94 protein-coding genes and 1 tRNA gene (1 of these 95 running past the window's edge) are annotated in these 115,343 nt (G+C 61.0%); 46 read left to right on the top strand and 49 right to left on the bottom strand.

All coding sequences use genetic code 11. The features are described from left to right. From J3P93_RS12495 to J3P93_RS12515, 5 genes are all read right to left on the bottom strand, one after another. Positions 1 to 38: the 5' portion of a hypothetical protein gene (locus J3P93_RS12495; RefSeq protein WP_434597814.1), read on the bottom strand. It extends 130 nt beyond the left edge of the window; the window shows 38 of its 168 coding nt (coding positions 1-38); it begins with the start codon at positions 36 to 38; the stop codon falls past the left edge of the window. Continuing rightward, complete coding sequence (locus J3P93_RS12500; protein WP_434597815.1) at positions 35 to 277, bottom strand: hypothetical protein; 243 nt, start codon at positions 275 to 277, stop codon at positions 35 to 37. Before J3P93_RS12500 ends, J3P93_RS12495 begins: the two co-directional genes overlap by 4 nt. Positions 278 to 938: 661 nt before the next feature. After that, positions 939 to 2,798, bottom strand: a complete 1,860-nt coding sequence (locus J3P93_RS12505) for an ABC transporter ATP-binding protein (protein WP_434597817.1) — start codon at positions 2,796 to 2,798, stop codon at positions 939 to 941. Positions 2,799 to 2,988: 190 nt separating this feature from the next. After that, positions 2,989 to 3,399, bottom strand: coding sequence for a response regulator transcription factor (locus tag J3P93_RS12510; RefSeq protein ID WP_434597819.1), 411 nt, complete (start codon positions 3,397 to 3,399; stop codon positions 2,989 to 2,991). After that, positions 3,396 to 4,388 carry a response regulator gene (locus J3P93_RS12515; protein WP_434597821.1) on the bottom strand — a complete coding sequence of 331 codons (993 nt, stop codon included), beginning with the start codon at positions 4,386 to 4,388 and terminating at the stop codon, positions 3,396 to 3,398. Before J3P93_RS12515 ends, J3P93_RS12510 begins: the two co-directional genes overlap by 4 nt. 258 nt (positions 4,389 to 4,646) lie before the next feature. Here J3P93_RS12515 and J3P93_RS12520 point away from each other — a divergent pair, with 258 nt between their 5' ends. After that, positions 4,647 to 9,788 carry a trifunctional serine/threonine-protein kinase/ATP-binding protein/sensor histidine kinase gene (locus J3P93_RS12520; RefSeq protein ID WP_434597823.1) on the top strand — a complete coding sequence of 1,714 codons (5,142 nt, stop codon included), beginning with the start codon at positions 4,647 to 4,649 and terminating at the stop codon, positions 9,786 to 9,788. A gap of 640 nt (positions 9,789 to 10,428) precedes the next feature. Here the strand turns inward: J3P93_RS12520 and J3P93_RS12525 are convergent. The 5 genes from J3P93_RS12525 to J3P93_RS12545 all read right to left on the bottom strand — a co-directional run bounded on the left by J3P93_RS12525 (position 10,429) and on the right by J3P93_RS12545 (position 16,269). Beyond that, entirely contained in the window at positions 10,429 to 10,908 is a 480-nt protein-coding gene (locus J3P93_RS12525) for a helix-turn-helix transcriptional regulator (protein ID WP_434597826.1), read from the bottom strand. Positions 10,909 to 11,006: 98 nt separating this feature from the next. Beyond that, the gene (locus J3P93_RS12530; protein ID WP_434597828.1) at positions 11,007 to 12,119 is read right to left on the bottom strand and encodes an alkene reductase; all 1,113 of its coding nucleotides are present in this window, start codon (positions 12,117 to 12,119) and stop codon (positions 11,007 to 11,009) included. 171 nt (positions 12,120 to 12,290) lie between these two features. Beyond that, positions 12,291 to 14,525, bottom strand: coding sequence for a molybdopterin cofactor-binding domain-containing protein (locus J3P93_RS12535; RefSeq protein ID WP_434597830.1), 2,235 nt, complete (start codon positions 14,523 to 14,525; stop codon positions 12,291 to 12,293). Then, complete coding sequence (locus J3P93_RS12540; protein WP_434597833.1) at positions 14,522 to 14,995, bottom strand: (2Fe-2S)-binding protein; 474 nt, start codon at positions 14,993 to 14,995, stop codon at positions 14,522 to 14,524. The genes J3P93_RS12535 and J3P93_RS12540 overlap by 4 nt, the downstream gene beginning before the upstream one ends. Then, a complete protein-coding gene (locus tag J3P93_RS12545; protein WP_434597835.1) occupies positions 14,992 to 16,269 on the bottom strand; it encodes a c-type cytochrome in 1,278 nt (425 codons plus the stop codon). Before J3P93_RS12545 ends, J3P93_RS12540 begins: the two co-directional genes overlap by 4 nt. A 287-nt stretch (positions 16,270 to 16,556) precedes the next feature. Here J3P93_RS12545 and J3P93_RS12550 point away from each other — a divergent pair, with 287 nt between their 5' ends. After that, the gene (locus tag J3P93_RS12550) at positions 16,557 to 17,756 is read left to right on the top strand and encodes an MFS transporter (RefSeq protein WP_434597837.1); all 1,200 of its coding nucleotides are present in this window, start codon (positions 16,557 to 16,559) and stop codon (positions 17,754 to 17,756) included. A gap of 94 nt (positions 17,757 to 17,850) precedes the next feature. Further along, entirely contained in the window at positions 17,851 to 18,756 is a 906-nt protein-coding gene (locus J3P93_RS12555; protein ID WP_434597839.1) for a LysR family transcriptional regulator, read from the top strand. Here J3P93_RS12555 and J3P93_RS12560 read toward each other — a convergent pair. The 8 genes from J3P93_RS12560 to cyoA all read right to left on the bottom strand — a co-directional run bounded on the left by J3P93_RS12560 (position 18,716) and on the right by cyoA (position 25,314). Next, complete coding sequence (locus J3P93_RS12560; protein ID WP_434597841.1) at positions 18,716 to 19,891, bottom strand: MFS transporter; 1,176 nt, start codon at positions 19,889 to 19,891, stop codon at positions 18,716 to 18,718. The genes J3P93_RS12555 and J3P93_RS12560 overlap by 41 nt on opposite strands. Positions 19,892 to 19,930: 39 nt before the next feature. Beyond that, the gene (locus tag J3P93_RS12565; RefSeq protein WP_434597843.1) at positions 19,931 to 20,173 is read right to left on the bottom strand and encodes a DUF2934 domain-containing protein; all 243 of its coding nucleotides are present in this window, start codon (positions 20,171 to 20,173) and stop codon (positions 19,931 to 19,933) included. 37 nt (positions 20,174 to 20,210) lie between these two features. After that, positions 20,211 to 20,465, bottom strand: coding sequence for a metallothionein (locus J3P93_RS12570; RefSeq protein ID WP_434597845.1), 255 nt, complete (start codon positions 20,463 to 20,465; stop codon positions 20,211 to 20,213). 111 nt (positions 20,466 to 20,576) lie between these two features. Then, positions 20,577 to 21,494, bottom strand: a complete 918-nt coding sequence (gene cyoE / locus J3P93_RS12575; RefSeq protein ID WP_434597847.1) for a heme o synthase — start codon at positions 21,492 to 21,494, stop codon at positions 20,577 to 20,579. After that, entirely contained in the window at positions 21,452 to 21,790 is a 339-nt protein-coding gene (gene cyoD / locus J3P93_RS12580; protein WP_203421864.1) for a cytochrome o ubiquinol oxidase subunit IV, read from the bottom strand. Before cyoD ends, cyoE begins: the two co-directional genes overlap by 43 nt. A gap of 1 nt (position 21,791) precedes the next feature. Next, positions 21,792 to 22,406, bottom strand: coding sequence for a cytochrome o ubiquinol oxidase subunit III (locus J3P93_RS12585; RefSeq protein ID WP_093101946.1), 615 nt, complete (start codon positions 22,404 to 22,406; stop codon positions 21,792 to 21,794). A gap of 2 nt (positions 22,407 to 22,408) precedes the next feature. Next, positions 22,409 to 24,382 (bottom strand): cytochrome o ubiquinol oxidase subunit I, encoded by a 1,974-nt coding sequence (cyoB, locus tag J3P93_RS12590; protein WP_203421865.1) that lies wholly within the window; start codon positions 24,380 to 24,382, stop codon positions 22,409 to 22,411. Between the two features lie 2 nt (positions 24,383 to 24,384). After that, on the bottom strand, positions 24,385 to 25,314 hold the full coding sequence (gene cyoA / locus J3P93_RS12595; protein ID WP_434597850.1) for a ubiquinol oxidase subunit II: 930 nt from the start codon (positions 25,312 to 25,314) through the stop codon (positions 24,385 to 24,387). Positions 25,315 to 25,659: 345 nt separating this feature from the next. Here cyoA and J3P93_RS12600 point away from each other — a divergent pair, with 345 nt between their 5' ends. Beyond that, positions 25,660 to 25,974, top strand: a complete 315-nt coding sequence (locus J3P93_RS12600) for a hypothetical protein (protein ID WP_203421867.1) — start codon at positions 25,660 to 25,662, stop codon at positions 25,972 to 25,974. 45 nt (positions 25,975 to 26,019) lie between these two features. Here J3P93_RS12600 and J3P93_RS12605 read toward each other — a convergent pair whose 3' ends face one another. Next, positions 26,020 to 27,189 carry a zinc-dependent alcohol dehydrogenase gene (locus J3P93_RS12605; RefSeq protein ID WP_203421868.1) on the bottom strand — a complete coding sequence of 390 codons (1,170 nt, stop codon included), beginning with the start codon at positions 27,187 to 27,189 and terminating at the stop codon, positions 26,020 to 26,022. After that, on the bottom strand, positions 27,189 to 28,022 hold the full coding sequence (locus tag J3P93_RS12610; RefSeq protein WP_434597852.1) for an SRPBCC family protein: 834 nt from the start codon (positions 28,020 to 28,022) through the stop codon (positions 27,189 to 27,191). The genes J3P93_RS12605 and J3P93_RS12610 overlap by 1 nt, the downstream gene beginning before the upstream one ends. A 729-nt stretch (positions 28,023 to 28,751) precedes the next feature. Here J3P93_RS12610 and J3P93_RS12615 point away from each other — a divergent pair. After that, positions 28,752 to 29,510, top strand: coding sequence for a gamma-glutamyl-gamma-aminobutyrate hydrolase family protein (locus tag J3P93_RS12615; RefSeq protein ID WP_434597854.1), 759 nt, complete (start codon positions 28,752 to 28,754; stop codon positions 29,508 to 29,510). A gap of 345 nt (positions 29,511 to 29,855) precedes the next feature. Here J3P93_RS12615 and J3P93_RS12620 read toward each other — a convergent pair whose 3' ends face one another. Next, on the bottom strand, positions 29,856 to 30,074 hold the full coding sequence (locus tag J3P93_RS12620; RefSeq protein WP_332766885.1) for a hypothetical protein: 219 nt from the start codon (positions 30,072 to 30,074) through the stop codon (positions 29,856 to 29,858). Positions 30,075 to 30,516: 442 nt separating this feature from the next. Here J3P93_RS12620 and J3P93_RS12625 point away from each other — a divergent pair, with 442 nt between their 5' ends. From J3P93_RS12625 to J3P93_RS12635, 3 genes are read left to right on the top strand one after another with little or no spacing between them, the layout of a single operon-like run. Continuing rightward, complete coding sequence (locus tag J3P93_RS12625) at positions 30,517 to 30,774, top strand: DUF6555 family protein (protein WP_434597857.1); 258 nt, start codon at positions 30,517 to 30,519, stop codon at positions 30,772 to 30,774. After that, a complete protein-coding gene (locus J3P93_RS12630; protein WP_093101937.1) occupies positions 30,771 to 31,019 on the top strand; it encodes a hypothetical protein in 249 nt (82 codons plus the stop codon). Before J3P93_RS12625 ends, J3P93_RS12630 begins: the two co-directional genes overlap by 4 nt. Positions 31,020 to 31,067: 48 nt before the next feature. Then, on the top strand, positions 31,068 to 31,742 hold the full coding sequence (locus J3P93_RS12635) for an SOS response-associated peptidase family protein (RefSeq protein WP_434597859.1): 675 nt from the start codon (positions 31,068 to 31,070) through the stop codon (positions 31,740 to 31,742). Between the two features lie 35 nt (positions 31,743 to 31,777). On the opposite strand, the gene J3P93_RS12640 is transcribed toward J3P93_RS12635, so the two are convergent. Then, entirely contained in the window at positions 31,778 to 32,887 is a 1,110-nt protein-coding gene (locus J3P93_RS12640) for a M42 family peptidase (RefSeq protein ID WP_434597861.1), read from the bottom strand. 252 nt (positions 32,888 to 33,139) lie between these two features. On the opposite strand from J3P93_RS12640, the gene J3P93_RS12645 reads away from it, so the two are divergent. The 3 genes from J3P93_RS12645 to J3P93_RS12655 are packed head-to-tail and all read left to right on the top strand — an operon-like array spanning position 33,140 to position 35,422. Beyond that, complete coding sequence (locus J3P93_RS12645) at positions 33,140 to 34,153, top strand: chemotaxis protein CheB (RefSeq protein WP_434597863.1); 1,014 nt, start codon at positions 33,140 to 33,142, stop codon at positions 34,151 to 34,153. Positions 34,154 to 34,175: 22 nt separating this feature from the next. Further along, positions 34,176 to 34,415 carry a hypothetical protein gene (locus J3P93_RS12650; protein ID WP_434597865.1) on the top strand — a complete coding sequence of 80 codons (240 nt, stop codon included), beginning with the start codon at positions 34,176 to 34,178 and terminating at the stop codon, positions 34,413 to 34,415. Positions 34,416 to 34,435: 20 nt separating this feature from the next. Continuing rightward, positions 34,436 to 35,422, top strand: a complete 987-nt coding sequence (locus J3P93_RS12655) for an SDR family oxidoreductase (RefSeq protein ID WP_434597867.1) — start codon at positions 34,436 to 34,438, stop codon at positions 35,420 to 35,422. Here J3P93_RS12655 and J3P93_RS12660 read toward each other — a convergent pair. The 3 genes from J3P93_RS12660 to J3P93_RS12670 are packed head-to-tail and all read right to left on the bottom strand — an operon-like array spanning position 35,411 to position 38,831. Beyond that, the gene (locus J3P93_RS12660) at positions 35,411 to 37,033 is read right to left on the bottom strand and encodes an alpha-amylase family protein (protein ID WP_434597869.1); all 1,623 of its coding nucleotides are present in this window, start codon (positions 37,031 to 37,033) and stop codon (positions 35,411 to 35,413) included. The two genes, J3P93_RS12655 and J3P93_RS12660, sit on opposite strands and share 12 nt — an antisense overlap. Further along, positions 37,023 to 38,570, bottom strand: coding sequence for an alpha-amylase family glycosyl hydrolase (locus tag J3P93_RS12665; RefSeq protein ID WP_434597871.1), 1,548 nt, complete (start codon positions 38,568 to 38,570; stop codon positions 37,023 to 37,025). The genes J3P93_RS12660 and J3P93_RS12665 overlap by 11 nt, the downstream gene beginning before the upstream one ends. Before the next feature lie 36 nt (positions 38,571 to 38,606). After that, on the bottom strand, positions 38,607 to 38,831 hold the full coding sequence (locus J3P93_RS12670) for a hypothetical protein (RefSeq protein WP_394596903.1): 225 nt from the start codon (positions 38,829 to 38,831) through the stop codon (positions 38,607 to 38,609). Between the two features lie 231 nt (positions 38,832 to 39,062). On the opposite strand from J3P93_RS12670, the gene J3P93_RS12675 reads away from it, so the two are divergent. Next, positions 39,063 to 39,944 carry an MBL fold metallo-hydrolase gene (locus J3P93_RS12675; protein WP_206416491.1) on the top strand — a complete coding sequence of 294 codons (882 nt, stop codon included), beginning with the start codon at positions 39,063 to 39,065 and terminating at the stop codon, positions 39,942 to 39,944. Positions 39,945 to 40,025: 81 nt separating this feature from the next. On the opposite strand, the gene J3P93_RS12680 is transcribed toward J3P93_RS12675, so the two are convergent. From J3P93_RS12680 to xylA, 4 genes are all read right to left on the bottom strand, one after another. Next, the gene (locus tag J3P93_RS12680; protein WP_434597874.1) at positions 40,026 to 41,162 is read right to left on the bottom strand and encodes a sugar ABC transporter permease; all 1,137 of its coding nucleotides are present in this window, start codon (positions 41,160 to 41,162) and stop codon (positions 40,026 to 40,028) included. Then, on the bottom strand, positions 41,163 to 42,719 hold the full coding sequence (gene xylG, locus J3P93_RS12685; RefSeq protein WP_434597876.1) for a D-xylose ABC transporter ATP-binding protein: 1,557 nt from the start codon (positions 42,717 to 42,719) through the stop codon (positions 41,163 to 41,165). It abuts the gene before it with no gap. Between the two features lie 288 nt (positions 42,720 to 43,007). Next, positions 43,008 to 44,009, bottom strand: coding sequence for a D-xylose ABC transporter substrate-binding protein (gene xylF / locus J3P93_RS12690; protein ID WP_090283055.1), 1,002 nt, complete (start codon positions 44,007 to 44,009; stop codon positions 43,008 to 43,010). 149 nt (positions 44,010 to 44,158) lie between these two features. After that, positions 44,159 to 45,475, bottom strand: coding sequence for a xylose isomerase (gene xylA / locus J3P93_RS12695; RefSeq protein WP_434597878.1), 1,317 nt, complete (start codon positions 45,473 to 45,475; stop codon positions 44,159 to 44,161). A 174-nt stretch (positions 45,476 to 45,649) separates the two neighbouring features. On the opposite strand from xylA, the gene J3P93_RS12700 reads away from it, so the two are divergent. The 9 genes from J3P93_RS12700 to J3P93_RS12740 all read left to right on the top strand — a co-directional run bounded on the left by J3P93_RS12700 (position 45,650) and on the right by J3P93_RS12740 (position 54,244). Then, the gene (locus J3P93_RS12700) at positions 45,650 to 46,822 is read left to right on the top strand and encodes a XylR family transcriptional regulator (RefSeq protein ID WP_434597881.1); all 1,173 of its coding nucleotides are present in this window, start codon (positions 45,650 to 45,652) and stop codon (positions 46,820 to 46,822) included. Positions 46,823 to 46,896: 74 nt separating this feature from the next. Next, positions 46,897 to 47,499 (top strand): TetR/AcrR family transcriptional regulator, encoded by a 603-nt coding sequence (locus J3P93_RS12705; RefSeq protein WP_434597883.1) that lies wholly within the window; start codon positions 46,897 to 46,899, stop codon positions 47,497 to 47,499. Between the two features lie 375 nt (positions 47,500 to 47,874). Next, positions 47,875 to 48,615: a TorF family putative porin gene (locus J3P93_RS12710; protein ID WP_434597885.1), complete on the top strand. Its 741-nt coding sequence runs from the start codon at positions 47,875 to 47,877 to the stop codon at positions 48,613 to 48,615. Positions 48,616 to 48,651: 36 nt separating this feature from the next. Further along, entirely contained in the window at positions 48,652 to 49,866 is a 1,215-nt protein-coding gene (locus J3P93_RS12715) for a serine hydrolase domain-containing protein (RefSeq protein ID WP_434597887.1), read from the top strand. A 78-nt stretch (positions 49,867 to 49,944) separates the two neighbouring features. Next, a complete protein-coding gene (locus J3P93_RS12720) occupies positions 49,945 to 50,634 on the top strand; it encodes a response regulator transcription factor (protein ID WP_434597889.1) in 690 nt (229 codons plus the stop codon). A gap of 11 nt (positions 50,635 to 50,645) precedes the next feature. Further along, entirely contained in the window at positions 50,646 to 51,839 is a 1,194-nt protein-coding gene (locus tag J3P93_RS12725; protein ID WP_434597891.1) for a sensor histidine kinase, read from the top strand. Between the two features lie 335 nt (positions 51,840 to 52,174). Then, positions 52,175 to 53,014, top strand: coding sequence for a MipA/OmpV family protein (locus J3P93_RS12730; RefSeq protein ID WP_434597893.1), 840 nt, complete (start codon positions 52,175 to 52,177; stop codon positions 53,012 to 53,014). Positions 53,015 to 53,027: 13 nt separating this feature from the next. After that, on the top strand, positions 53,028 to 53,510 hold the full coding sequence (locus J3P93_RS12735; RefSeq protein ID WP_434597895.1) for a hypothetical protein: 483 nt from the start codon (positions 53,028 to 53,030) through the stop codon (positions 53,508 to 53,510). Further along, on the top strand, positions 53,405 to 54,244 hold the full coding sequence (locus J3P93_RS12740) for a serine hydrolase domain-containing protein (RefSeq protein ID WP_434597897.1): 840 nt from the start codon (positions 53,405 to 53,407) through the stop codon (positions 54,242 to 54,244). The genes J3P93_RS12735 and J3P93_RS12740 overlap by 106 nt, the downstream gene beginning before the upstream one ends. 60 nt (positions 54,245 to 54,304) lie before the next feature. Here J3P93_RS12740 and J3P93_RS12745 read toward each other — a convergent pair whose 3' ends face one another. Next, the gene (locus tag J3P93_RS12745; protein WP_434597899.1) at positions 54,305 to 55,264 is read right to left on the bottom strand and encodes an EamA family transporter; all 960 of its coding nucleotides are present in this window, start codon (positions 55,262 to 55,264) and stop codon (positions 54,305 to 54,307) included. A 191-nt stretch (positions 55,265 to 55,455) separates the two neighbouring features. After that, positions 55,456 to 56,373 (bottom strand): LysR family transcriptional regulator, encoded by a 918-nt coding sequence (locus J3P93_RS12750; RefSeq protein WP_434597901.1) that lies wholly within the window; start codon positions 56,371 to 56,373, stop codon positions 55,456 to 55,458. Positions 56,374 to 56,487: 114 nt separating this feature from the next. Here J3P93_RS12750 and J3P93_RS12755 point away from each other — a divergent pair, with 114 nt between their 5' ends. From J3P93_RS12755 to J3P93_RS12805, 11 genes are all read left to right on the top strand, one after another. Then, positions 56,488 to 58,230 carry an acyl-CoA dehydrogenase C-terminal domain-containing protein gene (locus J3P93_RS12755; RefSeq protein WP_434598354.1) on the top strand — a complete coding sequence of 581 codons (1,743 nt, stop codon included), beginning with the start codon at positions 56,488 to 56,490 and terminating at the stop codon, positions 58,228 to 58,230. Positions 58,231 to 58,264: 34 nt separating this feature from the next. Then, on the top strand, positions 58,265 to 59,428 hold the full coding sequence (locus J3P93_RS12760; RefSeq protein WP_434597903.1) for an iron-containing alcohol dehydrogenase: 1,164 nt from the start codon (positions 58,265 to 58,267) through the stop codon (positions 59,426 to 59,428). Between the two features lie 68 nt (positions 59,429 to 59,496). Further along, complete coding sequence (locus J3P93_RS12765) at positions 59,497 to 60,123, top strand: TetR/AcrR family transcriptional regulator (protein WP_434597905.1); 627 nt, start codon at positions 59,497 to 59,499, stop codon at positions 60,121 to 60,123. A gap of 327 nt (positions 60,124 to 60,450) precedes the next feature. Continuing rightward, on the top strand, positions 60,451 to 61,557 hold the full coding sequence (locus tag J3P93_RS12770) for an efflux RND transporter periplasmic adaptor subunit (protein WP_434597907.1): 1,107 nt from the start codon (positions 60,451 to 60,453) through the stop codon (positions 61,555 to 61,557). Then, a complete protein-coding gene (locus J3P93_RS12775) occupies positions 61,554 to 64,613 on the top strand; it encodes an efflux RND transporter permease subunit (RefSeq protein WP_434597909.1) in 3,060 nt (1,019 codons plus the stop codon). The genes J3P93_RS12770 and J3P93_RS12775 overlap by 4 nt, the downstream gene beginning before the upstream one ends. 226 nt (positions 64,614 to 64,839) lie before the next feature. Further along, a complete protein-coding gene (locus J3P93_RS12780) occupies positions 64,840 to 66,036 on the top strand; it encodes an S-type pyocin domain-containing protein (protein ID WP_434597911.1) in 1,197 nt (398 codons plus the stop codon). 18 nt (positions 66,037 to 66,054) lie between these two features. Then, positions 66,055 to 66,393, top strand: a complete 339-nt coding sequence (locus J3P93_RS12785; RefSeq protein WP_434597913.1) for a DUF6572 domain-containing protein — start codon at positions 66,055 to 66,057, stop codon at positions 66,391 to 66,393. A gap of 62 nt (positions 66,394 to 66,455) precedes the next feature. Beyond that, the gene (locus J3P93_RS12790; RefSeq protein WP_434597915.1) at positions 66,456 to 66,809 is read left to right on the top strand and encodes a DUF6572 domain-containing protein; all 354 of its coding nucleotides are present in this window, start codon (positions 66,456 to 66,458) and stop codon (positions 66,807 to 66,809) included. A gap of 475 nt (positions 66,810 to 67,284) precedes the next feature. Further along, the gene (locus tag J3P93_RS12795; RefSeq protein ID WP_434597917.1) at positions 67,285 to 67,656 is read left to right on the top strand and encodes a DUF6124 family protein; all 372 of its coding nucleotides are present in this window, start codon (positions 67,285 to 67,287) and stop codon (positions 67,654 to 67,656) included. 120 nt (positions 67,657 to 67,776) lie between these two features. Beyond that, entirely contained in the window at positions 67,777 to 68,136 is a 360-nt protein-coding gene (locus J3P93_RS12800) for a DUF6124 family protein (RefSeq protein WP_394507095.1), read from the top strand. Between the two features lie 376 nt (positions 68,137 to 68,512). Continuing rightward, the gene (locus J3P93_RS12805; RefSeq protein ID WP_434597919.1) at positions 68,513 to 69,016 is read left to right on the top strand and encodes a trypsin-like peptidase domain-containing protein; all 504 of its coding nucleotides are present in this window, start codon (positions 68,513 to 68,515) and stop codon (positions 69,014 to 69,016) included. On the opposite strand, the gene J3P93_RS12810 is transcribed toward J3P93_RS12805, so the two are convergent. The 5 genes from J3P93_RS12810 to J3P93_RS12830 form a co-directional block, all read right to left on the bottom strand. Next, entirely contained in the window at positions 69,017 to 70,180 is a 1,164-nt protein-coding gene (locus tag J3P93_RS12810) for an HlyD family type I secretion periplasmic adaptor subunit (RefSeq protein ID WP_434598356.1), read from the bottom strand. 29 nt (positions 70,181 to 70,209) lie between these two features. Beyond that, a complete protein-coding gene (locus J3P93_RS12815; RefSeq protein WP_434597921.1) occupies positions 70,210 to 72,372 on the bottom strand; it encodes a type I secretion system permease/ATPase in 2,163 nt (720 codons plus the stop codon). Continuing rightward, complete coding sequence (locus tag J3P93_RS12820) at positions 72,369 to 73,805, bottom strand: TolC family outer membrane protein (protein ID WP_434597923.1); 1,437 nt, start codon at positions 73,803 to 73,805, stop codon at positions 72,369 to 72,371. Before J3P93_RS12820 ends, J3P93_RS12815 begins: the two co-directional genes overlap by 4 nt. A gap of 45 nt (positions 73,806 to 73,850) precedes the next feature. Then, positions 73,851 to 85,574: a BapA/Bap/LapF family large adhesin gene (locus J3P93_RS12825; RefSeq protein WP_434597925.1), complete on the bottom strand. Its 11,724-nt coding sequence runs from the start codon at positions 85,572 to 85,574 to the stop codon at positions 73,851 to 73,853. 578 nt (positions 85,575 to 86,152) lie between these two features. Next, positions 86,153 to 86,350 carry a hypothetical protein gene (locus J3P93_RS12830; protein ID WP_434597927.1) on the bottom strand — a complete coding sequence of 66 codons (198 nt, stop codon included), beginning with the start codon at positions 86,348 to 86,350 and terminating at the stop codon, positions 86,153 to 86,155. A gap of 87 nt (positions 86,351 to 86,437) precedes the next feature. Here J3P93_RS12830 and J3P93_RS12835 point away from each other — a divergent pair, with 87 nt between their 5' ends. After that, positions 86,438 to 88,069 (top strand): sensor domain-containing diguanylate cyclase, encoded by a 1,632-nt coding sequence (locus J3P93_RS12835; RefSeq protein WP_434597929.1) that lies wholly within the window; start codon positions 86,438 to 86,440, stop codon positions 88,067 to 88,069. A gap of 310 nt (positions 88,070 to 88,379) precedes the next feature. Here J3P93_RS12835 and J3P93_RS12840 read toward each other — a convergent pair whose 3' ends face one another. From J3P93_RS12840 to J3P93_RS12865, 6 genes are all read right to left on the bottom strand, one after another. Continuing rightward, entirely contained in the window at positions 88,380 to 89,195 is an 816-nt protein-coding gene (locus tag J3P93_RS12840) for an alpha/beta fold hydrolase (RefSeq protein ID WP_434597932.1), read from the bottom strand. 282 nt (positions 89,196 to 89,477) lie between these two features. Next, complete coding sequence (locus J3P93_RS12845) at positions 89,478 to 90,791, bottom strand: ATP-binding protein (protein WP_434597934.1); 1,314 nt, start codon at positions 90,789 to 90,791, stop codon at positions 89,478 to 89,480. Then, positions 90,788 to 91,528, bottom strand: coding sequence for a response regulator (locus J3P93_RS12850; RefSeq protein ID WP_090283087.1), 741 nt, complete (start codon positions 91,526 to 91,528; stop codon positions 90,788 to 90,790). Before J3P93_RS12850 ends, J3P93_RS12845 begins: the two co-directional genes overlap by 4 nt. A 1,155-nt stretch (positions 91,529 to 92,683) precedes the next feature. Beyond that, the gene (locus tag J3P93_RS12855; protein WP_434597936.1) at positions 92,684 to 93,397 is read right to left on the bottom strand and encodes a peptidoglycan recognition protein family protein; all 714 of its coding nucleotides are present in this window, start codon (positions 93,395 to 93,397) and stop codon (positions 92,684 to 92,686) included. A 14-nt stretch (positions 93,398 to 93,411) separates the two neighbouring features. After that, entirely contained in the window at positions 93,412 to 93,945 is a 534-nt protein-coding gene (locus tag J3P93_RS12860) for a PAAR domain-containing protein (protein ID WP_434597938.1), read from the bottom strand. A 597-nt stretch (positions 93,946 to 94,542) separates the two neighbouring features. Next, positions 94,543 to 94,630 (bottom strand) — tRNA-Ser (locus J3P93_RS12865). Positions 94,631 to 94,752: 122 nt separating this feature from the next. On the opposite strand from J3P93_RS12865, the gene J3P93_RS12870 reads away from it, so the two are divergent. Further along, the gene (locus J3P93_RS12870; RefSeq protein ID WP_008006561.1) at positions 94,753 to 95,424 is read left to right on the top strand and encodes a Bax inhibitor-1/YccA family protein; all 672 of its coding nucleotides are present in this window, start codon (positions 94,753 to 94,755) and stop codon (positions 95,422 to 95,424) included. Between the two features lie 67 nt (positions 95,425 to 95,491). On the opposite strand, the gene J3P93_RS12875 is transcribed toward J3P93_RS12870, so the two are convergent. Together J3P93_RS12875 and J3P93_RS12880 are read right to left on the bottom strand one after the other, a co-directional pair. Next, entirely contained in the window at positions 95,492 to 95,821 is a 330-nt protein-coding gene (locus J3P93_RS12875; protein ID WP_434597940.1) for a YceK/YidQ family lipoprotein, read from the bottom strand. 59 nt (positions 95,822 to 95,880) lie between these two features. Then, a complete protein-coding gene (locus J3P93_RS12880) occupies positions 95,881 to 96,318 on the bottom strand; it encodes an Lrp/AsnC family transcriptional regulator (protein ID WP_434597942.1) in 438 nt (145 codons plus the stop codon). 149 nt (positions 96,319 to 96,467) lie between these two features. Between J3P93_RS12880 and J3P93_RS12885 the strand changes: the two genes are divergently transcribed. Then, the gene (locus J3P93_RS12885) at positions 96,468 to 97,361 is read left to right on the top strand and encodes a DMT family transporter (protein WP_434597945.1); all 894 of its coding nucleotides are present in this window, start codon (positions 96,468 to 96,470) and stop codon (positions 97,359 to 97,361) included. Between the two features lie 2 nt (positions 97,362 to 97,363). On the opposite strand, the gene J3P93_RS12890 is transcribed toward J3P93_RS12885, so the two are convergent. The 4 genes from J3P93_RS12890 to J3P93_RS12905 form a co-directional block, all read right to left on the bottom strand. Continuing rightward, a complete protein-coding gene (locus tag J3P93_RS12890) occupies positions 97,364 to 98,404 on the bottom strand; it encodes an FUSC family protein (RefSeq protein WP_434598358.1) in 1,041 nt (346 codons plus the stop codon). A gap of 61 nt (positions 98,405 to 98,465) precedes the next feature. Continuing rightward, entirely contained in the window at positions 98,466 to 99,425 is a 960-nt protein-coding gene (locus J3P93_RS12895) for an HlyD family secretion protein (RefSeq protein WP_434597947.1), read from the bottom strand. A gap of 5 nt (positions 99,426 to 99,430) precedes the next feature. Continuing rightward, complete coding sequence (locus tag J3P93_RS12900) at positions 99,431 to 99,790, bottom strand: DUF3302 domain-containing protein (RefSeq protein WP_434597949.1); 360 nt, start codon at positions 99,788 to 99,790, stop codon at positions 99,431 to 99,433. Positions 99,791 to 99,885: 95 nt separating this feature from the next. Then, entirely contained in the window at positions 99,886 to 101,511 is a 1,626-nt protein-coding gene (locus J3P93_RS12905; RefSeq protein WP_434597951.1) for an NADP-dependent glyceraldehyde-3-phosphate dehydrogenase, read from the bottom strand. 410 nt (positions 101,512 to 101,921) lie between these two features. On the opposite strand from J3P93_RS12905, the gene J3P93_RS12910 reads away from it, so the two are divergent. The 11 genes from J3P93_RS12910 (at position 101,922) to J3P93_RS12960 (ending at position 113,434) form a co-directional block, all read left to right on the top strand. Continuing rightward, positions 101,922 to 102,359: a hypothetical protein gene (locus J3P93_RS12910; protein ID WP_434597953.1), complete on the top strand. Its 438-nt coding sequence runs from the start codon at positions 101,922 to 101,924 to the stop codon at positions 102,357 to 102,359. 875 nt (positions 102,360 to 103,234) lie between these two features. After that, entirely contained in the window at positions 103,235 to 103,846 is a 612-nt protein-coding gene (locus J3P93_RS12915) for a transposase (RefSeq protein ID WP_090283170.1), read from the top strand. A 59-nt stretch (positions 103,847 to 103,905) separates the two neighbouring features. After that, positions 103,906 to 105,504: a ShlB/FhaC/HecB family hemolysin secretion/activation protein gene (locus J3P93_RS12920; RefSeq protein ID WP_434597955.1), complete on the top strand. Its 1,599-nt coding sequence runs from the start codon at positions 103,906 to 103,908 to the stop codon at positions 105,502 to 105,504. 15 nt (positions 105,505 to 105,519) lie between these two features. Next, positions 105,520 to 107,319 carry a DUF2341 domain-containing protein gene (locus J3P93_RS12925; RefSeq protein ID WP_434597957.1) on the top strand — a complete coding sequence of 600 codons (1,800 nt, stop codon included), beginning with the start codon at positions 105,520 to 105,522 and terminating at the stop codon, positions 107,317 to 107,319. A gap of 11 nt (positions 107,320 to 107,330) precedes the next feature. Then, positions 107,331 to 107,756 (top strand): ExbD/TolR family protein, encoded by a 426-nt coding sequence (locus tag J3P93_RS12930; protein ID WP_434597960.1) that lies wholly within the window; start codon positions 107,331 to 107,333, stop codon positions 107,754 to 107,756. Between the two features lie 3 nt (positions 107,757 to 107,759). Further along, the gene (locus J3P93_RS12935) at positions 107,760 to 108,464 is read left to right on the top strand and encodes an energy transducer TonB family protein (protein WP_434597962.1); all 705 of its coding nucleotides are present in this window, start codon (positions 107,760 to 107,762) and stop codon (positions 108,462 to 108,464) included. Between the two features lie 54 nt (positions 108,465 to 108,518). Next, the gene (locus J3P93_RS12940; protein ID WP_434597964.1) at positions 108,519 to 110,216 is read left to right on the top strand and encodes a putative porin; all 1,698 of its coding nucleotides are present in this window, start codon (positions 108,519 to 108,521) and stop codon (positions 110,214 to 110,216) included. Positions 110,217 to 110,233: 17 nt separating this feature from the next. Continuing rightward, a complete protein-coding gene (locus tag J3P93_RS12945; RefSeq protein ID WP_434597966.1) occupies positions 110,234 to 110,863 on the top strand; it encodes a DNA repair protein in 630 nt (209 codons plus the stop codon). Between the two features lie 17 nt (positions 110,864 to 110,880). Continuing rightward, complete coding sequence (locus J3P93_RS12950) at positions 110,881 to 111,351, top strand: YbjN domain-containing protein (RefSeq protein WP_434597968.1); 471 nt, start codon at positions 110,881 to 110,883, stop codon at positions 111,349 to 111,351. Further along, the gene (locus J3P93_RS12955; RefSeq protein ID WP_434597970.1) at positions 111,348 to 112,295 is read left to right on the top strand and encodes a peptidylprolyl isomerase; all 948 of its coding nucleotides are present in this window, start codon (positions 111,348 to 111,350) and stop codon (positions 112,293 to 112,295) included. The genes J3P93_RS12950 and J3P93_RS12955 overlap by 4 nt, the downstream gene beginning before the upstream one ends. 158 nt (positions 112,296 to 112,453) lie before the next feature. After that, the gene (locus J3P93_RS12960; protein ID WP_434597972.1) at positions 112,454 to 113,434 is read left to right on the top strand and encodes a substrate-binding domain-containing protein; all 981 of its coding nucleotides are present in this window, start codon (positions 112,454 to 112,456) and stop codon (positions 113,432 to 113,434) included. Positions 113,435 to 114,091: 657 nt separating this feature from the next. Here J3P93_RS12960 and J3P93_RS12965 read toward each other — a convergent pair. Next, entirely contained in the window at positions 114,092 to 115,318 is a 1,227-nt protein-coding gene (locus J3P93_RS12965; protein WP_434597974.1) for an Ig-like domain-containing protein, read from the bottom strand. Between the last annotated feature and the right edge of the window lie 25 nt (positions 115,319 to 115,343).

Below are 115,343 nucleotides of genomic sequence, written 5' to 3' on the forward strand. Positions count from 1 at the left end.
GGGGGGGTTGGGGTTTGGTTGGGTTTTTCATCGCTCATAGGTTCATTCCTGAGTGGTTTGAATGGGCTGTGGCGGCGGTTACCGAGCGGGTGTAGGCCGCGGTGGCGATTTCGATCAGGGTGTTGCGTTCGGGGGTGTCGATGATGCCGCGGCTGCGGTAGTCGTCGGCGAGCCGGAGCAGTTCGTCGTAGCGGTCTTCGGGTTCGCTGAAGGTGGTGGTGTTGGTGAGCAGGTCGTGCCATTGGCTGTAGGCGAGCATTTTGGTTTCGTTGTACATGGCGTTTCTCCTCGGCCTTTGTTGGGTAGAGGAGGGGGTTGGCGGGGTGTTCCTTGGGGGCGACGTACGGTTGGTTTTTGCTGATTTTCTGGGGGGGCGGTGACGTCGGGTTTTGGGTGAATATCCGTTGCTGCGGGTGGTGTTTCTGGCTGTTTCGCCCTTACGGCGAGTCACCTTTTTCAAACGCCAAAAAGGTAACCCAAAAGGCTTGCTCCTGCGTTCGGCCCTCGCAGGCTCGGGTCCCTTCGCTGCGGGATCGATCCGGGCGCAGCGGCTACGGTTTGCTGCGCTGCACCTACTTCCGCTGTGTCTGGCTGCGCCAGATGGTCGCTGCGCTCCCACGCCCGGATCAATCCCTCCGCTCAGCCTTCCGATGTCGCCGGTGACGCAAGATCAAAGGCACTCGAGCTTGCGCTCATTGTTGAGTGGTTAGAAGCGGGTGGTTGGCTTGGGATTTATGGTGGATTCGCCCCTCACCCCAGCCCTCTCCCCCTGGAGAGGGAGCCGATCTTTGGGCTTTTCAAATTGTGTGTACGACTCGGTATTGCCTGTTGGCGTACATCTTCCAGTCACTGCGGTCAGTCCCCTCTCCCTCCGGGAGAGGGGTAGGCGGGCGGCGTTCCGATGAGGGGCCTTTGATCTTGATCCGAAAATCGCCGGATCACGCCTGATCCACCGTCGCGGCAAACCCCTGATCTTCGCCCAGAAACCCGCCGCTCTGATGCTGCCACAACCTTGCATAAATCCCGTTTCTGGCCAGCAATTCGGCATGGGTGCCTTGTTCGATGATGCGGCCTTCGTCCATGACGATGAGGCGGTCCATGGCGGCGATGGTGGAGAGGCGGTGGGCGATGGCGATGACGGTTTTGCCTTGCATCATTTCGTCGAGGCTTTCCTGGATGGCGACTTCGACTTCGGAGTCGAGGGCGCTGGTGGCTTCGTCGAGCAGCAGGATGGGGGCGTTTTTCAGCATGACTCGGGCGATGGCGATGCGTTGGCGCTGGCCGCCGGAGAGTTTGATGCCGCGCTCGCCGACCAGGGTGTCGTAGCCGCTGTGGCCCTGGCGGTCGCTGAGTTGGTTGATGAAGCCGTCGGCCTGGGCGTTGGCGGCGGCGCGGTGGATGTCTTCGTCGCTGGCGTCGGGGCGGCCGTAGGCGATGTTGTCGCGGATCGAGCGGTGCAGCAGCGAGGTGTCCTGGGTGACCATGCCGATGGCGCTGCGCAGGCTGTCCTGGGTCACTTCGGCGATGTTCTGGCCGTCGATGCGGATCTGCCCGCTGTCGACGTCGTAGAAACGCAGCAGCAGGTTGATCAGCGTTGATTTACCGGCGCCGGAGCGGCCGACCAGGCCGATTTTTTCGCCGGCGCGGATGTGCAGGCTCAAGCCGTCGAGGACCTGACGTTCGCCGTTGTAATTGAAGCTGACGTTGTCGAACGACACCGCGCCGCCTGCAGGTACCAGCACGCCGGCGTTCGGTGCGTCCTGGACTTTCGGACCGCGGGTGAGGGTGGCCATGCCGTCCTGCACGGTGCCGATGTTCTCGAACAGCGAGGTCATCTGCCACATGATCCAGTGCGACATGCCGTTGATGCGCAAGGCCATGGCGGTGATCGCCGCGACCGCGCCTGCGCCGACCTGGCCCTGGTGCCAGAGCCACAGGGCATAGCCGCCGGCACCGATGATCAACGCGACCACCAGGGCCTGGTTGACGACCTCGAACTGACTGACCAGACGCATCTGGCGAAACCCGGTGAGTTTGAAATCTTCCATTGCCGCACGGGCGAAATGCGCTTCGCGTTTGGAGTGCGAGAACAGTTTCACCGTGGTGATGTTGGTGTAGGCGTCGGCGATGCGCCCGGTCATCGATGAGCGCGCGTCGGCCTGTTCCTGGCCGACTTTGCCCAAGCGTGGCACGAAATACACCATCGCCAGCGCGAACAGCGCGACCCAGGCAATGAACGGCAGCATCAGCTTCAGCGCGAAGCCTCCGGCTAACGCGATGATGGCGATGAAGTACACACCGATGCCGGGGGCGATTTCGATCAGGGTGAACAGCACTTCACGCACCGCCAGCGCGGTTTGCATGACCTTGGTGGTGACTCGCCCGGAAAATTCATCGGAGAAGAACGACAGGCTTTGCCGCAGCATCAAGCGGTGAAAATCCCAGCGCAGGCGCAGCGGCAGGTTGATCGCCAGGATCTGGTGCTGAACCATCGTGCGCAGCGCAACCAGCACGATGCTCACCAGCAGGACGATGCCGATCCCCCACAGCACGCGGCTTTCTTCGGCACTGACGCCGCCACCGGCCTGCCAGGTCGAGAGCAGGTCGACCACCTGGCCGAGGAAGGAAAACAGCCACGCTTCGTAGATCGACACACCGGCGCTGAGCAGGGCCAGCGCGAGGATATAACCGCGCGCGCCGCGGGTGCAGGCCCACAGAAAACGCGTCAGGCCCACCGGCGGTGGTGGCAGTTCATCAGGCGGGAAGGGGTCGAGTCTTCGTTCAAACACGCGAAGCATTGCGCTCTCCGAAAAGGATCAAGGTCGGGGGATTCTGCCACTTAACGGCGGCCTTGAGGGGGTGCCGGTAAACGTCAGGTCACCTGAACTGACCCTGAAACGGGGCCGCAGTGCCAATTGATTGCGCTTGCCGAGGCTGACGCGTGGGGATTCGGAGGCGAAAAAAACCGCAATGCTGGAAGGCCAATGCTCAGTGCTGGCGATGCACCACCGACTCGAGCGCCTGCAACAAGGCTTCTTCTTCGAACGGTTTGCTCAGGCAGTGCACGGCTCGATAGTGGCCGGATTCGGCCAGCGTCGCCTCGTCCCAATGGGCCGACATGCAGATCACCGGGAAGCGTCGGGCGCGGCGTTGCAGCTCGCGCATGACGTCGATGCCGGACAGCCCGGGCATGCGCAAATCCAGCAGGAGACAGGCGATTTCATCGAAACGCTGTTCGGCGAGAAAGGCTTCGCCGCTGCCATAGACCTGCGCGCGGTAACCTACCGAGCGCAGCAGATTGCACAGGCTTTTGCGCACCGAAGCATCATCATCGACGATGCAGACAACGGTCGCGTGACGGCTGTCGGCCGCCGCAGAGCGGTCAGTCGCGCTGTTCACGACGGGCTCGATGGGCCGGGTGGCCGCGCGCTGCTGATCAGCCCGTAGAGTTCGACGAGGTTGACCAGCGAGCGCGTCTGCATCTTCGCCATGATGTGTTTGCGATGGACTTTGGCGGTGACTTCGCTGGTGCCCAACTGATTGGCAATCTGCTTGTTGGCAAGCCCCGCGACAATCAACGGCAGTACTTCACGCTCGCGCGGGGTCAGCAGCGCAGCCAGTTCCAGGGCCTGTTGCACGCGCTGCCATTGCTCGTAGGCAGTCGCCGCGTGTTGGCGGGTGGTGCGCAGGATATCGAGCAATTCATCGTCGTTGAACGGTTTGGTCAGGAACTCCACCGCCCCGGCTTTCATCGCCTGCACCGACATCGGAATGGTGCCGTGGCCGGTCATGAAGACCACCGGCCAAGGATGCCCGCGCGCGGTCAGCGTCGCTTGCAGCTGCAGCCCGGTTGTTTCCGGCAGGCTGACATCGAGCAGCAGGCACGCCGGACCGTTTTGCAGGGGCTCTTCGAGCAGTGCTTCGGCGGATTCGAAAATCCGGTGTTCGATGCCCTCGGCACGCAGCAGTCGGCTCAGCGCCGTGCGCACGCACGCCTCGTCATCGACGATGAACACCGGCACCGATTGCGCATCGACCGACGGCCGTTGTTGCGCTAAAGGCACGGGCGGGGCGACGGTGCTGAAGGTCGCCGGTTTGGGTTCGCGGTCTTTCAATAATCGGTAACCTCGACGGGCAACCGTCTGGATGATTTCTTTGGCCCCGAGCAGCTTGCGCAGCGCGGAAATCTGCACCTGCAGGTTGTTTTCCTCGACGACGATATCGGGCCAGACCTGATTGATCAGCTCGTCCTTGCTGACAATCCGTCCGTCGGCCTGCATCAATACCGAGAGCACTTCGAACGCGCGGCCGCCGACACGCAACGGCCGGCCATCAAGAAAGGCTTCGCGCCGCTCCAGGGAGATCGTGGCCTGGCCGAGTCGGATCATGCTTGCCTCTGCGCTGCGGTGGAAATGAGCGGCGGGGCGCCGGTTCATGAGACCCGTACGCTAGGTGAGCGCCCGGCATATTGCAATTATCCCGAGGGATAACAGCCGCAGTATTCGGCTTGTCCAACCGCGGGACGAGGCTCTGGACGGCCATTGTGGGGCCGCAGGCGGACACCCGGGCGACGAATGGCCCATGCACAAAAACCGTTGCGTATACTCACGGATCGGCCCCGAAACCAGTTTCCAGCGGTGATTCCAATGCCCGCCACACCTCCTGCCAGTCCAGTGTCTTGTCCCCCCGATGCCTTGCGGCACGATGAAGCATGGCTCGACAGCTGCCGGTTCAGCCTGTGGCGCCGCGATGGCGAACTGACGTGGTACAGCCTCGAAGACGGCCGCACGTTCAAACGCTGGTTCGCCGTGCGTGCGCCGATTCAGCGCCCGACCGTGTGCAAGCGCCTGGAGCGCAATTTTCATCTGCGCCTGCCCGCCGAGTGGGTGATTGCCCCGGTTGCGCATGTCGGCTCGGTCGACGGTCCGCTGCTGGTGTATCCCGCGTGGGGTGTACCGCTGGCGCAGTTGATGACTGACGATGGCCTGCCGTTGGCTCGGGTGCTGAGCATTGCCGTGGCGGCGGCCAACGCGCTGGCACTGAGCGGCCAAGCGGATTGTCGTCGTGTCGGTCTGTTGCCGTGGCACCTGATGGTCAGCGCCGACGACGCGGTCCGGTTGCTGGGCGTGCACACCGCCGCGTCCGAGCTGTCGAGCGACGAGTTGCCCGGCATCGAGCATTGGCCTTATCTGGCCCCGGAGCAGGTGCAGCGCGACGTGGCGGGCAACGATGAGCGCAGCGACGTGTATGCCTTGTCGGCCATGCTCTATCAGGCGCTCACCGGGCGCACACCACTGACGGCCCGCGATGCCGCGCAATGGCGGCACGTGCACGCCGCCGTCCAGCCAGTGTCGCCTGACGTCTACGTCGCGGATTTGCCGCAAGGCTTTTGTCAGGTGCTGCTCAAGGGCTTTGCCAAAGAGCCGGACGCGCGTTACCAAAGCCTCAAGTCACTGGCTGCGGATCTGGCCTGGTGCCTGCGCCAGTGGCGTGAGCACGGGCGGATCGACGCGTTTCGCCTGGGCGCGTTCGATGCGCTGACGAAAACCACCCGTGGCGAGTTGCTGTTCGGTCGCGAGGCAGAGAGCGCGCAACTGCTCGAACAGATCCAGCGCGTACGCAGCGACGGCGTCGCCCGGGTTTTGCTGGTCGCCGGCGCGCCGGGGGCGGGCAAGTCGACGCTGATTCATCAGAGTATTCGTGGGCAGGCGCCGGGCTACTGGGCCAGCGGCAAGATCAACCTGTTGCACAACGACATTCCTTTTGCCCCGCTGGCGCAGGTTTTTCGTTCGCTGATCACGCAGTTGCTCGGCAAACCGGCACTGGAAATGCAGGCGCTCAGCGCGCAACTGAGCGAGGTGCTCAAAGGTCGCGGCCGCCTGCTGGTGGACCTGGTTCCGGAGGCCGAACTGCTGATCGGCGTCACTGCTGAGCTGCCGAACATGCCGGCCCGCCACGCACTCGATCGCGCCAGCCGCACATTGCTCGACGTGCTGGAAGTGTTTGCCCAGCCGGGGCGTCCGCTGGTGCTGTTTATCGATGACGTGCAATGGGCCGACGACTCGACCCAGGCCTTTCTCAAGGCCTTCATGGCGCGCCCGCCACGGCATCTGCTGCTGATCCTGGCCTATCGCGACGATGAACTCGCCGCGTTGGGCGGTGAGGGCGGCTTGCTCGAAGAGTTGGGTCGCGAGTCGGCATTGCCGGTGTCGCGTATCGAGCTCGGGCCGATGTCGGTGCAGGCAGTCGCGCAATTGATCGCGGCCGAACTCGACGCCGAGGTCGACAACCTCCAGGCCCTGGCCGAAGGGGTGCATTTCAAGACGGCTGGCAATCCGCTGTTCGTCAGCCAGGTGTCGCGGGCGTTGATGGATGAGCACCTGCTGCATTTCGATGCGGCGCAGCATCGCTGGGTGTGGGCGCCAAGCGCGCTGGCTGGCTATCGCTACGCCGATAACGTCGCCGACCTGATGGTCCAGCGCTTGCAGCGCCTGCCTGCCTCGGCGCGAGAGGTTTTGCGCAGCGCCGGCTATGTCGGTGGGCGCTGTGACGAAGCGTTGCTGCAGCGTTTGCTGCCGGGCGATCCGCCGCAACTGGCCCGCGACGTCGAATATCTGCTCAATGGCGGATTCCTTCTGCGTGAAAACAGCCAACTGCTGTTTCCTCACGACCGCGTGCTCGAGGCCGCGGCGCAACTGCCCGCGCCCGTAGGCCGTGCCGCCGAGCACGCACGCATCGCCGTCGCCATGCTCGAGGAATGGAGCGAGGAGATCGATCAGCACGTCTTCGAAATCGCCAGCCAGATTCAGCACAGCGACACCGCCACGCTCGAAAGCCAGCGGCGCGCCGATTTCATCAGGTTGCTGGTGTTGGCCGCCGAGCGCGCCCGCGACACCGCCGCCGTCGATCAGGCCTTGGACTATTTGCACACCGCCGAGCGCCTGCTCGGCGATAACGGTTGGACGCAGTTGTATCCGCAGGCTTTCGCCAGCCGTTGGCTGGCGGCCGAATGCATGATGCTGCTGGCGGATCTGCCGAGCGCGCAGCAACGTCTCGACGATTGCCTGCACCACGCGGCCACGCCGCTGGACCGAGCGAAAACCTATCGATTGCGTGCCAGTTTGCGCACCTTGCATTCCGATTACCAAGGCGCGATCAGCGAAGCGCTGAGCGGCTTGGCGCTGCTGGATATCGCGCTTGCGCGCAAGCCTTCACGGGCGCAGATGACCGAGGCTTGCGAGCGCGTGCGCCAGTTGCGCGGCACGCGTCGGATCGCCGATCTGAGCGCGCTGTCGCCGGCAGACGATCCGCGTATGGAAGCGGCCATGGAACTGCTCAGTACGCTGATTTCTTCGTTCTTCGTCAACGACGACATCTCGTTTCTGCACCTGGCAAAAATGGTCGAACTGACGCTGCTGCATGGCACCACGCCCAGCAGTGGTTACGGATTCGCCTGGTTTGGCGTGATGATCGCTGATCGCTACGGCGAGTATGTTGACGGTCAGGCCTATGCCGAACTGGCGCTGCAACTCACCGATCTGCATGGCTATGAAGTCGGGCGCACGGCGACGCTGGTCGCGCTCGATCAGGTCAGCCCGTGGACCCGGCCACTGGCTTACGCCCGGCAAAAAGCTTTCGCCGCGTTCGAGTGCGGGCAGGCGGGCGGTGACCTCGGCATGTCGTGTTATGCCTGCAATCACATCGCTTCCGATTTGCTGTTCATGGGCGAGCCCTTGCCCAGCGTGCTGAACGAACTGGAGCACGGTCTGGCCTGGGTCCGCCAGTTTCATTACATCGATATCGAGCGCATTCTGCTCGCACAACATGCCTTCGCCAGCGAGTTGCGCAACGGCCCGCCGCCGCGTGCGATCGCGGATCTCGACGGGCTGGAACATGATCGCTTCGGCCCATTGGACCGTGAGCGCGTGTCGCAGCCCACGCTGTTCTGGCGCTGGCTGTACTCGGGCATGTCCGCGTTTTATTTTGGCGACATCGCGTATGCCTTGCGGCGCTTTGAAGCGGCCGGCGCCTTGGCCTGGTCGCTGCCGGCGCATATCAACCTGGCCGATTACTACCTGTTTTACAGTCTGGCGCTGGCCAGTGACGAAGCACCGGGTGATGCCCGCGAAAAACTGCAACGGCTGGAGCAGCACCGGCAGCGATTCCTGCCGTGGGTCGAGCTCAATCCCTCGACCTTCGCCAACAAGTTACTGCTGATCGAGGGCGCCATCGCCCGGGTGCGCGGCGAAGGTCTGGTCGCCATCCGCTGCTTCGACCAGTCGCAGATCGCCGCCGCCGCTGCCGGGTTCATCCACGAACAGGCGCTGGCGCACGAACAACTGGCGCAAATCTGCCTGCGCAATGATCTGGTGTCGGGCGCCCATCACCATTTGCGCGTCGCCCGCGACTGTTATGCACTGTGGGGCGCAGAAGCCAAGGCGCAGCAGTTGCAGTCGCTGCATCCTTTCCTGGCCACTGAACATGCGCTGGAAACGGCGACTCCGGTCACCCGCGCACGCCTCGATCTGCAAGTGGGCATCGAGGCCGCCCGCGCCGTGTCGCAGGAAGTCTTGCTTGACCGCCTGGTCGAAACCCTGATGAATCACCTGATGATCCATGCCGGTGCCGATCAGGGTGTGCTGATGCTGGTGGCCGACGGCGAACTGCAACCGGCCGCGGCGGCGTTTATCGAGTCTGGCAACGTGCGCGTGACCCAGGCCACCGACCAGCCCCTCGAACACATGGCCCCGGTCTCGGTACTCAACGCGACCATGCGCACGCGCACGCCACTGGTGCTCGACGACGCCAGCGCGCAATGCCCCGAGGCCTACAGCGCCGATCTGCAACCACGGCAGACACGCTCGATGATGTGCCTGCCGCTGCTCAAACAGGGCACGCTGATCGGGCTGGTGTATCTGGAAAACCGCCTGGTGCCGAAATTGTTCAACGCCGAACGCCTGACCATGCTGGAAATCCTCGCCTCCCAGGCCGCGGTGTCGCTGCAGACTGCCCGGCTCTATGCGCAACTGGTCGAAGACAACCGCCTGCGCGCACAGATGGAAGCCGACTTGCGCAGCTCGCGCGCCGAACTGGCGCGCAACTCGCACCTGAAAATGATGGGCGAACTGTCCGCCTCGATCGCCCACGAAATCAGCCAGCCGCTGCTGGGCATCACCTCCAACGCCTCGGCCAGCCTGCGCTGGCTCAAACGCACCACGCCGGACCTGGACGAAGCGATTCAAGGCCTGGAAGACATCCGCGCCGACAGCGCCCGCGCCACCGAAATCGTCCAGGCCCTGCGCGCCCTGGCCAAACAGGCTCCACTCAAACGCCTGCCCACCGCGATCGACGAACTGATCAGCGAAGTCATCCAGCTGACCGCCACAGATCTGCACAACCGCAACGCCACTCTGCGAACCCGCCTCAATGCCGGCTGCAACGTCGCCGTCGACCGCGTACAGATCCAGCAAGTCATCTACAACCTGATCACCAACGCCCTCGAAGCCATCGCCAGCCACGACCGCCCCGGCCACCTGGTCATCGAATCCACACGACTCGAACAACACCTCCACATCACCCTCCACGACAACGGCCCCGGCATCGCCGACGCACAGCGCGAACACATCTTCGACGCCTTCTACACCACCAAAGGCAACGGCATGGGCATGGGCCTCGCCATCTGCCGAACCGTCATCCACGCCCACGGCGGCACACTGCAAGTGGAAGACAGCGAAGAGGGCGCACGGATTGGATTTACGTTGCCGCTGGGATTGCCGGGTGATGCTTGAATCGGTGCTGAAGATCAAAAGCCCCTCACCCTAACCCTCTCCCGGAGGGAGAGGGGACTGACCGGGGTGGATGCGAGCGCCTACGCCGACCTGAAATACCTGGTCGAACGCAAGTTTTGAACGGCCCACAAATCGGCTCCCTCTCCAGGGGGAGAGGGCTGGGGTGAGGGGCGAATCCACTACAAATTTCAAGTCGAACAACCGCTTTTCACCACTCAACAATGAGCGTTAGCTCGAGTGCCTTTGATCTTGATCTTGCCTAACCAGCGACATCGGAAGGCTGAGCGGAGGGATTGATCCGGGCGTGGGAGCGCAGCGACCGTACGACGAAGTCGTACACAGCGGAAGTAGGTGCAGCGAAGCAAACCGTAGCCGCTGCGCCCGGATTGATCCCGCAGCGAAGGGACCCGAGCCTGCGAGGGCCGTACGTAGGAGCAAAGCCTTTTGGTTCCTTTTTGCTGGGCCGGCACTCCGGCGTTTGAAAAAGGGACTCGCCGTAAGGGCGAAACCGCCATCAGCAACACCCAAAATACCGGATATACACCCAAACCCCCCAAAGCCTGGTCGGCCCACAGGCCGCCACGGCAAAAAAAAAAAGACCGCAAAAAAGCGGCCAAAAGAGCGAGCAAACAAACGAAAATCAAGTACGCAATTCCACCCCCCGCGCCACCACCGCCAAACCCACCGCACCCTCCCAAACCGCCACCCGCTCGCCCACCACCGCAACGCGCGCAGCGTCCAGCGCCATCGCCTGACGCCAGGCCTTCGGCGGCATCCCCACCAGGCGCCCGAACGTGCGGGTAAAGTGCGAATGATCAGAAAACCCACACTCGTAGACAATCTCGGTAATCGGCATCGACGTCAGCAACAAACCCTTCGCCTTGTCGATCTTCACCCGCAACATCCACTCCTGCGGCGAGCACCCGGTCACCCGCTTGAACGCCCGGGAAAAATGACTGCGCGACAGATTGCAGTGCTCGGCAATCTCACTGACCCGCAAGCTGCGGCTCAAATCGCCGAGAATGAACGCCTTGGCGCGGCGTTCCTGCCAGCCGGACAGCGCGCCCAATGGACGCGCCAGCGTGAAGGGATGGTCTGAATTCACCGGTTGCGGGGTCATGGCGGCTCTCCTGATCGTTAGGCAAAGTCTGGGCGCCGCCGACATTTAAAGTCCTTAAGCAAACCTGAAAAGTTCTGAAGCCGCCTCGCACTTCCCGCTCAGGCATGAAACGGATAATCGACGTACCCGCGCTGATCGCCACCGAAAAAACTGCTCGGGTCCGGCGTGTTCAGCGACAGGTGCTCGCGCAGCCGCCGCGGCAGGTCCGGGTTGGCCAGAAACGGCCGGCCAAACGCGATGATGTCGGCGCGGCCCGAGCGCAGTGCCTGCTCGGCAGACTCGGCGTCGTAACCGCCCGCAAGCATCAGCAGGCCTTTCCAGGTTGCGCGCAACTGAGCAATGATCGCGTCCCAGCGGGGGTCGAAATTTTCGTCCTTGACCGTGCCGACCATCGCCGGCTCGACCAGGTGCAAATACGCCAGATTCCACGTATTCAGCGCCTCGACCAGATGGCCGAACGTGGCCTCCGGGGTGTCATCGCCCATGCCCATGAACCGCCCCATTGGCGTCAGACGTACGCCGACGCGTTCGGCCCCAACTTCGTCGGCCACGGCCGCGACCACCTCAAGCAACAGGCGCGCACGATTTTCGACGCTGCCGCCGTAGGCGTCGTTGCGCTGATTGCTGTTGCTGTTGAGGAATTGATCGAGCAGGTAGCCGTTGCCCGCATGAATCTCCACGCCGTCCATCCCGGCACGAATGGCATTGCGCGCAGCGCGGCGATAGTCCTCGACGATGGCGGCGATTTCTGCGGTTTCGAGGGCGCGCGGTACCGGCACATCACCCCAGACACCGTTGCCGTTTTCGTCAACGATGAAAGTCTTGCCGGGCACCGGCAGTGCGCTCGGTGCGACCGGCAGGCCAGCGTCCGGTTGAAAGCTCGGGTGCGAGACGCGGCCGACGTGCCACAGCTGCATGAAAATCAGCCCGCCAGCGCCATGCACCGCGCCGCTGACTTCGCGCCAGGCCTCGACCTGCTCATCGTTGTAAATGCCCGGCGTCCATGCGTAACCCTGGCCCTGGCGGGAGATCTGTGTGGCTTCAGTAATGATCAGCGCAGCGCTGGCACGTTGGCGGTAGTACTCGGCGTTCATCGCCGTCGGCACGTCGCCCGGCTGGCCGGCGCGCGAGCGCGTCAGCGGTGCCATGGCGACGCGATGGGCGAGGGTATAAGGGCCGAGGGTGACGGGTTGAAACAGGCGGCGGGTCATGGGCAACTCCAGAAATTTAGCGATTGGATTCAGGCGCGACAGCCGGGCAGCGCACGCGGTAGAGCTACGTTAACCGGGCCGGGCGGGGGTGATAATCGGTGGGCGGCGCTACGCTGTTTTGCGCCTGGCGCAACGGCGCCCGCGTTCATTGGCGATGAACGCGGGCGGTGCTCAGGAGGGTTGGGTCGAACGGCTCAGCGGCAGGTTCAGCCAGCGCCGGCCGGTGGCATTGGCGACGGCATTGCCGAGCGCAGCGGCCATCGGCCCCTGGACAATTTCGGCGGCGCCGAGGAACGGTTCGCCGGGCTGGTCGAGCAAATGCACGTCGACTTTTTTCGGCAGTTGCGTGAAGCGCAGGATCGGGTAGCCGCTCCAGTCGTAACTGCGAATGCCGCCGGCGTCGTAGGCGACTTTCTCGTACAGCGTCCAGCTCGCCGACTGCACGATGCCGCCCTCGACCTGATTGCGCAGGCCGTCGGGGCTGACGATCTGGCCGACATCCACCGCCGTCACCACATGCTCCATGCGCACTTCGCCGGTTTGCGGATGCACGCGCAGGCGCATGGCGAGGGCGCAGTAACCCATGATGTTTTTATAGCGAGCGAAGGCGAAACCGATGCCGGCGCCGGGCTCGGAGTTTTTATGCGGCCAGTCGATGGCATCTCGCACCCGCTCGATCACCGCACGCGCACGCGGGTCGGTGAGATGCGCCAGGCGCAGGGCTACCGGATCGAGGCCGGATTTGTTTGCCAGTTCATCAATGCTCGCTTCGATGGCGAAAATATTGATGTGCGCGCCGAGCGAGCGCATCGCCGAGGTGCGAAACGGCATGGTCGTGACGAAGTTCATATTGATCCGCGTCGCGCCGAGTTCATACAGCGGCACGGCGTTGCGGTCGCCGTCGCCTTCGGGCTGGGCGATCGGCACCGAGGGCGCCGAGGCGAACGGCTGCGCCAACAGACGCGCCGGCAACAGGCGCCCGGCATTGACGATGCGCTCGTTGTGCGGGGTGGTCCACAACTCGTAGTTCCAGTCCTGCAGGCGATTGTTCGCCAGGCCGACGTCTACTTCGGCCACCATCGCCGAGCTGTACGGTTCCCAGAGATTTTCCTGCTCGCGCATCCACTGCACGCGTACCGGCGTGCCGGGTACGCGCATGGCAATCAACGCGGCGTCGGCGGCGGCATCGTCGGCACCGTTGTGGCCGTAACAGCCGGAGCCCTCGCTGTGGATGCAGCGCACCCGCTCCGGCGGCAGACGCAGCATTTCGGCGATGCCGGCGCGCAGCGGATAGACGCCTTGGGTATGGGTCCACACCGTCAGCACGCCGTCCTTGAACCAGGCCACGGCGCAGGACGGACCGATCGAGCCGTGCATCAGATACTGCTTGGTCACCCGCGCCTTGAAACGCGTTTCACCGGCGGTATTCACGTCACCATTGTTGCTGATCGGATAGCGCCGCGAAGGCAGGCGCTTGAGCAAGGCATGGATATTTTCGGCCTCGGGAATTGCGTCGCCACCCCGCCAGCGCGCGACCTCGCTGGCGCTGCGCATGGCCTTGATCGCTCGCCATTCGTCACGGGCAAGCACGGCGAGATAATTGCCGTCACGGATCACCTTGACCACCCCGGCCAACGCTTCGATGGCCGGGACATCGAACGCCTCCAGCGTGCAACCCGGACGCGGCGGGCGAATCACCCGCGCGTGGAGCATGCCGGGCAAGCGCATGTCCTGGACGAACGCGGCACCGCCGCTGACCTTTGCCGGAATGTCCAGACGCGGCAGCGAATGCCCGATCAGCTTGAAATCCGCCGTTGGCAGGCTCGGCGATTGCGCCTTGGCGTATTGGTGCACATCGACGTTGCTGACCGCTTCGGCGTAACTCATGCGTTGCCCGGCCGGCCCTTCGATCATCGCATCAGCGGTGGTCAGCTGCGCCGGGTCGACCTGCCAGCGGCGTGCGGCGGAGTCCACCAGCATCTCACGTACTTGCGCGGCGGCATTGAACAGCGCGGTGCCGCTGTCGAAGATGCTGTGACTGCCGGCGGTGTAGCCTTCGTTGGGTGTCAGCGCGGTGTCGGCGGTGAGCAGGTTGATCGCACTGGCCGGCACTTGCAGGCGCTCGGCGGCAATTTGCAGCAACGCGGTTTTTACTCCGGTGCCCAACTCGACCTTGCCGGTGTACACGGTGATGCCGTCGGCGCCGATGCGAATCCACGCGTCGAGGTAGGGATTGGTGCGCAGGCTGCCCGGCAGATCCGGGGCCAGCACCACGGTGCCGAGCGTGTCGACTTCGGTATCGGCCAGCGCCCGCCGCGCCATCGGCACCAGGGTGAAGGCCATCAGCAATGCGCCGCCGCGCAAGAATGCCCGACGGCTGGGATTCAGGCCGGTTGATTCGCTCATGGCCGGCTCCCGTGTTGCCCGGCGACCAGGCTGATCGCTTCGATGATGCGCAGATGTGTGCCACAGCGGCACAGATTGGCGGCCATGTGTTCGCGAATGGTTTGCTCATCCGAGTGAGGATTTTGCTCGAGCAGCGCTTGCGCACGCATCAGCATGCCGGCGATGCAGTAGCCGCATTGCGCCGCTTGTTTTTCGATGAAGGCCGCTTGCAGCGGGCCGGGTTTCTCCGCGTTGCCGAGGCTTTCCACGGTGCGGATCTGCTTGCCTTGCAGACCTGCGCAGGGCGTCAGGCAGGCAAACACTGGTTGGTCATCGACGATCACTGTGCAGGCACCGCACTGACCCAGACCACAGCCGTACTTGGCGCCATTCAGGCCCAGATGATTGCGCAGCGCGTACAGCAGCGGCATGTCCGGTTCCAGCTCCAATGCCTGGGCTGCGCCGTTGACGTTGAGGGTGATCTGGCTCATTTGGCCTCCTGACGTAACGCTTCAATAGTGGAAGAGAGGTCTGCCCAGGGCTGGTCGGGGCGCACCTGCTGGCGCAGATACACGGCCAGTGCGGCGAGTTGCGAGTTGTCGAGGCTGGCGGCGAACCCGGGCATTTGCGGGCCCGGCGAACCGGGCGTGGCCGGCAGGCCTTCGATTACGGTCTTGAGGAAATTGCGCGAACTGGCCGCGTGCAGCGCCGAGGTGCTGTCCAGTGGCGGACGCCCGTCGATTTCGCGCATCGGCGCGGCGCGGCCATGGCAGCCGGCGCAGGCACTGCTAAACAGCAGTGCGCCTTGGGCAGTGGAGGCGGGGTCGACCGGCGTTGGCGCCGTGGTTTCGGTAACGGTCGGCGGCTGCTCCAGGCTCAGCAGGTACTCGGCAATCGCATCGGCTTCGCTGGCCGGCAGACGCGCCAGACCTAGGCTGACCGGGCGCATCGGGCCAGCCGCAGTACCGTGACCGGCGACCACGTCGGCACGCAGATAATCGACCAGCTGCTCGCGGTTCCACGGATTCGCCCGTTGCCCCAGACCGACCAGCGCCGGAGCGTCCCAGCCGTCAACACTGCCGCCCTGCAGATACTTGGAGGATTTTTCCGCGCCGATCAGGTTCAGCGGCGAATGGCAGCCGGCGCAGTGCCCCGGCCCGTCGACCAGATAACGTCCACGGTTCCACGCCGCGCTGCGCTCGGCCAGTGGCGTCAACGGTTCGCCGTGGAGAAACAGCAGGTTCCAGAACGACACCAGCGGACGAATGTTCATCGGGAAATTCATCTGGTTCTGCCGCGCCGGTGCCTGCACGGCGGGGCCGCTCATCAGGTAGGCGTAGGCATCGGCGATGTCGTCGGCGTTCATGCGCCGGTAGTGCACGTAGGGAAACGCCGGGTAGAGGAAATGCCCGTCACGGGCGATGCCCTGGCGCATCGCCCGTTCGAAGGCCGGCAGCGACCATTGGCCGATACCGGTCTGTGCATCCGGGGTGATGTTGGTGCTGTACAGGGTGCCGAACGGCGTTACCAGCGGCAGCCCACCGGCCAGATATTCACCGCCGGGGCGGGTATGGCAGACCGCGCAATCGCCAGCTTCGACGACCCGCCCACCGCGCTGGATCTGCGCCGTATCGAATCTCGGAGGGCGCTCGATTGGCGCAATCGCCGGGCGCCACATCAACAGCACGGCGGCGATCAGCGCCATCGCCGCCAGCAGCGCAACAACGATCCAGAAGTTACGGGATCTCAGCCAGGACAGGTTCATCAGCACGACCCCGGCAAAGGGCACAACAGCGGGGGGAGGGAATGGCGAGTCATGCGAAGCTCCTTGTGGCGACCGGGAAGGGCGCCGACGTTTGCGCCTCGGACAAAGCCTAGAGAACACTCGCGCGGCGGAGAATCCGCGCTTGGCGCAACAGCGCGTTGCGTCACAAGCAACGCCGTGTGCCGTTGCGCCACACGCATCACTGCGTTGCCCGGCGCAGTGATTCTCGCGGCCCGGTGCTGGCCGTAGCCTTGGCTCACCTTTTCCAGACGCAATGAGGTGTCACCATGCTCACCGGCAATCCCGCCGCTACGGCCAAGGCCGAGCAACCCGCTTCACTCTCCGGCCTGATGGTCGCGTTCCTCGCGTTCTGCTGCGGCGCGGTCGTGGCCAACCTTTATTACGCGCAGCCCATCGTCGAATTGATCGCCCCGCAAATCGGCCTCTCCAGCGCGAATGCCAGCCTGATCGTCTCGCTGACCCAGTTCGGTTATGCCCTGGGCCTGCTGTTACTGGTGCCGCTGGCCGACCTGATGGAAAACCGCCGTCTGGTGGTCGGTTTCACGCTCGCCGCGAGTGTCACGCTGTTGTGCGCCGGCCTGACCCATTCGCCGTCGATGTTCCTGGTGTTTTCCCTGCTGATCGGCCTGACTTCGGTGGCGGTGCAGATCCTCGTGCCGCTGGCCGCGCATCTGGCGCCTGAAGCCACGCGCGGCCGGGTGGTCGGCAACATCATGAGTGGCCTGTTGCTGGGGATTTTGTTGTCGCGGCCACTGTCGAGTCTGTTGGTCGAAGTGTTCGGCTGGCGCGGGGTGTTTTTCAGCGCTGCCGGGTTGATGGCGGTCATTGCACTGATCACCGCCGTTGCGCTGCCACGCCGCGTACCGAGCCATAAAGCCACGTACACGGCGTTGATCGGTTCGGTATTTGCCTTGGCGCGCCAGCATGCGCTGTTGCGTCAGCGTTCGTTGTATCAGGGGTTGCTCTTCGCCAGCTTCAGCCTGTTCTGGACCCTGGCGCCGATCGAACTGATGCGTCATCACGGCTTCAGTCAGGCGCAAGTGGCGATCTTCGCCCTGGTTGGCGCGGTCGGGGCGATTGCTGCACCGATTGCCGGTCGCCTGGCCGATGCCGGGCATGCACGGCGCGGCACGCTGGTGGCGTTGTTGTTGGCTCCTGTTTCGCTGCTGATCGCTGCACTGCCGAGCAGCAGTTACTTGTGGCTGGTGGTGTGTGCGGTGCTGCTGGACTTTGCCGTGCAGTTGAATCTGGTCCTAGGCCAGCGTGAGGTTTACGCGATCGACCCGCACAGCCGTGCGCGCCTCAATGCGGTGTACATGACCAGCATTTTCGTCGGCGGCGCCCTCGGTTCGCTGGTCGCCAGCCCGCTCTACGAGCACTTCGGCTGGAACTTGTCTGCGGTTGCGGTAGCGTTGCTGCCGGCCCTGGCGCTGGGGCTTTTCCTGAGCCACAAAGCCGATGCCTGAGTACGCGGCCGCTGCAGCCAAGCACGGCGATACAAGACGGCAAGCGAACGGTGATGCACAATCAGCGCCGTTCCTTTCCGACCGGACCCCGCTGATGGACAAGTTGCTGGCCTTGAAGATGTTTGTCGAAACCGTGCGCTGCGGGGGCTATTCCTCAGCGGCGCGCAAACTCGGGATCTCGACGTCTTCGGTGACCCGGCAGGTGGCGGGGCTGGAACACGAGCTGGGCGCGAGCCTGCTCAATCGCACCACGCGCAACACCAGCGTGACGGTGGCCGGGCAGACCTACTTCGACAAGGCCGTGGCGATTCTCGAGGCCATCGACGAAGCCGACGCGGTGGTCGCCGACCGTGGCAGCGAGGCGCAAGGGCGGCTGCGCATCAGCGTGCCGGTGGAGTTCGGCCGGCGCCTCATCGCGCCGCACCTGAGCCGCTTCCTGGCGCGCCATCCGGGCCTGGAAATCAGCCTGTCGCTGAGTGATCAGGTCAGCGATCTGCTCAGCGAACAGATCGACGTCTCGGTGCGCCTCGGCTCCTCAGTGGTCAGCGAGGACATCGTCAGCAAACGCGTCGGGCAGTTCCAGCGCTGGGTCGTCGCCAGCCCCGAGTACCTGGCGCAGAGTGCCGAGCTGTGTCACCCGCGCGACCTGCTCGACCATCAATGCCTGCGCTTCGATTACGCCGGCACGCATCAGCACTGGACCTTTCAGGGCGACGACGAATCCATCCAGCTCAACGTGCACGGGCGCCTGCAAAGCAACAATGCCGACATCCTTCGCGAAGCCGCGATCGACGGTGGCGGGGTGACGCTGCTGGCTGACTGGCTGGTGCGCGACGATGTCGCCGCCGGGCGGCTGGTGCGCGTGCTCGAGCAATATCAGGTCAATCCCGGCACTGCCAGTAGCTGCATCAACGCGCTGTACCTGCCCAACCACCGCGGTTCGAGCCGGATCAACGTGTTCATCGATTTTCTGCTGGAAATTCTCCAACCGGCTGCTTGATCGGATGCTTTGCGACGCTTGCTCTCGGCAGCATCGCCACGCCTGCAGCCAAGGCAAACGCGCACAGGGCGACGATCACCCCGGCGGTCTCCAGCACCGCGCCAAACAACGGCGTGCCGGCGGTTTGCCCCAGCGCCAGGACCAGAAACGGAATGCCCAGCCCCAGATCCGGACGATCCGGAAACAGGTTGATCCCCTGAATCAGATACACGCCGGACGAGACGATATAAGCCGCGCCAAACAGACACATCGCCGCGAGCCCATAAACCGCGGAAACCGAAGCCGCCGCCAGCCCCAGCGTGCCGGCAGCGATCCCTGCGAGGGCCAATCGATGCATGCGCGCAACACCAAAACGACCGGTCAGCACGCCGGTGGTGCAGCCACTGATGCCCGCCGCGCCGAGCAATATCCACGCCCAGGCAATCGACCGATCAGAGAAACCGGCTTCAGCGCGCAGAATGTCGGCGCCGAACGTCCAGATCGCCGTGCTCGCCAGCCCCATCAAAAAGGCGCTGCAACACAGCGGCAACACACCGGCGCGGCGCAGCAGGGCCAAGGAGAAGTTGCCCGTGATTGAGTCTTCGCCACGGCGCGGTACGGCAAACCACAGCCACAGCGTAATGCCGACGCCCATCATTGCGAACAGCGCATACAACTGCCGCCATTGCCCTGCGGCGACAACCACGGCCAAACCGGAAAAAACGATGCCGGCGGCAGTGCCGGCATTGATGAAACCGTTGGCCCGAGCGCGCTGCGCCTCGGCAAAGCGTGCCGCCACCGCGCTGGCCAGCGGCGGTGAAGTCAGGCCGGTGCTCAATCCGGCGAGCGCCACGCCACAGCCCAGCGCCAGGCCTGACTGGGCAAAAACCATCAAACCCATGCCCAGCGCAGCGGCGGCACCGGCGATCACCGTGAGCCCGCGCGGGCTGATTTTTCCATTGCTAATGAATGTGGCAACGATGCCCACGCAATAGGCCGCGAAGGCGCTGCCGCCGATCCATCCGGCCACCGAGACGCTGAGCGCCAGCTCCTGACGAATCTGCGGCAGCAACAGGCCGTAGGCAAACCGTGCCAGGCCATAGGACAACGCTGTGAGGGCGAACGCCGCCGCCACCAGGTTAGCGCCGCGCTGCAAAGCTTCAGCGCCTGGTCAGGATTGGCGACGGCATGCGGGTCATTTCGCTGCGGTTGAGGTTTTCTTGCGGGTTTTGCTCGCCGTGGTGGCGGGCGCCTCTTTGCTGTTTTTCCGCGGTGCCGGCGGCGCTACGCTGCTGGCGACCGAGCCGGGCAAGCCGTCGGAGTCGAACGCATCGAGCTCGGCGCGGGCCTGGAACCAGTGATCGAAATCCTGCCCGTGCGGCCGGCCTTGCTCTTCCCAAAGGCGATAGGCGGTTTTGCGGATGGTTTCCTCGTCCATTTCAATCTCTCCAGCGGTTAAAAAACAGGCCTGCGCGTTACGGTGAAATCGGATCGCTGGCGGGAAAGGTTTCTTCCACCGCTTCGTCCAGTTTTGAATCACTGACGTTGCGCTCACTGTGCCCCAGATTTTGCTCGCAGTGGCAACTGCTCGACGGGCAGGGCTGGCCATTGGGGTGAAGGTCGGCGCAAGCCTGGCTGCAATAGCGTTTGCCGTCGCGCTCGACGGTGTTATCGGCACTGCAGGTGCATCCAGAGCAGGCGCATTGCGATGTTGAGGTGTCGTTTGCCATGTGGGCCTCCCGGTTGCTGATGGTTGTTGCGTTCATAAATTCTGATAACCGGCAACGCGACAGGGTTTGAACGGATTTCTTCAGGACCGATGAGCGGTCGCTACGCGCTGGCTAAACGCTGAATGACGGCAGTACCGCGTTCAGCGCCAACGACAGGTTCAACGCCAGAATCAGCAGAATCGACACCACAAAGAGCCGTCGTGCCCAGGCTTTCGATGTGCGGGTGCTGATTCGCCGCAGAGCGACATAAAACCAGTAGCCACCCAGACCGATAATTACCAGCGCATACGACACGTTGAGATTCGCCACCCAGCCCAGCACGGCGGCGCTGATAAGGAACGCAAGCATGTACAAAACGATCTCGCGCCGCGCCTGACTCAGCGTCAGGGTTGGCAGGCCGGCAGCACGAAAATCTTCATGGCGCATGACGGTGATCGCATGGGAATGCGGCATCTGCCAGCAGCAGAACACGATGACCAGCAACAGCGCGGTGGCGTCGAAACTGCCGGTCACCGCGCCATAACCGATCACCGGCGGCATGGCGCCGGACAGGCTGCCGACCAGCGTGCCCCAGTGCGAGCGGCGCTTCATCAGGCAGGTATAAACGCCTGCATAGATGATCAAGCCAATCGCCGCCAGCGCACACGCCACCAGTGTTGTGCCGCGCCAGAGCAAAGCAAAACCGAGCAATCCCAGTACACCCGCGTAAGTCAGCGCTGCCGGCACCGATACCGCACGGATCGCCAGCGCCCGATGACAGGTGCGGACCATGCGCCGGTCGATATCGCGATCCACGCAGTTATTGATCACGCAACCGCAAGCAATGATCAACGCGGTACCGAGCACGGTGGCCAGCAGATGCGCGAGCGACAAAGGCCGGCCGGCCACCGCGAGCAGGTAACCACCGAGTACCGATGCCAGATTGCCGAAGATGATCCCCGGTTTGGTCAGTTCAATGCCGACGTTGAGCGGTACCCTCCATTGCCTCAGTGCGCCAGCATGTTGTGGTGAATGCTGTCCATGATCCATAGTGAAAGCCCAACCAGCAGAAGAATGATGACGGCGGAAAATATCAGCGCGATGAGGTTCCAGCGCTGTTCCGAGGCCGTGTCCAGATGGAGGAAATATTTCAGGTGGGCGAAGACCTGCACCACGCCGAGCGCCACCACCACCCACGCGGTGACGCTGCGCGGCAAGGTCGGAAACATCACCAGACCGAACGGAATCACGGTAAGGACCACCGAAATGATGAAGCCGACCATGTACGTACGGCTGCTGCCGTGGCTGGTCCCGGCACTGCTGTGAACCTGACTTTGGTTATACATGTCACACCACCCCCAACAGATAAACCACGGTAAACACGCAAATCCACACGACATCGAGGAAGTGCCAGAACAGGCTCAGGCAACTCAGGCGTGTGGTGTTGGTGTTGGTCAGGCCGCGGCTGCTGACCTGCGCCATCAGAATCGCCATCCACACCAAGCCGCTGAGCACGTGCGCGCCGTGGGTGCCGACCAGGGTGAAAAACGCGGTGAGAAAGCCGCTGCGATCCGGGCCGTAGCCTTGTGCGATGAGGTGATGGAATTCGTTGATTTCCATCGCGATGAAGCCGCAGCCCAGCACGAAGGTCACCGCCAGCCAGCGCAGCACATGGGCCTTGTCGTTGCGGTTCATCGCCAACATGGCGTAGCCGTAGGTGATGCTGCTGAGCAGCAGCAGGGCGGTTTCGGCGAGGACGTAGGGCAACTCGAAAATATCGACGGTCGACGGCCCTCCGGCGACGCTGTCACGCAGCACGGCGTAGCCGGCGAACAGCGTCGCGAAGAGGATGCAGTCGGTCATCAGGTAGATCCAGAAACCGAACACTCGCATGGAACCGGCATCTTCGTGGCCTTGCTCATGGCTGTGAGCGATGTCTTTTTCCAGGACGATATTGGACATGATCAAGCCTCCGCCAGGTCTTTGAGACGTGCTTTTTCGATCCGCGCCACTTCCTGCGCGGGGACGAAATAGTCGATGTCTTCGTCATAACTGCGCACGACCATGGCAACCACCGAAGCCACCAGGCCGAAGATCGCCAGCCACCAGATATGCCAGACCAGGGCGAAGCTGCAGATCAGCGCGAAAATGCTGATCACCAGACCGGCCGAGGTATTGCGTGGCATGTGGATGGCGCGGTAATCGGTGTGGCTCAGGGTGCTGACGCCGCGCTCTTTCATGCCCCAGTAAGCGTCCAGATCGTTGACTTTCGGCTGCTCGGCAAAGTTGTAGAACGGTGGCGGCGAGGCCGTGGCCCATTCCAGTGTGCGGCCATCCCACGGGTCGCCGGTGAGGTCGCGGTATTTGGCGCGGTTGCGGATGCTCACATACAGCTGCAGCGCCTGCGCGGACACGCCGCAAAGAATGATGCCGACGCCGACCAGTTCTAGCAGCAGCCACGGTTGCCAGGCCGGGTTGTCGAAGTGGTTGAGGCGTCGGGTCATGCCCATGAAACCGAGCACGTAGGACGGCATGAAGGCGAAGTAGAAACCGATCAGCCAGCACCAGAAGGCGATGCGCCCGAGCCGGTCGTTGAGGCGGAAGCCGAAGGCTTTCGGAAACCAGTAGGTCAGCCCGGCCATGTAGCCGAACACCGCGCCGCCGATGATCACGTTATGGAAGTGCGCGATCAAAAACAGGCTGTTATGCAACAGGAAGTCCGCGCCGGGCACCGCCAGCAGCACGCCGGTCATGCCGCCGATGCTGAACGTGACGATAAAGCCCAGCGTCCACAACATCGGCGTTTCGAAGCGCACCCGCCCGCGGTACATGGTGAACAGCCAGGTGAAGATTTTCACCCCGGTCGGCACCGCGATAATCATCGTCATGATGCCGAAGAACGCATTGACGTTGGCCCCGGCGCCCATGGTGAAGAAGTGGTGCAGCCAGACGATGAACGACAGGATGGTGATCGCAATCGTTGCCCACACCAGCGACACGTAACCGAACAGGCGTTTGCTGCTGAAGGTCGCGGCGATTTCGGAAAAGATCCCGAAGGCCGGCAGAATCAGGATGTACACCTCCGGGTGACCCCAGGCCCAGATGAGGTTGACGTACATCATCGGGTTGCCGCCGGCCTCGTTGGTGAAGAAGTGCATGCCCAGATAGCGGTCGAGGGTGAGCATCAGCAGGGTCGCGGTGAGGATCGGGAACGCAGCGAGGATCAGCACCGAGGTGCACAGGGCGTTCCAGGTGAACACCGGCATCTTGAACAGGGTCATGCCTTCGGTGCGCATTTTCAGAATGGTCACGAAGAAGTTGACCCCGGTGAGTAACGTGCCTATCCCGGATATCTGTAATGACCAGATGTAGTAATCGACGCCCACCCCGGGGCTGTAGCCGAGTTCGGACAGGGGCGGGTAGGCGACCCAGCCGGTGCGGGCGAATTCACCGACGCCCAGCGAGATATTGACCAGCGCCGCACCGACCACGAACAGCCAGAAACTCAGCGCATTGAGAAACGGATAGGCCACATCGCGCGCGCCAATCTGCAACGGCACGACGATGTTCATCAGGCCGACCACGAATGGCATGGCCATGAAGAAAATCATGATCACGCCGTGGGCGGTGAAGATCTGGTCGTAGTGTTCCGGCGGCAAATAACCCGGCCCGCCACTCGAGGCCATGGCCTGCTGGGTGCGCATCATGATCGCGTCGGAAAAGCCGCGCAGCAGCATGACCAGGGCGACGATGATGTACATGCAGCCGATTTTCTTGTGATCGACCGAGGTGAACCACTCGCGCCAGAGGTACCCCCACTTGCGCTTCCAGGTGACGGTGCCGACCAGGGCAAAACCCATCAGGCCAACGATGGCCAGGGTATACATGACAATCGGCTCGTGTAAGGGAACCGCGTCCCATGAAAGTTTCCCGAACATTGTTAACGCTCCTCGGCCAGCAGACTCGGTTGTTGATCGACGCGCTTGTCGTCGCTGTTGCGTTGCACCTGGCTACCCGTGGGGCGCGGTGCCTTGTTCATGCCTTCGTACTTGTCGACGATATTCAGGAACAGTCGCTCCTGAACTTTCGAGTAATAAGTAATCGGGTGCGCAACCGAAGGCTTCGCCAGTTCGGCATAACTGTTCTGATCAAGTTGCTGGGGGGTGTTCCTGACCTTGTTTACCCACGCATCATAGTCGGCGCCATTCAATGCCAGGGTGTTGAAGTGCATGTCGGAGAAGCCGTGGCCATTATAGTTGGCGGCGATTCCGCGATATTGGCCGGCCTCATTGGCGATCAAATGCAACTTGGTCTGCATGCCCGCCATGGCATATATCTGCCCGCCGAGAGCCGGAATAAAGAACGAAGTCATGGCCGCGTCGGAAGTGACGGTGAAACTTACCGGCGTATTGACCGGCAGTGCCAGTTCATTGACCGAAGCAATACCCAGATCCGGGTAAATGAACAACCATTTCCAGTCCGTGGCGACCACCTGCACGTTCACCGGCGGGACATCGGAGTCGAGCGGTCGGTAAGGGTCCAGCGCGTGCGTGGTTTCCCAAGTGACCCAGCCGAGCACGCAGATAATCAGGAACGGCACGCCCCAGACCACCGCTTCGATCTTGTGCGAGCTGGCCCAGCGCGGCGAATAGCGGGCTTTTTTGTTGGTGGCGCGATAGCGCCAGGCGAACAGGAAAGTCATCACGATGACCGGAATCACCACCAGCAGCATCAGGCCGGTCGCGAGGATGATCAGGTCGCGTTCGTCCTTGGCCACCTGGCCCTTGGGGTTGAACACGATCAAGTTGCAACCGGCGAGAACAACGCTGGTAGCGAGATAGGTCAGGCCATACCCAATGATTCGCTTCATACATGCTCCTGTATAAACGCCGATCCTCGTCCTGTGGCGGAACTGCGACGCACCTGAGTAAAACAATGAGTTGAGGTATTGCCGCTGCGTTTGTTTAAAGCGCAGCGAAGTTGCCTGCATCAATATTCAGGCGGCTGTAACAGTGGTTCATGTGAGCCACGATTTTTTGAATAAACCCTTGGGCATTGGTTTGACAAAATGTTACTGAACCTGACGAACGGTTGAACTAGCGAAACGGCGGGGCAGAACTGGCGGACTATGCTGGAAATGACCTTTGGCAAATTCGGGAATCATCCAGCGACAGCCTGGGTCTTTGAATAAGCGGATTCAGATCAGGAGTACGACATGTTCAAACGCGGCGAAACCTACAGCAAATGGAAGGCCACGGAGAGGGCAGAAAAGTGCCACACGGAAGAAGTCGAAAACGGTTGTCACATCGAGGTGCGGGCACGCGAGGCGGATGACGGCGACGTGGAAATGTTTATCAGCGTCTACACGGCGACCGGCGAATGCGCCTACGAGCGAATCAGAAAATTGCCCGGTATCGAATGGGAAGTCGAAGACGCGCTCAAGCGCGGCATCGATCAGGCAGAACGCATCGCCGGCGGCGAGTCGGGGCGATTGTCCTGTGCCGACGCACACGGCCATGAGAATGAATGACAGCGCCGCTGCCGCCGGCAACCGGCGTCAGCGGCGTTGCAACCTTCACGGCTTGAACACGGCGCGAATGCACTGATCGGTTTTCTCCTTGAACATCCGATAGCCTTCGGCGCCGTCCTCCAGGCTCATCGGATGGGTCAGCAGCCACGACGGATCGAGTTCGCCTTTCTGAATGTGCTCGAACAACGTCGGTGCGTAGCGTTGCCCCGGCTGTTGCCCGGAGCGCACCGTCAGCGCCTTGTTGACGATCGCGCCCATCGGGAATTTGTCCAGCAACCCGCCATACACCCCGACCACCGACACCGTGCCGCCCTTGCGACAGGCGCGAATGGCCTGGCGCAGCACGGTGCCGCGTTCGGTGTGCAGGCGCAGCATCTGTTTGGTCTTGTCGTAGGCGTAGTCGATTTCCGTGCCGTGAGCTTCCATGCCGACGCAATCGATGCAGCGGTCCGGCCCGCGCCCGCCGGTCAGTTCCAGCAGCGCTTCGTGAACGTTGGTCTGCTCGTAATTGATCGGAATGGCGTTGCAGCGTTCTTCGGCAAGGCGCAGTCGCTCGGGGTAACGATCGATCGCAATGACCCGTTCGGCGCCGAGCAGATAAGCGCTGCAGATCGCCATGAGCCCGACGCCGCCGCAGCCCCAGACTGCGACCGTTTCGCCCGGTTGAATGTCGGCGTTGTCGGCGGCGAAATAACCGGTGGGCGCGGCATCGGAGACGAACAGCGCCTGCTCGTCGCGCACGCCTTCGGGCACCTTGAACAGGTTGACGTCGGCGTAGGGCACGCGCACGTAGGTGGCGTGGCTGCCGGGGTAGCCGCCGAACGCGTGGCTGTAGCCGATGATCCCGCAGCACGGTTGGCCGTAGGCGAGGTCGGTCACCGACGGGTTGGGGTTGGAGTTGTCGCAGCAGGAAAAATCGCTGCGCTGACACGGCTCGCAATTGCCGCAGCCGATGATCGAAATGGTGATGACCTTGTCGCCCTTGCGCAGGCCATTGACGCCGGGGCCGACTTCAACGATTTCGCCCATGAATTCATGGCCGATGATGTCTCCCGGTTTCATCGCCGGAACGTAACCGCCGAGCAGGTGCAGATCGGAGCCGCAAACCGAGGACATCGTGACGCGGATGATCGCATCGCGCGGGTTGAGAATCGACGGATCGGGGACGTTGTCGACTTGCAGATGGTTGGGTGCTTGCCAGGTGAGTGCGCGCATCAGTGAATCCCCCCTTCAATCGCCACGCCGGTTTTCACCGGTGGCTGGCTGGCCGCGGCATGGCCGCTGTCGCCGTGGACATAAAAGAAATCATCGTCGCCTTCAGGGCGCATGCGGTTGTTGCTGACTTCGCCGGTTTCCATCTGCTGTTTGACTGCTTGTAAACCGTTGAGCAGGGCTTTGTCGCTGAACAGGCTGATTGCGCGAGCGAAGGCGTAACCGAGTTTGCCCATCGCCGGTTTGCACACGACCACGGCTTTGACCTGGGTGCCACGGTTGGCGGGGGCGGGGGTCAACGACAGGGAAATGTCGTGTTGCCAGTTGGATTGGTCCGGGGTTTGCCAGTGCAGGGTGTTCGGGTCTTCGGCGGGCTGGCGGATCAGCGTCGTTTGCAGTTTGCGACCGGCGGGTGCGCGCAGCGTCCAGCAGGTGGTGTCGGGGCTCAGTTGTTCGACGCTGTCGACCCAGCGCAGCAACGGCCCGATGTTTTCGACGCGGGCGATGAAGTCGCGGACTTCTTCCAGCGGGCGGTTGATCGTCACGCTGCGGGTGATCGCTTCGCTGATCGGCCAGTGGTGTTCGCGGCTGAATTGTTGTTCGAACGGGGTAGGGGTGAGGGCCTGTTTCAAGCGGCAGTGGCCGGCGGCGCCGCGCCATACGCCGTATGCGCCGGCGACGATTTCCAGTGCGCCGGCGAGACCGCCGGTGCGCCAGCCGTGCAAGAGCAGGGCGCCGCCGGCGGTGAGGGACAGGGCGCGTTCGGCGCTGCTCATTGCGCCGCGCTGGCCGGTGTCGTTTCGTGTGTGGGTGGCTATCAGTGGATGGTCGGTCATGTTGCGGTTCTCCATCGGGTGTGTTTGCGATAGAAGAACGGCTGGCGTTTGCGGTTCCACTGGGTTTTTCGGTGGTGGGATGAAAGGTCGTTTTGAGTGCATATCCGTTGCTGCGGGGGCTGCGGCTGGCGGTTTCGCCCTTACGGCGAGGCACTTTTTCCAAACGCCGAAAAAGTACCCAAAAAGGCTTGCTCCTACGTACGGCCCTCGCAGGCTCGGGTCCCTTCGCTGCGGGATCGATCCGGGCGCAGCGGCTACGGTTTGCTGCGCTGCACCTCCTTCCGCTGTGTACGACTTCGTCGTACGGTCGCTGCGCTCCCACGCCCGGATCAATCCCTGCGCTCAGCCTTCCGACGTCGCCGGTGGATCAAGATCAAAAGCAGGCGAGCTGACACTCGGCCTATTGAGTGGTGAGAAGCGGCGCACGGCTTTGTATTTGCGTCGTGGCTACCCCTCACCCCAGCCCTCTCCCCCTGGAGAGGGAGCCGATTTTGGTTGGCTTCGAGACTTGCATTCGACTCGGTGTCGCAGGTCGGCGTACCTCTTCCACCCACCACTGTCAGTCCCCTCTCCCTTCGGGAGAAGGCTAGGGTGAGGGGCTTTTGATCTTGATCTTTTGATTTTCAGGCAGGCAATGACCGCGCCCATAAAACCAACTGAACGCCCACCCCAACCCCGAACTCAAAAATTCCAGGCGAAACGCCAACAACCAAATCCCGGGGGGAGTGTATGTCTCGATTACCTGTCATTGCGGTCACGGCCAGTTGCTGGAAGATCGGTCCGCATGCGGTGCAGATGAATGACGACAAGAATTCGCGTGCGGTGGCCAGTGCGGCCGGTGGGCTGCCGCTGATTTTGCCGATGTTCCCTGATCTGCTTGATCCTGAGCAGATCGTCGCGAGTGTCGATGGTTTGCTGTTCACCGGTGCGCCGTCGAATATCGAGCCGTTTCATTACGGCGGGCCGCCGAGTCCGCCGGGGACTGAGCATGATCCGGCGCGGGATCATCTGACGCTGCCGTTGTTGCGGGTGGCGATTGCTGCGGGGGTGCCGGTGCTCGGTTTGTGTCGTGGGTTGCAGGAGCTCAATGTGGCCTTCGGCGGGACCTTGCATCAGCAGCTGGATGAGCCTGGCCCGGAGCATGAACCGCCCAGTGATGAATCCATCGAAGAGCAGTACGCCAAGACCCACGACGTGACGGTGCAACCGGGCGGCGTTCTGGCGGGGCTTGGGCTTGAGGGCGTGATCAAGGTCAATTCTGTGCACGCCCAGGGCATCGCGCGGGTGGCTGAGGGGTTGCGTGTTGAGGCGGTGGCGGAGGACGGTTTGATCGAGGCGTTATCTGTTGAGGGCAGCAAGGGATTTGCTTTGGGCGTGCAGTGGCATCCTGAATGGCAGGTGCTGTCGCATCCAGAATATCTGAAGATATTTCACGCCTTTGGCGAGGCGTGCCGCCTGTATGCCGAACAACGTACCGCTGGGCTTTAGCGGGATGGATGTTAACAATGGTCAGGGTTCTGAAGTTAGGGCTTTAAACAAAAACAGCATGTAAAGAACATGATAAAAAAGCCCGTACAGGGTACGGGCAATTAAGGAGGGTACTCGTGAGCGACCTGCTTTTGGCAGGTCTGCTATTGGGATCGCACTGGCTGGAGTTGTTTCGTTTTTTCTTGAAGTTCATCTGACTAACGGTCACTTCTTTCAAAGCAGCGAAAAGTTAATATCAATCTGCCACTTTTTTGATATGTAACTGGTTTTGCTGACCGCCATAGTCAGTTGATCTGCGCGCACTGCAACGATCGTCCATAAGATGCGGGTGCGGCAGACATCAAACTAGCGCTTCGGCGGTGTTTTGAACTGGCTGTCGATCAGCATCATCTTCGCGGCGCAGAGCGCGAGGCCTTCATCAATGGCCTGCTCTTGTTGCAGCTTGATGCATCGCCCGCACAGCCCGGCATGGCCCGCGCCCGCCTTGTAGCGTTCCGCTTGCTGGGGGCTTTTGTACAGCCTGCTGCATCTTGTACAAGTATGCTGTTGATCGTCGTCATCCATCTCGCACTCTCCTGTTACGGCTCGATAGGCCAATTCAACCTTCGCACAGGCTTCGCTGGTTTTGTATAAAAAACCGCGCGAAAAGCGCTTCGCTTATTAATTATTGAGGATCGGAAGATCAGGGTTTATTTGCACGTCAGTACAACTTTCTTGCCTGCGACTGCATGAGACGAGGTTTTGCGCGCAATGACACGGAAATGACAGGGCGAACGCAAACACGATCAGGTTTGCACGCTGCAATTGCATCGCAAAGTTTTCAGGCAAGGGATCGTTAGTTGCCTTTCATTTGGCTGTTAAAAAAACATTACGCTCGACTTGTACAGATTTGGTGGCTCTGTATAGCTAATTTTCAGGGCTTTGAAACGTATATCGAAATCCAGTCAAATTCTCTGAATTTCTCCGCGCGTGAAACATCCCTGTTTAGTAACAACAGGAGAGCCTCATGAGCCAAGCAGAATTGTATGTGATCAACTACCAACTCCACGGCAAGCCCAAGTCGTTCATTATCAGGACGAAACTGATGAACAACGCGGAAGCCTGGCAGTGGGCCAGTTGTGACGCGGGGTTGACCCCGATCCCCAAGCCCGGAAGGCCTCCCTTGAAGCGTTTTTCCAAACCGATGGCGGAGCGGTTCGGCGTGACCGACGTGCAATGGCGGGCCTCGAAGCCGGTGACCTGGGATGAGGATCTTGCGATATGACCAGACCCCTGTCAGACCCGGACCCCGACCCGCCCACCCAATGGGATGAAGCCATCGCCCGCAATACCGCGTTGTTCAGGGAGGCAGACCTGCTCGACGAGATCGCCTACAAGCTCATCCAGACGGGGGACGAGAATGCCGATGTCTGGTTGCGTTTCACTGAAGCAAAAGCGCTGGCCGATGCCAGGCGCAGGGCCGCTTACGAGGACTGGATGAACATCAAGCGGTTGATGGGCCGCCGCTGAGGCGGCCCGGTAGGTGTTTTCGGATCGAGTGTCAGGAGTGTCGTCGTAATGTGTGAGTACATTGTTCAACACGCCGCCCCGCAGAAACTGGCGTCGTGCTTTCTCGAAGGAAAGATTTCCCGTATCGAAGTGCTGGGCGTTGCGACCAACAGTAGCGCTGACGCCGATCATCGACACAGCGGGCGCGGCGATCTGATCAAACCGGGCATGCAGGTCACCGGCATTCGCCATCGCGGCACAACCCTCGAGTGCCTGCCGGTACGCTGGGGCTGGTCGCCGTCCTGGTCGAGCGGGACGTTGCCGCCGCTCACGCATTTGCCGCTGCACCTGGTGATGCGCTCGAAAGTGTTCAACCGGGTCAAGCGTGACGGGCGCATGCTCGTCGCCGTCGAGGGCTGGTACGAGCCTCTGGATGCCGGGATGAGCGTGCACTCACGTAATCTGGCTTACACCACGTCGCGTCAGCCAGCGCCCATGTTTCTTGCGGCGCTGGCCCAGGTCGGCAGCACGTTCAACGGGTGCGAAGGGCTTGCGCTGGTGACCCATGAGGATCGCGAGATGAAACGCCAGCGGTTGCTGGCGTTCGCGGCGCAGGATGCGCTGGAATGGTTACGCCCCGACCTTGAGTGGGAGCAGGCGCGGGTGCTGGCGGTGCACTGCGCGGTGGTCGAGCCGCAGTTGGAGCATGTGCTGACCTCGCAGCGAACCTTGCGTTTCAAATAAACCGCCGCGCCATCGATTCGCACCGCTGCGCCGGCTCACGGCGCGCCGTCGCTCGGTTGATTTTTCAGGTATTGCACCAGCGTCGCGGCGCAGGCTTCGATCGCGCCATCCACCACCAGCTCGTAGCCATGCGTGTTCTCGGTCGGTATCGCCAGGCATCCGGCGTGTGCGCTGACGCCTGAGCTCATCACCGCACTGGCATCGGAGGCGAAGTCCACCAGCAGGGCAAATTGCGGATCAAAGCCGCAGTCTTTGGCGGCAGTGGCCAGTGCGGTCACCACATGCCTTGAGTAATAACCTTTCTGGTCGCCGGTATTGATGATCGGGTCGACCTTCAATTGTGTCGCGTATTCGCTCATCACCGGACCGACCTCGACGGCAATGGTCGTTTCCCCGGGCAAATGCGCGGCGGCGTACATCGCGCCGGCGTTGCTTTCTTCTTCGAGGGTGGTGAAGACGAAGTAGGCGTCACAGGGCAACTCGCTGCGCCAGTGTTGCACTTGCTCGACAGCTTGCAGCATGGCCACGACCGGCGCGCGGTCATCGAGAAAATGCGCGGCGATCGCATCGTTGACGCGAAACGGCGTGCGCCAGTGCTGACTGAGCACCACCCGCGTGCCGGGACGGACGCCCATGCGTTGCAAGGCTTGCGGGTCCTGGCGGGTGATGATGTGCACGTCTTTCCATTGCACGGCGCCGCTAAGTACGTCCTGGCCTTGCGGCGAGCCGGTGGTCGCGTGCATCGAGCCGAACGACAGCACGCCGGGCAGGATTTGCTCGTCGCCGAGAATGTCGACCGGGCAAACGCCGAAGTTCACCGGATTGGCACCGCCCAGCGCCACCACGCGCAGGGTGCCGTCCGGTTCGACGCGTTTGACCAGCATGGCGATTTCATCCATGTGGCCCATGATGCGCACCGCGCGGGAGGCACCGGCACTGCTGTTCCGGCCCTTGATCAAACCGATGACATTACCGGCCGGGTCGGTCCAGGTTTCATCGCAATGGCGCTGCAAATGCTCCTGACAAATGCTCCGCACCTCGTCTTCCTGACCACCGGGACCGCGCGCCATCAGCAGGCGCTTGAGCAGTGCTTCGGTGTTGGCCGTGGTCTCGCCATCGGCGGCCTGTTCGCGGGTTTTCGGCATCGCTTTCTGTCCTCTTTGACGTGCGCCCCGTTGCGGGCCGCTCTACGTTTAGGAAGGCATGGGCGTTAAAAATTCAATCGCAAGCGCCACGACCGGCGATTGAATATTTCTTCGAACCTTCGTGCGTTTCGACCGATCACAACAGACACAACGATCATTTTTGCAAGCGGGGCACGGTGCGCCCGCAACAGCCTGCCAGCGCGGTCAGAGGGCAAAATCGGCGCTTTCGATCCGGCAGTAAGGACGTAGAACATGAATCAACACAAGCCGGTCGAACAGATCATTGTCATTGGTGTTTCAAGCGGTGGACTGGCCGCATTGCGCGTGCTGTTGGAGCAATTTCCACGCGATCTGCCGGCAGCGGTGTTCATCACCATGCACATCGGCGATCAGCCGAGCCTGCTGCCGAGCCTGCTGACGCACACCTCGTCGCTCGACATCAGTTTCGCCGCAAGCGGCGCCCGGCCAGCCAATGGCTGCGTGTACATCGCACCGCCGGACAAGCACTTGCTGATCAAGCGCGACACGCTGCAACTGGTGCGCAGCGCCAAGGAGAACCATGCGCGCCCGGCCATCGATCCGATGTTTCGCTCGGCGGCCACCAGTTACGGCGACAGCACCGTTGGCGTGCTGCTGACCGGCGAGCTGGATGACGGTGTGGTCGGGCTGCAAGCGATCAAAGCGTATGGTGGTCAGGTGTTCGTGCAGGACCCGGACACCGCTGAAGCGCCGTCGATGCCACGCAATGCGCTGCGGCATGTGCAGGTGGACGTGTGCCTGCCGCTGAACACGCTGGGTACGGCGTTGGTCCAGGCGGTTCGGCAACGTGCGGACGGCGCTCATCCTGCTGTGCAGCCGCCACGCATCGAACCTTACGCAACGGAAAACGAACTCACCGAAAACCTCAGTCGCGGCGGCGCTTATGTCCTGGACGGGATTGGCAAGGTCGCCGGTATATCCTGCCCGGAATGTGGCGGGGCGCTGTGGGAAGTCGGCGATACCCCGCCGCGTTTTCGCTGTCACACCGGGCACGCCTACACCAGCCGCGCCTTGTCCCACGCCCAGAATGCAACCGTCGAAGAAGCGCTGTGGGTGGCGATTCGCGCCTTGCATGAAAAGCAGTTGCTGTTGGGACGGTTGATGCAGAGCAGCAAGGATCACGGCCGCACCAGCGCGTTGAAGGAATACGAGCTGACCAGCGAAGGTCTAGAGAGCCACAAGGATACGTTGCGCGGCCTGCTGACGAGCTTGCGTTCGGTGGAATGATGACGAGGTCTGGATGGCAAACATGAGTGTCGACAGCAAGGCCCAGGTCGCCAGCATTTTTGAGCAATTGCTGAGTCTGCGCGAGAGCGTGAACACCTTGCGCGAGATCGAGGAGGGCAGCGCCACGCTGCGTGGCCAGCAGACGATGGACGTCGACGGCGCTTTCGATCTGGTTTTCGAAAAGCTGCAAGACAACATCGCCAGCATGGAGGAGGCACTGGCGACGCTGGCCGAAGCCACGGGCGATGTGCCCAAGTTCTAGTCTGCCGGGAGGAGCAAAGCATGGATCAGCAAAACAACGGGCTGGTGGTGATCTGCGGCGCCAGTGCCGGCGTGGGGCGCGCCACGGCGCAGCGTTTCGCCGCCGCCGGTTACCGCATCGGTTTGCTCGCACGCGACGAGGCCGGGCTTGAGTCGACGCGTGACGAGCTGGTGCAATACGGGCAGGCAGTGAAGGCGATCAGCGTCGATGTTGCTGATGCGCCAGCGCTGGAAGCGGCGGCCATTGCGCTGGAAGAGGAACTGGGGCCGCTGCAGATCTGGGTCAATTCAGCCATGGTCACGGTGTTTTCACCGATCGAGAAGCTTAGTGCAGAGGAAATCCGTCGGGTCACCGAAGTGACTTATCTCGGCACCGTCCACGGCACGTTGGCGGCGTTGCGCTTGATGCGCCCACGCAATGCGGGGCTGATCATTCAGGTCGGCTCGGCGCTGGCCTATCGGGCGATTCCGTTGCAGTCGGCCTATTGCGCAGCCAAGTTCGCCGTGCGCGGTTTCACCGATGCGTTGCGCTGCGAACTGCTGCACGAGCGCAGCCGCATTCGCGTGTGCATGGTGCAGTTGCCGGCGATCAACACACCGCAGTTCGATTGGGCGCGCAACAAACTGGAAAAACGTCCGCAACCGGTGCCGCCGATTCACGACCCGGACGTCGCCGCGCGGGCGATCTTCAGCGTCATCCATCGCCCGCCGCGCGAGTTGTGGCTGGGCATGGCGAGCATCAAGGCGATTGTCGGCAGTTGCCTGATTCCGGGGCTGCTCGACCGCATGCTCGCGCGCCAATGCTATCCGGGGCAGATGAGCCAGGAAGACGACCACGGTGAGCACGGCGACAACCTCTTTCAACCGCTGAGTGGCGACCTGCACCGCGCACGCGGACGCTTTGTCGGCCGCTCGCGCGACAGCGCGCTGGCGCTGACTTCGACTCAGGTGGCGGCATTGGCAGCGGCGCTGGCCGTGGTCGGCGCGCTGGTGTTGTTATGGTTTTGAAACGCTGCGACGAAACCAGCGGTAGCCAAAGCCGTTCAGTGTCAGCGCCTCGGTTTCGCTGACGGGCGAGGGGTAGACGCCGTCCGCGAGGACCTGCTCGAAACCCTTCAGCTCTTTGTTCAACGCGCGGTCGAGCGTGACCGCTTGCCGACTGAGATTGGCCAGCACAACGGTGGTCGCTGCGCCGACATGGCGCATGGCAAACACCGCCGGATGCGCCTGCGAAAGGGGGTCAGAGGCGCCCCAGCCGATTTCGCCGAGCTGCGCCCGCTGCTGAAAGATCGCCTGGCAGCGCGCGAGCAGCGACTCGGGATCGTCTTGCTGCGCGGCAACATTCACCCGCTGATAGCTGAACGGTCCGGCATCGATCAGCGGTGCCGGCAGCTTCGCTTGTTCCGCGCGGGAAAACCCGCCATTGACCTCTGCACTCCATTGCATCGGCGTGCGCACCGCGAGGCGTTCGCGCCGTCGCAGGTCATCGCCCATGCCGATTTCCTCGCCATAACGAATGATTGGCGTGCCCGGCAGCGACGCCAGCAGCGCCTGCGCCAAGGCCTGATGCCGCACGTCGCCATTGAGCATTGGCGCCAGCCGTCGGCGGATGCCCCGGCCATAGACACGCATGTCCTCTTGCGTGGCAAACACCTCCATGACTTCCTCACGCTCGGCCGGGCTCAGGCGTTCCAGATCCAGTTCGTCATGGTTGCGCAGCCACACCGCATAGCCGGCGCCATCCGGGGCGTTCGGGCGCTGGCGCAACGCGCGCAGCAGCGGTTCGGCACGCTCGCGGGCGAGGGCCAGAAACAGGTGATTGTTCATCCAGAAATCCAGCGCCAGTTGCAAGCGATTGCCGCGGCCGAAATAGTGCTGAAACCGCTGCGGTTCGACATCGACTTCGCCCATTAGCAGGCATTCCGGGTTGATCGAACGCGCATGCGCGGCCAGCCGTTCGAGCAGCCACACACCGCGTTCTTCCTCGCCGCCGCCGGCCTGTTCCACGGCGTGGGACGCGGCGTCCAGACGAAACCCGGCAACGCCCAGGCGCAGCCAGTGGCTGATGATCTGTTCGATCTCGGCGATCACTGCCGGGTTTTGCAGGTTCAGGTCTGGCTCATGCCGGTAAAACAGATGCCGGTAGAACTGCCCGGCCTGTTCGTCCCAGTGCCAGATGCTGTCTTCCACACCGGGAAAAATCGGCTGGTTGCCATCGTCCACCGGTTGGTCCGACCAGATGTAATAGTCGCGATAGCGGCTGTGGCGATCCCGGCGCGCCTTCTGAAACCAAGGGTGTTGGTCGCTGGTGTGTTGCAGCACCAGTTCCATGATCACCCGTATGCCGCGCTGGTTGGCCGCGTCGATCAGCCGGCGAAAATCCGCTTCGCTGCCGAAGCGCGGTTCCACGGCCTGATGATCGCTGACGTCATAGCCACAATCACGAAACGGTGAGCCGAAGATCGGCAGCAACCACAGTGCGCCGATGCCTAACGAGCGCAGGTGATCGAGGCGTTCGACGATGCCGGCAAGGTCGCCGCAACCATCGTCATTGCGGTCGAAAAACTGCGACGGGTCGACTTGGTAAATCACGGTGGTGTGCGGCCATTCAGCACTCATGGGCAGTTCCTTTCTGACGCAGGATCAGCGCTTGGTGCGCGGCGACAAGGCCGGCGAAGGGTTGGTCTTCGCCGTGGCGATCACTGGCCACTTCGACGATCCACTCGCCGGTCAACACAAAGGCATGCTCGGCCGCGTCGAAGTTGACGCAGACGATGCGTTCGTCATCCTCGCAGTGGCGCCGATAAGCCAATAGCTGTGGGTGCGAGGGCAATTCCTGCCAGTCGCCGAGGCGCAAGGCTGCGCTTTCGCGGCGGCAATGCAGCAGGCGCCGGTACAGATTGAGCGTGGAATCGCTGGCGCTGTCCTGAGTTTCCACCGCCAGCGCTTCGGCTTCAGGCGGGAAGGGCAGCCATGGCGCTTTACCCGACCAGCCGTGCGGCGCCTGCGCCAGCCACGGTAGCGGCGCGCGGCTGCCGTCGCGTCCCCCGGGGTCGACGCGGGTTTGCGCGTCAACTTGAGTGTCCTCCAGCGCCAGTTCGTCACCCTGAAAAATAAACGGCGTACCGCGCAGACTCATCAGCATCACCGCCGCTGCGTTTGCCCGCGCCAGCGAGCCGCCGTAACGGCTGCGGATGCGGCTGTTGTCGTGGTTGGACAAGGCCCAGGTCGGCCACGCCGATTGCTCGCCGAGGCAACGTTCGACTTCGCGGATGCACATCCGAAACACCACCGGGTCCCACGGCGCGTCGAGGGGTGGGAAGTTGAACGACATGTGCAATTCATCACTGGCGCCGTAATACGCCGCCACCCGTGCGGTCGAGCGGATATTCACTTCGCCGATCAACACGCGGTCGCCGGGGTAATGGTCCACCAACCGACGCAAGCCACGCAGCACTTCGTGGCTGTAGGGCTGATCGTTGATTTGCACCATGGTTTCGCCGGCCATGCAGCGCGGGTCATCGGCGAAGGTCGGGTCCTTGCCCACGCAATGCACCACATCGATGCGAAAGCCATCGACGCCACGGTCGAGCCAGAACTTGAGCACGTTGTGCATGGCCTCGACGACCTGCGGGTTGTGCCAGTTGAGGTCGGGCTGCTGCGGCAGGAAGAAGTGCAGATAGTATTGCTGACTGCCTTCATCCCAGGTCCAGGCGCTGCCGCCATCGATCGACGCGCGCCAGTTGTTCGGCTGGTCGCGCCAGAGGTACCAGTCGCGCTTGGGGTTGTCGCGGCTGGCGCGCGATTCGATGAACCACGGATGCTGGTCCGAGGTGTGATTGGGCACAAAATCCATCAGCAATTTGAGGCCGCGCTTGTGTGCCTCGGAAATCAGCTGATCGAGATCGTCCAGGCGTCCGAACAGCGGGTCGATGTCGGTGTAGTCGCAAATGTCGTAACCCGCGTCGCACATCGGCGACGGATACACCGGCGACAACCACAACGCGCCAACGCCGAGCGCCTTGAGGTAATCGAGCCGCGCGATCAGCCCCGGCAGATCGCCAATGCCGTCACCGTTGCCATCGGCAAACGAGCGCGGGTAGACCTGATAAATCGCGACGTTTTTCCACCATGTCAAATTCTGCGTAGCGGACATGGTCCTCTCCTTGAATTTGCTTTGACACGCGTTGGTTCAAGGCTGTTGGTAGTGCCCGGGAACGTTATCGCCTTCGTCAGGCTTGGTCCGTTTTTGCACCTGCACGTCACTCAGGCGGGCGTCCTTGAGTTCGGGGAATGTCTGCCTTAGCACGGCTTCCGCCTGCTGCGGATCAAGGCCGTCGAGGTCCTCTTGCAGAGTGCGGCTCTGCGGCTGATTGTCGAGGATGAAACTGACGATGTAGCGGGGCTTATCGAACATGGTGGCCATCCTTTTAGTGCGGGGCTGGGTGACTGTTTGAGTGGTGCTGACGCGGCGGATAAACGCCCGGCGCTTTCAGTGATGACGCTGAAGACCGGCGGTTGTTCCCTCCAATTGCCCAAGCGCAACGCCCGCCGTGCCATACGTCGATTCAGTCGAGCAGTGGCCGCTCAGGCCGGGTCAACCGCGCACAACGGTTCGGCAACGCGCCTGGCGCGAGGGAGGTAAAACATGCGTGTGCATCATTTGAATTGCGGCTGTATGTGCCCGTTGGGCGGCGCGTTGTTCGATGGCTACAGTCGCGGCCTGACGGCGTCGGTGGTGTGTCACTGCCTGCTGATCGAAACCGCGAGCAACGGCCTGATTCTGGTCGACACCGGTTTCGGCCAGCAGGACGTCCAGCATCCGCAGCGCCTGAGCCGCTTTTTCCGCACGCTGAACAACATCCGTCTCGAACACCGCTTCACCGCGCTGGAGCAGATCCGCCGGCTGGGTTTCGACGCCAACGACGTGCGCCATATCCTCCTGACCCATCTGGACTTCGACCACGCCGGCGCCTTGCAGGATTTCCCGCGGGCACGGGTACATGTCATGCAGCAGGAACTGCAGCATGCCCGCTCGGCGAGCGACTGGATCGAACGGCGGCGCTTTGTTCCGGCGCAATGGCGCGACGTTGAAGGCTGGGAGCTGTACGCGCCGCAGGGCGACACCTGGTTCGGATTCGATTCGGTGCGTGCCGTGCTCGGCGCCGAGGAAGAAGACATCCTGCTGGTGCCGCTCAGCGGCCACACCCTCGGCCACGCCGGCATTGCCCTGCGCACCGCCGACGGTTGGCAGTTGCACGCCGGCGATGCGTATTTCCATCACGACGAAATCCACCTGCCGAAACGCCGCTGCCCACCGGGCATGCGCCTTTACCAATTCATGATGGACAGTGACCGCCAGGCGCGGCTGCACAACCAGCAACGCCTGCGCGAACTGGCCGCCGATGCGCGGGCGGCGGTGAAGATCTATTGCAGCCATGATGCGCGTGAGCTGGAACGGGCGATGCACGCCGGGGCTGACGCGGCGGCGAGATCACCGGGGCAGGGGGATCGGTTGCGGCATTTGTGAGGGTTGTACGCGCCGTTCCCTCTCCCTCGGGAGAGGGCTAGGGTGAGGGGCTTCCCTGTCAGTATCAACGAGATCCGAACCTCAACGCCGCCCCGTGCGCGTACTCACATCCACCCACACCGCCAGCACCAGAATGCTGCCCTTGACGATCATCTGCCAGTAACTGTCGACGTCGAGCATCGACATGCCGTTGTCCAGACTGGTGATCACCAGCGCGCCGAGCAGTGCGCCGTACACCGTGCCGGAGCCGCCGCGCATGGAGGTGCCGCCGATGAAGCAGGCGGCGATGGCGTCGAGTTCGCCCATGCTGCCGGCCGAGGGTGAGCCGGCAGCGAGGCGCGCGGTGTTGACCAGGCCGGCGAGGGCGCACATCACGCCCATGATGCCGAAAATCCACAGCTTGACCGCTTGCACGTTGATACCCGACAGGCGCGTCGCTTCCATGTTGCTGCCCACCGCATACACGCGACGGCCGAACACGGTCTGGCTGGTGACGTAGCTGAACACCCCGAGCAGGGTCAGCAGCAGCAGGACCGGCACGGGAATGCCGTCGTAGCTGTTGAGCGTTTGCACGAAACCGGCCAGCACCGCGCCGATGACCAGCACGCGGATCACGTCACGCGCCAGTGAATGCGCAGCGAGGCCGTGCAGGGCGCGATTGCGCCGTTGTCTCCAGGTGAGGAATACGGTCAGCGCGAACAGCACGATGCCCAGCCCGTTGCCCATGGCGTGGGGCAGGTAACCCTGACCGATGTAGACCAGTTCCGGCGATACCGGGGCAATGGTGGTGCCGCCGGTAATCCCCAGCAAGATCCCGCGAAACGCCAGCATGCCGCCCAGCCCGACGATGAATGACGGGATGCGCAGGTACGCAGTCATGTAGCCGTTGCCGAGGCCGATCATCAGCCCGCACAGCGCCACCAGACTCAGGTTGGCCAGCAGCGGGATGTGATAGACCACATCAAGAATCGCCGCGAGGCCGCCGAGCAGGCCGAGCAATGAGCCGACCGACAGATCGATCTCGCCACTGATGATCACCAGCACCATGCCGCAGGCGAGAATCCCGGTGATCGACATTTGCCGCAGCAGGTTGGAAAGGTTGCGCGGGGTGAGAAAGCCGCCCTCGGTCTGCCAGCTGAAGAACAGCCAGATCAGCACCACGGCGAACACCAGCGCGAGCATTTTGTAGCGGGTGAACAGCTGTTTGACCTGATTCATTTACGCGGATTTCCGATCATTATTGTTATGGCTGCCGGGCTGGCTGAGCGCGGCGGCGAGCACCTGTTCCTGGGTCAAATCCTGATTGACGAAGTCGCCGCGCAACTGGCCTTCGCCGATCACCAGCACGCGGTCGGACACGCCGAGCACTTCGGCCAGTTCCGACGAAACCATGATGATCGACACGCCGGCAGCCGCCAGCGCGCCCATCAATTTGTAGATCTCGTACTTGGCGCCGACGTCGACGCCGCGGGTCGGCTCATCGAGAATCAGCACCCGCGGCTTGGCCAGCAGCATTTTCGCCAGCACGGCTTTCTGCTGGTTGCCACCGGACAGGCTGGTGATCGGCAGAAACGGGCTGGCGGTCTTCAAGTGCAGGCGCGAGATTTCCCGGTCGATGCTGCCTAGCTCTGCCTCGGCATCGATGCGGCTGAGTTTCGAATAACTGTCGAGCACGGCGAGGGTGATGTTCTGGCCAACGCCCAGGTCTGGAATGATGCCCTGGCGCTTGCGGTCTTCCGGCACCAGGCACAGGCCGGCGCGGATCGATTTCAGCGGCGTGGCGGTGTCGATCGGCTGGCCGTCGAGCCAGACTTCGCCCTCATGGCGGCCGGGATAGGCGCCGTACAGGGCCGTGACCAGTTCGGTGCGGCCGGCACCGACCAGCCCGGCGATACCGAGGATCTCGCCGCGCTTGAGCACGAACGACACATCGTCGACCCGTTTGCGCTTGGGGTTGTCGACGTCGTAACAGGTGATATGCCGCGCTTCGAAAATCACCTCGCCAATCTCGTGCGGTTCGGACGGGTAGAGGTTGCTCATTTCCCGGCCGACCATCTGCGTGATGATCTGCGCAATGTCCATGTCGGCCATGGCCGTGGTGGCGATGTGTTTGCCGTCACGGATCACCGCAATGGTGTCGCACACGGCGGCCACTTCATCGAGCTTGTGCGAGATGTACACGCAAGCGACGCCCTTGGCCTTGAGGTCGCGGATGATGTCCAGCAACACCTCGATTTCCGAACGGCTCAGGGCCGACGAGGGCTCGTCGAGGATCAGCAGGCGCGCCTGTTTGTTCAGCGCTTTGGCGATTTCCACCAGTTGCTGGTAACCGCCGCCGTATTGGGAAACCGGCAGCGACACGTTCATGTCCGGTACTTTCAGTTCGCGCATCAGCGCTTCGGCGCGGTGGATCATCGCCGGGTAGTTCATGCGCCCGCCGGGTAGCGTCAGTTCGTGGCCCATGAAGATGTTTTCGGCGACCGAGAGGTCCGGTACCAGGGTCAGTTCCTGATGGATGATGACGATGCCGGCGGCTTCGGTTTCGCTGATCGATTGCGCCCGCAGCGGTTGCCCGTCCCAGAGGATTTCACCGTCCCAGGTGCCATGCGGATAGACCGCCGAGAGGATTTTCATCAGCGTCGATTTGCCGGCACCGTTCTCGCCGCACAGGCCCACGCACTCACCGGGGCGGACACTGATGTCGATGCCATTGAGCGCTTTGACACCGTTGAAGGATTTGACGATGCCGTTCATTTGCAGCAGGTAGTCGGACATGGAAAAGGCTCGTATACCAAGGACTCAAACACCAGACCTGTAGGAGTGAGCCTGCTCGCGATAGCGTCCGTTCAGACACTGCTCGGCCGGCTGACCCGCCGCCATCGCGAGCAGGCTCGCTCCTACAAGGGTTTCTGTTTAACCGCAGATCCGCGAATGGATCACAGCCCGAACCTGTAGGAGTGAGCCTGCTCGCGATAGCGTCAATTCAGACACTGCTCGGCTGGCTGATCCGCCGCCTTCGCGAGCAGGCTCGCTCCTGCAAGGGTTTCGGACAAACCATCCTGATCACTGCCCGGCAATCTGTGCCTTGGTGTAGAACCCGTCCTGTTCGAGCAAGTCGATGTTGTCCTTGGTCAGCGGGGTGGGCGTGAGCAGGATGGTGTCGACTTTTTTGCTGCCGTTGTCGTATTGCGAGGTGTAGGCGGGTTTTTCGTTGCGCGCCAGTTGCACCGAGAGCTTGGCGGCTTCCGAGGCGATGAGTTTCAGTGGCTTGTACACGGTCATGGTTTGGGTGCCGGCGATCACCCGCTTGACGGCGGCGAGGTCGGCGTCCTGCCCGGAAATCGGCACCTTGCCGGCCAGTTGCTGGGCGGCCAGGGCCTGGATCGCACCGCCGGCGGTGGCGTCGTTGGAGGCGACGATGCCGGCGATTTTGTTGTCGTTGCGGGTCAGGGCGTTTTCCACAATGCTCAGCGCTTCGGTCGGGTTCCACTCCTTGACCCACTGCTGGCCAACGATCTTGATGTCGCCCTTGTCGATGGCCGGTTGCAGCACCTTCATCTGGCCTTCACGAAGGATCTTGGCGTTGTTGTCAGTGGGCGCGCCACCGAGCAGGAAGTAATTGCCCTTCGGCGCGGCCTTCAGCACGCCGCCGGCCTGCATCTCGCCGACCTTTTCGTTATCGAAGGAAATGTAGGCGTCGACATCGGCGTTGAGAATCAGCCGGTCATAGGACACGACCTTGATGCCGGCCTTCTTCGCTTCGGCCACGGCATTGGTCAGCACAGTGGCGTTGAATGGCACGATGACGATCACATCGACGCCACGGGAGATCAGGTTTTCGATCTGCGAAATCTGCTTCTGCTCGTTGGCATCGGCCGACTGCACGAACACCTTGGCGTCCATTTTTTCCGCCGCCGCGACGAAGTAATCGCGATCGCGGGACCAGCGTTCCAGACGCAGGTCGTCGATGGAGAAGCCGATTTTCGGGTGGGCAGCGTCAGCCAGTACCGGAAGCGAGAGCAGCGCCAGAGCACTGGCCAAGAGCGTACGTTTGAGGTTCTTCATGGTGGTGCGTCCTTTTATTTTTGTTTGAAAGACACGGCCTGACGATGAGTATCGGGCTGGTAGAACTGTAGAGAATCTGCCGACGCCGCACGCACAGAATTGTCGTGCAATTGTCACAGCGCGGTGGCACCGGCAGCCCCCCCTCGATATCAGCGATAGATAAAGCGGTTGACGATGTTTTCGAGCATTTCCTGGCGGCCGCTGACGGCTTGCGGGTTGAGTTCGTTGGTGAAGGCGTGCTCGGCCAGTGACTCAAGATTGAAGTCGCCTGCCATGACCGCTTGACCAAAAGGCTGCTGCCAGCCGGCGTAGCGTTGGTCCTTGAGCGCTTGCAACTGATCGTTTTCGATCATCGCTGCGGCGCGCTCCAGCGACTGGGCGAGCACGTCCATGGCGCCGACGTGACCATGAAACAGATCGACCTCGTCGAGGCTCTGCCGACGCACCTTGGAATCGAAGTTGAAACCGCCATTCTTGAAGCCGCCGGCCTTGAGGATTTCATAGGTGGCGAGGGTCATTTCTTCGACGCTGTTGGGGAATTGATCGGTGTCCCAGCCGTTTTGCGGATCACCGCGGTTGGCGTCGATGCTGCCGAAAATCCCCAGCGAGGCGGCGGTGGCGATTTCGTGATGGAAGCTGTGGCCGGCCAGCGTCGCGTGGTTGGCCTCGATGTTGACCTTGATTTCCTTTTCCAGACCGAACTGTTGCAGAAAGCCGAACACCGTGGCGCTGTCGTAATCGTATTGGTGCTTGGTTGGCTCTTGCGGCTTGGGTTCGATCAGCAGATCGCCCTTGAAGCCGATCTTGTGCTTGTGCTCGACCACCATGCGCATGAAGCGCCCGAGTTGTTCGCGCTCACGTTTGAGGTCGGTGTTGAGCAGGGTTTCGTAGCCTTCACGACCGCCCCACAGCACGTAGTTGGCGCCTTTGAGGCGTTGGGTCGCGTTCATCGCGCTGAACACCTGGGCCGCTGCGCAGGCGAAGATTTCCGGGTCCGGATTGCTCGCGGCACCGGCGGCAAAGCGCGGATTGCTGAAGCAATTGGCGGTGCCCCACAGCAGCTTGATGCCGCTTTGTTCCTGGTGTTGCTCGAGGTGATCGACCATTTGCGCAAAGTGGTTGCGGTATTCCTTCAGCGAATTGCCTTCGGGGGCGACGTCCGTGTCGTGAAAGCAGTAGTAATCGATACCCAGTTTGCTGAAGAACTCGAAGGCTGCCGAGGCTTTGCCGATGGCCACTTCCATCGGGTCGCCGGCGTGGTGCCAGGGGCGCTTGAACGTCCCCGCGCCGAACACATCGGAACCCGGCCAGACGAAGGTGTGCCAGTAACAGGCGGCCATGCGCAGGTGTTCCCGCATGGGTTTGCCGAGGATCAGTTTATCGGCGTCGTAGTGGCGGAAGGCGAGGGGCGAATCGCTGTCTGGACCTTCGTAGCGAATCGGGGCGACATCGGGGAAGTACGGCATGGACGGTGTCCTTGTTGTTCTTGGCGGTGTCTCGATACTAGCAACGGCCCCGGGCCGGAAGATTATGAAAATCACCAACACACAGTGCGATTTTGCGTATTGAGATTCGCCGCGCTCGCGCCTAGTCTGTGCCGACCGCCTCTTTGCAAAGAGGCCCTGAACGCGCCGAAAACAATGAAAACATTACCGCCTGTTCACCGCATTGCCCTGTTGTTCAATGGCAGCAAAATCTATGACCGCGGCATCATCGCCGGCATCGGCAACTACCTGAGCAGCACGCGCGCCTCGTGGGACCTGTTCCTGGAAGAAGACTTTCTCTGCCGCTTGAAAGGCATCGAACGCTGGCAGGGCGACGGGATCATTGCCGACTTCGACGACCCGCTGATCGGCGAGGCCCTGGCCGACATCCAGTTGCCGGTGGTGGCGGTGGGCGGCTCCTATGAAGATGCGCGGGCGTACCCGAAAGCGATCCCGTATGTCGCCACCGATAACAACGCCCTGATCACTTTGGCCTATAACCACCTGATCGAAGCGGGGCTGCAACGCTTTGCCTGCTTCAGCCTGCCCGAAGCGCAGGCCAATCGCTGGGCGCAGGAGCGGGAAAAAGCCTTTCGCCGGCTGATGCAACGTGACGGCCTGCGCGCCGAGGTCTATCGCGGCATGGGCACCAGCGCGCCGCTGTGGGACAGCGCCGTCGAACAACTGATCGCCTGGCTGCAAGGCTTGCCCAAACCGATCGGCATCATCGCCGTCAGCGACGCCCGCGCCCGACAGCTGTTGCAAGCGTGCCTGACCGCCGGCATTGCCGTGCCCGAGCAGGTGGCGTTGATCGGCATCGACAACGACCCGCTCACGCGCAGCCTGACGCGCGTGCCGTTGAGCTCGGTGATCCAGGGCACCGAAACCATGGGCCGTACCGCCGCGCAACTGCTGCACCAGATGCTCCACGGCATGCCTTCCAGCGGCACGCAGATTCTGGTGCCGCCGGATGCGGTCAACGTGCAGGTGTCGAGTCTGCACCAGCCGTTGGGCAATCCCTACGTGATGCAAGCGCTGCTGTTCATCCGCCAATATGCCTGCCAGGGCATCAAGACCGCGCAGGTCGCGGCTTACGTCGGCATCTCGCGCTCCTCGCTGGAAGCGCATTTTCGCCATGAGCGCGGCCGCAGCGTTCACGACGAAATCCTGCGCTTCAAACTGGCGGCGGCGACCAGCGGCCTGGAGAACCGCGACGCCGCAATCGTCGACGTGGCCCGCGCCTGTGGCTTCAAGTCGGCGCAATACCTGCACACGGTGTTTCGCCGTGAGTTGGGTTGTACGCCGCGTGAGTATCAGCAAAATCTTTAATCCTGTAAAAAATTTGGCTATCGAGTAAATTCGTTTAATATTTTTCGATCAACCACGGCGGAACTGGAGAACTTGTGAGCGGATTGCGTGAAAAGCAGAAGGAGCAGCGCAGGGAAGCGATTCTGGTCGCCAGCATTGACCTGTTTGATCAGCAGGGATACAGCGCGACAACTGTGGAGCAGATCGCTGCGGCGGCAGGCGTCTCTTCACCGACGGTATTCAATTATTTCGGAAGCAAACAGGAAATTCTGTTCGCGCTGGTAGACAGGGCCGATCGCGAAGCCATCAACCGTGCTCGCTCGCAACGACCGAAATTCGACAACGCCATAGACGCACTCTGCGATCTCAATGCCGCAATCATGCAATGCGAGCTGGAAATTCTGCCTGTTTCGATTTGGCGTGAACTGATGTCCTTTGGTTTTCAAAGCCCGATCACCGCTGGGCTGAATCTGTTCGACCAGTACATCGCCAAGGAGACCGCTGAGCTGCTGAGAGATTTGCAAGCGCGAGGCATGGTCTCTGCGGATTTCGATGCTGACTTCGTTGCGGACTTCCTGAACGATCACTGCGTCCTGCTTTTTGCCAAATATGTACAACAGGACACGCCGAACATGAACGCCCATCATGTCCATGTCCGCCGACTGGCCGAGCTGGTCTTCACCGGGCTCAAGCCTTAGCTGGCGAGCGTTTACTCCTGCCCTCGATAATCTCTGATCATACACGGCCGCGGTAGCACCTAGCGTAAGTGAGATTTTCTTTAGTTGGGTATTTTCTTTTACTTGACTAAAAAAATATATCAAGCTAAAAATATCCGGCGTAAGCGCTCGGCGCATGGCAGCGATCCCTCCGAACCAGCAAGAAGCCGGTGACAGTCATCCAACCTCCGATGGTGTAACCGCGTGGACGACTGAAAAAAATCGATAACTGTTCAAAGAAATTCCCTGCCAATCAAGTGTTAACGCAGTGAGGTATCAACTCGTCCGGGAGAAAGAACAAGGCTTGCTGCCCGTAATAACGCCCACACTGAACAACAATAATTAGAGGTTGAGTGGATGATTAACAAAAAACATGCAGCGCTCGCGATTTGCAGTTTACTGGCTTCACCGGCTTACTCACTCGAATTGAATAATGAGATTGTCCTGGACGCAACTTTCAGCTTGCTTAGTCAATATCGAACGCGCGGTATTTCACAAACGCGGAATGATCCGGCAATTCAATTTGATGGCATGTTGTCCAGTAATACTACAGGATTCTATTTGGGTGCCTGGACATCCAATGTGGATTACGGCAGCGGTTCGAATGTTCGACAAGAACTTGATTACTATGGCGGCTGGTACTTCCCGTTGACTCCCTCCGTCAGTCTCGACGTCGGCTATATCAAATATACCTACGCCCGTGGCAGTGAAGCCAACTTCTCCGAGACCTATGGAGTCCTTTCAGCCTATGGCTTCAAACTTGCGGCGCAATATTCGGAGAATGCCCTGACCTACGAGAAAGGCCAGAGCACGATGTATTCGTGGGTGGGTTATGAAAAGGAAGTTCCCTATGGACTGACGTTGGCAACTCGTTATGGACAGGTGGATTTCAAGGACCCTGTGTTGTTCGCGGCTGACGGTTCTGCTCGCCACTCTTATCACGAGTGGGAGCTAAAACTGTCGCGCATGTATTCGGGCTTGAACTGGGCGCTGAGCTATCTGGATACCGATCTTTCTCGAACCGAGTGTGATAACGCTACGGGTTTTGATGACGTCTGTTCTGCAACGCTAGTCGCGAGTGTCAGCAAGAAATTCTAGGCCGATCTTTCCTAAAACCACGCATTGGAGTGTTCGATGAAACTGATATCTGTTGTCTTCGCATTCGTCATCGCTTTTATTGGCGCTGTTCAGGCTGAAAGCGTGAGCCCGACTAACGATACGGCAACGTTCGTGGGTGGGCTTTTCAGTGGTAATGAACAATATTCTCGCTTTTACAGGCTGGAACAAATCTTTCCTTCCGAAAAGACGCACAAGTCCAGTCTCGCGGTTGAATGGCCGATAGGCAAATCGATCAAACTGCCAGATACGTACAGTTATGAAGGCCAATCCCATTCAACCCAGGACCTGCTGTCCGAGACCGAAACATCGGCGCTGCTGATTATCAAGAATGGTCAGATTCGCTATGAAAACTATTGGCTGACCGGCGGCAAAGAACGGCACTGGACGTCAATGTCTGTCGCCAAGAGTTATGTCTCTGCACTGTACGGCGTTGCGATTGCTGACGGCACGATCAGCAGCATCGAAGACCCCGCTTCAAAATACTTGCCGTCGTTAAAAGGCTCCGCTTATGACGGCGTCAAGCTCAAGGACATCTTGCAGATGTCTTCCGGTGTGCGTTGGAACGAGGACTACGCAAACCCCGACAGCGATGTAGCTCACTTGGGCCAAGTGATGGCGAGCGGTTCTTCCTTGCTGGAATTTGTGCAGACATTGAAGCCTGAATTGAAACCCGGGACATTCAATCGCTATTGCTCCGCCGACACCCTGGTTCTCGGCTTGGTGCTTGAGGCAGCTACCGGAAAATCGCTTGCCGCGTACACCGAGGAAAAATTATGGGCGCCGTTGGGTGCGACGCAGGATGCCTACTGGATCAAGGACAGTTTCGGTCACACCCTAGCGTTCGGCGGATTCAACGCTACAGCGCGAGACTACGCAAGGCTTGGCGAACTGTACCGTTTGAAAGGCAAGTTCAACGGCAAACAGATCGTTCCATCCGCTTGGATCGAGGCTTCCTTGACCCCCGACGCAACACACCTGTTGCCGGGTAAACGCCGCAACAGCGACAGCACCATGGGGTATGGCTATCAGTGGTGGTTGCCGGAAGGCAATCAGCACGATTTCTCGGCAATCGGCATCTTCAACCAGTTCGTTTACGTCAGTCCTGATCACCAAACCGTCATCGTCAAACTGTCAGCCTCGCGTCATTACGCTGAAGCCGGTGATGAATCCTCCTGGCGGGAAAAAGAAACCATCGAGTTCTTCCGCCAGATTGCCCAGCGTATTGATTGAACTGAACACTGAAATTCCATTCGAGTCGGGGCGGGGCGCTGCCCCGATTCAATCCGCAGAGTAGTTATAGGGTTGTAGATGAGTCGCAAGCGAATATTGATAGTCGAAGACGACGCAGACGGCGCGAGCATTCTGGAGGCCTACCTGAAGAAAGAGGGTTTCGACATTCATCTGGCGGAAGACGGGGCCAGGGGCCTCATGTTGTTCCGGCAACTTTCGCCATCACTTGTGTTGTTGGACATGATGCTGCCGAAAATGAGTGGCGCTGAGTTGCTGTCTGAAATACGGCGTGCCGGCGATACGCCGGTGATCATGGTCACCGCTATCGGTGACGAGCCGGAAAAGATCGGTGCCCTGCGTTATGGAGCCGACGACTATGTCGTCAAACCGTGCAATCCCAGAGAGGTGGTGGCCAGGGTTTATGCCGTACTGCGCAGATACGATGGCCGGTCTACTGCAAAGCGTTTACTCGAATGTGAGGGCGTCTGGGTGGACACCGACGCGGCCGTTGCAGGTATCCGGAACCGCGATAACACCTCCGTTGCCCTGGAACTCACCCGCTCGGAATTCTTATTGCTGGCCGCATTGATACGCGCGCCAAACAAGGCTTTTACCCGTGAAGAGCTTCTTGAGATTTGCATGCCCGACAGTGACGCTTTGAGTCGGGTGGTCGATGCGCATGTTCATAATCTAAGAAAAAAACTGGAAGTCGTCGGCGTAACGGGGGTGTTGGTCACCGTGCGTTCAGTGGGCTACAGATTCAAATAATCGAGGATGTAATGAAAAAAAGTCCACTTTGGTTATGGATCGGTTTGCGCATGACATTGTTGGCTGTCGGTACCGTCATCACCATTACGGTTTGCGTCTACTCAAACTTTTGGCTTTCGGAATATCACACCCGCGAGGCCATGGCGGCGGATGATCGCACCGCGTACATCGCTGCACTGGAAGATGTTGAGCACAACAAGGACCGTCTGTGGGAAATCGTTCAGCGTTACTACGACATACGCGATTTTGTCTCGGGAGCAAGTAATCAAGCCAGTTGGTGGGTTGTGTTTATTTTCTCGGTCATCGTCATCCCGATCACCATCATTATCGGTCTGTTACTGTCAAAACCACTGTCAGGTCAATTCAAGATCATTGCCGAGGCGGCAAGAAAAGTAGCGAATGGCGATCTCGCGGTACGTGTAGCTGGAAGCACGCGACAACCCACTGAAATGCAGGCTCTGTGTGAAAATTTCAACAGCATGGTAGAAAAGCTCTCCCTGTATGAGAAAGAGGTCAAAGAGTCGAGCTCCAATCTGGCGCACGAGTTGAGGACACCACTCAATGCGGCTTTGGGCCGGGTACAGGGCATGCTCGATGACGTTTTCCCGCAATCTTCGGAGCAGTTGAAGCTGGTGCGCGACCAGCTGGAAAATCTGAACACGCTCGTGGGAGATCTCCACCTGCTCTCTCTCGTCCATGCCGGGGAGTTCAAAATCCATGCTACGCAGCTTTCATTGAGTAGGCTGATCAAAGAGCGTCTGGCATGGTTCACACCGCAGTTCGACAAAAATGCGATGAAGGTTGTTACCTCGCTGGAGGTTTCGGGTTCTATCGAGGGGGATCGCGGCCGCTTGGGGCAGTTGATCAATATTCTTATCGAGAACGCCATCAAGTACGCCGCGCAAGGACAGGAACTGGCTGTGGCAACTTACAAGGAACGCGACATGGTATGCCTGGAATTCATGGATAAGGGCCAGGCTGTCGACGAAAAAGACTTGGGCAACATGTTCACCCGGTTCTGGCGAGCGGAACAATCGCGCGCGCGACTGACCGGCGGAGGAGGGCTTGGGTTATCGATTGCGCAAGCGATTTGCGAGGCCCATGGCGGAAAAATTTCCGCTTGGCGCAGGCCGGAAGGCGGGCTGTCCTTGAAGGTATTGCTGCCGCTCAGACCGCCTTCTGCGAACTGTTACACACGCTACTGATACTTTTTTGCCTCATTGACCAAATCTTAACAAACCCTGAACAACCCCTTCAGTTTCCCATCTCAAAATGCCCACGTTACACAAGACTGATCATTGAACATGTCGCAGTGTTTTGAAACACGTGACGCGGAGTTTTGAGGTGCGCGTAAAAACAATCTTCAAGTTCATCACGTTATTTCTTGTGGGCGTTCTGACGCTTTCCAACTGCGTTGAAAGAAAGGGGGGGCGAGGTCATCCGTTTCTGCATGCAGGCGGGGTGCAGTTGATGCCACGAACGCATGCCTTCGACAATCAATTTGTTTTAAACCAAGCCGTTTCGACATTGGAACTTTCATATGAAAAGCCCTGATTCTTCACCTGCTGGTTACATCGGTGCTCACAAAGCGTTGGCGATTTGCGCAACGCTTATTGCGCTGGCACCTGCCCATCTGCTTGCCGCTGAAGAAAGTGCGCCGAGCAGTTTATGGGGCGACCAGACCGACGTTACTTTTGGTCTGGGTATGGCTGTCGCGCCCCATTACAGAGGCGATAGCCATTACCGTAGTGCGCTTTTACCGACGTTGAGTATCAATCGCGGGATTTTCTTTGCCGACGGCCTGCGCGGATTGGGCGTGCAATGGCAAAGCCCGACGGGGTTCGCTGCAAGCGCGGCAATCAATTACGACATGGGGCGCAGCACAAAAAACAACGGCAGCCGCTTCGGCTCGAAAGATCTCAAAGGTATGGGCACGGTAAAGGGCGCTACTGTCGCCGACATTAATCTGAGCCAGCAACTTCTGCCTTGGCTTTCTATCAACGGCGAAGCCGAGTTGCGTACGGGTGGGGAGGCTCGGGGTAATCGCTATCGGTTAGGTGTCGAGGGGCTGGTTTATCACGGCAGTGCCGACACGGTCACTCTGGATCTGGATGCCCATGCAGGGGATAGTCGGTACAACCAGACCTATTTTGGTGTTAACCAGGAACAAAGCCAGAACTCGCGCTTCAAGCGCTTCAATGCCGATTCCGGCATTTATGCCTATTCCGCCGCGCTCAACTGGCAGCACACCTTCGACGCGCACTGGTCTGGAGTTGTCTCGGCCGTCGTTACCCATTATGCCGATCAGGTCGACGACAGCCCGTTGGTGCGAACCAACGCCGAAGCCATGGGCGTATTCGCCATCAATTACAGCTTTTAATGAGTAGCGCATTATGAAATTTGTTTCTTCAACGACGCTGGCTTTATTGCTCGCCTTGGCCGGTTCTGCGCATGCAGAGGATTTGAATCGAGCGAATAATACCCGGGAGTTCATGGGCAATTTGTTCAAGGGCGGCGAGCAATATTCAAATTTCTTCAGAATGGAAACGCTGTTCCCGTCTGAACTGGTGCGCAAGTCCACCAGTCCGGTAGCGTGGCCTTCAGGTAAAACGATTGCGCTGCCGGATGAATATAACTATGGCGGTGCTCGTCGCCTGACCGCGGATCTGCTGAGGGAAACAGATACTTCGGCGTTACTGGTGATCAAGAACGGAAAAATCCGATATGAGCAATATTGGCTGACGGGGGCAAGGAGCGTCACTGGACTTCGATGTCCGTGGCGAAGAGCTTTGTTTCTGCCCTCTATGGTGTTGCGGTTGCCGAAGGCACCATCCACAGTATCGAAGACCCAGCGTCGAAATATCTGCCGGCGCTGAAGGGCTCCGCCTATGACGGCGTAAGGCTCAAAGACATTCTGCAGATGTCTTCCGGTGTGCGCTGGAGCGAAGATTATGCTGATCCGGACAGCGATGTCGCGCGCCTGGGCCGTGTCATGGCTTCCGGCTCGTCGCTGTTGAATTTTGTACGGACACTGAAGAACGACGTTAAACCCGGCACCTTCAACCGCTATTGTTCAGCCGACACGCTGGTGCTCGGGCTTGTACTTGAAGCTGCTACAGGTAAATCGCTGGCTGCGTACACGCAAGAGAAACTATGGCAGCCACTGGGCGCGACTCAGGATGCCTACTGGCTCAAAGATAACTATGAAAACACCCTGACGTTCGGCGGATTCAACGCCACTGCCCGCGATTATGCGCGGCTCGGTGAGCTGTACCGTCTCGGTGGCAAGTTCAACGGCAAGCAAATCATTCCATCTGCCTGGATCAAGGACTCCCTGACTCCGGATGCGCCACAGTTGATACCGGGCAAACGAAGCAACAGCGACAGCACCATGGGTTATGGCTATCAATGGTGGTTGCCCGAAGGCCAACAGCATGATTTTTCCGCGATCGGCATCTTCAACCAGTTCATCTATGTAAGCCCGGACAAGCAAATCGTAATCGTCAAATTATCGGCCTCGCGCAACTACGCTAAAGCCGATAAGGAGTCGTCATGGAGGGAAAACGAAACTATCGGATTTTTCCGTCAGATCGCAGAAAGCATCGACTGATGCACTGTTCGTGAGTTTGTGATCCTGGGGTGGGCGGCCACCCCTTTTTTATATCCCGGTTCAGGCCGACGCTTTCGCCTCAGCCTTGACCGCGTTTTTGCGATACGTGAGCAACACAATGCCGGTGACCACAATCACTCCGCCGAGCACCTGGCCCTTGCTGAGCATCTGGTCGAGCACGATCCAGCCCATCAGCAACGTCGCCAAAGGCTCAATGTTCATCACCGGCGCGTTGCGCGGCATGTCCAGGCGTGGCACGGAAATGAACAGCACGATGAAACCGGTGCCGTACAACACCACCAGCGTGGCGAGGGCCAGCCAGCCGGTCGAGGTCGTCGGCAAATTCAGGCCGCCGGGCAGGGCACCGGTGAGGCCCGCCAGATTGACGCTGCTGAAGACGATGAAAATGGTCAACAGACTGCGCGCCGAACCGCGCACCTGAGACAGTTTGTGGTCGGTGATCCACAGCGCACAGGCGAATACGCTGGCCGCACAGAAGGCCAGCGTCACGCCCAGCCACCAATCCGGGCCGACGCTGCCGGCGTTCGCCAGGCGCCCGGGCACGTCCAGCACAAACACCAGACCCACCAGAATCAACCCCATCAACATCGCGGTGCGCGCGCTCGGCCTCGGCCCGCCCATCGCCCAGGTGAGCAATGCCAGCAGAATCGGAAACACATTGGCGACCAGCAGCGCCAGCGCCACCGGTACTCGCGCTACGGCGGAGTACAGACACAAACTCTGCGCCGTGATCAACAGCCCCAGCAGCAATTGCCAACGCCAGGCCCCAGCCGGCAGACGCAGGCTCTGTTTTTGCCACAGCACCAGCATCGCCAGCACTAGCAGCGTTCCGCCGGAACGCATCAGAATCGCCAGCAACACTCCCGCACCATCATCAAAAGCCACCCGTGCGGCGACATGGTTGCCGGCGAAGGCACAGCCCATACACAACAGAATGAGCACGGCGAGGTGGCGAGGGAAGGGCGGCGGTACGGTAGGGGCGATGGTAGAGCGGGACATGGCAGTTCTCGAAAAGTGGCCATTCGGGATGGCGCGGGATTTTTATTATGTTGTCGTACAACTGCGCTGTTTGTACCGTATCGGGCAGGGGTGGGCAAGGGTGCCTTAGACCAAAGAAGCTTGTTCCCTGGCCGCCAGTGGTGATTCTCTGAGGGTTAAGTTGCGGGTTAGAGATCGTATGACTTGATCAATCAGGGCGCTGCGATCGCCAGAATCTGCTCCGCCAGCCACGCCAGCGCCGGGTCGTGCTGACGATGGCTCAGATACACCAGATCGAGCTCGAAAGGTTCCAGCGCAAACGGCAATTCATGCAAGTCCAGTGGTAGCAACTCGGCGAACTGCTGCGCCAGTTGCGTCGGCAGGACCACGCACAGGTCGGTGGCGGCAGCGAGGTGCGCAGCTTGCAGGTAGTTCGGCGTGGTGTAGACGATTTGCCGTTCGAGGTTCTGTTCGGCCAGCCATTGATCGACCATGCCGCGTGTCTGCCCGCCGTGGACCCAGAGGTGGCGCAGTTGCAAGAAAGTTTGCAGGTCGAGCGCGCCGCTGATCTGTGGATGCTCGCGGCGTACGGCGATGCGCAAGGTTTCCCGGCGCCACAATTGCCGGGTGAAGCGGGCCGGCACCTCGTTGAAACGGCCGAGCACCATGTCGAGGTCGCCGCGGTCGAGCGCCTCGACTGGCAGGTTCGGCGTCAGGTGGGCAACGTCGATGCGCAGCTGCGGCGCCACGCTTTGCAGGCGCGCGAGCAAGGCCGGCATGCACAGTTGTTCGACGAAGTCGGTCAGTGCGATGCGCAGTTGCCGGTGGCTGTGTTGCGGCTCGAAGGCCTCGCCACTGCCCAGCGTTTGCTCGATCTGCCGCAGTGCCGCGCGAATCGGCCCTTCCAGAGCCAGCGCACGCGGCGTCGGGCACATGCGTCGGCCGACCCGCACCAGCAGCGGATCGTCGAGCAGATCGCGCAACCGCGCCAGGGCGTTGCTCACCGTCGGTTGCGTCAGCGCCAGCCGCTCGGCCGCGCGCGAAACGTTCTGTTCACGCAGAAGCATGTCGAGCACGCGCAGCAGATTCAGATCGAAGTTGGAAATATTCATGCGCGGAATATATGCCATGGGAATTCTAAATTTCAAAAATATCTGAACGCTGCTTAGGGTGGCGCTTGTCCTTTATTGATTGGAGCGCTGTGTGTGACTACGTCTTCGAACTACCAGGCGCCTCTGCGCGACATGCGTTTCGTCTTGCACGAGCTGTTCGACGTCAGCGCGCACTGCCGACAATTGCAGATCGAACTCGACCGCGACGTCCTCGACGGCATTCTCGAGGAGGGCGCGCGGTTCACCGGCGAAGTCATCGCACCGCTCAATCGCAACAGTGACGAGCAGGGCTGCCAGTTGCACGGCAGCGACGTGACCACGCCGGACGGTTTTCGCCAGGCCTATCGACAATACGTCGACAACGGTTGGGCGAGCATGACCGGGCCACAGGCATTCGGCGGCCAAGGCGTGCCGCAGATGGTCTCCGCGTGCTTTCACGAAATGCTGATGTCCGCGTCGCTGGCCTTTCGGGTTTATTCCGGGCTTACCGAAAGCGCTGTGCTGGCGCTGCATCGCCACGGCAGCGCTGAGCTGAAGCAGGCGTATCTGGCGAACCTGATCAGCGGCGAATGGACCGGCACCATGTGCCTCACCGAGCCGCAGGCAGGGACCGATCTGGCCCTGCTGCGCACCCGCGCCCAACCTGAGGCCGACGGCAGTTACCGCGTCAGCGGCAGCAAGATTTTCATCAGCGGCGGCGAACAGGACCTGACCGATAACATCATTCATCTGGTACTCGCGCGCTTGCCGGACGCACCGCCGGGCGTCAAAGGCATCAGCCTGTTGCTGGTGCCGAAACTCCTGCCCGATGGCCAGCGCAACACGCTGAGCTGCGGGGCGCTGGAACACAAGATGGGCATCAAGGGCACCTCGACTTGTGTGATGAATTTCGATGGCGCGCAGGGCTGGCTGGTGGGCGAAGCGAATCAGGGTTTGGCGTGCATGTTCACCATGATGAACGACGCCCGTTTTCAGGTCGGTCTGCAGGGCCTGGGCATTGCCGAAGCGGCGTTCCAGGGCGGCCTGCGCTATGCGCGGGAACGCTTGCAGTCGCGTTCGCTGGCCGGTGCTGTTGCGCCGGAGCAGGCCGCTGACCCGATCATCGTGCACCCCGATGTGCGGCGCATGTTGCTGACCCAGAAGGCGCTCACCGAAGGCTGCCGGATGCTTGCGGCGTATACCGCGCGACAACTCGATCTCGAACAAGCCATGGGCGCGGAGCATCAAGCGGCGAAGCGTCGGGCGGCGCTGCTGATTCCAATCGTCAAAGCATTCTTCACCGATGTCGGCCAGGAAGTCGCCAGCCTCGGCGTGGCGCTGTACGGCGGCCACGGCTATATCCGCGAATGGGGTATGGAACAGTTGATGCGCGACAGCCGCATCACTCAGCTCTACGAGGGCACCAACGGTATTCAGGCGCTGGACTTGATCCGGCGCAAACTGCTCGGCGACGGTGGTGCTGAACTCAATGCGCTGATCGACGAATTTGCGCAACTGGCCGAAGCCGCGCAAGCGCATGAACCGCTGCGGGAAATGGCCCAGGCGGTTGGCCAGCGCCTGAACGAATGGCGCGAGTTTGGCCAATCGGTCATCGCAGCGTGTCAGCGCGATCCGCAGGAAATCGGTGCGGTGTCGGTGGATTTCCTCGCCTATTCAGCCTACGTCCTGCTCGCCGGTTTCTGGCTGCAAGCGGCGACGCGCGCACAACAGGCATTGGCCCAAGGCAGTGCTGAGAGTGGCTTTTACCAAGCCAAGTTGCACACCGCCGACTTCTACTGGCGACGCCTGTTGCCGCGCGCCGGCGCCCATCGCGACGCCGTGCTCGGCGGGGCGAACTGCCTGATGGCAATGGCCGCCAGCGACTTCAGTTTCTGAACCCGAGACCGGATAACCATAAGGAGTCGTGCCGATGCAATCCTTCAGCTTTGCCACCACCGCGCAGATTCTCTGCGAAGCCGGCGCCGCGCAGCGACTCGCCAGCCTGTGTCGCGAGCGCGGCGCACGGCGGGTGTTGATTGTCACCGATCCGGGAATCGCCCGGCTCGGCTTGCTCGATGACGTGCTGCCGGGGTTCAGCGCGGCGAAAGTCGCGGTGGCGATTTTCAGTGACGTCAGCGCCGATCCCCATGAAAACTGTGTGCTCGCGGCAGCCGATCGCGCCCGGCATATCGGCGCCGACCTGATCGTCGGGTTCGGCGGCGGCAGCTCGATGGACGTTGCCAAACTGGTTGCGTTATTGGCCCATCCCGGCAACAGCCAAACGCTCACGCAGTTGTACGGTGTCGATCAGGCCAAGGGCCCACGGCTGGGGCTGATCCAGGTGCCGACCACCGCGGGCACCGGTTCGGAGGTCACGCCTATCGCCATCGTCACCACCGGCGAAACCAGCAAAATGGGCATCGTCTCGCCGTTATTACTTCCGGATCTCGCCGTGCTCGACGCGGTGTGCACGCTGGGCCTGCCGCCGCAGGTCACGGCAGCCACCGGTATCGATGCTATGGTCCACGCAATCGAGGCCTACAGCAGCAAACTCAAGCGCAACCCGCTGTCGAGTCTGCTCGCCCGCGAGGCGTTGCGCCTGCTGGCGACCAATCTGGATCAAGCGGTGCACAACGGCGGCAACCTCGACGCACGGCAGGCCATGCTGCTTGGTGCCTGTCTTGCCGGGCAGGCGTTTGCCAACGCACCGGTGGCGGCGGTGCATGCCTTGGCTTATCCATTGGGCGGCCATTTCCATATCCCCCACGGCTTGTCCAACTCGCTGGTGCTGCCCCATGTGCTGCGCTTCAACCTGCCGGTGGCCGAGGCGGATTACGCCGAACTGGCCGTGCCGTTACTCGGCGAGCGACTGCGTATCGGCGATCGGCGCAGTCAGGCAGAGCAGTTGATTGCTGAACTGGCCGAGTTGCCGCCGCGCTGCGGCTTGCCCCATCGCCTGCGCGACGTTGATGTACCCGAAGATTGCCTCGGGCAATTGGCGCGTGACGCGATGCAGCAGCAACGCTTGCTGGTGAATAACCCGCGTGAAGTCAGCGAAGCCGACGCGCTGGGGATTTATCAGGCGGCGTGGTGACGGGTGATTCGCGGTGAGGGCAGGGAGGCTCAGTTGTAAGCCTCCGATCAGGTGAGTAAGCTGCCGGGATGAACCAGACCTCAGCTTCCTCATCCTTTCCCGGCCCGCGCGGCCCGGTCGATCACGACATTCGTGACCAGATTGTCGCGGCGGCCAACGCGCATTTCAGCCAGTATGGCTACGGCAAAACCACGGTCTCGGACCTGGCCAAGGCCATCGGTTTTTCCAAGGCGTACATCTACAAGTTCTTCGATTCCAAGCAGGCGATCGGCGAAGCCATCTGCGCCAATTGCCTGGGGCAAATCGTGGCGGCGGTGGAACTGGCGATCAACGCTGAGGGGCTGTCGCCGACCGAGCGTTTCCGCCAGTTGGTGAAAACCGTGATTGCCACCGGTATCGAACTGTTCTTCACCGACCGCAAGCTCTACGACATCGCGGCGTTTGCGGCCGGCGAAAACTGGCCCAGCGCCCAGCGCTATGACGCCCGGATCAAAGGCTTTATCACTGACATCGTGCGCGACGGGCGCACGGCCGGTGAGTTCGAACGCAAGACGCCGCTGGACGAAACCGTCGACTCGATCCATCTGACGCTGCGGCCCTTCGTCAATCCGCTGATGCTGCAACACAACCTGGACTACATCGAGGTGGCCCCGACGCTGACCTCGAACCTGATCTTGCGCAGCCTCAAACCTTAGTCCCTCGCTGATCTGCGTCACAGGCTGGGACTCATCGGGTCGCCCGCCATCCCCGAAGACTTGAACAACGCCTGCGCCGCGCCGCTCGACCGCGTTTGCGCCATCGCGTCGCACAAGCAGGCGCCGGTAATCGGGGCCGAACCGCCAAATCGCTATCGAGCCGTCGCTGACCGTAAAGGTGATGGGCAGCGCAGTGGCGTGGAGATTCAGGTGGAAAATCTGCAGAGCTGAAACGGGCGAAGTGCAAATTTGATGACGAGTGACCGTTGACGACATTGGTCACTGACTGAGAATATGATGATCATCCTATTTCAGTGAAGAAATCCCATGCCCAGGTTCAGACCTTCTCCCCTCGCAGCCTGTTGGCTGCCCCTCGTCCTGACGGCGTGTGGGGATGCTTCCACCGCGCAAGACCCGCGCACCCTTGCGCCCATCGTCAGGTCGGCGGTCGTGCAGCTTGCCGAGGATGGCTCGCGGTCATTCACCGGTGTCGTGGCTGCACGGGTTCAAGGCGACCTCGGGTTTCGCGTTTCCGGAAAGGTGCTCGAGCGTTTGGTTGATACCGGCCAGACGGTCAAGCGCGGCCAGCCGCTGATGCGCCTCGACCCAATCGACCTCGGTCTGCAAGCGCGAGCGCAGCAAGAAGCCGTTACCGCCGCTCGAGCACGCGCCAAACAGACCGCCGATGAAGAAGCGCGCAATCGCAAGCTCGTCGCCGCCGGGGCAATCTCGGCATCGGCCTACGACCAGTTCAAAGCTTCCGCCGACGCCGCCAACGCGCAACTCAGCGCCGCTGTTGCGCAAGCGGACGTGGCACGCAACGCCTCCGGTTATGCGTTGCTGGTCGCGGACGCTGACGGCGTGATCGTGGAAACACTCGCCGAGCCTGGGCAAGTGGTCAGCCCGGGGCAAGCCGTAGTTCGACTGGCACGCGCGGGTCAGCGTGAAGCCATCGTCCATTTGCCCGAGACTTTGCGTCCGCCAGCAGGCTCCACCGCGCGGGCCAGACTCTATGGCGATCCGGCGGCTGTCAGCGCGAGCCTGCGCCTGCTTGCCGATTCCGCCGACGCGTCGACCCGCACGTTCGAGGCGCGCTACGTGCTCGAAGGCAAACTTGCCAATGCGCCGATCGGTTCGACCGTCACCGTTGATATCGCTCAGGGTTCCGCACAAAAACAAGCGCTGAAGGTGCCGATCGCGGCGCTGTACAACGCAGGCAAAGGTGCCGGCGTGTGGGCCATTGCCGGTACACCGGCGAAAGTGACCTGGCGCGCGGTTGAAGTGTTGGGGTTGAGTGACGATTCGGCTCGGGTTGCTGGCGAGCTCAGCGTCGGTGAGCCAATCGTTGCGCTGGGCGCGCATCTGCTGCGCGAAGGCGAGGACGTGCGATTGCTGGCCGGCGATGACGCCCAGGTTGCCGGGAGTCGTCCATGAGCGAGGGTCGATTCAACCTTTCCGCCATTGCCGTGCGCCAACGCGCGATCACGGTGTTCCTGATTTTTCTGATCGCCGTCGCCGGCACCCTGGCGTTTTTCAAGTTGGGCCGGGCCGAAGATCCGCCGTTCACCGTCAAGCAATTAACCGTCATCACCGCATGGCCCGGCGCGACCGCGCGGGAGATGCAGGATCAGGTCGCCGAACCGCTGGAAAAGCGTTTGCAGGAACTGAAGTGGTACGACCGCTCGGAGACCTACACGCGCCCCGGGCTGGCGTTCACCGTGGTGTCGCTGCTCGACAGCACGCCACCGTCGCAAGTGCAGGACGAGTTCTATCAGGCACGCAAGAAGCTCGACGACGAAGCGATCAAACTGCCGGCAGGCGTTATCGGGCCGATGGTCAACGATGAGTTTTCCGACGTGACGTTTGCCTTGTTCGCGCTGAAGGCCAAGGGCGAGCCGCAGCGCTTGCTGGTGCGCGATGCGGAATCTTTGCGCCAGCGCCTGTTGCATGTGCCGGGGGTGAAAAAGGTCAACATCATCGGTGAGCAGGCCGAACGCATCTTCGTCTCGTTTTCCCATGATCGCCTGGCGACGCTGGGCCTGTCGCCGCAGGACATCTTCGCTGCACTGAACAATCAGAACGTACTGACGCCCGCCGGATCGGTCGAAACCAAAGGGCCGGAGATTTTCCTGCGGGTCGATGGCGCGTTTGACACCTTGCAGAAAATCCGTGACACGCCGGTTGTCGCGCAGGGTCGCACCCTCATGCTCTCCGATGTGGCCACGGTCGAGCGCGGCTACGAAGACCCGGCGACCTTTCTGGTGCGCAACAACGGTGAAGAAGCGTTATTGCTCGGCGTGATCATGCGCGAAGGCTGGAACGGTCTGGACCTGGGCAAGGCGCTGGATGCCGAAACGCGCAACATCAACGCAGAAATGCCGTTGGGCATGACGCTGTCGAAAGTCACCGATCAGGCGGTGAATATCGACTCGGCGGTCGGCGAGTTCATGGTCAAGTTTTTCGTCGCGCTGCTGGTGGTGATGCTGGTGTGCTTTCTCAGCATGGGCTGGCGTGTCGGCGTGGTGGTCGCCGCAGCGGTGCCGTTGACTCTGGCGATCGTGTTTGTGGTGATGGCCGCCACGGGCAAAAACTTTGACCGGATCACCCTCGGCTCGTTGATCCTCGCGCTGGGCTTGCTCGTTGATGACGCGATCATCGCCATCGAAATGATGGTGGTGAAAATGGAGGAGGGCTACGACCGCATCAAGGCCTCGGCCTATGCCTGGAGCCATACCGCAGCGCCGATGCTGGCCGGTACGCTGGTGACGGCGATAGGCTTTTTGCCGAACGGTTTCGCCCAGTCCACGGCAGGCGAATACACCAGCAACATGTTCTGGATTGTCGGCATCGCGTTGATCGCTTCGTGGGTCGTTGCGGTGGCTTTCACGCCGTATCTGGGGGTGAAGCTGTTGCCGGACATCCAGCAAGTCGAAGGCGGGCACGCGGCGATTTACGACACGCCGCGCTATAACCGTTTCCGCAAAATTCTGGCGTGGGTGATCACCCGTAAATGGCTGGTGGCGGGCACGGTTGTCGCGCTGTTTGTCGTCGCGATCCCGAGCATGGGATTGGTAAAGAAGCAATTCTTCCCGACCTCTGACCGCCCCGAAGTGATGATCGAAGTGCAAATGCCCTACGGCACCGCGATCGAGCAGACCAGCGCCGCCACGGCCAAAGTCGAGGCGTGGCTGCAAAAACAGCCGGAGGCAAAAATCGTCACCGCTTATATCGGCCAGGGTGCGCCACGGTTTTTCCTGGCCATGGCACCCGAATTGCCGGACCCATCATTCGCCAAGATCGTCGTGCTGACGGACAACCAGGACGCCCGCGAAACCCTCAAGTTGCGTTTGCGCGAAGCGGTTGCTCAAGGCCTGGCCCCGGAAGCGCGCGTTCGTGCGACGCAGATCGTCTTCGGTCCGTATTCGCCGTTCCCGGTGGCTTACCGGGTGATGGGCCCCGATCCGGCAAAGTTGCGCGTCATCGCCGAGCAGGTCCGCGGCGTTATGCAGGACAGCCCGATGATGCGCACTGTCAACACCGACTGGGGGCCGCTGACACCGACGCTGCATTTCAACCTCAATCAGGATCGCTTGCAGGCGGTCGGCCTGACGTCCAGCACCGTGGCCCAGCAGTTGCAGTTTTTGCTCAGCGGCGTGCCGATTACTGCCGTGCGTGAGGATATCCGTTCGGTGCAGGTGGTTGGCCGTGCGGCGGGCAACATCCGCCTGGACCCGGCGCAGATCGAAGGCTTCACCCTGGTCGGCGCAGCCGGGCAACGCATTCCGCTGTCGCAGATCGGCAAGGTCGAAGTGCGCATGGAAGATCCGATCCTGCGGCGCCGCGATCGCACCCCGACCATCACCGTGCGCGGCGACATCGCCGAAGGCTTGCAGCCACCGGACGTCTCCGGCGTGATCATCGGGCAATTGCAGCCGATCATTGCGCAACTGCCTTCCGGTTACCGCATTGAACAGGCCGGCGCCATCGAGGAGTCCGGCAAGGCCGGCAAAGCGATCCTGCCGCTGCTGCCGATCATGATCGCCGTGACGCTGCTGATCATCATCGTCCAGGTGCGCTCGATCTCGGCGATGATCATGGTCTTCCTCACCTCGCCACTCGGCTTGATCGGCGTGGTGCCGACGCTGCTGATCTTCAATCAGCCGTTCGGCATCAACGCACTGGTCGGGTTGATTGCGCTGTCGGGGATTCTGATGCGCAACACGCTGATTCTGATCGGGCAGATTCATCACAACGAGCAAGAAGGCCTCGCGCCTTTCGACGCGGTGGTCGAAGCCACCGTGCAACGCGCCAGGCCAGTGCTGTTGACCGCACTGGCGGCCATTCTGGCGTTCATTCCGCTGACGCACTCGGTGTTCTGGGGCACGCTGGCGTACACGCTGATTGGCGGCACGTTTGTTGGCACCATCATTACCTTAGTGTTTTTGCCGGCGATGTATGCGACCTGGTTCAGGATTCGGGCTTCGAAGTAAGAGCAGGGTGACAGCGTGAAAATGGCTTAGACAGGTGACCTCTGTGGTGCGCGGGCGAGCCCTTCGCGGGCAAGCCCCGTTATGGAGTTTGTCCACGCCTCTCATTATGTGTGAGGGAGATGATTCTACGTCCGCCTGGATAGCGTCAAAGTGCCACGCGTTGCTACAGGAAATTTCACCTGTCACCCTACAAGCCGTTCAAAGGATCAGAACAAGGAACCAAGGATTGAGCGGCTATGTCCCTAACCCACCCAAGGGTTACCGCAATACTGGCGTCGACCCCGTCGACATCTATGCCCAACACTGGGCGCAATACAAAGACCTTCCGCCAGCGGCAGAAACAAAACCTGACCTCAAGGGCTGCGTCTTTGCCAAAAGCTGCAACCTGCCCGACGGCGAAATCAACCACAGCAATCCTGGTGGATTTGTACCCGTTGAAAAGCTAGCCGACTACGGGCTATGGGCCGTATTGGCCACCGGGGCAGCCATCACTGCCGAAGGCGCGTCTCTTCAGCTAGTGGGCGGCTCCGCAACCGGCAGTGCTATTGCCCAACGGCTGGGTGGCTCACTTTCGCTGGGCTTACTCGACGGCGCAGGCGCCATGGCAGCAGGCGCCGCCGTGGGCACCGTCGCGCTATTGCTGCCCAACACCAGCATTGCCCCAGACAGTGCTTTCTATAAAGACGAGCAATACGCCACGCTCGAAACCGGCCGAACGCGTGTCCGTGTCAATGTGAAAACGTTGCCGGACGGCTCGGTCAGCGCATACGGCTTTTACACCGGCGGCAAAAAGGACTGGGAAAATGTTCCGGTCATCAAAGCGCAAAAAGACGGCGAAAAATTCATCGCCGACATCGGCAACGGCATAGGCCTGACTTGGACACCCGGAGCCCATCCAGATGGAGTGCTGGGAATCCCAGCCCTAGAAGGTGCCCCTCAGCTATCTCCCGTATGGGTCTACCCGCCGACACCTCAATCGGACACGTTGCTGGCCAATCCCGTTCACCCACCCGAGTTTCAAGACGCGATCATCTGGTTTCCAGAGGATACGGGGCTTGAACCGATCTACATCGTGCTCAGCACGCAGTTAGAGAAGAACAAAGCGGCAGGCGCAGCCTTTGAGGAAGAGGCGTACAGCGGCTTTTCCGAAGAGATGGAAGAGTCCGGTCAACAAGTCACGATAAAAACACAGAGCGGCACCCGAACCCGTCTCGATATGATAGGCCGAGATGCAAACGGTGACATCGCATGCGTCGAATGCAAAGCCTCTGATACGGCGCCACTAACCCGTAATCAAAAGCGGGCATTCCCGGAAATCGAACAGAGCGGTGGCCGCATCATGGGCAAAGGCAAACCCGGCTTCCCCGGCGGCACCCAAATCCCACCCACTCGAGTGGAAATCTTGCGGCCGCCGCAAACATAACGAAACCAAGGAACTGAAATGTCTGTAACAGACGCCGAAACCATCGACATGTGGGGCATCCCAAAGTGGGACAACAACAAAATCATTCTGGGTATTGCTGATCATCTTGAATGGGGTGACAAGACCCAGCAAGGTGAACACCTGCTTTTGCTGCAAGAGAAGATCAATAATTACATCGCCTTCATCGAGAGCGGTGAAATCTACACCGAGATACCCGGTGCGCTCGGCAAGTCGCCCGTCATCCGTGTGCAGGGCAAATATGAGCTGCCCGAGCAGGGCGAGTTGTTTGTAGATAGCGTGGCCGCGACCCTGAAGGAAGTCGGAATTGGATTTGAATTTGTGCTGAAAGCGGAATGATTGCGGCGCGATCATTCCCGCGGGCCACACTCGTGCTGCCGCATGTGCCTGAAAGAGTAGACATGTCCATTAGCGAAACAAAAGTCGTCGACATCATCGCGTTGCCCGAATGGGAGCCCGACACCGTCGTACTCGTCATCACCGATCACTTGGAGTGGGGCGACAGGGTCCAGCAGGGTGAGCATCTTTTGTTGCTGCAAAAGAAGATCAACACCTACATCGCCTTCATTGAAAGCGACGAATTATTGGAAAGTTACCCGTCAGCAAAAGGTAAAAAACCGAAGATTCGTATCAATGGCCTCTATGAGCTGCCCGAGCAAGCGGAGGCCTTCATTACGCGCGTGACCGAAATACTCAGAGGCGTAGGAATTGCTATTGAATTCGTGCTCAAAAAGGACTTGGCAGCTCCTCACTAGGCATGGGCGCCTATCGTGCCGGCGCCAGATGCGGCTAACGAGAACAGGGCTGCAGAACGGTTTCCAGACGGTAAATTAAACAAGCCGGATATCACGATTTGTCGTGCTTAAACACGACTAAGCGCACGCGTTTAAATTACACCGACTGTTACGCCATAAAGGCTACAGCGCCTTGCGTCGCTGCCTACGCGTGCTTCAGAATCCGCCGGCTTACACGGCTATCGGTCGGGCTATATCGTGTCCCTGTCACTGCGAAACAGTGATCGGGTTTGGTAGCCCGTTTCGATATCGCCGTAAGGCGCCACCTTATTCAGCCTTTTTTTTATGGCTGAGTTTTATATGGTGGGCATGCGTGGGGCTCATTCGTGAGCGCCGGGTTGCGTATCGACCGGTCTACCAACCCGCGCATGGCCGCCACCCATCGTTTGGTAGCGTGGGTGATGGCTCGTTATCTACTTCGATACGAGATTTATCTATGTTCAAAGTAACGCCCAACCCTCCGGAAACCGATGCCGGTCCGATCCCCTACGATCCCGCGCTGGAACCTCAGAAGATAAAAGAGGCAACCAACCGCGCCATCAATTTCTATCTCAACCCCGAAACCCTGAAAACCTCCATCCCGTCGCGCAAGACCGGCAGGATCTTTCTCATTGATCCCACGGTGGATGAAGAAACGTTGCTCGTTGAAGCCTGCGAAACATTGGCGGCCGCCGGTGAGATGGCCCGCGACATTGGCGGCAACATCGAGAGCCCGCAGCGCCGGTCGATGCTGATCCTGCAGCAGGTGATCATGCTCAGCGAACTCATCGTCAATCGGGTACTGGATACTCGTCGCACGCCGAGCTGATCTGTGTAGCGCCCAACGTGAGGGCCAGGCCCTCACTGCCCACCCGCTGTTACGGCCACGCAAGCCAGGCAGGATGCCTGCTCAACAGCCGCCTGCAGGATTTACAAGGAGTTCCAGTTGATGTCCAAGACACCTCCCAAGCCGCCAGTCACAGACCCGGCGTCGCCTTACGAATCGTTCGATTCCAGAAAGCTCCACGAAGCCGCCGAACGCGCGCTCGACCATTATTTGGTGCCCGCGCAAATCATGGCCACCCCATACAGCCCCAACGAGCTGTTCATGATCAACCCGCAGTCCGACATGGAAACCTTGCTGGCCAACGCCAGCGAGTCCTTGGCGTCGGCGACTGTTTTGCTCGGCAATTTTGCCGGCATGCTGGAAGGGTCGAACCGCAATGCGCTGCTGGGCATTGCGCAGATCGTCATGTTGGGGGAGCTGGCGGTGAACAGGGCGCTGGATAACGCCGTGCCGCCGCAGTAAGCCGACGTCTCGCCGTGCAGGCGGGCAACCATCTGCACGGCGAGTCTGACCATGGGAGGCTTCTTGGCGGACTTCGATGCCAACCATCGGCGCGGTTTAAAACCTTGGATCCAATCATTGACTCACTATATCGCTGGCAGACAAGCGGTAGTCTAAGCCTATTGCCAGAAGTAATGGCGCAATGACATATTGCAGCACCTTCCCTCACTTACATGATGTGCCGAAAATGCGCCCCCTCAAGTCACTTGTTGCAGCGTCGATGCTGCTCAGCGGGTGCAATGGAATGCCAGTCGCTTTTGTTCAGGATCCTGTTTTAGACCAAGCCTTTGTCGTTCACTCCGGCGCGCCTTTGCCTTACGTGCTGATGGGTTCGGCTGTGCAATGGAATGAAGATTACGCCGTGACGGTGAAGCATATTCCCTATCTGTCGGGCGCGGTTTTTCAGGGCCAGGCGGATGTGCAATTCTTCCGGCACAAGGCCGGCAGCGTGCCGGCGTGGCGTGGCTACAAGCCGGGCGAGGAGCTGACGTCGGTGGGCTTCAATTCGCTGTACATGTCGGTCAAGGGCACCGGCCAGGCGCTGCCGGCGATGGTTCGCCTCGACGTCAAAGAGGGCAACGTGCTTTACGGCACTCATAATGGCGCGCTGGCCAAAGGCATGTCCGGCGGGCCGGTGTTTTCCGCCGACGGCAAGGTGGTCGGCATCAACGTGGCGTTTCTTACCCGGGATGACGTCAGCCGCCTCAAGCGTAAAGACTTGCTTGATCAACCGCGCGTGAGCATTTTCCTGCCGTACGCGGAAATCAATCGCGAGTGGACGCGTTATCAAGCCAGCCTTGCGCCAATCGTGCCACCGACCACCAAGTTCGCCAGCCGCTGATCAGTGTTCGCGCAACGCTTCGCGGGCGCGGTTGAGCGGTTTGATCAGGTAGTCGAGGACGGTTTTTTCGCCGGTGCGAATGTCCACCGTGGCGATCATCCCGGGGACGATGGCGAAGCGTTTGCCGGCCTTGTTGCGCAGTTCATCCGACGCGGTGCGGATGAACACGCGGTAGTAGAAGATCTCCGGTTTGGCTTCGTCCTGAATGGTGTCCGGGGAGATCGTCACCACTTCGCCGTCGAGGCTGCCGTAGATCGAGTAGTCGTAAGCGGTGATCTTGACCTTGGCCGCCTGGCCCGGATGAATGAAGGCAATGTCGCGCGGCGAGATGCGCGTCTCGATGAGCAGTTGTTCATCGAGCGGCACGATCTGCATGACCTGGCCGTTGGGCGCGATCACGCCGCCGATGGTGCTGACTTCGATGTCCTTGACGATCCCGCGCACCGGCGAGCGCAGGGTCAGGCGTGACAGTGAGTCGGTGCGACCCCGGATCACCGCTTCGAGCATCTGCGCCTCGGCGTTGGCTTTGGCCAGATCTTCGCGGGCGCGGACCATGTAATCGGAACGCGCTTCGGTGGCCTTCAATTCCAGCTCGGAGCGCTGGCGGGTCAAGCGCAAGACTTCGACCCGGCTCGAGGCGCCGATCTTCGCCAGGTTTTCAGTGATCGCCAGTTCGCTGCGCACCAGTTTCAACGAACTCTGAATGCCGTCGAGGGTTTCCGCCAGGCCTTTGCGCCGCGTCTGATAGAGCTCGGTTTCGGCGCGGATCAGCTCGGGAAAATCCTGCAGCGAAGGGTCGAACGTCAGCGGCTTTTCACTGACTTCGGCCTGCAAGCGATTGACGCTGGCCAGCGCCGCGCGGTACTTGGCCGCGCTTTCGCCGACGTTGGACTGGTTCTTTACCGGGTCGAGCTGGGCGAGAATCTGCCCGCGCTCGACCAAGGCACCTTCGCTGACATTGAGCTGCTCGAGAATGCCGCCCTCCATCGACTGGATCACCTGTTCACGGGAACTCGGCACGACCTTGCCGGTGCCAGTCGAAACTTCGACCACTTCAAACCACGCCGCCCAAGCGATGAAGCAAGCGAGCATGAGCGCGCAGCCCCAGATCACTTTTGCACCCCCGGCGATGGCGCGCTCGTCGCGGCCGTCGAGGTAGGACATCGAGTCCGGCACGTCAGTCATTATCGTTTTCATACCGTCACTCCTTTGCCGGGAGCGCGCAACCGCGCCAGCGCGGCGTCGCGATGGTCATCGATGACGATGCGCCCGTTGTCGAGGACGATGATCCGCTCGACCAGTTGCAGCACACTGACCCGGTGCGTGGCGACCACCAGCGTGCGGCCCTGGGTCCAGGTCGCGAGTTTTTCCAGCAGCAGACGCTCGGTGACGTCATCCAGCGCCGCCGTCGGTTCGTCCAGCAACAGCACTTGCGGCTGACGCAGCAACAAGCGCGACAGCAACAGGCTCTGGCGCTGACCGCCGGACAGACCGAGGCCGCCTTCAAGCACCAGATGATCCATGCCTTTGGGCAACTGACGAACGAATTCGAGCGCGCCGGTAACGTTCAGCGCGGCGATGATTTCCTGATCGCTGGCCTGACCGGCGCCGAGGGTGATGTTGTCGCGCAGGGTGCCGTGAAACAGCCGCGCCTGTTGCGACAGCAGGCCGACGTCGCGGCGCAGGTCGGCCGGATCGAGATGCGCCATGGCGATGCCGTCCAGCGTGGTTTCGCCGCTGCTCAGATCCATCGCACCGCCCAATGCCTGGAGCAACGTCGATTTGCCGGCGCCGTTGCGGCCGAGCAGGGCGATGCGCTCGCCGGGGCGGATGGTCAGGTCGATGGCGTTGAGCGCCGGGGCCGATTCTTCGCTGTAGCGGAAACTCGCCTGGCGCATCCGGTAGTCGCCGCGGATCGCCGGCAGGTGCACGCGCTGGCTGCCTTCGGGATGATCGACCGGCATCTGCATGATCCGGTTCAAGCCTTCCAGCGCAACCTTGGCTTGCTGCCAACGGGTGAGCACGTGGGTCAGTTGCGCCATCGGCCCCATCATCCGTGACGACAGAATCGACGCCGCGACCAGGCTGCCGGTGGTCAGGTCGCCGGCAATCACCATCGGCGCGCCGAACACGATTACCACGGCGAAGACCGCGCCTTGCACGTTCTGCGTCCACGCCACGAGGCTGTTGGTCAGGGTGCGCAAACGCAGGCTGCTGTCCGCCGAGGCGGCGTTGTATTGATTCCATTGTTGCTGGAAACGCTGCTCGGCCTGCAGCGCCTTGATGTCGTCGAGGCCCTGAATGCTTTCCACCAACATGGCGTTGCGCAGCGCGGCTTCGCGCATCGAGGCATTGGCCAGTTTGGCCAGACGCGGTTGCGCGATGATCCCCGGCAACAGCATGAACACCAGCGCAACCAACGGGATCAGCACCAGCGGCCCGCCGATCAAATAGAACACCAGCAGGAACAGCAGAAAAAACGGCATGTCGGCCAGCGCCGTGGCGGTGCTGGAGGTGATCAGGTCGCGGATCTGCTCCAGCTCGCGCAGTTGCGAAATGAACGAGCCGGTGGACTTCGGCCGGGCGGAATTACGCAGACGCAGCGCATGACCGAAGACCAGATCAGAGACCCGCAAGTCAGCACGCTTACCGAGCACATCGGTGATGCGCAGCCGCAGAATGCGCATGACGAAATCGAACAGCAGCGCCAGCATTACCCCGCCGAACAACACGTAAAGCGTCGGCAGCGACTCGGCTGGAATCACCCGGTCGTACACCTGCATCGAAAACAGCACGCCGGCCATGCCCAGCAGATTGGCCACCAGCGAGGCGATCATCACCTGGGTGTACGGTCGCAAGTCAGTGAGGACGATGCGGCGGAACCAGTGTTCGTCGTAGGGCTTGATGTAGTCGTTGGTGCGCACATCGGAGACCGGTTGGGTCGGGCGCAAGATCACTGTGCGCAGTGCCTGTTCGGCGAGCACGGCCGCGTCCATCCGGCTCTGCAAGCCTTGATCGCCACTGAAGCAGATGCCCAGTTCGCCGGTCTCGCCGATGCTTTCGAGCACGCCGATTTGGCCGTCGCGCAGTTGCACCACCAGCGGTGTGCGCCAACGGCTCAGGCTCTTGTTGTCGAACACCGCAAACTTGACGCTGAGCCCGGCCTGCCGCGCTATGTGCCGGAGCACTTCTTCGACGCGGCCTTCGCTGTGCACTGACGCCAGGCGCACGCTTTCCGGCGAGACGTCGAGGCGATAGTGGCGGGCGACCTTGAGCACCGCTTCCAGCCACGGCGAATAATCTTCGCGCGCCTCGGCAGCCACGGGTTCGGGAATAGTGATGCTGGCGTCGGTCATGGCAGGATCTCGACATTCTGGATAGCGCTGTGGTCGATGCCGAAGACCCGGCGAATCGCCCCGCTGTTGTAGAAGCAATCGATCTGCAGGCGTTGCAGATCGGCCTGGGTGTTGACCAGATCGAAGCGCGACTGGTGGATTTCCTGCTCGGCGTTGAGCAGGTCCAGCAGCGGCCGCGTGCCCAGTTCCAGGTACTGGCGGCCATACAACATGCGCGCCTCGGTGATACTGGTCTGGCGGAATTCCAGCGAGCGCAACCGCCGATTCAGGCCCGAGGTCTGCGCCTGGGCTTCAGCCAGACCCTGGCGGGCTTGCAGTCGGGCAAAGTCTTCGGCTGAGTCCGCGGCGGTCAGGGCATGCCCGGCGGCGCGGCTGCGGGCGCTGATGGCGCCGCCCTGATAAATCGGCACTTCGAGGTTGAGGAAGATCCCGACCTGGGTGCGATCGGCGCGCGAGTTCTGATCGTCGTAATGATCGTCGAGGTATTGATTGACCGACGGTTGCAGCGACAGGGTCGGGTAGGCTTCGGCCTTGGCCTGCTCCAGTTCGGCCTGAGCCTGGGTGCGTTGCGCGGCGGCTTGCAGGACGGCGGGCAGGGCGTCGGAGATTTGCGAGGCATCGCAGGCCTGGCTCAGCGTCGGCGCGGCGGCTTCGCTGACCGCTGGCGGCGTACGCCGTCCGAGCAGGCTGGTCAATGTGGCTTGCCAGCGCGCGTACTGCGCCTTGAATTCCTGCAACGTCGCGGTGGCGCCCTCGGCACGGGACTGCGCCTGAACCATATCGGAGCGGGTGCTGGCGCCCATGTCGCTGCGTTGTCTGGCCAGGTCGACGATGCCGCCGATGCCTTGAATCTGTTCGCGGGCGACGTCGAGCAGGCGTTGATAGCGCTGCACTTCGATGTAGGCCTTGGCGGTGTCGCGGGCCACGTCGTCGATCGCCAGCAGAATTCCGGCCTGACTACGCGCCACCCGGGCGCGGGCCGCGTCGACCGAGCTGGACACCTTGCCGAAGTCGTAGAGCATCTGCTTGAGGGAAATGTTCACTGACTGGCTGCCGGCATCGCTGCCGTAACCGCTGGTGTAACCGCCCTTGATGCCGCCGCTGACCTGCGGGTAATAACCGGATTCGGCGACGTTGACGCCTTCACCTTGCTGGAACAGCGTGCCGATGGCTTCGCCGATGCGTGGGTGCCAGTCCACGGCCAGGCGCACAGCTTGTTCCAGGCGCAAAGCGTCCGTGGCGGCGGACGCCTTCGGAGCAGGGGCAGGGCGCTGACGATTGTCATTGCCTGCCGGTTGTTGCAGTTGCGCCGGGCTGATGCTGCGCAAGCGGCTGTCGAGATTGTCGTCGGCGCGAACGCCGACGGTCAAAGCGGGGTAGAGGCCGATGGTCAGCAAGACCACCGGCCATTTCTGGCGAAAAACTGACTCCACAGACTTCCCTTACTGTTGAGAGACGGACGTTGCTGATGCCTTGTTTCAAACCACTTGAATGCCGTTTTGCACCCACAAGTGGTGGCTCGGATCCTCCTGTGCCGTGTATTGAACATAGTCGATGCCGTCGGCTTGCTGCGAGCCATCGGCGACCCAGCCATCGGTCATGTGCACGCTGTCCTTGTCATCACCCTTGATCAACAGGGTGTTGTTGTCAGAAGCAGTGATCGCCAGCAGGTCGCTGAGGTTCAACGTCAGTGACACCGCACTGGAATGGTTGAGGTCGAGGATTTCGACGTTGTTGATCTTGCTCTGCAGATCGCCGAGGTTGATCGATACGTCGCCACCGGCCCAGAGCAGCGTGTCGGTGCCGCTGCCGCCATCGACCGAGGTGAACTGCTGGTCGGCGATGATCAGCGTGTCGTTACCGGCCCCGCCTTGCAGGGTAATGGCGCCGCCGTGCGAGCCGTCGAGGATGTCGTTGCCGTCGGTGCCCTGAATCAGTTCGCTGCCGGTAACGTGCGCCAGACCGAGGTCATCGCTGGCCAGCGCCGAGAACGCAGTACTGGCGAAGGCGCCGGCCTTGTTCAGGTCGATGGTCAGCGTGGCGGTATCGACCGTGCCGTTGGGGTGAGTGAGCTGATAAGTGAAGGTGTCTTCCTGACCGATCACTGCATCGGTCAGCCCGGCCTTGAGCGTATAGGTGTAATTGCCGTTGGCCTGGACCAAAAGCGTGCCGTAGTTGCCGACCAGCGAGACGCCGTTGTAACCGGGCGCCACGTAACTGCCGGCGACCAGCACGCTGAGCAGGGTGTAGACCGAGCCCAGCACATCGGCGCCGCCGCCCGCGGTGTCGGTGAGCAGGTTGCCCGACACCGGCGTGTAGCTGCCGACCACGAACTGGTTGGTGTAGGTCGCGACGTTGATCAGGCTGGTGTTGACGCTGGTCAGCAGGCCGAGGCCGCCGACCGCCACCCGCACCTGATAACTGCCGGCGGTCTGGTCGTCGAACTTGATGCCGTAATTGCCACCGCCGAGATTGAGCAGCGCGTTGCCGCCGTAGCTCTTGACCAGCACGTACTGGTTGGTCGCGGTGTTGAGTTTGTACAGGCCCACCGTCATCGAACCGAGCAGGGCCAGCAGGTTGCTCGAGTTGACCACCACGGTCAGGTCGCTGACGGTGTCTGCCGCGACCACGGTGTTGTAGTTGCCGCTGCCACCACCCAGCAACACGTTGAACGTGCCGAGGGCGGAAGTGCTGGTGACTTCGCGGTTGACCAACGTGACGTCAGTCGACGCGATGTCCGCCGTAGCATCGACCACCAGCGCCGGGCTGCCGAGGTTGGCGTCGTTCCACACTTCGGTGGCTTGCGGGCTGTCGATGCGCACGTACAGATTGGCGGTGTCGCTCAAACCGTTCGGGTGCACCAGCTGATAGTTGAACACGTCGACTTTGCCGACGCTGCTGACGCTGCCGTTGGGCTTGTAGCTGTAGTTGCCGTTGGCGTCGATGGTCAGCGTGCCGTACAGCCCTTGCACCGTGGTGCCGGCCCCGGCGCTGACCCAGGCGCCGTTCTTGAAGATCTGCAATTGCGCGCCGTTGTCCGGGCCGGTCTGGTCGGCGGTGCCATCGACGCCAACATTGGTGATGACGTTGCCGGTCACCGCTGGCCCGGCGACGCCGTTGAACTGGGTCAGGCTGCTGACGTCCAGTTGCAGCTGCGTGTTGACGGTGGTCAGCACGCCGATGCCGGTGCTCGATACCGTCAACCGGTAGTCGCCCGACAGCAGGCTACCGATGTCGACCCGCACGCCTTGCCCGGTCAGGGCAATCAGATCGAGCAGACCGCTGCTGCCGTTGACATCGAGGGTGACCCAGTTGCCGCTGGCATCCTTGACCTGCAGGGTATAGACCACGCCATCGAGCAGCGAGATCAGGCTGCTGGTGGTCAGCGTCAACGTTGGATCAAGCCGCGAACCACTGGCGACACTGAAGGTGAAGGTTTTCGAGAAGCCGGCCAGCAGCGTGGTGAACGAGTCGTTGAAGGTCTGCGACGCGGTGGCCGGGGCGAGGGTGACGGTGCCGACGGCAAGGTTGTCGCTGGCCACCACCGGTGCGTTGACGTCGATATCCGGCGCCGTGACATTCGCCGCGACCGAGACGTTGCCACGCGCATCGCTGAGGTTGACGGTGAGTTTTTCGCCGTTGATCTGCGCGCTGTTCAGGACAATGCTGAACACCCCGAGGTTGTTGACCGTGCCGGTGCCGAGCACGGTGCCGGCGGCCGATTTGATGGTGACGGTTGCGCCGGCCTCACCGGTGCCGGTGACGGTCAGACCGTCGGCGCCGACCAGCAACGCCGTAGCGGCGGTGGGCGGCGTCAGGTCGGGCGCGGTGGCGCTCGCCGCTGCCGACACGTTGCCGCTCGGGTCGGCCTGGGTGACGCTGAGCACCTGGCTGTTGATCTGCGCCGAGGCCAGCACCACCGAGAAGCTGCCGTTGGCCGCGACGGTGGCCGTGCCGAGCACCACACCGCCGGCACCACGCACACTGATGGTCGAGCCGGGCACACCGATGCCGGTGAGCAGGGTGCCGCTGCCATTGACGCTGACGCCGGTCGGCGCACCGGGCGCTGTAATGTCCGGCGCCGTCAGGCTGGCGTTCGGCGAGAGGTTGCCGGCCGGATCGACCAGGCGCACGGTCAGGAGCTGGCCGTCCAGTTGCGCGCTGTTCAAATTGAAGCTGAACGTGCCGCCACTGCCCACGGTGCTGCTGCCGAGCAGCGCGCCACCCGGACCATAGACATTGACCGTCGCGCCCGCTTCGCCAGTGCCGCTCACGGTCAGGCCATTGGCGGCCAGCGCCAGGCCGGCCGCCGCGAGCGGTGCCTGGGTGTCGTTCGCCGTCAGGTTGAACACTGGCGACAGATTGCCCGCCGGGTCTGCCTGTTGCACGTTGAGCTGCTGGCCATTGAGCTGGGCACTGGACAGTTGCACGGTGAAGGTGCCGCCGGCATTGACTACCGCAGTACCGAGCACCGTACCGGCGGCGTTGGTCACGCTGACCGTGGCGCCGGCTTCACCCGTGCCGCTGACCGCCAGCCCGGTGCCGTTCAGGGTCACATTGCTTAACACTGCCGGCGCTGTGGTGTCGGCGACGTTGAGGTTGGTTGACGGCGAAACGTTGCCCGCCGCATCGCTCTGGCTGACGCTCAATTGCTGGCCGTTGAGTTGCGCCGTGGACAAGGTCACCGAGAACGTGCCGTTGCCCGCCACCGTCGCGGTACCCAGCACCACGCCACCGGCGCCTCGCACGGTGACGAGGGCACCGGCTTCACCGAGCCCGCCGAGCACCAGACCGCCGCCGCTGAGCAGCAGCGCGGTCGGTGCCGCCGGGGCGGTAGAGTCGGGCGCCGTGACCGGAAGCGTCGGCGAAATGTTGTTGGCCGCATCGGTTTGAGTGGCATTGAGTAGCTGGCCGTTCACCTGCGGCGCATTCAGTTGTGCGCTGAACGTGCCATTCGCCCCAACCACCGCTTCACCCAACAACACGCCGCCAGCGCCGGTGATTCTCACCGTTGCGCCCACTTCGCCGCGACCGCTGACCAGTGTGCCGCTGGCATTCACTGCCAGATCGCTGAGTGGCGCGGGTGCCGAGGTGTCGTCGGCGGTGATTTCGGTTGGCAGCGAAGCGCCGCCCAGCGGGGTGTTGGCGGTGACCTCAAGGCTCTGGCCATTGGTTTGCGCAGGCGTCAGGACAACGCTGAAGTTGCCGTCCGGACCGGTGGTGCCGGTGCCGATCAGGCTGTTGTCAGCGCCGAAAACGTTGATGGTGGTGCCGATTGCCGCGGTGCCGGTCAGCGTCGCGCCATCGCCCGACAAGAGCAGATTGCCCGGTGCATCCGGCGCCGGAACCGCCGGTACGGTGAGGCTGGCATCGGCGGACACGTTGCTGGCTGCGTCGGTCTGGGTCACGGTCAATACCTGGCCGGCCGTGATGCCCGGCGTCAGGGTGACCAGGAACGTACCGTTGGCCGCGACCGTGCCAGTGCCGACGACAGTGCCGAGCGCGTCGGTCACCTCGACGCTGGCACCGGCCTCACCACGCCCGGCGAGCTGGGTCAGATCAGCGCTGATGGTCAGGCCCGTGACGGCATCCGGATCGGTGATATCCGGCACCGGGAAGGACAGCGCTGGCGATACGTTCAACGCCTCATCGGTCGCGATCACCGACAACACCTGGCCGTTGGTCTGGGCCGGGTTGAGCGTGACCGTGTAAGTGCCGTTGCCCAACGCCACAGCCGTGCCCAGCACGGTGCCAGTGGCCGACAACACCGTCACGGTGCTGCCGGCTTCGGCAGTCCCTGTGAGCGAAACGCCGTTGGCGGTCAACGATGTGACGGTCGGTGCGAGCGGCGCGGTGCTGTCTGGCGCGTCGACAAGGGCGGGTTCGGACAGGTTGTTTTTCGCGTCGGCCTGAACTACGGACAGCGTGCGGCCATCGAGTTGCGCCGCGAACAACGTCACGCTGAAATTGCCGTCGGCGGGCACTGTCGCGGTGCCAAGTATCACCGCGCCGTCGCGCACGGTGACGAGCGCCCCAGGCTCGCCGGTGCCGGTCACGATCAGGCCGTCCTGGCTGACATTGAGGTCGGCGACTTCTAGTGGAACGGTGGTATCGCCCGCCTGCAACGGCGCGGTGGGGGAAGTGTTCGAGGCCTGATCCGTCTGATTGACGCTCAACTGCTCGCCGTTCACTTGCGCGGGGTTGAGGGTCACGCTGAAGGTGCCATTGGCGGCCACGGTTGCCGAGCCCAGCACGGTGCCGGTCGCGCTGAGCACGCGCACGGTGGCGCCAGCTTCACCGCTGCCGGTCAGCGTCAATCCATCAGCCGTAAGCTGCAGCCCTGTAGGGGCAGCCGGTGCGGTGACGTCGGGGGCGGTAACCGGCGCTGCGGGCGAAGGGTTGCCCGCGGCATCGCGCTGGATCACCGACAGGGCTTCACCGTTGAGCAGCGGCTGATTGAGGGTCACGCTGAAACTGCCGTCCGCCGCGACCGTGCCGGTACCGACAATGGTGCCGACCGCGTTGGTAACCACCACTTGCGAACCCGCCGCGCCGGAGCCGGTGATCAAGCTGCCACTGGCATCGATCGCCACATCCGTCAGCGCCGCTGGCGGGGTGCTGTCGGCAGCCACCAGCGTGCCGGCAGGCGAGGTGTTGCCAGCGGCATCTGCGAGCTCGACGAAGATCGCTTCGCCATTGGTTTGCGCGGGTTGCAGAGGGATCTGGAACAGCCCGTCACTGCCGACCGTGCCGGTGCCCAGCACCGTGCCGTCGGCCAACGTCACGCTGACCTCGGCGCCGACTTCGCCACGACCGGTGAGCACGTCGCCGGCCACATTGATTTGCAGATCCACTGGGGTGGCGGGCGGGGTCAGGTCCGGGGCGGTGACCGGCACCGGGGCGCTGACGTTGCCGGGCGGATCAGCCTGCTGCACGTTGAGGATCTGTTCGTTGATCTGCGGCGGGTTCAACGTCACGCTGAACGAGCCGTCAGCGAGCACCACGCTGGTGCCGAGCAGGGTGCCGTTGGCATCACGCACGGTCACGGTCGCGCCGGGTTCGCCGGTGCCGGTGACCAGCGCGCCTGAGCTGTTGATGTCGACGTTGGCCAGCGGGTCAGGCGGGGTGAAATCAGGGGTGGTCAGGCTCACCGCCGGGGAGTCGTTGCCCGCCGCGTCGGCTTGCACCACGCTGATCACTTCGGCATTGCTCAGCGCCGGGGTCAGCGTCAGGGTGAAGGTACCGGTCGGGCTGACCAGCGCAGTGCCTAGCACATTGCCGTCACTGTCGATGACCCGTACCTGCGCGCCCGGTTCGCCGCGCCCGGTCAAGGTCGCGCCGTCGCCGCTGATGCCCAGTTGCGCCACGGCCGCTGGCGGCGTGCTGTCGACCGAGGTGAACGGTGTGGCCGCCGAGGTGTTGCCTGCGGCATCGGTCAGCGACACGGTCAGCGCCTGACCGTTGGCTTGCGGCGAGGTCAGGGTGATCGCAAAGCTACCGTCAATGCTCACGGTGCCGGTGCCGACCAGCGTACCCGCAGCGTTGAACACGCTGACCGTGGTACCGGCCTCACCGGTGCCGGTCAACACACTGCCGTCATTGCTGACTGCCAGTGCAGCGGGTGGGTTGGGCGCGAGCAGGTCCGGGGCGATCAGGTTGACGCTGTTGGATTCATTGCCAGCAGCATCGGCCTGACTCAGGCTCAGGGTCTGGCCCGAGGTTTGCGCCGGGTTGAGGGTCACGCTGAACGTGCCGTTGGCCGCCACCACCGCGCTGCCGAGGATCGCTCCGCCAGTGCCAAGCACGGTCACCGTGGCGCCGGCTTCACCGCGTCCGGTGAGGGCGACGCCGTTTGGCGCGAGGCTGAGTTCGCTGAGTGGCGTTGGTGCGGCGATGTCGGCAGCGGTGTAGTCGGTAGGGGACGAGTTGACGCCCGTCGTCGATGTCGCCACGGCAGACAATTGCTCGCCGTTGAGTTGCGCAATATTTAGCGTAACGCTGAAGCTACCGTTGGCCGCCACCACGGCGCTGCCGAGCAACGCACCCGAGGCATTGCGAATGCTCACGGTGCTGCCAGCGGTGGCGGAACCGGTCAGGGTCAGGCCGTCGGCGCTGAGGGCCAGATTGGTTGGCGCGCTTTCCGCCAGATTGCCCGGTGCCGTCACTGGAGTCGCCGGCCCGCTGTTGCCGGCGGCATCGATCTGCACCACCGAAAGCGTCGAACCGGCGACCGCCGCCGGCGACAAAGTGATGCTGAAATTGCCGTTGTTGCCGACAGTGGCGGTGCCCAACAGTGCACCGCCAGCGTCACGCACTTCGACGCTGGCACCGACCTCACCGATACCGGTCAACGTCGCACCGTTGGCGCTGACCGCCAGATCGTTCGCCGCCACCGGCGCGGTGGTGTCGGCGGCGTTGACGATGGCCGGAGCGGACGGATTGCCCGTCGCGTCCGTAGCCGTGACGTTCAGCGACTGGCCGTTGGCTTGTGCGCTATTGAGCGTCACCTGGAACGTGCCATTGGCGGCGGCGGTGGTGGTGCCGAGGAGGTTGCCCTGGCTGTCGCGCACGGTCACCGTGCTCCCGGCCTCGGCGTTACCGGCCAGTTGTACGCCGGCGGCGTTCAAGGTCAGTCCGCTCGGAATGGCTGGCGGAGTCAGATCCACCGCGATCACTTCGACCGCCGTGGAGACGTTGCCCGGCGGGTCTTCCTGGGTGACCGTCAGCACTTCGGCATTCAGCTGTGGCGTGCTCAGGGTGACGCTGAATGCGCCGCCGCTTCCCACCTGCGCGGTACCGAGCACCGTGCCGTCGGCGCTACGCACAGACACAGTGGCGCCAGGCTCGCCATGACCGGTTACGGTCACGCCATCGGCATTCACCACGACCTGCGTCAGGGCAGCCGGAGGACTGATGTCGGGCGCGTTGAGGCTGGTCGATGGCGAGACATTGCCGGCCGCATCGGACTGGCTGATCGCCAACGCTTCACCGTTGGTGGGCGCGGGCGCCAGCGTCACGCTGAACGAACCGTCGGCGCCGACCACAGTGCTGCCCAACAGCGTGCCGCTGGCGTTGGTGACGTTGACCGTCGCACCGACTTCGCCAGTGCCGCTGAGCGTAGTGCCGTCGGCGCTGATCAGTGGGTTCTGCACGGCGGCGGGCGGTGTAGCGTCGACGGTGAGCACACCGGCAGCGGTGGAAGTGTTGCCGTTGGCATCGGTCAGGGTGACTTGCAGGGTTTGGCCGGTGGTCTGCGCGTTGGGCAGGGTGACCTGGAAATTGCCGCTCTGATCGACCACACCGGTGGCCAATACATTGCCGGCGGCATCGCGCACGGTTACGGTGCTGCCCGCTTCCCCCTGGCCTTTGACCACGGTGCCGACATCGTTGATGGTGACGCCGGTTGCGGCGGCGGGCGGCTGCAGATCGGTGGCGATAAGGCTGGCAGGCTGCGAAGGGTTGCCGGCGGCGTCGCTCTGGATCACGGTGAGCGCCTGGCCATTGAGTTGCGCCGGTGTCAGCGTCAGGCTGAAGCTGCCATTGCCTGCAACCAGTGCGGTGCCCAACACCGTGCCGTTGCTGTCAGTGACGGTGACGGTCGCGCCGGCTTCGCCACGCCCGGTCAGCGCACTGCCGTTGGCGTTCAACACAAGATTGCTCACCGCCTCGGGTGGCGTGCCATCGGCAGCCGTTACCGTGCCCGGCACCGAGACGTCGCCGTCAGGGCTGGTGGCGGTGACTTGCAATACTTGCGCGTTGATCTGCTTGGCACTGAGCAACAAGGTGAAGCGGCCGAACTCATTGATCAGGCCTGACCCGAGCACATCGCCGTTGCTGTTGGTCACGGCGATCGTGCAGCCGGGCGTTCCCGCGCCGGTCAGGGTAAAACCGTCGGAGCTCAAGGCGAGATCGGTCGGAGTCGCGACCTGGCTACCGTCGAGACCTGCCAGCGGAACGGCCGGCGAATCGTTGCCGCCGCCGTCAGTGCTGATCACTTCCAGATTACCGCCAGGCTCGGCCGGTGGACTCAGGGTCACCACGAAGCGGCCATCCGCACCGGCCGTCGCGGTGCCCAACACCGTACCGCCGCCAGGGATGCGGACGGTGACCAAGGTGCCGGGCTCGGCGAGGCCCGACACTTGATTGCCTGCCGGGTTGAGCGCCAGATCACTGACCGGCGCCGGTGGGGTGTCATCCGGTGCAGTGACAGCGCCCGGCAATGAAGCGTTGGTGCCGTCCGACACCACCACTTGCAGGGCTTCGCCATTGGTCTGGGCGGTATCGAGGTTGACCGTGAAAGCGCCCGTGCCGTCAGCGGTTGCGGTACCGATGACGTTGCCGTTGGCGTCGAGCACCTGGACGGTATTGTTCGGCTGCGTGGTGCCGCTGACCGTGGCACCCGCCGAGTCGATGGTCAACCCGGTCGGCACTGGTGGGGCGGTGACGTCCGGTGCGGTGACCGGCGTGGCCGGCGAGGGCAGGGTGCTCGCATCAGTCTGAATGACGCTGAGCACCTGGCCGTCAAGTTGCGCCGGGCTGAGGTTGACGGTGAAGCTGCCGTTGCTGGCCACCAGCGTGGTGCCGAGCACCGAGCCATCCGGCGCGGTGACGGTGACGGTGCTTCCGGCCTGGCCGGTACCGGTCAGGGTTACGCCATTGCTGTTGAGCACCAGATTGTCAGGGGCCAGCGGTGCGGTGGTGTCGGCCGCGGTCAGTGGGGTGCTAGGGGAAACGTTTACACCATCCGATTGGCTGACTTGCAGCGGCTGACCGTTGGTTTGCGGACTGTTCAACGACACCGAAAATCCACCGTTGCCGTCGACGATCGCGCTGCCCAGCGTGTTGCCGGCCAGATCCTTGACCGACACCGTGGCGCCGGGCTCGCCGGTGCCTGTGAGTGTGCTGCCCGTCGGATCCAGCACCAGATTCGCCGGTGCGCCGGGAGCCTGAATATCGGGCGCCTGAACCGGCACCGCCGGCGAAGCCGACGTCGAGGCATCAGTCTGCACGACGTTCAAATTCTGGCCGTTGGTTTGCGGCGTGGAAAGACTGATCTCAAAGCGGCCATCGCTGCCGACTACAACGGTTCCCAGGACCACGCCGCCGGCGTCGGTGACGGTCACGGTGGCGCCGGGCTGACCGTTCCCGGTAACCACTGCGCCGTTAGCGGAAATGTCTACATCGGAGACCGCAACCGGTACCGTCAGATCAGGCGCCGTCACGTTGATCGGCGCCGATGGGTTGCCGTCGGCGTCAGTCTGAATCACTTGCAGTTGTTGCGCGTCGGTCTGCGGTATCGAGAGGTTGAGGGTAAAATTGCCGTCGCTGCCGACCGTGCCGGTGCCGATGATATTGCCCGCAGGATCGCGCACGGTGATGGCGGCGCCGGCCTCACCCTGACCGGTCAGCGTCTGCCCCTGGTTATCCAGGGTGACGCCCGTCAGTGGCGCCGGGCCTTGGGTATCAGGCGTTACATAGGTCAGCGGGGCGGAGGTATTGCCCGCGCCATCGCTGGCGCTGATCTGCAGGGTCTCGCCATTGTTTTGTGGCGGGCTCAATTGCAGGGTGAAGGTACCGTCGGCGCCGACCACAGCGGAGCCGAGCACATTGCCGTTGGCATCGCGCACGGTCACGGTGGACCCGACCTGGCCGCGGCCCTTCATTTGCGCGCCATCCACGCTCAAATCGATGTCGCTGGGCTGCGTCAGGCCGTCGAGGTCGACTGCGATGACGGTCACCGCCGGCGAAGGATTGGCCGCCGCGTCGGTGAGCTGCACGCTGAGTGCTTCACCGTCGGTTTGTGCGGCGTTGAGTTGGACCGTAAACGAGCCGTCCGCCGCAACCAGTCCCGTGCCGAGCACGCTGCCTTGGGCATTGGTAACGCTGACCGTGCTGCCGGGCTCGCCGCGGCCGCTGACAGACAGGCCGTCGCTGCTGACGGACACATCCGTTGCGGCAGCCGGACCGGTGATGTCCGGTGCGTTGAATGTCACCGCAGGCGATTGCGCGCCGACGCTATTGAGCGCGACGACGGTGATGACTTCGCCGTTGGCTTGCGCCGGGCTGAGCGTCACCGTAAAGCTGCCGTCAGCACCGACCGTAGCACGCCCGAGCACGTCGCCATTGGCGGCCCGTACTTCAACCGTGGTGCCGGCCCTTGCAGTACCGCTGAGCTGGCTGCCGTCACTGCTCAGACCGAGATTGGCGGGCGTCTGCGGTTCGACGATTGCCGGTGCGCTGACCGTCGCGCCCGTGGAGATATTACCGGCCGCATCGATGGCATTGACGGTCAACGGCTGACCGCCGGTTTGTGCCGGGCTGAGCGTGACGCTGAAGGTGCCATCCGCCGCCACCACGGCGCTGCCCAACAGGCTGCCATCGGCTGCGCGCACCTGAATAGTCGCGCCGGCTTCACCGCTACCGCTGAGTAGTGTGCCATCGGCGCTTACGCTGAGATTGGCGGGAGCTGTGGGCGCAGTGGTGTCCGGCGCGGTCACCGTGCCCGGTGTGGACACATTGCCCGCACCGTCGGTCAGCGTCACATCGAGGGGTTGGCCGTTGGTTTGCGGGGTGTTCAGGTCAATCTGAAATTGCCCGTCAGCACCGACGGTGCCCGAACCCAGCAGATTGCCCGCCGCGTCGCGGACCTGCACGACACTGCCGGCTTCGCCAAATCCGCTCAGCACACGACCATCTGCTGACAGGCTCAGACCGGTGGCCGGTGCGGGCGGCGTCGCATCGCCATTGCCGCCACCACCACCACCGCCTCCACCGCCACCACCCGCTGCCGCAGCTGCACCGCCCGCGCCCAACAGGCCCAGCCCGGCAATCGCCCAGGCAGGCGTCGCGCCGTCAACCACGCCGACACCGGCGATCAACTCGTCGAGCGAGCCGATTTCGTCGAAGGTAAAGCCATTGAAGGGTTCTGCGTTGTAGCGCGCCTGCCACAGCGTGGCGTCATCACCCTGGAACACGATGTCGTTAGTAACACCGTCGGGGCTAGTGACAAAGAAATTGGTGATTTTGATCTGCTCGCCAGACTTCAGATTCAGGATCAAATCCTGACCGCTGCGACTGGTTGAAGCCAGTTGTTCGGGCCGGGCCGGAACTTGTACAACTGAAGGCTGATTGAGCTGAACGTTACCCCAGTTCTGCGCGGTGAGTTGAGAACTGGCTTTGTCGGCGATAACGATGTTGTCCATTACTACTCCCTGTTAGTGCATCGGCGTATGGCCACGGCTATAGGGAGAACCATAGATTGGGAGTGCGTGTGGGGGGTGTCTGTTATCTGACGGATAATTCGTACAATTAAAATGAAGAATCTTAAGGTATTGAAAAAAAACGTTAATTAGCCAATTGCCGTTTGTCGGAACGTTGGATCCAACCGTTTTTTCGATGCAACAAAATGTGTCAGTCACGACGTGTTCAGCAAACTTCCGAGGACCTGGAATCGAGACCGGGAAGTAAATGATGGCTACTCGATATTAAACTCTGCCGATCAACCATACGGTTCGAGGCCGGACTCAATTCGAAAGAATTAATTCCATGGATTTAATGGCGTGTCAGTGGCTGTACAGGAAAACCGGGTCATCCTGGGTTTACGCAGCAGGTGAGTTTTTTTGATTGCATGCAATTTCATGCGCTTGCTATCGGACGTCGAAGTGATCGAGTGCCACTAACGCGCACGAAAAGTCTCGAACAGGGCGACGGCGATGGGTTTGGACTCACGGCCCTGTCAGGGACGACAAGGCTGTGCACGAATGTTCATACACGCGGATTGTTAGCCCTGGTCCTGAATGAACTGGGTCAACGTTATCCGCTGATTGGGCCCGCGGTCATCGTCGGGCATCGATTGTTCGACCTGGTGCGTCGCGACGCCGATATTGCGTTTCGAATCGTGCCGTTCACCGAGCCGGATGTCATTCACTGCAGGTTGTTCAGTTTGTGGGTGCGCCCGCGAGCGTTCGGTTGAACCCATGAAAAAATCATGTCCCGTGCCCGAGCGCTTATACTCGCTGGGCCGCTTGCAAAACCAATTCGAAAAACAGACGTGTCAGGGCAGACCATGAGCGACAGAACGGACACTCCGAATCAGCCAGTCAGCGACGAGACGCTGGGCGCGCGGCAACCCGTGGCCGTGCTGAACTTGCGCTGGCTGATACTCGCCCTCGTGTTGCTGTCTGTTCTGGCGACGTTGGGCAACAGTCTGATCACGGCCTACCGCGTGCAGCGCGATGCGTTGCTGGACCACGCGCTGCAATCGAACAGTGCCTATGCCGCGAAGGTCGCTTCGAGCCTCTCTGAATTCATTCATTCGGCGCAGAGCCATCTGCGTTTTGGCGCCGATGAGTTGGGCAAAGCTTGGGGGGATGCCAATGTCATGCGCGCCGAAGCGGTTCGACTGCAAAGACAGGATGCCGATTTCAACTCGATCGCCATTGTCGATAGCAGTGCCAAGGTGCTGGAGGCGTACCCGGACGCCCTGCAAATCAATGGTTCGACCCTGCACTCGAATGCCATTCGCAACGCCATTGAGGCGAAGCGTTCCTTTATAAGCTCGGCTTACACGTCGTCGGCGGGCAATCTCGTCGTGTTCATTTCCGAACCCGTTTATGACGCTGCCAAGCGTTACGTGGGCATCATCGGCGGTTCGGTTTATCTGCGCGAGGACAACGCGCTGCACACCTTGATCAGTCGTCACTTTCACCACGAAGGCACGTTTGCCTTCGTCGCTGATCAGGACCGTCAGTTGCTCTTTCACCCTGACGCGTCGCGCATCGGCGACACGCTGGGTTGGAGCAAAACCGTGGACGCAGCGTTACGGGGCGAAAGCGGCTCGATGACCGTACGCAACTATAAAGGCGTGCCCATGCTCGCCGGATACGCGCAGGTACCGGGCGCCGGCTGGGCTGTGGTTGCGCAGCAGCCACGGGAGATCAGTCTGGCGCCGCTGGAGACATTGATGCGCGATGTTTTGCGGGGAATGGTGCCTGCTGCTGTGATCGGCTTTGTGCTGATCTGGCTTGGCACTTTGCTGATCTGTCGGCCGTTGAACCAGCTCTCGCTTATCGCCCGACAGTTGTCGGCGCCGCAGGCGACTGAGCAACTCCACCACGTGAAGGCCTGGTACCGCGAGGCGTTTTCCATCCGCCAGGCGATGCTTGCCGGTGTGCAGTTGTTGCAAGCGAAGCTGGGCCGCCTGAGTCAGCAGGCGTTTGCCGATCCCATGACCGGTCTGGCCAATCGCAGAGCCATGGATGAGGAACTGCGCGCCCTGGAGCGCGCCGGCCGGACGTATTCGGTGCTGTCGCTGGACATCGACCATTTCAAACGGGTCAACGACACCTTCGGTCACGACAAGGGCGACCTGGCGATAAAACAGGTCGCGCAAATCATGCAAAGCCATTCCCGTGCAGGCGATCTTGCGTGTCGAGCGGGGGGAGAGGAGTTCTTGCTGATCCTGCCGGAAACCGATATCGATTCTGCCAGTGCTATCGCGGAACGGATTCGTCAGGCCATCGCCACATGCGATATTCCAACGGTGGGACACATTACCGCTTCGATCGGCGTGGCAACCTGTGAACACCTGCCAATCACGGCAGACGTCGTCCTCAAGAAAGCTGACGAATGCCTGTACCGGGCCAAGCAGGGCGGGCGCAACCGGGTGGAATTCTGCCCATCCAGATGCTGCGAATAGCTCATATCAAAACGGTTCATCCAGGCTTGCGCTGCCTATATGTTTTGCAATTGCGGTAACAGCTATTAAAGAACAGGCGCGCAAATGCATCATCCTCCTGTTGAGCAACACGTAACCAGCACTATTGCTGCGCGCATGAAAAAGCCCGCTTTGCGGGCTTTTTTGCAGTACTGAATTGGCGGCTTGCGGGCATCTACAGCTGCCCGAAATCTCGCCGCCGCTCGCCATCCGCGCTCGGCTAGTCGGTCGCCAACAGCTTCTTTACTTGCGCCACAATCTCGGCAATCGCGCTTTATGGCGATCGCATCGTTTAGCGTGGTGATCCGCTGGCGCTGGCCTGGGCCGCTTCAATGATCAGCGCGGTGACTTTCTGCGGGTTGGACGTCATCACCACATGGGATGCGCCCTGGACCGTCACGGTCTTTTTCGAACCCGCGCGATCGGCCATGAACTTCAGCGCGGCCTCCGGAATGTTCTTGTCCGCCGAACCGTAGATGAACCACGATGGCAGCTTTTTCCACGCCGGTTCGCCAGACCCTTCCTTCAACGCAGCCTCGCTGATCGGCCGTTGTGTGGCGGCCATCAGTGCCGACTCGGCGGCGGGTACATCGGCAGCAAATTGTTGGCCGAATTTGTCCTGCTGAATGTAGAGATCTTTATTGCCGTCCTTCAGCCGCACCGGAGCGGCCAGGGTCGGACCGAGGGTACCTCCCGGATAGCGACCGGACAGCTCGATGGCGGTTTCGCCCTTGTCCGCGGCAAAGGCCGCGACATACACAAGCGCTTTGACTTTCGGGTTGTCGTGAACCGCGTTGGTGATCACCGAGCCACCGTAGGAATGGCCAACGAGGATTACCGGACCGGCCGTATGCTCGACAATATCGGCGACATAATCCGAGTCCTGCTTGACGCCACGCAATGGGTTGGCCGCGGCAACGACTGGATAGCCCTGTTTCAGCAACTGAGCGGCAACCCCATTCCAGCTGGACGATTCGGCGAACGCACCATGTACCAGAACGACTGTCGGCTTGGCAGCGCCGGGTTCAACGGCAGCCGCGCTATACGCAGAGGTCAGTGCCAATGCCGCGGTGATGGTGACAGCCAAAAGCGATTTGATATTGCGCATGATCATTCCTTTTTTCATTGGTTGGAGACGGCTGGAGAACACTTGGTTTTTCTGGCAATCGGAATGACTGCCGCTGAGAAATGCATTGTCGGGCTCGCCGTTCGGGGATCCGGTGGCGAGTCGATGGAGAGAATTCTTGCAGGGGCATGTGTACCGGCTATGTTGGATAACCGGCAGTTATGCGTTGTTTTGAGTATGTAGAGGCGCTGGATACAGTGGCTTACAAATGCCAGCCACTGTCTCCGGCCGATGCGGCCGCAATTGACGTGCAGCCCGCGCGGGCTAGGGATGGACGCCGATATCGAGGGTGACGCAGAGACCGCCACCGTCGCGGTTGCGCAACGTCAGTGAACCACCAATCGCGATGGCCAGTTGCTGAGCGATGGCCAGGCCCAGACCGGTGCCACCTGTGCTGCGGCTGCGTGAGTTTTCCACTCGATAGAACGGCTTGACCACGTCTGCCAGAACCTCTTCAGGAATCCCTTGGCCGCGGTCCAGCACACTGATCGAAACGCCGGTGCCTGCGTTTGTACTGACTTGCACTTCGGCGGTGCCAGCGTACTTCAGCGAGTTGTCCACCAGATTCACCAGAATACGGCGCAGGGCATGCGGTCTGGTTTCGATGACCGCGCCGTTCTTGCCGCTCAGGCTGACCTCTCGACCGGTGTCCTGGTAGTCACAAACCAGGCTGTCGAGAAAGGCGTCCAGACTGATGCGGCAACTGGCCTCGGTCGCGCCATGAACGCTGCGAGCATAGGCGACGCCCTCGCGCACCAGATGCTCGATTTCGTTAAGGTCGTTGCCCAGTTTGTCTTTCTCCGCCGAATCCTCCATGAACTCGGCGCGCAGCTTCATGCGCGTGATGGGCGTCTGCAGGTCATGGGAAATGGCCGCCAGCAATTGCATGCGCTCTTTGAGGTAAGCGGCGATCCGCGCCTGCATGCTGTTGAAGGCGCGGGCGGCATAGGCCACTTCGCGCGGGCCGCTTTCATCCAGATGCATGGGATGCGCGTTCGGATCAAGGTTCTCCACCGCCTCGGCCAGACGGCTGAGCGGGCGTATCGCGATTCGCACCGCAAGCCAGGTGCAGCCGATCATCAACACCAACTGAGCCAACAGGGCGAACGGCAACCAGGGCGACAACGGCCTGACAGAAGGGCGCACGTCGATGGTGACCGGGCTACCGTCAGACAGTCGCAGCTGCGCCTGAAAATGCGGGCGTGAGTCCGGGATTTCCACAAAGGTCAGCGCATAGTCACGGCCCAGGGCGACTTGCAGTGATTGCGCCGCAGTCCCGGCCAGATCATTCGAGGTCAGCGGACTGCCGGCATCATGCTCGCGCAGCAGAAAGTCGTAGTTGCGCCGCTGCAAGCGCTTGGTCCACGCCGGACGCTCAGCGGCAGGCAAACGGTCGAGGATGGCGATGGAGGTCGCGGTGTCGTGTTCGAAATTGCCCAGCATGGCCGTCTTGGTGCTTTCGTAGCGTTCGTAATACTGGGCGGCAAACATCAGCGACTGCGCGAGTATCAGGCCGACAAGGAACACCAGCCACAGCCGCGATGCCAGCGTGCGAGGCCATTGCAAGGCGAACTTCATGCTTGCTCCTCAAGCACTTCGACCGCATAGGTAAAGACGTAGCCTTCATTGCGCACGGTCTTCAAGTAGAGCGGTTCGCGCGCGTCATCGAGCAACCGCTGACGTACGCGGCTGACCAGCAAATCGATCGACCGGTCGAACATGTCCGCGTCACGGCCCTGCGTCAGGTTGAGCAATTGGTCACGGCTCAGTACCCGCTGCGGATGATCGAGAAACACCCGCAGCAGCCTGTATTCGGCGCCGCTCAGCGAGACGAGCGTGTCGTCTTCATCGAGCAGATGGCGCGCGGTGGTGTCGAGGCGCCAACGCCCGAACTTGAGTTTTCGGCCACTTTCACTGACCACAAAGTTGGGCGGCAGCATGCGCGTACGTCGCAGAACGGCATTGATACGTGCGAGCAGTTCGCGGGCAGCGAAAGGTTTGGCCAGGTAATCGTCGGCGCCCATTTCCAGACCAATGATGCGATCGGTCTCGTCGCTGCGCGCGGTCAACATCAGCACCGGCGTTGCCTTGTGCTTGCCGACGCGAAGTTCACGGCACAGCAGCAGTCCATCATCGCCCGGCATCATGATGTCGAGTACGATCAGATCCACCTTGTTGGTTTCCAGAAACGCCCGCATCTGACGGCCATCCGCAACCACGGTGGTGCGCAGACCGTTCTTGTTGAGGTAATTGCCAACCAGTTCCCTGATCTCGCGATCATCATCCACGATCAACACATGATCGACATGTTCCATTCCCTGCTCTCCAAAATGAGCGCAACGATTGCGCAGGCTGGCGATACCCGATTGCCCGTTGGAAGGGGCCTGTACGCGAACTGCACAAGTGCGGCGAGGCGCCAACGGCAACAACGGAGGTCGCGGATTTATAGCGGGCGTATTACGCCGTTAAACGCTGATGGCAGTCCAGTTTTTTAGGGGGCGGGGGCGGTTTCTTGTTTGAGCACGATCGGGTGCTGCTGCATGTTGAATATGAGTTGGCGGATCGGTAGTGCGGAATTTGGTTTGAAGAGAGGAGGAGGGGCGAAAATGTCGGTAAAGAGGTGGAAGCTATCCAGAGACACTGCGGGCAAACTGCGTATGCCAGAAACGACAAAGCCCTGAATAATCGGGCCTTTGTTGGTGCAGGATAGACCGCAATGGGTCGGAAGCGCTTATTGACGGACGTCTGGCTTTGGCCGATCTGTGCCATACGTGGGTGCAGAAAATGGCCAATAGAGCCATCCAATGATATCTATCAAACTAAGCCAATTAATTATTTTATTTCAATGCAGGTGCTGACATGAAACAACTTTAGCCGAAGATGTATAAGCAGTCGTCAATCTGTTCCAATTCTTGCTGTGTGTATGGGGCACTGCCACATTTTCGAATATCCTCCAACACTCCCCTGATAGGAACTGGCTGCGATGGGTCTTCAATCAACTCAATCAAGAGCTGATAATCAGGGGCTATCCCTTTAAGGTGTTTTTCTACTAGCGCTTTGAGTGCTATTCGAGCTTGCTGATCGGTTAGCATTTTTTTTCCGGCAAGATAGGCGCCCTTCGTCGTATCGGTAACAGTCGCCAGATGCGTTTCAGAGACATCTACGATGTACAGGCACGACCTACGGTTACCTTTGTTTGCATTTCTCAAGCTCGCTCTGACTTTTCAATGTCGTATCCAGACCAAGTCGATACTTGCAATAATCACTAACCAGGCTTCGCTCCGCCTCGCTTAGCTCGCTCAATTTTTTATCATCTGATTCGTACGCAAAAATATTTTCAAATTCTATCTGAAATGTGGGACTCTTCTTAATAAAGAATACTTTTTCCGGATAGGCGTCCTCCATCTTTTCGTAAAAACCTATATAAAGCATGGCGACAATCGTGGTTGATAATATGATTAGAAACGATTTCATGATGAAGGCGGTCGCAAAAGTTTTGTTTTAATCCGAAGGTTTTTAACAAGCTCCATGCCAATATTACCAGGGCAAATTTTTCCTTCGCCGGCTTGCATGGGGAATTCACGGTGCCCACCTAACGTTGTCACCCTGAAAACGCTGGTCAGGGCGTGAACCAAGGTCAGTAGGGTATCAATTTGTATGGCAGGAATTTTCTGGTCCATGTTGCCGTTGATGCTTTCGAGGGCTTGCCGAGCAAAAGCGACCACATCGTCACCCTCTTCGGCGGTTGTCAGGTTTTCTAGCAAAACGATACCAATCACACCTGTGTTGTAGTTATGTACGCTTGACCCCTTGAATCGGATGTCACGTCCTTCAAAGACTTTACCCGTACAATCGATGCCATAGTGATAGCCGATATCATCAAACTTCGCCTGATGCTCACTCTGAATCGCGCGCATTTGTCCTGCGCCAGCACCGCAGCCTACACTTCGTCCTGCGTGGTGAAGGGCGATCATAGAGTAGTCCCAATCATCCACCATTTCACCTTTTGTTTTATGCGCTCCCCACGATGATCGCTCTGCGAATTCGCACTTGTTTTTGCTGAGTAGTCTGATGATCGCTTCTCTAGTGGCAGCTCTATCGTTGAGAGTGATAATCGTGGGAGCAACTGGCACACCGGGTTTGGCTTCAGTCGCTTTTGACTCTGTAGTAAATTGTTCTGCCATTCTGTATCAGTCCGTTAGTTCGTTAGTTCGTTAAGCGTCCGAGCTGGAGAAGTGAAATCAATGCTCATGGAAATATTGGCATCTTTGACTGGAGTCTTGATCTTCGCTATTCCAGCGCTGTCGGTAACACCTGTGATCTTTTGACCATTGACCGTGGCAATGAAACTTCTTCCGACTAGAGGTTGACCAGTCTCGCTATCAACGATGCTGAAGGTATGCCCATAGATTTTCTGAAGTAAAAGCGGGAGTGGAGGCATGAACGGTGCAGGAGTATGGGAGTCGCCGATGATCACCGTACCCGAGCCACCGATAACTACGTCGCCGTGTGTGCCCACGGTTCCCACCAGAGCGGCATTCTTGCCATTGATGAACACCGTCGCAGACACTGCCGAGTCCAAAGCGCTGCCGCAGGTGCAAGTGTCGCCTTTCGTCGCAGCTGCGAGGCCGTCGAAAAAAACATCGGGAGATCCGGACGCAATGGTTTTGGGCCCGTGCCCAGGCATAGGGCAACTGGTGGGGTCAGTTATGCGTGTAGCTGGCTTTGCCATGTATGACTTCCTGTCTACGATTTTTCCAAAGTCGACTGTATCAGAGTTGCGTCGAACAGTGGCTCAAGGCATCGCTCTGGTTGGCATATTGGCAACCGCTTTGAATTGCCTCTGGTTAGGCAGACGTCGCTGAGCGTCAGCTTTTGGCCGATTGCTGCCTGTCGCAGAAAGGTAGTATCAGTTCGTCGATTGAATAACGGCATCGATAGCTGGGCCGTTGAAAGTCAGGGACCTGAAACCTGGGTCTAGAGCAGAAACCCCCAAACATCCTGACCTGGAAGTACATAAACACAAAAAAGGTGACTGACCTTAAAAGCAGTGAGAGAGGGGAGTCACGTTGGTTAGCCCGCTTCTGGTCGATTACGGCCCTTCGTGACCGGCAGCTACTGGCCCGAAGCTGCCCAATGACCGCAGTCAATGCAATCAGCGCGATCTGCTTGGTGTGATTTGACTAGCGTGAACGTAACGGTGTCAGGAAGGCAGGGCTGCGGGAATGGCCGAAAAGATGCGGAAATGATTCAGAGAGCGATAACTCCAGATCTCGCACCCCAGAAACGACAAAGCCCTAAATAATCAGGGCTTTGTCGGTACAGAATATGGCGGAGGCGATGGGATTCGAACTCATGGACCTGTTACAGTCGACGGTTTTCAAGACCGTTGCCTTAAACCACTCGGCCACACCTCCGTTGCGTTGCGGGCGCCATAATACCTGAATGAAACACACTGTCAAACTCTCTGCATGGCTTGTTACAGAGCGTCTGTTATGATCTTTGCGACTGAACGTTTCAAACCAACAGGAGTGTCGCCATGCGCGAACAGGATTACGCAGTTAATAACAGCGTGCAGGCTGAGCAGCTAGAGGTTAGCCGCGTCCTGCGCAACACTTACGGCCTACTGGCGCTCACCCTCGCATTCAGCGGCGTGATGGCTTTTGTCGCGCAGCAGATGCGAGTCGGCTACCCGAATATCTTCGTGGTGCTGATCGGCTTCTACGGGCTGTTCTTCCTCACCAACAAACTCCGTGACTCCGCGTGGGGCCTGGTGTCGGCCTTCGCGTTGACCGGTTTCATGGGTTTCCTGCTCGGCCCGATCCTCAACCGCTACCTCGGCATGCAGGGCGGCGCTGAAGTGGTCAGCTCGGCGTTCGCGATGACCGCGCTGGTGTTCGGTGGTCTGTCCGCGTACGTGCTGATCACCCGCAAGGACATGAGCTTCCTCGGTGGCTTCATCACTGCCGGTTTCTTCGTGTTGCTGGGTGCCACGCTGGCGAGCTTCTTCTTCCAGATCAGCGGCCTGCAACTGGCGATCAGCGCAGGTTTCGTGCTGTTCTCGTCGGTGTGCATCCTGTTCCAGACCAGCGCCATCATCCACGGCGGCGAGCGCAACTACATCATGGCCACCATCAGCCTGTATGTATCGATCTACAACCTGTTCGTCAGCCTGCTGCAACTGTTCGGCATCATGAGCCGCGACGACTGATAGCAATGATGTAATAACGAAAAACCCGCTTCGGCGGGTTTTTTGTTGGCTGCGGGAAAGTGCCGGCTCAGTTGATGACGATGCTGCCATCCACTTGCTGGCGATAGATCGTGTAAGGCAGCAACAGGGTATCCAGCGCGCCGGAGACCACGGCGTCCACCAGTACCACCGGAATGGCCGCGTTACGGTGCTCATCAGGGTCAATGCCCGCGGCCAGGGGAGCGTTGAGCGTGCAGAAGTCATAGGCGAGGCCGCTGTAGATTCTCGGCACTGCGCCGCAATAACTTTTTTGTTCCTTAAGCCCGTCCACGGCAGCCTGATCGTTACGTGCCACCGTCTGAATCGTGCCGCAACCGCCGAGCAGTATGGCTGCCAGCAGCATTGCCTGAATTTTCATAGCGCCAGTCCTTAGCCGCGAAAAAATCACAATCTACGCCGAACAACGGCAGAAAGCATCTAGGCCATCGGCGGCAAGCGGCGCTTGACCGGGGTTTTCTTGACGATCGCCGTGTTGGTTTCCGCCAGGGTATTGAGCCGGTCGAGGAGGGTGTCCAGCTGTTCCATCGAACGCACATGCAAGCGCGCAATAAAGCAGTCTTCGCCGGTCACCTTGTCGCACTCGGTGAATTCAGGGATCGAGAGGATCTGCCGCTCCACCTCCTGCAACTGCCCCGGCAGCGGCCGCACCCGGACGATCGCCTGCAATTGATAGCCAAAATGCTTCGGGTCGATCTCGACGGTGTAGCCCTTGAGCACGCCGCGTTCTTCGAGGCGGCGCAAGCGCTCGGCGACGCTGGGCGAGGACAATCCGCTGATCTGCGCCAACGCCTTGAGCGAGCGGCGCGAGTCTTCCATCAAGGCAGCAATAAGGACCTGATCGATATCGTCAGTCATGGGCCAACTCCGCTATTAGGCCATTTCAACGAATGACCCTCGATAAAAAAGGCAGATCCGCAGTTTAGCCTGTCTTTTGCGCTGGAGCGGCGCCCGGCGCGCTTGGCATACTTTTGCCATGCTTTCGCCAACCCTTCGGGAGAATGAACATGGACACAACCTTGCGTCGCGGCTCGCTGGAAATGACCGCCGCCATGCTGATATCAGGCACCATCGGCTGGTTTGTATTGGTCTCCGGGCAACCGGTGCTCGACGTGGTGTTCTGGCGTTGCGTGTTCGGCGCCGGCACCTTGCTGTTGATCTGCGCAGCGTTCGGTTTCCTGCGCCCGGGCATTCTGACCCGCGGTACTTTCTTGCTCGCGGTGCTCAGTGGCGTGGCGATTGTCGGCAACTGGGTGCTGTTGTTTGCCTCTTACTCTCGTGCGTCGATCGCCATCGGCACCGCGGTGTACAACGTGCAGCCGTTCATGCTGGTCGGCTTGGCGGCGTTGTTTCTCGGCGAAAAGATCACCGTGCAAAAGCTGTGCTGGCTGGCGATTTCGTTCATGGGCATGCTGGCGATCGTCAGTGCCCACGGCACCCAAGGAGAGAGTGGCAGTGATTATCTGCTGGGCATCGCGTTGGCCTTGGGCGCGGCGTTGCTATATGCGATTGCCGCACTGATCATCAAGCGCCTGACCGGCACGCCGCCGCATCTGATCGCGCTGATTCAGGTGTGCACCGGGGTTCTGCTGCTGGCGCCGTTCGCGCATTTCAGCGCGTTGCCGCAAGCACCCGGCGCCTGGGCCAGTCTGGTGACGCTGGGCATCGTCCATACCGGTTTGATGTATGTGCTGCTGTACGGCGCGATTCAGAAGTTGCCAACCGCATTGACCGGCGCACTGTCGTTTATCTACCCGATTGCCGCGATCCTGGTTGACTGGTTCGCCTTTGGCCATCGCCTGGAAATCCTGCAATGGGTGGGCGTGGCGGCGATCCTGCTGGCCGCCGCCGGCATGCAGCAAGGCTGGGGGTTCAAAGCGCGGCGACTGGCCGCGCAGTAAACTCAGATGTTCCAGCGCGGGGCGGATTTCGCCAGGCGCTGGCGCATCTCGCCGATGTTGGCCGCCAGTTGCCGGGTCAACAAGCGATAACCGTCCAGTGCGCTGTAGACCGGCGCCTCGAGGTTGGCCTCCGGCAACTCCAGCGGCCTGTCGAGTCGACTCGTCGCGCCGCTTTTCAAGGCGCGGGCCATGCCGATCAGTTGCACGCGAATCTGCCGATGCTCGGCCTTCAGCGCTGATTGCAAATGCGCCATGGCCTCTGGATCGTTGGCATCCGGTCGGGTGTTGCCAAGGATTTCCAACGTACTGATGCACATGCGCAGGTTGCGCTGGATCGCATCGAGTTCGGTCATGGAAATCTTCACTTCCTTGGACACCGACGGCATCAGCGAGCGCAACTGCACCATCACTGCGCCGAGGCGGCTCATCAAACGCAAATGCTCGTCGGCACTGACTGGCTGGCCGCTGATGATGCGTCCGTACACCGTGGCGCAGTCGCGCAGCGCATCGGCGAGGTTGTAGCGCCACGAATACACCGCGTATAGCGGCAGGGCGAATGAAAAGGCCAGGGCAAGGGCAATGCCGATGAGAATATCGACGCCGCGCCACAAACCATCGGTGATCGGGTTGTCGCCATGCCCGGCAACGATGAACACGGTGATCGCCGAGAGCAGTGCGGTGTAGCCGCCCTTGCCGATGGCGTGATAGGAGAAAAATCCGCAGACCACGGCCATCGCAAAATAGGTCAGCCACGGCATCCCCAGCCAAGCGTGTTGCGCCACCAGCGCCAGGCCGACTGCCGCGCCGATCAGGGTGCCGGTGGCGCGCTCGGCGGCTTTCTTGCCGATATTGCCGTGGTGCTGCAAGCCGCCGATTACCACCAGCATGGTCACCGAGGCCCATTCGCCGTGGGGCAGGTTGATGCCCGTGGTCAGCAGAATCGTCGCCAGCAATCCGAGGGCCACGCGCACTGCGTGGATCAGGCGGGCGTGGCGATAACGGCGATACGGGTCGAGCAAGGGGCGCAAGACCCGGCGCAACAGGGGCGGAAGTCGATGGGTGCTGTAAGTACTCAGTGCAGGCCTCTCGTCATTTCGGTTCAGGTCAGTGGAACGGGAAAATGTAATTCATCCATGCTGCCATACGCAGGAGGATTTTGCGCATTGCACCGATATGGTGGAAGTGCTGACTGTACAACGCGGCCTGCCCGTAAGCGCCGCCCGGCATTTGTTTGCTGTATTGGGCGAAGGCCGGATCGGTGATCTCGATGATCACCGGCACCCGTCCGGCCGGTGGCGAACCGGTATAGCCGATCAGGGTGCCGGAAGGTTGCACCTGACCTTCGGCGATCACGCCGATGACATTTTTCACCCGACCGGCGAAGACCTTGCCGGGAACGCCGTCGAACGCCACTTCCGCCTCGTCGCCGACAGTCAGGCGCAGCAGACTGTTCTGGCGCATCCACGCGGCAAAGTACTGACCTTCCTCGGGAATGAACACCATCGACGGACGCAACGGCAACTTGCTCGCCATCATCCCGGGGCGTAACGAAACGTGGGTGACGAAGCCTTTGCTCGGCGCGCGGACGGTGGTGTTGTCCAGTTCGAATTGCGCGTTATCCAGTTGCGCCTGCAAATCATCGGTTCGAGCAATGGCGGCATCCAGTTCACGCTGGGTGCCGAAGTTGCGCCGGATCAGTTCGGTGATGCGATAGCGATCACCTTTGGCCGCGACCAATTGCGCTTTCAGCGATTTCACCCGGTTTTCAAACGGTGTGGGGTCGATGCGAAACAGCACATCGCCTTTTTCCAGCGGCTCGTTTCCCTTCACCGGCACGTCGATCACCTGGCCGCTGACGACTGGAATCACCGGCACTGAAACGAAGTAAGTGCGCGCCACCTCCGAGTACGGGTGGTTGTAGTTCATGGTGAAGATCAATGCGCCGATCAGCAGGATGCCGCCCAGCACGGCGGTGGGCACGGTCCATTTGTTCAACGGAATGCGAAAGATCTTGAACAGGGCGACGCAGAACGCGGCATAAGTGAGGATCAACAACAGGTCCATGAGCCTCAGCCCTCCCGGTTATGCGGGGCGGGCGCGGCAGTGGGCGTCAGCGCTTCAAGTCGCTCAAGGCGCCCTTGCAACTCGACCACTTGTTGTTCCAGACGCGTGACATGGTTTTGTACCGACTTGCCGTCACCAAAACCCCAGCCGCGATCTTCACGATAGGCCATCGCCCAGATCCACAAAAACGGCCAGAGCGCATGCAACGTGAACAGACTGACCCAGCCCGTGGCATGGATCGCATCCTGATGCGGGTGATTCCGGTGCACGGCGATTTCGTAGGGAATGTCGTGCAGGACGATGATCCCGTAGAACAGCACCAGCCCAACAAACACCAACACGCCTAACGCGAAGTAATCGAGCATGATCCAGTTCCCTGCATCCAGCACAGTGCTGGCATCAGTGTAGCCACTGATTGGCCTGACGCTCGCTGACCTGGATCAGGCCCGATGACCGTGGATCAGAAGATGTAGTCGGTGGTCAGGAAACTCGAGTCACGCCCGCGAATGATCTCGCTGATCAGATCTTTGTTGCTCTCCTGGAACTTGGTCGCCACCAGCGTACGGATCGAAAACACCCGCAACGCATCGTGAACCGACAGCGTGCCTTCGGCGGAATTCTTCCGTCCGTTGAACGGGTAGGTGTCCGGGCCGCGCTGGCACTGCGCGTTGAGGTTGATCCGCCCGACCTGGTTGGCAAACGTATCGACCAGCCGACCGACCGCCACCGGGTTGGTGCCGAAAATGCTCAGCTGCTGGCCGAAGTCCGATTCCAGCACATAGTCGATGACGGTATCGAGGTGACGGTACGGCACGATCGGCACCACCGGGCCGAACTGTTCTTCCTGATAGACGCGCATCTGCGGGTTCACCGGGTACAGCACTGCTGGGTAGAAGAATGACGCGCGGGCCTCGCCGCCCTGCGGGTTGACCACTTCGGCACCCTTGCTGCGCGCATCGGCGACCAGCCCGTGCAGATAATCAACCTTGCCCGACTCCGGCAGCGGCGTGAGCGCCACGCCACTGTCCCACGGCATGCCCGGTTTCAGCGTGGCCAGTTTTGCGTTGAATTTTTCGATGAAGCTGTCGACCACGTCTTCGTGGACGAAGAGAATTTTCAACGCGGTGCAACGTTGACCGTTGAACGACAGCGAGCCGGTGAGCGCTTCGCTGACCGCATTATCGAGATCGACTTCCGGCAGGACGATGCCGGGGTTCTTCGCGTCCAGACCCAGCGCGGCACGCAAGCGGTGCGGCTTGGGATGCAGTTTTTTCAGGTCGCTGGCGGCTTTGTTGGTGCCGATGAACGCAAAGATGTCGATCTTGCCGCTGGCCATCAGCGCGCTGACGGTTTCGCGGCCGCTGCCGTAGATCACGTTGATCACGCCGGTGGGGAAGCTGTCGCGGAAGGCTTCGAGCAACGGGCGGATCAGCAGCACGCCGAGCTTGGCCGGTTTGAACACCACGGTGTTGCCCATGATCAGCGCCGGAATCAGCGTGGTGAACGTTTCGTTCAGCGGATAGTTATAAGGGCCCATGCACAGGGCGACGCCGAGTGGCACGCGGCGGATCTGGCCAAGGGTGTCCTGTTCCAGCTCGAAACGGCTGGAGCGGCGGTCGAGTTCCTTGAGTGCATTGATGGTGTCGACGATGTAGTCACAGGTACGGTCGAACTCTTTCTCAGAGTCCTTGAGGTTCTTGCCGATTTCCCACATCAGCAGTTTCACCACGGCTTCGCGTTGTTCGCGCATGCGCCGCAGGAACGCTTCGACATGCTGGATGCGCTCGGCCACACGCATGGTTGGCCACAGACCCTGACCACGGTCGTAGGCGCGAACGGCAGCGTCGAGGGCGGTGAGGGCGGTTTCAGCGTCGAGCAGTGGCGTGCTGCCGAGAATCACTTGTTCGTCGCCGTTGGCGCCCTGCAGATAGATCGGGCTGCGCACTTGCGCGAGCGGGCCGTCCCAGCGACGCAATTCACCGTCGACGAGGTATTCGCGCTGCTCGACCTGAGCGTCGAGACGGTATTTTTCCGGGATGTCGCTGACAGAAGGGAAAAGATTGCCAAGGATGTTTGCTGTGGTCATGTCGCTACCCCGTGTTGATGTCTGCATGCAGCTCAAAAAGTCTGTACAGGTTATACGCCTGAATGCGCCGCCATTTAAACCCGCGAATGTCATGCGAATGTCACGCCGAGGTGCAGGGTAGAGGGGCAGCCACTTCCTGAGTGATTCGTTGGCGGTGCGGCATTCCAGCGCTATCGACACTTGGTCTGTCTATAGCTGACGACGCACGAATAATAATTTTATTGTAAGTGGCCTTACGCTTCGAGTTTAGCGATGCGGACTCTGGTTCTTAATATTGATGGATCATAAAATACTTGTTTTGTCTACTGTAAGGTCTGACAGTTGACAGTATGTGCGCGTGGATTCAACTATGTTACGCCAAAGTAATTTTTGGTACCGATTGAAAGGCAAATTCATTCAGGATGATTAAAATGACTACTGACGATGAAGTGACCAGCTCTAATGCAACTGGCTTGTTTAAGGTGAAAACCGACCTGCGCGGGATCATCAGACCCGATCATCTGATTTTCTCTGATTTGGATAGCGGGTTTACTGTTATCGTGGCTGAGGGTGTCGGTGGCACTATGGAGCCAAAAAAGCGTTTTGTCTTGACTTTTCCGAGAAAAGATTCGTATGTAACATCGGATGCAAGAGACTTGGTTGAAGTGAAGTATGATGACTGGAGCGATATGTATGATTTTCAATACAGTGTCGAGTCGGGTTCGGTAACCGTTTCTTATGAAGAATCGCCCAGAGCAACCATTGGTATGTTCAATCTGGTTATGAAGATAATCCCAGGGAATGTTCCTCCTGGGCCAGAAAGGCTGAAAATCAGCGGATTCTTTCTTTTGAATGAAAAACCAGCCTGATTTGAAATCACCAATAGGCGAGAAACGTAGACGAACTACATGTCGCTTTAATGGTGCTGTGCTGAGTAGTGACTGAGTTACAGCATGGCACTCGCGGGATTACCCGCTGAGTCGCCTATTTGTGACGTTTTACCCCTTATAAAATCTAGAAACCCGCATAATTCTCTCCGCTTGTTTCGGTGCCTAAGCTCGAATGCTGGCTGTGTTGCGGTTCCTGACTTCTATGGACCTGATGAAACATTTGGGGAATGCCTTTTTCCGTTTCTGATTATCTTTGTTGCAGTCACCAAGGAGCCAATGCGCTTTTTGGTCCGGACACACATGAATATTTCATGTTATCTACTGTAAAGCCTGACAGTGGACAAGTTTATTCTTTTGGCTTATTCAATATTTACAGAGTGGGTGTTTGGCTCAAGACCAAATTGTAGGCACAGCTGTGGTGGCGATTGACTGGCAAGGAGGATAGATAACAAGGGGGTAAAAGTGCGTGGGGCGTTCAATATGAAAATGAAATTAACAAAAGATGATCCCGGTGCAGGGCATCCAGATATCGTAGTGCATGGTTGGTTTGATCTGCCCAATCCGCGCCGGAACAAAGCCGATCACACATGACAAAGTAGAAACTGTGAAAGCCGTCCCGATGACGGTGTGTCAGCCGGATTTGGCTGACTGAGCGGTTGCTATCGCCAGCAGGCTGGCTCCCACATTTCTTTCTCGTACACTTGAAAAATCCCCGCCAACCCATCTCCCTTAATGAAGCTTTCATGACAAAAGTTCGGTAGCACATAGCCAGTCCGGTCATGCCTATGTAACGCGCTTGAGGGGCCCTTCGGGGTGCACTTTGCAAGCCGAGGCGGGACGCCGGGAGTGAGGCAATGGGGACTATGGAACGCTATTCGAAAGTGGGCATGCAGGAGCTCGATCAACGCTTGTCGAAGATCGTCGAGGCGGCGCGCAAGAAGCCGGTGTCGGTGTATCGCTACGGCGCGCCGTGGGTCTGGATTGTTTCGCAGGATGACTGGCAGGGCGCTTTGAAAGAGGTGTCGAGTTACATTCCGCCGGGGCATTCGCTGGTTTTGCTGCGCCCGCAGATCGACGATCTGCTCGATGCCCACCGCGAACTCCTGCACGACCTGAATGCCGAGCCGGGCATGTTGATTCCGGCGCAAACGGTGATGCACATCCTGCTTCTGCAACTGCTGTATTCGGTGCCGAGCGAACAGCAGCTCTACGAACAGCTCAATTACAACCTGCTGTTCCGCTGGTTCGTCGGCCTCGGTCTGAACCAGAAGGTCTGGAGCTTCAGCGCCCTCAGTCGCGACATCGCCACGCTGCTCAACGAGCCGCGTGCGGTGCTGCTCATCCAGAAAATCATCGGCGAAGTGTTCTGCGGTGCCTTGCTGCAAATGCCCGAGTTCTCATTGAACTTCGCGCTGTTGCACACCTGGCTGGGCAAACATGCCTGCGCCCCGCACGTCGGCAACTAACCGCGGCAACACACCGGGCGCTGTAGCGCCAACAGGTCATCGCGAATTCAGGGGGTAGTGTGGAACCGATTTTCAAGTCGCGGCTGGCGCTGTGCTGCTGGCTGCTGGTGGCGGCGGGCGTGCAGCCGGTGCTGGCCGAAGAGGGCGCAGCCAACGCCGCCGCGCCGCGTCTGGTCGACGTCAACGAATACTTCGTGCGTGGCAATACCGTGCTCGATGCGCGGGCGATCGAGGAAGCGGTGTATCCGTTTCTCGGCCCGCAAAAAGCCCTCAGCGATATCGAAGGTGCGCGCGACGCGTTGCAGAAGGCTTATCAGGAGCGCGGTTATCAGTCGGTGTTCGTCGAGCTGCCGGAACAAGCCGTGGCTGACGGCATCGTCTATCTGCAAGTCAGCGAAACCAAGGTTGGCCGGGTGCGTGTGGTCGGCGCCAAGCACTATTCGCCACTGGACATTCGCGACAACGTGCCGGCGTTGAAGGAAGGCGAGGTGCCGGACTTCGCCAAAGTCCAAGGCGAACTGGCGCAGCTCAACAAGACCCCGGGGCGCCAAGTGATGCCGCTGGTGCGCGAAGGTCAGCGCCCCGGCACCATGGACGTCGATTTGCAGGTGGAGGACCAGAACCCGTGGACCGCCAGCGTCGGCCTCAACAACGATTACAGCGCCGACACCGAAAAGCTGCGCACCGTCACCAGCCTCGGCTACAACAACCTCTGGCAGCTCGGCCACAGCGTCAACCTGACGTTCTTCACCGCGCCGCAGGAAACCGACAACGCCAAAGTCTGGTCGGGCTCCTACACCGCGCCGCTGACCGAGCGCTGGAGTGTGCAATTCTCCGGTTATCAGTCCGACAGCAACGTCGCCACCATCGGTGGCAGCAACGTGCTCGGCAAGGGCCACAGCTACGGCGTCTCGGCGATTTATACGCTGCCGTCGAGCGGCAACTGGTCGAATTCGCTGTCGGCCGGTATCGACTTCAAGGACTTCGACGAGCGCCTGACCCTGTCCGGCGAGAGCGACAAAGTCCCGCTGCAATACGCGCCGTTCACCTTCGCCTACAACGGCTATCGCTACAGCGAAAAAAGCCAGCTCGGCCTCGGTTTGAGCCTCGTCGCGGCCACGCGCAGCATTTTCGGCTACGGCAGTTCCGACGAAGATTTCGACTACAAACGCTACCGCGCCAAACCGAGTTTCGCCGTGCTCAAGGGCGACACCAACTACACCTGGACCTTCGACAGCGATTGGCAGAGCGCGACCAAGGCAGCGTTCCAATTGGCCTCGGGCCCACTGGTTTCCAACGAACAATTCTCCGCCGGTGGTGCGACTTCAGTGCGCGGCTATCTGGCTGCCGAACGCACCGCGGATGACGGTTACCTGCTCAGTCAGGAACTGCGCACGCCGTCGCTGGCGAAGTTCGCCGGCACCTGGATGCAGGACTGGCGCTTCTATGCCTTTGCCGAAGGCGCGCAACTCTATCTGCGCGACGAACTGCCGGATCAGGACGCCAATTACGCCCTGGCCAGTGTCGGCCTCGGCACCCGCGCCAGCCTGAGTAAATGGCTGTCCGGCAGCCTCGACTGGGGCTACCCGCTACTCGAAGGGCCGAACACCTCGAAACAGGAATCGCGCCTGCACTTCAACCTTCAGGCCACTTTCTAACCAGGAGCACTTTTCATGCAGCGCCTCATTCTTTCCCTGTTGATCTGCCTGGGCTTCGTGCTCCCGGCCATGGCCCAGGCCTGGTGGCAGGACGACTGGCATTACCGCAAACAGATCGCCGTCGACACCACGCCGCAGGGCGCGGCGATCAATCAGGCGCTCGGTCGCACGGCGCTGCTGGTGCGTTTGCACACCGGCAACTTCACCTTCGACGGCGTGAAGGAGGATGGCTCCGACCTGCGCTTTGTCGCCGCCGATGACAAAACCGTGCTCAACCATCAGATCGAAAGCTTCGACGCGCTGATGGGCATGGCGCTGATCTGGGTTGACGTGCCGAATGTCGAGGGCGGGCAGCGTCAGGACATCTGGATGTATTACGGCAACCAGAAGGCGCCGGCGACCGGCAACGGCCAGCTGACCTTCGACCCGAATTACACCGCGCTCTACCATTTCGACGGCGCCGCCGGCACCCCGGCCAAAGACACTACCGCTTACGGCAACACTGCACAAAGCGCGACCGGCGCGGCGATTGACGGCGTAGTAGGGCGTGCCTTGCAGTTCAGCGGTCAGCCGTTGCTGCTGCCGGCCAGTCCGTCGCTGCAGCACAACGCTGGCAGCGCGTTCACCTTCAGCGCCTGGCTGCGTCTGGATCAGGCCAGTGGCGAGCAACTGATTCTGGCTCGTCGCGAAGGTTCGCAAAGTCTGCTGATCGGCGTTAGCCAAGGTCTGCCGTTCGTGGAAATCGATGGCCAGCGCGCCGCTGCCACCCAGGCGCTGACGCCAGCGCAATGGCAACACGTCGCGCTGACCGCCGAGGGTTCGAAAGTCACCCTGTACATCAATGGTCGCGAGAGCGCTGCGTTGGCCCAGGCGCTGCCGGCGTTCAACTCGGTCATGGCCATCGGTGCCGATCTGCATGAAGGGCCGTTCCAGCCGTTCGTAGGCGCTATCGATGAACTGCGCCTGTCGAAAGTCGCCCGTCCGGCCGCGCTGCTGTTGGCCGACGCCACTTCGCAGGGCGCCGAGTCGAAACTGGTGGCGTACGGCGTCGATGAAGAACAGTCCGGATTCGGTTTTGGCAGCCTCGGTTTCCTGCTCAATGCGGTGCCGGTGGACGCCTGGGTGATCATCGCCGTGCTGGTGCTGATGATGTTCCAGTCGTGGATCATCATGCTGCGCAAGAACCGCACCCTCAGCCGCGTTACCGCAGCCAACGAAGACTTCCGCACGCATTTCTCCAAGGTCGGCACGCGTCTGGAAATGTTCGCTGACGACGCGCAACTTGCCCAGCGCCTGCAGCATTCTTCGCTGTGGCGCCTGTACCTGGTGGCGGTTAAAGAAATCCGTACCCGCCGCGAGCAGGGCGCCGATACCTCGTCGGTGTCTGCCGCGACCATCGAAGCCATCCGCTGCTCGATGGACGGCGTGCGCACCCGTGAAAACCAGCAACTGAGTTCGAAACTCTCGACCCTGTCCAACGCCATCGCTGGCGGCCCGTACATCGGCCTGCTCGGCACGGTGCTGGGGATCATGGTGGTGTTCCTCGGCACGGCGATGGCCGGTGACGTCAACATCAATGCGATCGCACCGGGCATGGCCGCGGCATTGCTCGCCACCGCCATGGGCCTGTTCGTCGCGATCCCGGCGCTGTTTGGCTACAACCGCCTGATCACCCGCAACAAGGAAGTCAGCGCCGACATGCGCGTGTTCGTCGACGAGTTCATCACCCGTCTGGCGGAGATGCACGGCGAGAGCCAGTTCAGTGAGTCCACGCATGCGCGCGGCCATCACGCCAACCATTCCGTACCGGCCTGAGGAGCACTGACATGGCGTCCGTAAATGCCTCCCACGACGATGACGAAGATGCCGCAGTGGACAGCATCAACATCACGCCGCTGGTCGACGTGCTGATGGTGGTGCTGGTGATGTTCATCCTCACCGCCACCGCGCAGGTCTCCGGGATCCAGATCAACCTGCCCAAGGCCAGCGCCTCGGTGTCGCTGTCGGAGGCCAAGACCAAGGCGATTTCGGTGAATGACGGCGGTCAGGTGTTTCTCGATGCCTACCCGGTGACCCTCGCCGAGCTGGAAGAGCGCCTGCGCATCGAGAAAGCGCAGGGCCCGGATTTCCCGGTGATCGTGCGCGGCGATGCGACGGTGCAGTACCAGAAAGTCATCGAAGTGCTGGATCTGTTGCGCCGGCTCGAACTGTCCCAGGTCGGTCTCGTCACCGGCAAACCGAGTCAGGGCTGAGTCATGACTGCACAACTTCCGATCGAGCCCTTGCCGGTGAAGAAGTCGCCGCTGCGCTATGCCAAGTGGGGCGCCGGTTTGCTCATCGCTGCACTGGCTGCGTGGTTCCTCTGGCAGTGGGCCAACGACATGGCCGGCGTGCGCCGCGAAGCGCCGAAGGTGCCGACGATCATTCCGTTGCCGCCACCGCCACCCCCGCCGCCGGAAAAGCCGCCGGAGCCGGAAACCCCGGTGGAAGAAAAAGTCGTCGAGCCGGAGCCAACGCCCGAGCCGCAAGAGGTCAAGCCCGAGGAAGAAGCGCCGCCATCGCCGGCGGACGATCTGGCCAACCCGATGCAAATGGACGGTGATGCGCAAAGCGGCAACGACGCCTTCAACATCGGCGCGGGCAAGGGCGGCGGCATGGCCGGGGCCGGCGGAGGGCGTTTGGGTACCAGCACCTACAGCCAGTTCCTCGCGTTCACCTTCCAGCGTTTGCTGCGCGAAAACCCCGAGCTGCGCAACCTCGCGTTCTCGCTGCAGGCGGATGTGTGGCTGAGCAGCGTCGGCGAGATCACCCGCGTCGAGCTGATCAAGTCCAGCGGCAACCCGCAAATCGATACCCAGGTGCTGGCCGCGCTGCGTGGCGCGCCGGCCCTCAGCGAACGGCCTCCGGCCTCGATCACTTTGCCCGTGCGCCTGTCCCTGCAAGGACGGCGTCCGGGTTAACCCAGCCTGTTTATTGCCAAGCTTTCAAGCTTGGCCAAAAGGAGTTGTGTGCAGATGATTTCCAATGTGAATCGATTGTCCCTGGCGGTCGGCATGGTCGTTGCGACCCTGGTCGGTCAGGCCGTGGCCGCGCCGGCGCCCTCGGAGAACGCCACGATCAATCTGATCCGCTTGCTGGTCGAGCAGGGCATTTTGAAACAGGACAAGGCCGATGCGTTGATCGCTCAGGCGCAGAACGAAGCTGCCCAGGCCAGGCAGGCTGCCGCGACCACGACGGTGGCGGCCGGACCGGTCGCCGCCCCGGGCGATGTCCGGGTGCAGTACGTGCCGGCGGCGGTGCGTGATCAGATTCGCGATCAGGTCAAAGCCGAGGTCATGGCCACCGCCAAACAGGAAAACTGGGCGGCGCCGAATTCCTTTCCGGAATGGGCCGCGCGCATCAGCTTTGACGGTGATATCCGCCTGCGCAACGAATCGCGTTACTACTCGGACAGCAACAGCAATGAGATCGTCGACTTTGCCAAGCTCAACAACAACGGCCCGTACGACGTCAATCCCAACAGCAGCACCAGCCTGCCGCCGCTGCTCAATACCCGCGAAGACCGCACCAACCAGTTCCGCATTCGCGCGCGGCTGGGCATGAAAGCCGAGATCTCGCCGCAATGGACCGCAGGCATTCGCATCGGCACCGGCTCGGACAACAACCCGGTCTCGACCACGCAAAACCTCGGTGGCGGTTTCGCCAAGAAGGACATCTGGCTCGATCAGGGTTACCTGAACTGGAAGCCTACCGATGAGCTGACCCTGACCGGCGGGCGCTTTGCCAACCCGTTCATGTCCACCGACATGCTGTATTCCAATGACTTGAATTTCGACGGCGTCGCAGCGCTGTTCGATCACAAGCTCAACCGTGACTGGGGCGTGTTCGGCACCGTCGGCGCGTTCCCGGTCGACTACACCAACGACACCGCCAGCAGCAACGGCTTCGACAAGGAAGAGAGCGACAACAAGTGGCTGTACGGTGCGCAGATCGGCGCCAAATGGGCGATCAACAGCAATCACCGCTTGAAGGGCGCATTGGCCTATTACCGCTTCGACGACATCGAAGGCCAGCGCTCGGCACCTTGCGAACCGTGGGCCGGCGCGCCCGGCTGCGACAGCGACGGCAGCCGCGCGGCGTTCATGCAGAAGGGCAACAGCGTGTTCCTGCTGCGCGACATCACGCCGAACCCGCTTAACCCGACGACCACGCCGCAACCGCAATTTGTCGGCCTCGCATCGGAGTTCAATCTGCTCGATCTCAACGTGGTCTGGGATGCCGACCTGCCGGAAGATTTCAAACTGCGCAGCCAGGGCAACTACATCCACAACCTTGCCTACAACGAGGGCGACATGCGCAGGCGTTCGGCGGGGCAGATCGTCAATAACCTAGACAGCAACGGCGACATCGAAAGCGGCGCCAATGCGTGGATGGTGCAGTTCACCCTCGGCAGCGCGCTGGACCTGAAAAAGCAGGGCGACTGGAACATGTTCGCTGGCTACAAATACATCCAGCCGGACGCCTTGCCGGACGGCTTCAACGACTCGTCGTTCCACCTCGGCGGCACTAACGCCAAGGGCTATTTCCTCGGCGGCAACTACGGTCTGGCGAAGAACGTGTACGCCACCGGTCGCTGGATGAGCACCGAGGCGGTGTACGGCGCGCCGTTCGACATCGACGTCTTGCAGCTTGAGATCAACACGCGCTTCTAAAGCGCCGGGAGAGGCTTATGAAATCGCGATTCGTGTTGCTCGGGCTCGGCCTGTTGATCGCCACTGGCGTGAATGCCGAAGGCATGGAAGAACGCCTGCGCACGCAATTGCGCAGCACCACCCAGCAGCTTCAGGCCCTGCAAAGTCAGCAGGCCCAGGCCAGCGCCGCGCAACTGGCGGCGCAGAACGAAGCCAAGGCGGCGCAGGCGCAGATCAAGCAGCTGACGGCGGAGCTGGCCAAGGCCCAAGGCCTTGCCGAACAGCTCGCCGGCCAGCAACAGAGCCTGCACAGCCAGGCGCAGGCGCAAGTGGCGGCCAGCGTCGAGCAGACCGGCAAGTTCAAGAAGGCCTATGACGATTTGTTGGTCATGGCCCGGGGTAAAGAGGCGGAACGCGCCAGGCTTGAGGCGCAATTGAGCGAACGTGACACACAAGTGCAGCAATGTTCAGCCAAGAATCAACAGATGTACGGCGTCGCCAAGCAGATCCTCACGGCCTACGAAAACATCGACGTCGCCGAGGTGATGAAAATCCGCCAGCCCTTCGCAGGCAGTGCGCGGGTCAAGTTCGATGAATTGGCTCAAGGCTTCGGTGACGATCTCTACAAAACTCAATTCGACGCGCCGCAAGCCGCGCGCGCCCACTGACAGACAAGGAAGCAGCCATGATTCAACTCATCAGCCACGTATCGCCACAATCCCTGACCGAGGTGCTGCAAGCCGCCGGTTACCGCGTCAACCAGACCGAGCAGAACGGCATCGTCCAGTTGCTCAGCGCCAGCCAGGGCATCGGCTACGCCGTGCGTTTCGGCAACCCGGCGGTGGAGCAGGGCAGCTACGTCGACTTCACCTTCAGCTGTGCATTGCGCGTGCAAGGCGAGCTGCCGCCGGGTGTGGCCGAACAGTGGAACGCCACCCGGCGCTTTGCGCGGTTGTCGTTGCAGGGCGAGTTTCTGGTGATGGAAATGGACGTGGTGCTGGCCGCCGGCGTCAGCCACGATCACCTGCGCGGCAACCTCGAATTGTGGGATCGACTGTTGCAGGAATTCATCGTCTACCTGCGTGATTTCAGTCAGGCCGCGCAGGCATCGACCGGCAAAGCGGAAGTCGCCGAGCAAGAGGAAGTCGCGCTGTGAAAAAGCCTGCCATGGTGATCAGCGCCGCTGCGGTGGCGCTGTTGGTAGTGGCCGTGGCGCTGGTGCTGCGCCCGGGCTCTGACCCGGTTGCCGCCCAGCAATCGTCGCCGTTGGCGGCGGTTACTGCGGGACCTGCGGTGGCGCGGTTGGGGAATCAGCAGGTAACCCCTGAGGAACTTCAGGCGTTGCTGGCGACCGTTGCGCCCGAAGCTCGCGAGCAACTGCGCGGCAATCGGGAGGCGCTGGAGCGCTGGATTCGTGCGCGGCTGGCCGAGAAAGCGGTGTTGGAACAGGCCGACGCGCAAGGCTGGGCGCAGCGCCCCGATATCGTGCGCCAGACCCGTGCGGCGACTGAGCAGATTGTCTTTCGTGATTACCTGCGCTCGGTGAGTCAGGTGCCAGCGGACTATCCGAGTGCGGCTGAGATCCAGCAGGCCTACGACGCGGGCAAGGCCAATTGGCAGACGCCGGCGTTGTATCGGGTCAGTCAGATTTTTCTCGGTGTCAGTGATGCTTCGGCGCTGGAAACGGTGCGCAAACAAGCGGTTGAGCTGAGCAAGAAAGCGCAGGCCGCACCGACGGAATTTGCCGCACTGGCGACGCAGTATTCGCAGGATCGTGTCACGGCAGAGCGGGGCGGTGATAGCGGGCTGCAACCGTTGCAGCAACTGGTGCCTGAGGTGCGTGGCGCCGTGGCTCGGCTCAAGGTCGGCGCCGTGTCTGATCCTGTGCAAAGCGCCGCCGGTTTCCATGTGATCAAACTCACCGAACAGCAACCGGCCCGCACCGCGACCCTGGACGAACTGCGCGACCAACTGACCCAGGCCCTGCGTGCGCAACGCCAGGAGCAGATCGCCCAGGCCTACCTGGATGGCATGCTCAACACCGCCACGCTGAGCATCGACGGCGCCGAACTCAACAAAGTCCTGGAGGAAAAACACTGACCTCACCATCACCGCCAAACCCCTGTAGGAGTGAGCCTGCTCGCGATAGCGGTGTGTCATCCAACATTGTTTAACCTGACACATCGCTATCGCGAGCAGGCTCACTCCTACAAAGGATTTGCGTAAAGACCACCACATAGATCGACAGGGAGTCATCAATGTCATTCACCGAACCCGCAGGACGCGCCGGCACCAGCGATTACCGCTCGCCTGAAACCAAAGCCGAAACCTGGCTCAGCCAGGCCTCCTCCATCGACAGCGAAGTCGCGCAATACTTCCTCGTCAGCGCCCGCTGCGGCTGTTTCATGCAAGCGGCGCGCAGCCTCAACGTGCGCTCGACACTGCTGCGCAAACAACTCGCGCAACTTGAACAACAATTGCAGCACAGCCTGTTCAGCTTTCAGGGCAGCGCCCTCAGCCTGACCCGCGAAGGCCAGCAGCTTCAGGCGCGACTGATCACCCTGGCCCACGAACGCAAACTCCCCGTAATCGAACAGCCGCTGATTCGTCTCGCGGTGGCCGAATCGATCCTTCACGACATTCTCGGCCGCGACCTCATCGCGCTGCTGCGGCGCAACGCCAGTGTGCGTCTGGAAATCATCGCGCTGGACAGCGAATTGTCATTGCGCGCGGTCAGTGCCGACATTGTTCTCTGGCTCGCCCACGGCTCAACCCCGCATCCTGGCCCGACCTTTGCCACCTGCGAACCGCAGCGGCTGGCCTGTCTGGATTACCTGCCGCACATCGCCAAACGCTATTCCCGCGTGACCGCACGCCCGCAAACGCCTGACGATCTTGCTGATTTCATGTTGGTGCAATGGCAGCATGATCGGCAGATCGACAGCTTTCGTCCGTGGAACGAGCTAGTCGAGCAGCGCCTGGCCGGGGTAGTGCAGATGCATTCGTATGAATTGATGCTGGAGATGATTCGCTGCAGCGCGTGCATCGGGTTGTTGCCGGCGTACATGAGCCGGTTTGATCGGGGGTTGATTGCGTTGCCTGGGTTGTTTGTTGAGCCTATGCAATTGCAGGCTTGGTTGGCGGTTAGTGCTGAGTCAGAGGGTTTGCCGAAGGTACAGGCGCTTACCGAGCTCATTCAACATACGTTTGCTGAACGGCGCGAATGGTTTCAGCCTTGATCACCGGTTACTTGTGGGAGCCAGCCTGCTGGCGATGGCTTTCTGCGCTCCCACCCCCGGATCAATCCCTCCACTCAGCCTTCCGACGTCGCCGGTGACGCAAGATCAAGAGCACTCGAGCTAACGCTCATTGTTGAGTGGTGAGAAGCGGCGATTGGCTTGGGATTTGTTTTGGATTCGCCCTCACCCCAGCCCTCTATCCCTGGAGAGGGAGCCGATTTCGGTTGGTTTTGATATTCGCGTACGACTCGGTAGTTCACGTCGACGCATCTTTCACATCCACCACAGTCAGTCCCCTCTCCCTCCGGGAGAGGGCTAGGGTGAGGGGCTTTTGATTTCACATTGATTTCAAGCATCGGGAAAGGGCAGGGGTTATCGAAACGCTTTGAGGTGATTAATGTATCTGTCAGATCTGACAGGTGCGTTTGTATCTTCGATGAGAAGGTCATATTACTGTTTGCGGTAACGGCATATATCGAACAATGTAGGCCGGCTGGGCGGAAAATTGGTCGAGCGTGCGGTCGGCGGCTACTTGAGTTTGTCTCTCAGGCGACTAATGCCAAGGGGGGCGCTTAAGACTTTTATCAGTCAATTCGCGGGGGGCCAGTGCGCGCGCGCCCCCCTGTTTGTCCGCAATGTTTGTGCCCGCTGTGAAGCTCAAGTGGGCACAAACGCCATAGCACGTGCCAGCTGTAGCAGTGATCCGCTCGAGAACCAGAATGTACCGTCGGGGTGCATTCCCATCCAGCTCCCATAATAAGCCAGAGGAGGAATGGCCGACATTACGCAACATTTTCCTCTCGGAAGAGTAATGGGGGTTCCCTCGAAAACGTCCGCATATACATTGATGAAATTGGCCAAAAATGATTCCAGATAAAGAGGCAACGCTACACCGCCTTGGCTGTACACCCATTGTTGTGCCTCTAAATCTCCTTGCGGGTTACCCGAATAAGTCGCTGTACCTCTGATCACTCTAAAAACATTTCTTACATCCACCGCAAACGACACTGTCGATCCAGACTGATCGCTGACACGTATTGTTGTTGCTCCATTTTTAAGCCCGGTTACTTTTCCATTCGAATCAACCGAGGCCACTGCTGGATCATCCGATTGGTAAGTGTAGGGCGCCGTACCTCCGGTCGGCTGTCGAGTCTCAACATTGCCAGGGACTTCCTTGCTTCCCCAGCCATAATTTTGCAGCAACTTCACCGCATACAAACGCATCAGCGAATTATCAATAGTCATTTCAAGCGCAGCCTTGACGGTGTAAACCCGTTCAGGAAAAACCTCCGCATCGGCTTCAACGTTGCTCTTGTTCAGTGCCACCTTCAATTTGATTTTGAGCTGCGATCCATGCCCCAGTTGCCTGAGATAGCTGTTGGCCAGCGTCTGCGGCCAGAATCCCTGGCTGATCCATGTTGAATTGACCTGGGCTGGGAGGCCGTTCCACAGCGTCAGGTAAAGGGCGCTACCGTCGTCTGTTTTGCCCTCCACACGCAGCCAGCATGGCTGGCCGGCTTCAATCAAGGTGTGCAGCAGGGCGTGGATAGTTGCGTCGTTGGTTCCCAGCGCCAGTACATCAAGAAAATTATTGGTATCGGCTTCGAGAATTTTCGGCGCCGTCAGCGCCGTTGCCGGCAACGGTAAAATGTTCAACAGCAGAGGCGGCGACTCGGTCGTAGTGCCGTCGCGATCGATGAGATAAGTGACACTGACCTGCTGGCCCAAGCTGTAGGCCAGCACCGAGCGCGGTACGGCGATTTCCAGCCCGGCGCTGACCGGACGTGGCGGGCTCGTGTAGGAGCCAGCAGCGATGGCCGTCGCGCCTGTCCATTTCACGGTCAATTCGTCGCCCGGAAATAATGAGCCTTGCGGCACCAGCACGCGAACCTCCGGAGTCGTGGGGCTG

Source organism: Pseudomonas sp. R3-57, from assembly GCF_051132065.1.
Lineage (GTDB): Bacteria > Pseudomonadota > Gammaproteobacteria > Pseudomonadales > Pseudomonadaceae > Aquipseudomonas.

Excerpts from the sequence above, each read along its gene's own strand:
- J3P93_RS12500 (WP_434597815.1), bottom strand. The coding sequence starts at position 277 with ATGTACAACGAAACCAAAATGCTCGCCTACAGCCAATGGCACGACCTG.
- J3P93_RS12505 (WP_434597817.1), bottom strand. The coding sequence starts at position 2,798 with ATGCTTCGCGTGTTTGAACGAAGACTCGACCCCTTCCCGCCTGATGAA.
- J3P93_RS12515 (WP_434597821.1), bottom strand. The coding sequence starts at position 4,388 with ATGATCCGACTCGGCCAGGCCACGATCTCCCTGGAGCGGCGCGAAGCC.
- J3P93_RS12520 (WP_434597823.1), top strand. The coding sequence starts at position 4,647 with ATGCCCGCCACACCTCCTGCCAGTCCAGTGTCTTGTCCCCCCGATGCC.
- J3P93_RS12525 (WP_434597826.1), bottom strand. The coding sequence starts at position 10,908 with ATGACCCCGCAACCGGTGAATTCAGACCATCCCTTCACGCTGGCGCGT.
- J3P93_RS12530 (WP_434597828.1), bottom strand. The coding sequence starts at position 12,119 with ATGACCCGCCGCCTGTTTCAACCCGTCACCCTCGGCCCTTATACCCTC.
- J3P93_RS12535 (WP_434597830.1), bottom strand. The coding sequence starts at position 14,525 with ATGAGCGAATCAACCGGCCTGAATCCCAGCCGTCGGGCATTCTTGCGC.
- J3P93_RS12540 (WP_434597833.1), bottom strand. The coding sequence starts at position 14,995 with ATGAGCCAGATCACCCTCAACGTCAACGGCGCAGCCCAGGCATTGGAG.
- J3P93_RS12545 (WP_434597835.1), bottom strand. The coding sequence starts at position 16,269 with ATGAACCTGTCCTGGCTGAGATCCCGTAACTTCTGGATCGTTGTTGCG.
- J3P93_RS12550 (WP_434597837.1), top strand. The coding sequence starts at position 16,557 with ATGCTCACCGGCAATCCCGCCGCTACGGCCAAGGCCGAGCAACCCGCT.
- J3P93_RS12555 (WP_434597839.1), top strand. The coding sequence starts at position 17,851 with ATGGACAAGTTGCTGGCCTTGAAGATGTTTGTCGAAACCGTGCGCTGC.
- J3P93_RS12565 (WP_434597843.1), bottom strand. The coding sequence starts at position 20,173 with ATGGACGAGGAAACCATCCGCAAAACCGCCTATCGCCTTTGGGAAGAG.
- J3P93_RS12570 (WP_434597845.1), bottom strand. The coding sequence starts at position 20,465 with ATGGCAAACGACACCTCAACATCGCAATGCGCCTGCTCTGGATGCACC.
- cyoE (WP_434597847.1), bottom strand. The coding sequence starts at position 21,494 with ATGGATCATGGACAGCATTCACCACAACATGCTGGCGCACTGAGGCAA.
- cyoD (WP_203421864.1), bottom strand. The coding sequence starts at position 21,790 with ATGTATAACCAAAGTCAGGTTCACAGCAGTGCCGGGACCAGCCACGGC.
- J3P93_RS12585 (WP_093101946.1), bottom strand. The coding sequence starts at position 22,406 with ATGTCCAATATCGTCCTGGAAAAAGACATCGCTCACAGCCATGAGCAA.
- cyoB (WP_203421865.1), bottom strand. The coding sequence starts at position 24,382 with ATGTTCGGGAAACTTTCATGGGACGCGGTTCCCTTACACGAGCCGATT.
- cyoA (WP_434597850.1), bottom strand. The coding sequence starts at position 25,314 with ATGAAGCGAATCATTGGGTATGGCCTGACCTATCTCGCTACCAGCGTT.
- J3P93_RS12600 (WP_203421867.1), top strand. The coding sequence starts at position 25,660 with ATGTTCAAACGCGGCGAAACCTACAGCAAATGGAAGGCCACGGAGAGG.
- J3P93_RS12605 (WP_203421868.1), bottom strand. The coding sequence starts at position 27,189 with ATGCGCGCACTCACCTGGCAAGCACCCAACCATCTGCAAGTCGACAAC.
- J3P93_RS12610 (WP_434597852.1), bottom strand. The coding sequence starts at position 28,022 with ATGACCGACCATCCACTGATAGCCACCCACACACGAAACGACACCGGC.
- J3P93_RS12615 (WP_434597854.1), top strand. The coding sequence starts at position 28,752 with ATGTCTCGATTACCTGTCATTGCGGTCACGGCCAGTTGCTGGAAGATC.
- J3P93_RS12620 (WP_332766885.1), bottom strand. The coding sequence starts at position 30,074 with ATGGATGACGACGATCAACAGCATACTTGTACAAGATGCAGCAGGCTG.
- J3P93_RS12625 (WP_434597857.1), top strand. The coding sequence starts at position 30,517 with ATGAGCCAAGCAGAATTGTATGTGATCAACTACCAACTCCACGGCAAG.
- J3P93_RS12630 (WP_093101937.1), top strand. The coding sequence starts at position 30,771 with ATGACCAGACCCCTGTCAGACCCGGACCCCGACCCGCCCACCCAATGG.
- J3P93_RS12635 (WP_434597859.1), top strand. The coding sequence starts at position 31,068 with ATGTGTGAGTACATTGTTCAACACGCCGCCCCGCAGAAACTGGCGTCG.
- J3P93_RS12640 (WP_434597861.1), bottom strand. The coding sequence starts at position 32,887 with ATGCCGAAAACCCGCGAACAGGCCGCCGATGGCGAGACCACGGCCAAC.
- J3P93_RS12645 (WP_434597863.1), top strand. The coding sequence starts at position 33,140 with ATGAATCAACACAAGCCGGTCGAACAGATCATTGTCATTGGTGTTTCA.
- J3P93_RS12650 (WP_434597865.1), top strand. The coding sequence starts at position 34,176 with ATGAGTGTCGACAGCAAGGCCCAGGTCGCCAGCATTTTTGAGCAATTG.
- J3P93_RS12655 (WP_434597867.1), top strand. The coding sequence starts at position 34,436 with ATGGATCAGCAAAACAACGGGCTGGTGGTGATCTGCGGCGCCAGTGCC.
- J3P93_RS12660 (WP_434597869.1), bottom strand. The coding sequence starts at position 37,033 with ATGAGTGCTGAATGGCCGCACACCACCGTGATTTACCAAGTCGACCCG.
- J3P93_RS12665 (WP_434597871.1), bottom strand. The coding sequence starts at position 38,570 with ATGTCCGCTACGCAGAATTTGACATGGTGGAAAAACGTCGCGATTTAT.
- J3P93_RS12670 (WP_394596903.1), bottom strand. The coding sequence starts at position 38,831 with ATGTTCGATAAGCCCCGCTACATCGTCAGTTTCATCCTCGACAATCAG.
- J3P93_RS12675 (WP_206416491.1), top strand. The coding sequence starts at position 39,063 with ATGCGTGTGCATCATTTGAATTGCGGCTGTATGTGCCCGTTGGGCGGC.
- J3P93_RS12680 (WP_434597874.1), bottom strand. The coding sequence starts at position 41,162 with ATGAATCAGGTCAAACAGCTGTTCACCCGCTACAAAATGCTCGCGCTG.
- xylG (WP_434597876.1), bottom strand. The coding sequence starts at position 42,719 with ATGTCCGACTACCTGCTGCAAATGAACGGCATCGTCAAATCCTTCAAC.
- xylF (WP_090283055.1), bottom strand. The coding sequence starts at position 44,009 with ATGAAGAACCTCAAACGTACGCTCTTGGCCAGTGCTCTGGCGCTGCTC.
- xylA (WP_434597878.1), bottom strand. The coding sequence starts at position 45,475 with ATGCCGTACTTCCCCGATGTCGCCCCGATTCGCTACGAAGGTCCAGAC.
- J3P93_RS12700 (WP_434597881.1), top strand. The coding sequence starts at position 45,650 with ATGAAAACATTACCGCCTGTTCACCGCATTGCCCTGTTGTTCAATGGC.
- J3P93_RS12710 (WP_434597885.1), top strand. The coding sequence starts at position 47,875 with ATGATTAACAAAAAACATGCAGCGCTCGCGATTTGCAGTTTACTGGCT.
- J3P93_RS12715 (WP_434597887.1), top strand. The coding sequence starts at position 48,652 with ATGAAACTGATATCTGTTGTCTTCGCATTCGTCATCGCTTTTATTGGC.
- J3P93_RS12720 (WP_434597889.1), top strand. The coding sequence starts at position 49,945 with ATGAGTCGCAAGCGAATATTGATAGTCGAAGACGACGCAGACGGCGCG.
- J3P93_RS12725 (WP_434597891.1), top strand. The coding sequence starts at position 50,646 with ATGAAAAAAAGTCCACTTTGGTTATGGATCGGTTTGCGCATGACATTG.
- J3P93_RS12730 (WP_434597893.1), top strand. The coding sequence starts at position 52,175 with ATGAAAAGCCCTGATTCTTCACCTGCTGGTTACATCGGTGCTCACAAA.
- J3P93_RS12735 (WP_434597895.1), top strand. The coding sequence starts at position 53,028 with ATGAAATTTGTTTCTTCAACGACGCTGGCTTTATTGCTCGCCTTGGCC.
- J3P93_RS12740 (WP_434597897.1), top strand. The coding sequence starts at position 53,405 with ATGTCCGTGGCGAAGAGCTTTGTTTCTGCCCTCTATGGTGTTGCGGTT.
- J3P93_RS12745 (WP_434597899.1), bottom strand. The coding sequence starts at position 55,264 with ATGTCCCGCTCTACCATCGCCCCTACCGTACCGCCGCCCTTCCCTCGC.
- J3P93_RS12750 (WP_434597901.1), bottom strand. The coding sequence starts at position 56,373 with ATGGCATATATTCCGCGCATGAATATTTCCAACTTCGATCTGAATCTG.
- J3P93_RS12755 (WP_434598354.1), top strand. The coding sequence starts at position 56,488 with ATGCGTTTCGTCTTGCACGAGCTGTTCGACGTCAGCGCGCACTGCCGA.
- J3P93_RS12760 (WP_434597903.1), top strand. The coding sequence starts at position 58,265 with ATGCAATCCTTCAGCTTTGCCACCACCGCGCAGATTCTCTGCGAAGCC.
- J3P93_RS12765 (WP_434597905.1), top strand. The coding sequence starts at position 59,497 with ATGAACCAGACCTCAGCTTCCTCATCCTTTCCCGGCCCGCGCGGCCCG.
- J3P93_RS12770 (WP_434597907.1), top strand. The coding sequence starts at position 60,451 with ATGCCCAGGTTCAGACCTTCTCCCCTCGCAGCCTGTTGGCTGCCCCTC.
- J3P93_RS12775 (WP_434597909.1), top strand. The coding sequence starts at position 61,554 with ATGAGCGAGGGTCGATTCAACCTTTCCGCCATTGCCGTGCGCCAACGC.
- J3P93_RS12785 (WP_434597913.1), top strand. The coding sequence starts at position 66,055 with ATGTCTGTAACAGACGCCGAAACCATCGACATGTGGGGCATCCCAAAG.
- J3P93_RS12790 (WP_434597915.1), top strand. The coding sequence starts at position 66,456 with ATGTCCATTAGCGAAACAAAAGTCGTCGACATCATCGCGTTGCCCGAA.
- J3P93_RS12795 (WP_434597917.1), top strand. The coding sequence starts at position 67,285 with ATGTTCAAAGTAACGCCCAACCCTCCGGAAACCGATGCCGGTCCGATC.
- J3P93_RS12800 (WP_394507095.1), top strand. The coding sequence starts at position 67,777 with ATGTCCAAGACACCTCCCAAGCCGCCAGTCACAGACCCGGCGTCGCCT.
- J3P93_RS12810 (WP_434598356.1), bottom strand. The coding sequence starts at position 70,180 with ATGTCCTACCTCGACGGCCGCGACGAGCGCGCCATCGCCGGGGGTGCA.
- J3P93_RS12815 (WP_434597921.1), bottom strand. The coding sequence starts at position 72,372 with ATGACCGACGCCAGCATCACTATTCCCGAACCCGTGGCTGCCGAGGCG.
- J3P93_RS12825 (WP_434597925.1), bottom strand. The coding sequence starts at position 85,574 with ATGGACAACATCGTTATCGCCGACAAAGCCAGTTCTCAACTCACCGCG.
- J3P93_RS12830 (WP_434597927.1), bottom strand. The coding sequence starts at position 86,350 with ATGGGTTCAACCGAACGCTCGCGGGCGCACCCACAAACTGAACAACCT.
- J3P93_RS12835 (WP_434597929.1), top strand. The coding sequence starts at position 86,438 with ATGAGCGACAGAACGGACACTCCGAATCAGCCAGTCAGCGACGAGACG.
- J3P93_RS12840 (WP_434597932.1), bottom strand. The coding sequence starts at position 89,195 with ATGCGCAATATCAAATCGCTTTTGGCTGTCACCATCACCGCGGCATTG.
- J3P93_RS12845 (WP_434597934.1), bottom strand. The coding sequence starts at position 90,791 with ATGAAGTTCGCCTTGCAATGGCCTCGCACGCTGGCATCGCGGCTGTGG.
- J3P93_RS12850 (WP_090283087.1), bottom strand. The coding sequence starts at position 91,528 with ATGGAACATGTCGATCATGTGTTGATCGTGGATGATGATCGCGAGATC.
- J3P93_RS12855 (WP_434597936.1), bottom strand. The coding sequence starts at position 93,397 with ATGGCAGAACAATTTACTACAGAGTCAAAAGCGACTGAAGCCAAACCC.
- J3P93_RS12860 (WP_434597938.1), bottom strand. The coding sequence starts at position 93,945 with ATGGCAAAGCCAGCTACACGCATAACTGACCCCACCAGTTGCCCTATG.
- J3P93_RS12870 (WP_008006561.1), top strand. The coding sequence starts at position 94,753 with ATGCGCGAACAGGATTACGCAGTTAATAACAGCGTGCAGGCTGAGCAG.
- J3P93_RS12875 (WP_434597940.1), bottom strand. The coding sequence starts at position 95,821 with ATGAAAATTCAGGCAATGCTGCTGGCAGCCATACTGCTCGGCGGTTGC.
- J3P93_RS12880 (WP_434597942.1), bottom strand. The coding sequence starts at position 96,318 with ATGACTGACGATATCGATCAGGTCCTTATTGCTGCCTTGATGGAAGAC.
- J3P93_RS12885 (WP_434597945.1), top strand. The coding sequence starts at position 96,468 with ATGGACACAACCTTGCGTCGCGGCTCGCTGGAAATGACCGCCGCCATG.
- J3P93_RS12895 (WP_434597947.1), bottom strand. The coding sequence starts at position 99,425 with ATGGACCTGTTGTTGATCCTCACTTATGCCGCGTTCTGCGTCGCCCTG.
- J3P93_RS12900 (WP_434597949.1), bottom strand. The coding sequence starts at position 99,790 with ATGCTCGATTACTTCGCGTTAGGCGTGTTGGTGTTTGTTGGGCTGGTG.
- J3P93_RS12905 (WP_434597951.1), bottom strand. The coding sequence starts at position 101,511 with ATGACCACAGCAAACATCCTTGGCAATCTTTTCCCTTCTGTCAGCGAC.
- J3P93_RS12910 (WP_434597953.1), top strand. The coding sequence starts at position 101,922 with ATGACTACTGACGATGAAGTGACCAGCTCTAATGCAACTGGCTTGTTT.
- J3P93_RS12915 (WP_090283170.1), top strand. The coding sequence starts at position 103,235 with ATGGGGACTATGGAACGCTATTCGAAAGTGGGCATGCAGGAGCTCGAT.
- J3P93_RS12925 (WP_434597957.1), top strand. The coding sequence starts at position 105,520 with ATGCAGCGCCTCATTCTTTCCCTGTTGATCTGCCTGGGCTTCGTGCTC.
- J3P93_RS12930 (WP_434597960.1), top strand. The coding sequence starts at position 107,331 with ATGGCGTCCGTAAATGCCTCCCACGACGATGACGAAGATGCCGCAGTG.
- J3P93_RS12935 (WP_434597962.1), top strand. The coding sequence starts at position 107,760 with ATGACTGCACAACTTCCGATCGAGCCCTTGCCGGTGAAGAAGTCGCCG.
- J3P93_RS12940 (WP_434597964.1), top strand. The coding sequence starts at position 108,519 with ATGATTTCCAATGTGAATCGATTGTCCCTGGCGGTCGGCATGGTCGTT.
- J3P93_RS12945 (WP_434597966.1), top strand. The coding sequence starts at position 110,234 with ATGAAATCGCGATTCGTGTTGCTCGGGCTCGGCCTGTTGATCGCCACT.
- J3P93_RS12950 (WP_434597968.1), top strand. The coding sequence starts at position 110,881 with ATGATTCAACTCATCAGCCACGTATCGCCACAATCCCTGACCGAGGTG.
- J3P93_RS12960 (WP_434597972.1), top strand. The coding sequence starts at position 112,454 with ATGTCATTCACCGAACCCGCAGGACGCGCCGGCACCAGCGATTACCGC.